Below are 112,273 nucleotides of genomic sequence, written 5' to 3'. Positions count from 1 at the left end.
GGTCAGGACATCGACGAGGTTCTGGCGCGTGTGTGCCTTGCTCTCGCTGTATTCGGTCCGTCGGTAGCCGGAGAACATGCAGGGCAAGGAGACGGCGGTTGCCGTGCCGCAACTGCTCGTGTTGGTGAAGTTGACCACGCCGAGCGCCTTGAGTTCGGGATTGGTTTCGCGGGCATAGCCATCGAGCGAGAAGCTCGCGGCCCGTGCCGTTTCGCCGGCAACCACCACGACGACGACCGGCTTCTTCTCGGCGGCGAGCCGATCGCCCGCCCGGGCGTCCGTGCCGAAGGGAGCGACCACGGCATCGACCTCCTTATAGGCGGACAAGGCGAAGCGCGCCGCCGACGACAGGGGTGCGGCCGGGTTGAACACGTTGAGCACCTCCTTCCGCTCGCGGGCGACGAAGGCGATCGCCGCGTAGTTATAGCCGATGAGGACCAGTGCCACGGCAAGGGCCGGAATGATCAGTGCCAGGTTTCGCAGTGCTTTCTGGAAGAACGGACGATGGCGGATGCGCGCAAGGCCGATCATGACGGCCGGCAGCACGGCGAAGACGAGGAGATGCAGGACGAAGCGCGGCGTCACGAGGTGACCTGCCTCGGCGCCCGTCGTCACGAAGGCGCTCTCCACCATCTCCTTGTCCACGACGATGCCGTAGGTATCTGTGAAATAGGATGCAATGCCCGCGACGAGAACGCAGAGGATCAGGACCGGCTTGATGACGTAGCGGACCGAAAGCGTCACGAGCGCGCAGATCGTCAGCAGCGATATCGCGACCGAGAAGGCGACGAGGCTCATCGTGTTGGACGAGAAGGCCGCGGCCGCGCGGCTCCAGAAGGTGATATTGGTCACCACGAGCAGATAGGCGGACACGATGAGCGTCAGCGGGATACTGCCGATCTCAGGCCGGGGAAGCTTGGGGATTTTCAAGGGGTCACTCCCGTCAGAACGCCGGCGGGAACCCGTCAGGCTATGCTGAGGGTGTGGTAGAGCCGAAATCCTGTCGGGAAACTGTCTGGTCGCGATGCCCTCGCCTCACGGGGCGAGCGGCCGAGGCGCCACAGGACGTGGCGCCTTCTTTTTCTATTCCCAGTCTTCTGCGGCGGGTTTCTGTCCCTGGCCCAGACGGCGGTCGAGTTCCCCCGCCTCCGTTTCCGTCAGGCGCAGATCGAGCCGGATGGCGCCGTCCTCGAGATCTTCGCGATGATCGACGATCGCGTGCTCGTAGAGCCACGGCAGAAGCTGCAGGCGATCGACAGGCAGCGTCACCGTCGTCTCCATCATCACGCCGGAGAGGCGGCGGTTGATCTCCTGCATGAGAGCATCCACCCCCTCGCCCGTGACCGCCGATACGGTGATCGTATTGGGCGTGTGCACCGCCTTTTCGAGCATCGCCGCATGCGGCTCCTCCTCGAGCCGGTCGATCTTGTTCCAGACCTCCAGCAGGCGCTCGGTGCGCGCCTTCTCGTCGATGCCGAGATCCTCGAGAATCCGCTCGACGTCTTCGGACTGGGCCGCGTGATCCGGATCCGACACGTCGCGGACATGCAGGATGAGATCGGCCTCCAGCACCTCTTCGAGCGTCGCCCGGAAGGCCGCCACGAGGTGCGTCGGCAGGTCCGAGATGAAGCCGACGGTGTCGGAGAGGATGACGGTGCGGCCCTGCGGCAGCTTCATGCGGCGCAGCGTCGGGTCGAGGGTCGCAAACAGCATGTCCTCGGCCAGCACGCCGGCGCCGGTGATCCGGTTGAACAGGGTGGACTTGCCGGCATTGGTGTAACCGACGAGGGCGACGATCGGGTGCGGCACCTTGCGGCGTTTCGAGCGGTGCAGCTGGCGCGTCCGGCGCACCTGCTCCAGCTCCTTTTCCAGCTTGATGATCTTGTCCTGCAGCTGGCGGCGGTCGGCCTCGATCTGGGTTTCGCCCGGGCCGCCCATGAAGCCCGCGCCACCGCGCTGGCGTTCAAGGTGGGTCCAGCTGCGGACCAGACGGCCCTTCTGATAGTTCAGATGCGCCAGATCGACCTGCAGCGTGCCTTCCTTTGTGGAGGCGCGGCGGCCGAAGATTTCCAGAATGAGGCCCGTGCGGTCGATGACCTTGGCGTTCCATTCCTTCTCGAGATTGCGCTGCTGCACCGGGGTCAGCGGGTGGTCCATGATGACGAGGCCAGCATCCTGGGCGTCCAGCAGATGCCCGATCTCTTCGATCTTGCCGCTGCCGAGCAGCGTTCCCGGCTTCGGCTGGGCGATCGGCACGACCAGCCCCTGGACGACGGAGAGGTCGATGGCGCGCGCCAGACCGATCGTTTCCTCGAGACGCGCCTCATCCGAGCGGATCGAGTGGGACTGCTCGGCGTGCTGCCGCCCGGTTTTCTTGACGACCGGGACGATGACCAGCGCCCGCATGTCGTCGCGGTGCTTTTCGGTCTCGGGGATGATGCTGTCTGGGGTATCGTTGTGTTTTGTGATGGCTTCAGTCCGGTGTTCAGGAGGCGGATTCTTCGCTCTCGAACATCTGCATGGGCTGGCCCGGCATGATGGTCGAGATGGCATGCTTGTAGACGAGCTGGGAATGCCCGTCGCGCCGCAGCAGCACGCAGAAATTATCGAACGAGGTAACGACGCCCGTCAGCTTGACGCCGTTGATGAGGAAGATGGTGAGAGAGATCTTCTGTTTGCGAACCGTATTGAGAAAAAGGTCCTGCAGGTTCTGAGAACGTTCCGCCATAGCGCCGCTTCTTTCTTTATTGCCGGTCCGAAATCAACCGGTTGATACGTCTGTAAATCGAGAGTTGCCCCCGCGCGCCTGCCCCTCAGACGCTGCGGAATCTGGTATCGCATCAAGGGGTCTTTCGCAATCTCCAAAAAGCCTGCGCGACGTTTCCGTGACAGCGTGGGCGCCACGGCATCCGTTTGGGCTCAGACACCCAGCGACTTCAGCTTCCGGTGCAGGGCCGAACGCTCCATGCCGACGAATTCCGCCGTGCGGGAGATGTTTCCGCCGAACCGGTTGATCTGCGCGATCAGATAGTCCCGCTCGAACATTTCGCGCGCCTCGCGCAGCGGCAGCGTCATGATGTGCTGGTCGCCCTGGGCCGAGATCTTCGGCAGACTGTCGCCCACTTCCGTCGGCAGCATATCGGCCGAAATGACCGTGTCGGGACCGTCCGACCGCGCGAGGATCATCAGCCGCTCGATATTGTTGCGCAGCTGGCGGATGTTGCCGGGCCAGCCGTGCGCCTGCAGCACCGCCAGCGCATCGTCGCCGATCTTGCGGGAGCGGATACCCGCCTGCTCGCTGATCTGGCGCATGAACATATCGACGAGAAACGGAATGTCCTCCCGGCGATCGGCAAGGGCGGGCACGCGGACGGGAATGACCGCCAGCCGATGGTAGAGATCTTCGCGGAAGGCGCCTTCGGCAATCAGGCTCTCGAGATTGTAGGCGGTGGAGGAGATGATGCGGACATCGACCTTCACCCGCTTCGACCCGCCGACGCGTTCGAACTGCTGGTCCACGAGCACGCGCAGGATCTTGTTCTGCGTCTCGCGCGGCATCTCGCCGATCTCGTCCAGATAGAGCATGCCGCCATGGGCTTCCTCCAGCGCGCCGGTCTTGCGCGGCTGGCCAGGCGTGCCTTCGGTGCCGAACAGCGCGATTTCCATACGGTCGGGCGTGATCGCCGCGGCGTTCAGCGCCACGAAGGGGCCGGCGGCGCGGGCGGACTTCTTGTGGATCATCCGCGCCACCAGCTCCTTGCCGGAACCGGAGGGCCCGTGGATCATGATGCGGCTGTTGGTCGGCGCGACCTTCTCGATGGTCTGGCGCAGCTGCGAAACGGCGACGGAGGTGCCGATCAGCTCCACCGGATCGCCGGAGCGCTTCTTGAGTTCCGTGACCTCGCGCTTCAGCTTGGAGTTTTCCAGCGCCCGTTCCGCAATCAGGATCAGTCGGTCTGCCTTGAAGGGCTTTTCGATGAAATCATAGGCACCGCGACGGATCGCCGACACCGCGGTTTCGATGTTGCCGTGGCCGGAGATCATCACGACCGGCAGGTCCGGATGCCGGCTCTTGATCTCGTCCAGCAGCGACAGGCCGTCGAGGCGGCTGCCCTGCATCCAGATATCGAGAAAGACGAGGCGCGGAACGCGGTCGGAAATGGCGGCGAGCGCGCTGTCGCTGTCGAACGCCATACGCGTTTCGTAGCCTTCGTCGGACAGGATGCCGGAGACGATCTCGCGAATGTCCTGTTCGTCATCCACAACCAGAATATCAGCGGCCATCGGTCAGTTCCTTGCTTTGTCTGTCGTCGTCTTTGCGTTCCGCATCGGCGGAGCCGGATCGTGCCGGATCCGGCCCCGCCCGCTCCGCGGGCGGACCGGCCAGGCCCGGACGGTTTCGCTCCGCCTCGGCGATGATGGCCGGCGGCAGGATGATGCGGATCATCGCGCCGTGGCCCTGGTCGAAATCGGCAGGCGCGTCGTGCAGTTCGAGGTGTCCGCCATGATCCTCGATGATCTTCTTGACGATGGCGAGCCCGAGGCCGGTGCCCTTCTCGCGCATCGTCATGTAGGGCTCGAGAATCCGGTGGCGGTTCTCGGTCGGCAGGCCCTTGCCGTTGTCGATGATGTCGACCACGTAGGTGCCGCTCTTCTCGTTGAGACGCGAGCGGATCATGATCTTCAGCTCGTCACGCTCTGCATCAGCCGGCAGCGACTCGATCGATTCGACCGCATTCTTGATGATGTTTCCGAAAGCCTGCCCCAGCATGCGCCCGTCGAAGGAGCCATCCAGCGCGTCGTCGCCGAAATCCCGGATGAACTGGATGTCGCTCGTCCCCATCTCCCGCAGGAACACGGCGTCCTTGAGGATCGCGCGAAGGTCGGAGCGCTCCTTCGTCGGCTTCGGCATGCGGGCAAAGGAAGAGAATTCATCGACCATGCGGCCGATATCCTCGACCTGGCGAACGATCGTGTCCGTGCACTGGTCGAAAACGGCCCGGTCGTCGGGATCGATCTGCTTGCCGTAGCGGCGCTTCAGGCGCTCGGCGGACAGCTGGATCGGCGTCAGCGGGTTTTTGATCTCATGCGCGATGCGGCGCGCGACGTCGGCCCAGGCGGTCGAGCGCTGGGCGATGACGAGATCGGTGATGTCGTCGAGGGTGATGACGTAGGACTCGGCCGTATCGGTTGCCTCCTCGCGGGTCACCTGAACGTTCAGCGTGCGCTCCTTGCCGTTACGCATGATGTTGATCTGCTTGCGGAAGTCGTTTCGTGGCCGCGATATCGCCTCGGTCAGCACGTCGTCGATCTCGGGCGCCACATCCGCCAGACGCTCGCCCACGATGTCGAAGGTCGGGCGCGAGAGGAAGACCTCCGTCGATGGGTTGGCGATGGTGATGCGGCGATCGTCTTCGACACCGATCACGGCCGCCGTCACGCCGGACAGAACGGCCTCGATGAAGCGACGGCGGTTGTCCATCTCGTCTTTCGCTTCCAGCAGCTGGTGCTGCTGGGTGCGGATCTCGACGATCATCTTGTTGAAGGTGCGCGACAGGCTGCCGACATCGCCATCAACCGTGTGAACGGGCACGACGACGTTGAGATTGCCGGAGGCGACGCTGTCGGCGGCGCCGATCAGCAGGCGGATGGGCCGGACGATCCTGTCCGCAACCGCAATCGCCGCCCAGATGGCGGCAAGCAGAACGATGAGCGCGAAGCCGAGATAAAGGACCCCGAAGGCGACCTGAAGCGAGGTGCGGCCGGCGGCGAGGTTGCGGTATTCCGCAACGTTCTCCTCCATCAGCCGCATCGAGTTCATCACCTTGGGATCGACGGTGCGAACCGTGTAGAGATAGGCCCCGGCGATGTTGTCGAGCGGGATGATGGCGCCGACGAGATTGGTTATGCCGGGCGGGATGAGCGTCGGCTGGCCCGAAACCGTGCTGGCCAGAGCATCGACCGGGATGGCCGGCAGGGGCCGGTCGGTCGGGATGTTGGCCTGCAGGATCGCCGTGCCGTCTGCCCGCACGAGAAATGCACCGAGCATGCCGCGCGCCCGTGCCTGCCGGGTCATGAGATCCACGAAGCCGGTGCGGTCGAGACTGTAGAGCTGGCGGTTGCGCTCGAGGTCGGTCGCCATCGACGCGGTCTGCCCCTGAAGGTAACTCGCGTTCTCCAGCACGTACGCTTGCGCGACGTCGATGGAGGATCGCACGATCGCCTGGGTGCGCAACGAGAACCAGCGGTCGAGGCCCACATCGAGCGTGATCGAGGCAAAGATGGCGACGAGAATGGCCGGCGTGATGGCGACGATCGAGAACAGCGCGACGATGCGCACATGCAGCCTCGCCGCCGCCCTACCCTTGTTGCGGGCCCGCAGCAACCGCATGATCTCCCGGCCGATCAGGTAGATCAGGCCGATCACGAACAGCGCGTTGATCGCCGCCGAGGCGATGACGATGTTGGTTTCCGGCTTGATCGGCGTGAGGCCGAGCAGCACGAGAAGGGAAATGATCGCGCAGGCCAGCGCGCCGGAGGCCAGCACGAGGCCCGGCAGAGCGAAGGCGGCGCGGCGGTCGGTGCCGTTGCCCGCCTCGTCCTTCGCCAGTGGCAGTATCAGCCCTTCGGCCATGCGGTATTCCACCCATTGACGGGATCCGGCGATAACCGGTCCCGCTTATCCCAGGGTCTCAGCGACCCGGAACCTCGCCCCGACGACCATGGTGCCGGACCGTGCCTTGCGGACGAGTCGGCTCCCATGTGTCATCCAAGCAACACAATGTGGCGTAAATGCAACGGTCGCTGATGGGTGTCAAGCGTTCCGCGAGCTGCGGTAAACGGAGACGCCGAGTTCGCGGATCTTCTTGCGCAGCGTATTGCGGTTGAGACCGAGCAGATCGGCCGCCTTGATCTGGTTGCCGCGGGTCGCCGTGAGCGCCGCGAGAATCAGCGGATACTCCATTTCGGCGAGGACGCGGTCGTAGAGACCCGAGGGCGGCAGACCGTCGCCGAAGCCTGCGAAATACTGGCGCATGTTTTCCTCGACCGCTTGGGAGATCGACATCGGCCCGGAGCGTCCACTCGCCTTTTCGATCGGGCTGTCGGGAATGTCGGAGCGCAGCTCGCTCTCGATGATCTCGCGGCTGATGACCTCCTGTGGATAGAGCGCCGTCAGGCGCCGGACGACGTTCTCCAGTTCGCGCACATTGCCCGGCCAGGGGTGGGACTTCATCAGTTCCAGCGCTTCCTGCTCGAAGCGCTTGACGTCGAGGCCTTCCTTCTCGGCCATCTGGACGAAGTGGCGAACGAGATCGGGAATGTCCTCCGCGCGGTCGCGCAGCGGGGGCAGCCGCAGCGGCACGACGTTGAGGCGGTAATAGAGATCCTCGCGGAAGAGACCCTGGTTGATAGACTGCTTCAGGTCCTTGTTGGTCGCCGCGACGATCCGGACGTCGGAGCGGATCGGCGTGCGTCCGCCAACCGTCGTATATTCGCCCTGCTGCAGAACGCGCAGAAGCCGCGTCTGGGCATCCATCGGCATGTCGCCGATTTCGTCGAGAAACAGCGTGCCGCCCTCGGCCTGCTCGAAGCGGCCGGTGGAGCGGTTCTGCGCGCCGGTGAAGGCGCCCTTTTCGTGGCCGAACAGTTCCGACTCGATCAGGTCGCGCGGAATGGCGGCCATGTTGATCGCGACGAAGGGACCGTTGCGGCGCTTGCCATAATCGTGCAGCGCCCGTGCCACCAGCTCCTTGCCGGTGCCCGATTCGCCGGTGATCATCAGCGTCAGGTCCGTCTGCATCAGACGGGCGAGCACGCGGTAGATTTCCTGCATGGCGGCGGACCGGCCGACGAGCGGCATGCCGTCCTGCGTGTCGTCGTCCATCTTCGCCGGCTTGCGCTTCGGCTCCGCCAGGGCCCGGCCGATGATGGCGATCAGCTCGGTCAGGTCGAAGGGCTTGGGCAGATAGTCGTATGCGCCTTTTTCCGACGCCTTGATGGCGGTCATGAAGGTGTTCTGCGCGCTCATCACCAGCACCGGCAGCTCCGGCCGGGCCTTCTTGATGCGCGGCAACAGGTCGAACGCGTTTTCGTCCGGCATGATGACGTCGGTCAGCACCAGATCGCCATCGCCCGCCGAGATCCAGCGCCAGAGGGTGGCGGCGTTGGAGGTGATGCGGACGTCATAGCCGGCGCGGCTGAGCGCCTGGTTCAGCACGGTGCGGATGGCTGCGTCGTCGTCGGCAACGAGAATCGTGGCGCCAGTCATCGGGTCTTCCCTTTTACAGCAATGGGTTCGGGGTCCTCGGCGGTCGGTCCTTTCGACGCAGGCATGAGGACGCGGAATGTCGTGCGGTTGGTCTGGCTGTCACATTCGACGATGCCGCCGTGACCGCCGATGATTTTCGCCACCAGCGCCAGGCCCAGGCCCGAACCGTTGGTCTTGGTGGTGATGAAGGGGTCGAACAGGTGCGGCACGAGATCGGCGGGCACGCCCGGGCCATTGTCGTGCACGCAGAATTCGAGCGGCAGCGAGATTTTCTCCCGCGTACCGGCGACCGACAGGCGGATGCCGGGGCGATAGGCGGTGGTCAGCATGATCTCGCCATCCGGCTTGTCGCCGATCGCTTCCGCCGCGTTCTTTACGAGGTTGAGGAACACCTGCACCAGCTGGTCGCGATTGGCATAGACCGGCGGCAGCGACGGGTCGTAATTCTCGGTGATGCGGATGCGACGGGCAAAGCCCGCCCGTGCCACGGCCTTCACGTGGTCGAGGATGGAGTGGATGTTGACCGGGTGCCGGTCGACCGGACGCTCGTCGGAAAACACTTCCATGCGATCGACCAGCGAGACGATGCGGTCGGTCTCGTCGCAGATCAGCCGCGTCAGCGCCCGGTCCTCGTCATTGACGGAACTCTCCAGCAGCTGGGCGGCGCCGCGAATGCCGGACAGCGGATTCTTGATCTCGTGTGCCAGCATGGAGGCCAGCCCCGTGACCGATCGGGCGGCGGCGCGGTGCGTCAGCTGCCGGTCGATCTTGTCGGCCATGGAGCGTTCCTGGAAGACGATGACGACGCAGCCCGGCTCGGACAGCACAGGAGCGACGTAAAGGTCCACCAGCTTGTCGGCCCCCAGGCGCGGCGACGACAAATCGACCCGATACTCGTTGACCGCCGCCTTGCGCTCCCGCACCTGCTCGATCAGCGTCAAGAGCGGACTGCCGAAGGGAATGAAGGTGCTGATGTCGTGGCGAGCCAGATAGTTGGCGCTGGCGCCGAAGAAGGCCTCGGCCTCCCAGTTGGCGAAGGTCACCAGCCCGGTCTCGTTGACGAGGACGACCGGATTCTGGATCGCGTTCAGCACCGCCATCGGCAACACGCTCTTGGTGTCGTCGGTTATTTTGCCGCTCATGCCGCCATCGTCCTTTCAACCGCTGTCCCGCCATCCCGAAGGAGCTCGAGAAGACCGGAGAGCGCCGCCTTGTGATCCGTCGCCGTCAAGACCGACGCCTTGCGATGCCCGGGGGCATCGGGTGCGAACCGGTCGATATACCAGCCGAGATGTTTTCGCGCATGGCGAAGGCCCGTTTCCATGCCGTAGAAGGCGAGCATCATCTCGTAATGCTCTGAAATGACATCGAGACGCGCCTGCCCTTCGGGCTCCGCACTGGCACCGGCGAGAACGCCGGCGTGCCATGGCCGCCCCTGGCAGGCACGCCCGGCCATGACGGCATCGGCGCCCGAGCGCTTGAGGATATCCATTGCATCGTCGAGCGTCACGACGTCGCCATTGGCCACCAGCGGCACGGACACCGCATCGCGCACGGCGCGGATCGCATCCCAGTCGGCGTGGCCCTTGTAGAACTGCATGCGCGTGCGCCCGTGAATCGTCACCATGCGGATGCCGGCCGCTTCGGCGCGACGGGCGATGTCGGGCGCATTCATCGTCGTCTCGTCCCAGCCGAGCCGCATCTTCAACGTCACGGGAATATCGACGGCACGAACCGTCGCCTCGATCAGCGTGAGCGCGTGGTCGGGATCGCGCATCAGCGCCGAACCGGAATAGCCGCCGGTGACCTTCTTGGCGGGACAACCCATATTGATATCGATCACGTCGGCGCCGTTCCCGGCCGCGATCTTCGCAGCCTCCGCCATCCAATGCGCCTCGCGACCGGCCAGCTGCACCATATGCGGCGTGATGCCTGCATTTTTCAGCCGCGCCCAGCTCTCGCCCGCATTGCAAGCCAGCTCGCGGCTTGCTACCATTTCGGTCACGACGAGGCCTGCGCCATAGCGCCATGCCAGCTGACGAAACGGCAGGTCGGTCACGCCCGACATGGGTGCAAGCACCACGCGGTTTCGAAACGACATCCCTTCGATCGCGAAGGGCGATGACAATGTCGGAAGATGCAAGTGATTATCTTTCAGGCACATGGTTTTTCTGCACTATTTTTAGACATAGATATCGCCATTGCCAAGCGCTTTCACGCGACATCCGTAATTTTCCTCATTCGCCTGCCGGCCCGGCTGGCAAAGCCCTTCCGCGCGGGTTAAACGCGCTCATACGAACCGAGCGGCGCCTCTCGTCGAGCGGCGGTTCAGGGCAGGCAGGGAGGCGTCTTACAGCAGATGCAAAGAGAACGCGAACTTTCATGCGGTGTCGTCATCGTGGCGGCGGGACGCGGCGAACGGGCCGGCGCCTCGACCGAGGGCCCGAAGCAGTATCGCCGGATCGGCGGACGCCCTGTCATCGCCTGGACCCTCGATGCTTTCTCGAACTGGGGCAAGGCCGGCCCCGTCGTCGTCGTGGTCCATCCCGATGACGCGGCCCTGCTCGATGCCGCGCTTGCTGGGTGTCGGATTCGGCCTGACATCACCCTCATTTATGGTGGCGCGACGCGTCAGGCTTCGGTGCTGGCCGGTCTGAGAGCCCTTGCCGATCTCGGCGCCGACTATGCGCTCGTCCATGACGGTGTACGGCCTTTCATCGACCCGGATCTTCTCGACCGGTGCCTCGACAAGCTCGCCGCCGGCTTCAACGCGGTGCTTCCGGCCATGCCGGTCACCGACACGCTGAAGCGCGCCTTTGCCTCCGGCGACGTGCTGGAGACCGTGTCGCGCGACCGATTGTTCGCCGCGCAGACTCCGCAATGCTTCGCCCTTCCCGATATTCTGAAAGCCCACGAGGCCGCGGCCACATCCGGTCGCTCCGACTTTACCGACGATGCCTCGATCGCCGAATGGGCCGGACTGCCGGTTGCCCTCGTCGAGGGTTCGGCGGACAATGTGAAACTCACCACCCGACAGGACCTTGCAATGGCGGACGAGAAACTGAACGGGCGCATGATGGACGTGCGGACCGGCAACGGCTATGACGTGCACCAGCTGGTGCCCGGCACCGGCGTCACGCTCTGCGGCATCTTTCTGCCGCACGACCAGGCGCTGCTCGGCCACTCCGATGCCGACGTGGCGCTGCATGCGCTGACGGATGCCTTGCTCGCCACCTGCGGCGCCGGCGATATCGGCGATCATTTTCCGCCCTCCGACATCAGGTGGAAGGGCGCCGCTTCGCGGATCTTCCTCGAGCACGCCGCAGGCATCGTGCGGCAGCATGGCGGCGTCGTCATGAATGCGGATATCTCGCTCATCGCCGAAGCGCCGAAGATCGGTCCGCATCGCGACGCCATGCGGCAGGCGCTGTCCGAGATGCTCGGCATTTCGCTCGACCGCTGTTCGGTCAAGGCGACCACCAACGAGAAGATCGGCTTTATCGGTCGTCGTGAAGGGATCGCGGCGATCGCCACGGCGACGGTCAGCTTCCCCGGAGGTTTTCGATGAGCATCTGGCCCGACGATATCCGGACGTCTGCCGAAAACCTGCTCGAAAGCTTCGTCGCGAAGGGGTGGCTGGTCGCCACGGCGGAGTCCTGCACGGGGGGAATGATCGCCGGCGCGCTCACGGAGATTCCGGGCTCGTCGCGTGTGGTCGATCGCGGTTTCGTCACCTACTCGAACGCGGCCAAGGTGGACATGCTCGGCGTCAGCCCTGTTACGCTCGACCAGTTCGGGGCGGTTTCGCGCGAGACGGCGCTGGAGATGGTGCGCGGCGTCCTGATGCAGTCGAAGGTGGAGGCGGCCGTTGCCGTCACCGGCGTTGCCGGACCGGGCGGCGGCTCGCCGGACAAGCCGGTTGGTCTCGTCCACATCGTCGCTGCCACGCGCCGGGGTGTCATCCTGCACCGCGCCATGCACTATGGCGAGATCGGTCGCGACGCGGTGCGGCTTTCGACCGTCAGAACGGCGCTCGACATGCTGCAGGCGCTCGCCGATCAGGCCGTCGCGCCGGCATAGACCGTGTCGGCGCGCTTTTCGAAGGCTTCGGCAAAGAGCCGGAACGCGCGATCGAACATCGAGCCCATCAGCGCGCCGAGAATACGGTTCTTGAACTCGTAGTCGATGTAGAAATGCACCGAGCAGCCGCCATCCGGTGCCGGCTCGAATGTCCATCGATTGTCGAGATAGCGGAATGGCCCATCGATATACTTGACCTCGATGCGGTGCTCCGCCTGGTTCAACAGCACCTGCGTCGTGAAGGTTTCGCGGATCGCCTTGTAGCCGACCGTCATGTCGGCCAGAAGCAGCTCCTTGCCATCGCGCTCCTTGCGTGTCCGCACGGTCAACGCTTCGCAGAGCGGAAGGAATTGCGGGTAGGACTCGACGTCGGCAACGAGGTCGAACATCTGGTCGGGGGAGTGCTTCACCAAGCGTCTGGTTTCGAACTTCGGCATGAGACGCAGTTAGTCGGCGGCGGAGACAAGATCAAGAAGGCGGGCAACGTCGCGGCGCGTTTTCAGCGTGAAAATCGCCACTTGTGGCCCGTGCAATGCGATCTCCCGCTCGATCAGCGGCGCGACGTTTCGCTCGAACGTCCAGATATAGGCCAGGAATTCGCGGTCGGGGATCTGCTCCGGGCAGCCCGGCGCCATGTCCGGGCGAACGCGGCCGAAGCTCGTCAGGACCCGGCGAATGACGCTGAGCAGGCAGAGCCAGCGCGGAAGGCGCAGCCAGAGCACGACCTCGGTGCGCGGCATGCGAAGGTGGAAGCTCGACGAACCCGTGCCGTCCATGATCCAGCGCTCGGCCGCGACGGCCTCCGCGATGAGGGCACGCTCTGCGGCCTTGTCGCGCTTCGTCCAGCCCGGAAGCCAGAAGAACGCCTTGTCCATCGAGATATGCGGCAGGTCGAGCCGCTGGCCGAGCGCCCGCGACAGCGTCGTCTTGCCGCCGCCCGAGCAGCCGATGACGCAGATGCGGTTTGCGCGGGAGACGGCGACGGCGGCGTCCGCGACGGTCTGAAGGGTCTGCGGCATTCCCTGTCTCCCCGCAACGTGACCGCCGTCAGCTGCCGGGCGGTCTCTCCCGGGCCTTGACAGCACCGACAGGCCGCCAGATCAGCCGCTGGAGCTTCAGCTTAACCAGCCAGTCCTCGAAATACCAGGAGATGACCTCCTTGCGCCCGCTGACATAGGGCAGCTTTGCGCTGTCGAGGCCGATGAAGGGCAGGAAGGGGTTGGGCCGCTGCGAGGCATAGAGTTCGACGCGAATGGAGCGGCGCGCGGAATGGCCGCGGGCGTGGAAGCCGAAGGTATCGCCCACCACCAGCGTATTGGCAGGCACAGCAAACCGCGTCGGCTGCGGCAGGCGGAGCCGCTTCAGGGCGGAGAGCGGAATGCGGAAGGCCCCGCCGCCCCGCCGCTCCGCTGCCAGCACGCTCTGCCGCTTGTGCCATGCGAGACGACGCGGCGTCAGCTTGTGGGACCCGGCGACATAGGTGAAAGGCCCCTCGTCTTCCGGCACGTCGTAGAGGAAGTACCAGGCTTTGGCCGTCGAGTGGAACGTGTCCATGTGAAGGTCGGTCTGTGGATCCTTGCCGCCCTTGGAGACGGAGGGTTCGCCGAAGATCGTCTGGATGCTGAGAACCGGCTCGACGTCGAAGCCGCCGACATAGCGAATAGGGCCGGTCCAGCGCGCATCCTTGAGAAAGGCGGCAAGGGTCGGCGCGTGCTGGAGAACGTCGGGCGTCAGCGGAATGCGCCGCGTGACCGCGCCGCCTTCGCGCATCTCGCGCGCGGGTGCCTGCAGGGCTTCAACCTCCGCCACCAGGGCGCGGAACTGGCTGTCGTCCAGAAGATTGCGGCGCTCGATGAAGCCGTTCTCCGCGAAAAAGTCCCGTTCCGCCGGCGTGACGAGATGCGCCAGCCGCTTGCGTCGCCACTCCGTGACCCGGGCTGCGGCTTTTACCCGCCACACATGCAGGCCCTTACGGTTCAGGCGTTCGCTGCCGAGGACATCGTTCTTGAAGTCCTTGCGGCCGGTGACGATCTGCAGTGTGTGGAGCGGCGCCAGCGCCATGCGGCCCAGGCGCTGGCCGAGACCGCGCACGCGACCGCTCCCCGGCTTTCCTTCAACCGACATATCCATCTGCCTCACTCCGTGCCTGCAACGCTTTACGCGTAAGCCTACACGAACAATGACAGCAGGGAAATGGACGAGTGCCGATGCGAGCGGAGCAATGTCGAGAGCAAAAGAGGCCGGCAGCTTGCGCATACCGACCTCTGTTCATTGCGTTACGGCATCTTCGCGGACGCGATCTTACTCCGCTGCCAGCAGAACCTTCTTCTCCCGCGCAGCGCGCAGACGGGCGAAATCGTCACCCGCATGGTGCGAGGAGCGCGTCAGCGGGCTCGAAGCCACCATGAGGAAGCCCTTGGTATAGGCGACGGTCTCGTAGGACTTGAACTCTTCCGGCGTCACGAAGGCTTCGACCTTGTGGTGTTTGCGGGTCGGCTGCAGATACTGGCCGATGGTCAGGAAATCGACATCGGCCGTGCGCAGGTCGTCCATCAGCTGCAGGACTTCGTTCCGCTCTTCGCCGAGACCGACCATGATGCCGGATTTGGTGAACATGGTGGGGTCCAGCTCCTTCACGCGCTGCAGCAGGCGGACGGAGTGGAAGTATCGGGCACCGGGGCGCACGGTCAGGTAATTGCCCGGCACGGTTTCCATGTTGTGATTGAAGACATCGGGCTTGGCGGCGACGACACGCTCCAGCGCGCCGGGCTTCTTCAGGAAGTCCGGCGTCAGGATCTCGATGGTCGTTTGTGGCGAGGCCGCACGGATCGCCCAGATGACCTTCTCGAAATGTTCGGCGCCGCCATCGGAGAGATCGTCGCGATCGACCGAGGTGATGACCACGTGCGACAGGCCCATCTGCCGGACGGCCAGCGCAACGTTCTCGGGCTCGGCCATGTCGAGGGCATTCGGCTTGCCGGTCGCGACATTGCAGAAGGCACAGGCGCGGGTGCAGATCTCGCCCATGATCATGAAGGTCGCGTGCTTCTTCTCCCAACACTCGCCGATGTTCGGGCAGCCCGCTTCCTCGCAGACCGTCACCAGCTTGTGCGAGCGCACGAGATCGCGCGTCTCGTGGTAGCCTTTGGAGGTCGGCGCCTTCACGCGAATCCACTCCGGCTTGCGCAGCATCTCCGTGTCCGGCTTGTGGGCCTTTTCGGGATGGCGCACGCGCGGCGCTTCGTTCGCATTCTGGGTCCGGTCGAGAATGGTGACCATAGGTCCGATCTTTCTTCCCGCTTTCGCTCGTCCATCTGACCGGACGAGCCATCAGCTTTTCGTGCCCGTCTTCCCGCTTGCAGGCGCAAGGCCTGTTCGCGGGGACGTTCGAGCCGGCGACACCGCCCGCTCCTGCTCTTCTCCGGCCCGCCGACAGCGGACCGTTCATGCGTCACCCCTCAGATGCGACCGCGCGCACCCGACGTCAAGTCACGATCAGGCGTTCAGAGCCCGGCCATAGGCGTCGAGCACGCTTTCCTTCATCGTTTCCGAAATCGTCGGATGCGGGAAGATGGTGTGCATCAGGTCTTCCTCGGTCGTCTCGAGGTTCATGGCGACGACGAAGCCCTGGATGAGTTCCGTCACTTCGGCGCCGACCAGATGCGCGCCGATCAGCTCGCCCGTCTTCTTGTCGAAGATCGTCTTGACCATGCCCTGGTCCTCGCCAAGCGCGATCGCCTTGCCGTTGGCGACGAAGGGGAAGCGGCCGACGCGGATCTCGCGGCCTTCCGCCTTGGCCTTGGCTTCGGTCAGGCCGACGGAGGCGACCTGCGGGTTGCAATAGGTGCAGCCGGGAATCTTCAGCTTGTCCATCGGGTGGACGTTCGGCAGGCCGGCGATCTTCTCGATGCAGATGACCGCTTCATGCTCGGCCTTGTGGGCGAGCATGGGCGGGCCGGCAACGTCGCCGATGGCGTAGAGGCCGGTCACGTTGGTCTTGCCGTAGCCGTCGATGACGATGCAGCCGCGGTCGGTCTTCACGCCCAGCGCTTCCAGACCCAGATTCTCGATATTGCCGACGACGCCGACGGCCGAGATCATGCGGTCGGCGGTGATCTTCTCGATCGTGCCGTCCTTCTTCTCGACATGGGCCGTGATGCTGTCGGCGCCCTTCTCGACCTTGGAGACCTTGGCATCCAGCAGGATCTTCATGCCTTGCTTGTCGAACTGCTTCTTGGCGAAGGCCGAGATCTCGGCATCCTCGACCGGCATGACCTGACCGAGCACTTCGACGACCGTCACATCGACGCCCATGGTGCGGTAGAAGGAGGCGAACTCGATGCCGATGGCGCCGGAGCCCATGACCAGCAGCGACTTCGGCATCCGCTCGGGCTTCATCGCCTCGAAATAGGTCCAGATCAGCTTGCCGTCCGGCTCGATGCCGGGCAGCGCGCGGGGACGGGCGCCCGTGGCGACGATGATGTGCTTGGCGGTGTAGGTGCCCTCGCCCAGCGTATTCTTCGGGATCGGGCCCTGCGGCTGGACGATCGGCTTGGTGATCGGGCCGACGACGATCTCGCCGGGCTTCGTCAGCTTCGCCTCGCCCCAGATGATATCGACCTTGTTCTTCTTGAACAGGAAACCGACGCCGCCATTCATGCGCTCGGCGATGCCGCGCGAGCGGGCGACGATGGCCTTGAGGTCCGGCGAGATCGTGCCTTCGAGCGTCAGGCCATAGCTCTTGGCATGCTGAGCGCTGTGCAGCACGTCGGCCGAGCGTAGAAGCGCCTTGGTCGGAATGCAGCCCCAGTTGGAGCAAATGCCGGCAAGGTGCTCGCGCTCGACCACGGCCACCTTCATGCCCAGCTGCGCCGCGCGGATCGCCGCGATATAGCCACCCGGGCCGGAGCCGATGATGATGACGTCGTAGTTCTGAGCCATGCCTTGCGTTTCCTGTTCTTTCGCGGCGCGCCAAAGCGCTGCCGTCGTCTGTCTGTCTTGCGAGCGCAGTCCCGCGGCGAAGCGAAGAGGCTTCGCCCGGAAGTGCCCTAGAGCCCGAGCATCACCCGGACGATGGGCTCGAGACCGCGCCCGATCGCCCTCGTATTTTCCGCATCGAGATGGATGCCGTCGATCGGCGTGGTCTTCGCCACAGATCCCGCATCGAAAAATCCGCAGCCCGTCTCATCGGCGAGATCGGCATACAGCGAGGCCAGCATGGCCGACTGCTCCCGGGCACCGGCAAACATCGCCGCAAACGCCGCATTCGCCGTTTCGCACGCCGCCGGCGGCGCGACGATCAGGATCTCCGGCGCCTCGGCCGCGAAGGACCATGCGTGGTGCCGGATGAGCTCGACCAGCCGCTCCATGCCCTGGACCGCACCGAATGCCGTGCCGTGCACGACAGGCTTCATGTCATTGGTGCCGAGCAGGATGATCACGAGATCGATCGGATCATGGCTGTGCAGCACGGTCGGGAGGATGCGGGCACCGTTGCGATCCGCATCCGCCAGATGATCGTCATACGCGGTCGTGCGGCCATTCAAACCTTCGGCGATGACATGGACGCCTTCGCCCAGCGCATTGCCGAGCACCGTCGGCCAGCGATCCGCAAGCGCATGCCGCCCGGGCGCGGCAGCGTCATAACCCCAGGTGAGGCTGTCGCCATAGCAGAGGACTGTTCTGGTGTTACTCATCGTCCGTCATTCCTGCGCCGCCAGATGGCCTGTCGAGCCTGAGCGGCAGATATGCCCGCCTCAGCTCCCTATTGGCCGTTCGTCAGTTTCTCGACCTTGCGTTCCAGCTCGAAAATCCGCTCCTCGAAATCCCCGGTCACGAATTTCGACATCATCGTATCGGCAGTCAGCGCCTACCGAATGGTTTTCTGGCCGCTTTCCAGCTTGTCCAGACGTTTCTCCACATTCTCCAGACGCTCATGCACCTGACCGAATTGTTCGCGAATCTCCCCGCGCATCTCGCGGAGCAGAGGTAGGATCATGCTTTCCGGTTCATTCGCCATCGACGATCTCTTTCACACCCATCCATTTTACCAGCATGCTCTGATATGGCGAGGCCATAGCCAAATGTCACGGGGATGGACGACGAAACAGGTGAGAAGGTCCTCCCCCTGAAGGGAGAACCAGACGCGTGGGTTACACCAGCATGCCCATCGGGTTCTCGATGTAGCGCTTGAAGGCGCCCAGCAGTTCGGCACCCAGCGCTCCGTCCACCGCGCGGTGGTCGGTGGAGAGGGTGACGGTCATGACGGTGGCGATCTTCATTTCGCCCTTCTCCACGACGACGCGCTCCTCGCCGGCACCGATCGCCAGGATCGTGGCATGCGGCGGGTTGACGACGGCGGTGAAGTTCTTGACGCCCATCATGCCCATGTTGGAGACCGCCGTGGTGCCGCCCTGATATTCCTCGGGCTTCAGCTTGCGGCCCTTGGCGCGGGCACCGAGGTCCTTCATCTCGTTGGAGATGGCCGACAGGCTCTTCAACTCGGCGGAACGGACGATCGGCGTGATGAGACCGCCCGGGATCGACACGGCCACGCCGACATCGGCATGCTTGTGCTTCACCATGTTGGTCTCGGTCCACGACACGTTCGCATCCGGAACATCGCGCAGCGCGAGCGCCAGCGCCTTGATGACCATGTCGTTGACCGACAGCTTGTAGGCCGGCTTGCCGTCCTTTTCGGGGGCGGCGGCATTCAGCTGCGCGCGCAGCGACAGAAGTGCGTCCAGCTCGCAATCCACGGAGACGTAGAAGTGCGGAATGGTCTGCTTGGACTCCTGCAGGCGCTTGGCGATCGTCTTGCGCATGCCGTCATGCGGCACGAGATCGTAGGAGCCCTCGGCGAAGTTCTTGAGAACCTGTTCGTCGGACATGCCCTTGGGAGCCGTGGCCGCGGCCGGAGCAGCTGCGGTCGCCGGTGCTGCGGACGGCGCGGGCGCCGCCTTGCCGGTGCCGCCGGCAACAGCCTTTTCGACGTCGCTCTTGATGACGCGGCCCTTCGGCCCCGTGCCGGTGACACCGGAGAGGTCGAGACCGGCGTCCTTGGCGAGACGACGGGCGAGCGGCGAGGAGAAGACACGCTTGTCGCCGTCCGTCTTCGCAGCGGCCGGAGCCTGTGCCTGCGGTGCGGATGCCGTCTTTTCAGCGGCAGGCGCTTCCGCCTTGGCCGGCTGGGCTTCGGCCTTGGGTGCGGACGCGCCGCCACCCGACCCCGCAGCGCCGACATCCTCGCCATCGGCCGCGAGGATCGCGATCAGGGCGTTGACCTTGACGCCTTCGGTGCCGGCGGGAACGACGAGCTTGGCGACGACGCCTTCATCGACGGCCTCGACTTCCATCGTTGCCTTGTCGGTTTCGATTTCGGCAATGACGTCACCGGACTTGACGGTATCGCCTTCCTTCACGAGCCATTTGGCAAGGTTGCCTTCCTCCATGGTCGGAGAAAGCGCGGGCATGGTGATGTTGATCGGCATGATCCCGCTTCCCTTACTTGTAGCAGACGGTCTTCACCGCCTCGACGACTTCGCCGACATTCGGCAGAGCCAGCTTTTCGAGGTTTGCCGCGTAGGGCATCGGAACGTCCTTGCCGGCAATCGTCAGGATCGGCGCGTCGAGATAATCGAAGGCCTGCTGCATGACGCGGGTGGCGATCTCGGTGCCGACGGAGGACTGCGGATAGCCTTCCTCGACGGTGACGAGACGGCCGGTCTTCTTGACCGATTCGATGACCGTCGGCAGATCCATCGGGCGGATCGTGCGCAGATCGATCAGTTCGACATCGATGCCGTCCTTCTCGAGTTCGGCGATCGCCTTCAGCGCATAGGTCATGCCGATGCCGAAGGACACGATAGTCACGTCCTTGCCGGTCTTGTGGATGCGGGCCTTGCCGATCGGAAGAACGAAATCGTCCATCTTCGGCACGTCGAAGGACTGACCGTAGAGGATTTCGTTCTCGAGGAAGATGATCGGGTTGGGATCGCGGATCGCCGCCTTCAGGAGACCCTTGGCATCAGCCGCCGTGTAGGGCGCGATGACCTTGAGGCCCGGAATATGGCTGTACCAGGCAGCATAATCCTGACTGTGCTGCGCGCCGACGCGGGCGGCCGCACCGTTCGGTCCGCGAAAGACGATCGGAGCGCCCATCTGTCCGCCGGACATATAGAGCGTCTTGGCGGCCGAGTTGATGATCTGGTCGATCGCCTGCATGGCGAAGTTGAACGTCATGAACTCCACAATCGGCTTCAGGCCGGCCATGGCCGCACCGACGCCGACGCCGGCAAAGCCGTGCTCGGTGATCGGCGTATCGACCACGCGACGCGCGCCGAACTCCTGCAGCAATCCTTGCGTGATCTTGTAGGCGCCCTGATATTCGGCAACCTCTTCACCCATGATGAACACGTCGCCGTCGCGGCGCATTTCCTCGGCCATGGCGTCGCGCAGCGCTTCACGCACCGTCGTGGACACCATTTCCGTGCCGGCCGCAATATCCGGATCGGCGGCGACATCGACCTTCGGTGCCGCCGGCACCTTGCTGTCGGCCTTGGCCGTCGGCTCGTCGCTCGCTTCGCGCGCCTTGCCACCAGCGTCGTTTGCCGCCGCGGTCGGGGTGTCGGCATCGGCCTTCGGTGCCGCCGGCTTGGCATCGGCCGCCGAATCGGCGCTCTCGCCGTCCTGCAGCAGCACGGCGATGGCCGTGTTGACCTTCACGTTTTCGGTGCCGGCTTCGATCAGGATCTTGCCGATCGTCCCTTCATCGACGGCTTCCACTTCCATGGTCGCCTTGTCGGTTTCGATTTCAGCGATCACGTCGCCGGAGGCGACGGTGTCGCCTTCCTTCTTCAACCATTTGGAGAGCGTGCCTTCTTCCATGGTCGGGGAAAGGGCGGGCATCAGAATTTCAATAGGCATGGATCAATCCCTCGTCCCGGATCACAGAAGAATGTCGGTGTAGAGCTCGGATACATCCGGCTCCGGATCGTTCTGGGCGAAATCGGCGCTGTCGGCCACGATGTCGCGGACGTCCTTGTCGATCGCCTTCAGCTCGTCCTCGGTGGCCCAGCCCTTTTCCAGCAGGCGAACCTTCACCTGCTCGATCGGGTCGTGCTCGGACCGCATCTTCTGAACTTCGTCCTTGGAGCGATACTTCGCCGGGTCGGACATGGAGTGGCCGCGATAGCGGTAGGTCTGCATTTCGAGAATGACCGGACCCTTGCCCTCGCGGCAATGGGCAACGGCCTCGTCACCGGCCGCCTTGACCGCACGAACGTCCATGCCGTCGACCTGATAGCCGGGAATGCCGATGGCCGCACCGCGCTGGGAGAAATCGACGCCGGCGGAGGCGCGGGCGACGGAGGTGCCCATGGCGTAGCGGTTGTTCTCGATGATGTAGATGCAGGGCAGCTTCCAGAGCGCCGCCATGTTGAAGCTCTCGTAGACCTGGCCCTGGTTGGCCGCACCGTCGCCGAAATAGGCGAGAGAGACATTGTCGTTGCCGCGATAGCTGTTGGCGAAGGCGAGGCCCGTACCGAGCGAGACCTGCGCGCCGACGATGCCGTGGCCGCCGTAGAAGTTCTTCTCCTTGGAGAACATATGCATCGAGCCGCCCTTGCCGCGCGAGTAGCCGCCCCGGCGCCCCGTGAGCTCGGCCATGACGCCGCGCGCGCTCATGCCCGTGGCGAGCATGTGGCCGTGGTCGCGGTAACCGGTGATGACCTGGTCGCCCTGCTTCAGCGCCATCTGCATGCCGACGACGACGGCTTCCTGGCCGATGTAGAGATGACAGAAGCCGCCGATGAAGCCCATGCCATAGAGCTGGCCGGCCTTTTCCTCGAAACGGCGGATGAGGAGCATTTCGCGATAGGCCTTCAGGTCCTCTTCGCGGTCGAATTCTACGATCGTGCCGTTGGCGAAATCCTTGCCTGCAGATTTGCCGGCTGCCTTGCCGCGGCTGGATACGGACGCGTTCTGACGCGGAGCCATGCGATCCTCCCTATGGTTTGCGTTTTGCGGCTACCATAGGGAAAGAGCGTGACAACAGCAATGCTATATTTGCATGGCTTATATTCAGTACAAGCATCTGAAAAAACTGTATAAATAATGATTAACGTCTTTCCGGTTAACTCAACCCCTCAATGGAAAATGACGATCTCGTCGGCACGCGACATGTTCAGCCCGAAGCGCGCCTTTTCGTCCAGCATATCCCGCTCCATGGAGCCATCGCTGAGCAAAGCGACTTCCTTTTCAAGGATTTGGCGCTTCTCGGTCAGATCCTTCAGCGTTGCCAGCCGCTCGACGCGCTGGCGGTCGAAGACCTCCGTCGCCCGCAGGCCGAAGTCGCCGTGGATCGAATGATAGGAAAAATAGGAAAGGAAAGCGACGGTGATGAGCGGCATGGCAAACCGCCCGAGTTTCCGCTTCCGATGATGCTTGGTCCACATACGCTGACGCCCTGCTACGCTACTGGCTCCACGCTAGCAGGCATGTGTTAATCGAGCGTTGACCATAACGCACATCGGGGAAGCCGCGGGGCGGAAACGCGAAAGCCCGGACGTCCTCGCGGACGCCCGGGCCTGTATGAGGTGCAGTCAGAAGACTCAGCCGCGCAGGATGGAGCGACCCATGTACTGTGCCTGGGGGCCGAGCTGCTCTTCGATGCGGATCAGCTGGTTGTACTTCGCGGTCCGGTCGGAACGGGCCAGCGAGCCGGTTTTGATCTGGCCGCAGTTGGTGGCGACAGCGAGGTCGGAGATCGTGCTGTCTTCCGTTTCGCCCGAGCGGTGCGACATGACGGCGGAGTAACGGGCCTTGTGCGCGGTTTCCACGGCGTCGAGCGTTTCCGACAGCGAGCCGATCTGGTTGACCTTGACGAGGATCGAGTTGGCGACACCCATCTTGATGCCGTCGCGCAGACGCTTGGAGTTGGTGACGAAGAGATCGTCGCCGACCAGCTGGACCTTCGAGCCGATCTTGTCGGTCAGATACTTCCAGCCGTTCCAGTCGTCTTCGCCCATGCCGTCCTCGATCGAGAATATCGGATACTTGGCCGCGAGTTCGGCAAGGTAGTCGGCCATGGCTTCCGGCTCGAGCACGCGGCCTTCGCCTTCGAGGTGGTACTTGCCATCCTTGAAGAACTCGGTCGAGGCGCAATCGAGCGCGATATACATGTCTTCGCCGGGCTTGTAGCCGGCCTTTTCGATCGAGCTCATGATGAAGTCGAGCGCCGCCGGTGCGGAGGCGAGGCCGGGCGCGAAGCCGCCTTCGTCGCCGACATTGGTGTTGTGGCCGTCGGCCGACAGCTGCTTCTTCAGCGTGTGGAACACTTCCGAGCCCATGCGCACGGCGTCGCGGATCGAGTCGGCGCCGACGGGAACGATCATGAATTCCTGGAAATCGATCGGGTTGTCGGCATGCGCGCCGCCGTTGATGATGTTCATCATCGGCACCGGCAGATAATGGGCGTTCGGGCCGCCGATGTAGCGGTAGAGCGGCAGACCGGCCGATTCGGCGGCAGCCTTGGCCACGGCGAGCGAGACGCCGAGGATGGCGTTGGCGCCGAGGCGCGACTTGTTCTCGGTGCCGTCGAGTTCGATCATGACCTGATCGATCTGGATCTGGTTCTCGGCATCGAGACCGCCGATGGCTTCGTAGATTTCGCCGTTGACGAATTCGACGGCGCGTTCGACGCCCTTGCCGAGGTAGCGCGAGCCACCATCGCGCAGTTCCACCGCCTCATGCGCGCCCGTGGAGGCACCGGAGGGAACGGCTGCGCGGCCGAAGCTTCCGTCTTCGAGATGCACGTCGACTTCGACCGTCGGATTGCCTCGGCTGTCCAGAATTTCGCGGCCGATGATGTCGATGATGGTTGTCATGGTCTCTTCCCTGTCCTTGGGTTTGGGCGGATGGCTTGTCTTAATCGACGGCCATGAAATTACAATGGCAGCGCCTTTGCGCCGTTCGAATGCCTGTCGTCGTCCCGAAACCGCGTCTCAGGTTCGGGCGACAGGCCTCAGCGCTTGGCGATCGCGTCGAAGGCGAGCAGCGTCTCGAGCAGACGCGGCATGTCGTCGATCGCGACCATGTTCGGACCGTCCGACGGTGCGTTGTCCGGATCCTCATGCGTCTCGATGAAGACACCGGCGACGCCGACCGCAACGGCGGCACGCGCCAGCGTTTCGACGAATTCGCGCTGGCCGCCGGAGGAGGTGCCCTGCCCGCCCGGCTGCTGGACCGAATGCGTCGCATCGAACACCACCGGCGCGCCGAGGCCCGCCATGATCGGCAGCGAGCGCATGTCGGAGACGAGCGTGTTGTAACCGAAGGAGGCGCCGCGTTCGCACAGGAGAACGTTCGGATTGCCGCTTTCGGTGAACTTCGACAGCACGTTCTTCATGTCCCAGGGCGCGAGGAACTGACCCTTCTTCACGTTGATCGTGCGGCCGGTCTTCGCGGCAGCGACGAGCAGGTCCGTCTGGCGGCAGAGGAAGGCCGGAATCTGCAGGATATCGACCGTGGGCGCGACGAGCGCGCAGTGTTCTTCGGTGTGGATGTCGGTGAGGACGGGAAAGCCGTATTCCGCTTTCAGATCGGCAAAGATCTCCATCGCCTTTTCGAGGCCGATGCCGCGCTTGCCGGACAGCGATGTGCGGTTGGCCTTGTCGAAGGACGACTTGTAGACGAGACCGAGGCCGAGCTTGTCGCAGAGTTCCACCATGCGGCCGGCGATCATGAAGGCATGGTCGCGGCTCTCCATCTGGCAGGGGCCGGCGATAAGCGACAGCTTCGACCCTTGCGAGAAGGTGACGGCGCGCGCACCCTCGCCGACGACGACGGAATCATTGGTTTTCATGGTCATTCTCCAAATACGAAAATGGCGCCCTGTCCGGGTGCCGGAGGCACGATCAGGCGGCCGTCCCGTTTGACATGGTCGGTGGCATTGGCGGCCAGCAGGGCTTCAGTGGCGGCGATGTTCCCGACCGTGAAGACGATCGCACGGGCCCGGAGGCCGCGCTCCGTCAGCGGCTCTTCGACACCGAGGAAGCCCCGCATGCCGGCCTCGTTCAGGACGGAGATGTGGGCATTGGCGGCAGGAATGTCCATGCCGAACGAATGCGCCTCCGTTTCGCGCTCGTCCACGACCTCCTGAAGGAAGTACTGAAAGTCGGTCGGATTGGGCTCGGACAGGATCACCTGCCGGATGCCGGTCACCCCGTTGGCATGTGTTTCGAGCGCGGTGCGGTCGGCGGGAAGCGGCTGCACGCGCTGACAGGTGAAGCAGAACATATCCGGCGCGCGCAGGTCGCTGGCGAAGGCCAGCCGGAACTGGCCGATCGCATCTTCGCCGTCCGGCCGTTTCATCGGACGGGAGAATTCGAGAATATTGCCGCCGGACAGGCCATGGTCTTGAAACCGGGCATGGTCGGCGACGGCGTCGTCCGTGGAAAAGACGAGGGCGGAAAAGCCATCCTGACCGCGGCGAAAACGATAGGCAAGATCGCGCGCCACGAAGGCATTGCCCTGCAGGGCGGCGGCTTCGCCGTCCTCGCGCTGGGCAATGGCGAGCGGCTCCAGATAGGTCTTGTCGGCGAGAAAGACGCAGGCATTCTCGGTGCCGAAGGGGTGGAGCGCATCGCTGGCGACGGTGAAGCCGAGGCTCGACAGGCGCTGGCGTGCCGTGGCGAGTGCGCCGACCGGCAGGACGAGATGATCGAGATGGCGTCGGACATGGCCTGCAATGCCCGGTCGGTCGTCTTTCATCGTCCGCTTCTCCTCGTCACGCCGGCACGGACCGAGCGCTCCCCGGTGCTTGGCATCTTCGGGCCGACAATTCAAGGCTGGAGTTGGTGCGTCAGGACGGACCGGATATTTCCGTCCTAATTGCAGTTACGCAACTGGCTGGCATAGGACGATGCCAGGGCTGCCGAACGGCGGGCGGTCGCCTGCAGCCCGGCATTGCCGCGCCAGGAGCCGCGCGCATAGCCCGCATCGCCCGAGTAATAGGCGAGATAGAGATTATAGGCATCGTTCAGGCCGATGCCGTTCTTGCGGTGATTGCGGGCATGATACCAGCCGACGAAATGAATGGCGTCGGAGAAGTTCGACCGCTTGGCCATCCATCGCCCCGTCGAGGCACGGTACTCGTTCCATGTGCCGTCGAGCGCCTGGGAGTAGCCGTAGGCGCTGGAGACGCGCTTCCACGGGATGAAGCCGAAGAGCTTCGTGCGCGGCGGCTTGGCATGCGGACGGAAATTCGACTCGGTCTGGATCGTCGCCATCAGAATGGGCACGGACACGCCATACTGCTTCTCGGCATGCCGCGCGGCACGCTGCCAGTTGTTGAACAAGCCGTCGCGCTGCTCGAAGATCGCGCAGGCATTCCGGGTGTTCTTGGGCGCCGTCGCACAGCCGGCAAGCGCCATCAGGGCGACGAAAATCAATACACGCATCGCTCTCGATCCAAGGTTCGAAAGAGATGAATGACAGGTAAATGTTAAAAGAAGGTTTTGATGGATCGGAGCCGACGTTCAGCCGTCTGGCAGATCATCGTTTTGTTGGAAAACGAAACTGCGGCCTCTATACAGGATCCGCACAATCATGACCTCATCATCCTTTACCGAAAAAGCCACCGTTGCGCTTCTCTCAAAACCGACCGTACGAAGGTCAATCCCATCTTGAGGTCGCGCGGTGCCGCGTTTCGGAAAGGTTTCGAAGCCAAGACAAAACCTCTCGAGGCGATCGATGTAGGCGAAAGCGATACGTTCACCGCTCGCAATCAGGATGTGGTCAAGGAGGTCTTCAATATCGCGCCGCGCATCGTCACTGAAGCGAACGCGATACTTCATGCTTTTAGGCGTGCTGCCGTTTCACGCACATGACGACGGAAACCATCGAAGGCCTCTTCGAGAGATACGGACTTTTCAGGATTGGCCTTCACCTCCTTATAGCTCGGAACAACGTCATCTCTCAGCCAACGATCCAACGCGTCATCCTGTGCGACAAGCGTTAGCAGACCGTCTCGCACGACGTCGCTCTCGTTCAGGTACTCTCCGGATGCGACCTTTGCTGCGACCAATGCGACGATGTCGTCTGGAAGATTGACCGTCATAGAGCCCATAAGCACACCTCTCCTGAAGCCCTGAATGAACCCAAGCTAAGATATCTCGCCGTGGTGCGCAATGATCATCGGCCTGCCGGGAAGATGACAGGCCGATGCATCAACGTTTTAAACCAGCCGCGTCTGCTCCACCGCAGCTTCGATGAAGCTCGCGAAAAGCGGATGGGGATCGAGCGGGCGGGACTTCAGTTCCGGGTGGTACTGGACGCCGATGAACCACGGGTGATCCGCGTATTCGATCGTTTCCGGCAGCACGCCGTCCGGCGACATGCCGGAGAAGACGAGGCCGCAGTTCTCGAGCCGGTCCTTGTAGTCGATGTTCACCTCGTAGCGGTGGCGATGGCGCTCGGAGATATCGGCGGAGCCGTAGATATCCGCAATCTTCGTGCCCTTCTTCAGCGAGGCCTTGTAGGCGCCGAGGCGCATCGTGCCACCGAGGTCGCCGGAGGCCGTCCGCTTCTGAAGTTCGTTGCCCTTGATCCACTCGGTCATCAGGCCGACGACGGGCTCGGCCGTGGGGCCGAACTCGGTCGAGGATGCCTCCTCGATGCCGGCAAGGTTCCGCGCCGCTTCGACGACGGCCATCTGCATGCCGAAACAGATGCCGAAATAGGGCACCTTGCGTTCGCGCGCAAAACGGGCGGCCAGGATCTTGCCTTCCGAACCGCGCTCGCCGAAGCCACCGGGCACGAGAATGCCGTTGACCTTTTCGAGATAGGGCGTCGGATCTTCCTTTTCGAAGACCTCCGACTCGATCCATTCGAGCTTGACCTTCACTCGGTTGGCGATGCCACCGTGGTAGAGGGCCTCGATCAGCGATTTGTAGGCGTCCTTGAGGCCGGTATATTTGCCGACGATGGCGATCGTGACTTCGCCTTCCGGCGTGCGGATCCGGTCGTAGACGTTTTCCCAGCTGTCGAGGCGCGGCTTCGGCGCGGGCTCGATGCCGAAGGCGGCCAGGACTTCCGAATCAAGGCCTTCCTTGTGATAGGCGATCGGCACGTCGTAGATGCTCGCCACGTCGAGCGCCTGGATAACCGCGGACGGACGGACGTTGCAGAACAGCGAGAGCTTGCGCCGCTCGGCTTCCGGGATTTCGCGGTCGGCGCGCACCAGCAGGATGTCCGGATGGATGCCCAGCGCCTGCAGTTCCTTGACGGAATGCTGCGTCGGCTTTGTCTTCAGCTCGCCCGCGGCGGAAATATACGGCATCAGCGTCAGATGGACGTAGATGGCGGCACCGCGCGGCAGGTCGTTCTTCAGCTGGCGGATCGCCTCCATGAACGGCATGGCCTCGATGTCGCCCACCGTGCCGCCGATCTCGCAGATGACGAAATCATAGTCCTCGTTGCCCTCGGTGACGAAATTCTTGATCTCGTTCGTCACGTGCGGGATCACCTGAACGGTCGCGCCGAGGTAATCGCCACGGCGTTCCTTGTCGATGATGTTCTTGTAGATGCGACCCGTGGTGATGTTGTCGGTCTTGGTCGCCGAGCGGCCGGTAAAGCGCTCGTAGTGACCGAGGTCGAGGTCGGTCTCCGCGCCATCGTCGGTGACGAAGACCTCGCCGTGCTGCGTCGGGCTCATGGTGCCCGGATCGACGTTCAGATAGGGGTCGAGTTTGCGAAGCCGCACCCGATAACCACGGGCCTGCAGCAACGCGCCGAGAGCGGCTGCGGCAATCCCTTTTCCAAGGGACGAAACCACGCCGCCGGTGATGAATACATATCGCGCCATGGGCTTGACCGGATACCTTTTCGAGATCGATTCCGCCATCGAAAAATGCCGAACTCCCCAGATTTCGAGGCGCTGACATCGATGACGCACAAAAGAAAACCGGCGGAAAACAGGTTCCGCCGGTCGGATTTGGCTGCGCTCGGCTTACTGAGCGGTGGGTGCGCCCGTGCCTGTCGCTGCAGGCGGGGTGGCCGCCGGCGTGTCCGTCGCGGGTGCCGGGGCGGCAGGCGTGGTCGTCGCGGCAGGCGCCATCGTGTTGGCGGGCGCCATGGTGTTGCTGGCGGGTGCCATGGTGTTCGACGGAGCCGGCGCAGCCGGCGTCGTTGCCGCAGGCGCGGGTGTCGCAGGTGCGGTCGTTGCCGGGGCGTCGCCACCGGTGGGAACGCCATTGCTCGGCGCGGCGGGAGCCGGTGTCGCGGGTGCCGGTGTCGCAGGCGCCGTGGTGGTGCCGCCCAGCGAATCGAGAACGCCGTTACCGTTGTTGGTCGTCCCCGGAATGCGGTCGAGAACGTCGGTCGCGTTCGGCTGGTAGCGAGCATAGATGCTCATGGCCAGGGCAAGCACGAAGAAGAGCGTGGCAAGGATCGCCGTCGTGCGCGTCAGCGCATTGGCGGTGCCGCGGGCGGACATGAAGCCCGAACCGCCGCCGACGCCGAGACCGCCGCCTTCCGAGCGCTGGATCAGCACGACGCCGATCAGCGCCAGCACGACCATGAGATAGATGACAAGCAATACTTCCTGCATTTCGTCCAGTCCTGGCTTGAAGCGCGCCGGACCCCGGCCGTGTCGCCGTTCGTCACCCGCACTTGACGTCTCTGTTGCCGCAATCTTCACGAAAAGCCGGGCACGGAACGGCCGCGTGTTCCCGGCCGCGTCCTCGCAGCGAATTTCGGTTTCGCGGGCTCAATATACCAAGCAGCCCGCTATTCCAAGCCCCGATGATCAGCCGAGCAGCTGCTCGTATGCCCCGTAGATGGCGAGGAAGTCCTGCGCCTTCAAACTGGCGCCGCCGATCAGCGCGCCATCGACATTCGGGATGCCCATCAGTTCGACGGCATTGCCGGGTTTGACCGAGCCGCCATAGAGGATGCGCATCGCGGCACCCTCGGCGCCGAACCGCGCCGTGAGTTCCTTGCGCATGAACGCGTGTGCTTCCTCGATGTCGGCCACGGTGGGCGTCAGCCCGGTACCGATCGCCCAGACGGGTTCATAGGCGATGACGGTGTTATCGGCCGTGATGTCCTGCGGCAGCGAGCCGTCGAGCTGGCGCTTCAGGACATCCAGCGTCTGGCCGGCCTTGCGCTCGTCGCCGGTCTCGCCGATGCAGACGATGGCAGCGAGATCGGCGGCCAGAACGGCTTCCGTCTTCGCACGCACGATCGCATCCGTCTCGGCATGGTCGGTGCGGCGCTCGGAATGGCCGACGATCACGTAGGTCCCGAAGCAATCGGCGATCATTTCGGCGGAGATATCGCCCGTATGCGCGCCGGAGACGGCGACATGGCAATCCTGGGCGCCGATGGCGAGCGGGCTGTCGGTGCACAGGGCCGTCGCGACATAGAGAAGCGTGGCCGGCGGGCAGATGAGCGCCTCGACCTTTTCCGACAGCGGGCTTGTGACCCCCTCGGCCATCGCCTTGATCTGGTCGAGAGAGGCGCGCAGGCCGTTCATCTTCCAGTTCCCCGCAACAAGCGGACGCACATCAGGTGTCATTCGGCTTCTCTCCCGTTTTCCGACGATGGATCGGCCGTAGCAAATCCGCCCGGTCGTGGAAAGCGTTCATCATGCGTGGGACATCGGAATCCGAAACGCGGGCGGTTCCCCCGCCCGCGTCCCATGTTCTTCGTCTCGACTCAGCCCATCTGGCTGCCGACGAAATCCTTGACGATCCGAATGATTCCGCGGCCGAGGAGGTCGTCGAGCGCATCGACGAACTGGTCGACATGGGCGCGTTCGCAGATCAGCGGCGGCTCCAGCCGAATGACGTTGCGGTTGTATTCGGTGAACGCGACGAGCGCATCGTAATCCCGCAGAAGCAACGCGCCGATGAAGCCGGAAAGCGAGCCCTTGAGCTTGTCGTCGAGCATGCCGATGACCGGACGCAGCACCAGCGGCATAGTCTGGCTGAAGTCCTGGAACTCGAGCCCTACCATAAGGCCCTGCCCGCGAACCTCCTTGATGATCTTCGGATATTTCTCGCGCAGCGCCTCCAGGCGCGCGAGCAGATAGGCGCCCTGCTCCGCGGCATTGTCGATCAGGCCCTCGTCATACAGGATGTTCAAGGCCTCGATGGCGGTGACGCAGGCCTCGCCCATGCCGCCGAAGGTCGCCATCGCGTGGATCATCGCCGTCTTGGGCGTGCCGTAGGCCTTCATGTAGATCTCGCGCCGGGCGATCATGGCGCCCACGGCCGCCTTGCCGCCGCCGAGCGACTTGGCGAGCGCCGTGATGTCCGGCACGACATTCTCATGCTCGAAGGCGAAGAAGCGGCCGGAGCGACCGTAACCGCACTGGACCTCGTCCGCGACCCAGACGACACCATAGCGGTCGCAGAGCGCCCGGAGTTCCGTCCAGAAGCCGTCGGGTGCGCGGATGATGCCGCCGCCGCCCTGAATGGTTTCCAGAACGATCGCCCCGATCTGCGGATCAGCGCGGAAGGCGTTTTCGATCGCCTGGATATTGCCGAAGGGCACGCGGACGGTGTTGCCCGACACCGAGAAATCGGCGCGGTAGAGGGCCCCGTCCGTGATGTTCAACACGCCTTTCGTCTTGCCGTGGAACGAATTTTCGGCATAGACGACCTTCGGCCGCTTCGGACCGGCGGCGCGCTCCGCAAGCTTGACGGCGGCTTCCATGACCTCGGAGCCGGAAGAACCGAGGAACACCATGTCGAGATCGCCGGGCGAGACCGTCGCGAGATTCTTCGCGAAGGCTGCCGCATATTGCGACATGAAGGCGATGGCGATCTCGTGGCGGTTCTCGTCCTGGAAGCGCTTGCGGGCTTCGATGAGACGCGGGTGGTTGTGGCCGAAGGCGAGCGAACCGAAACCGCCGAAGAAATCGAGAATCCTCCGGCCGTTCTGGTCGGTGTAGTACATCCCTTCGGCGCTTTCGATCTTCACCTTGTGGAAGCCGAGCAGCTTCATGAAGTGAAGCTGGCCCGGATTGACGTGATCCTTGAACAGGGTCGTCATTTCCGGAACGGTCAGGGCCTTGGCGTCTTCGACCGTGAGGAGGTCGGGCCTGGCAACCGCTGTGCGGACGGGCTGCGGGCCGTCGATGGCGGGGATGTCAACGAGGACACGGGCGGGCGTATCGAGCATCTTGTCGTTCCCTCTTATTCGGCCGGCAGGCCGGCGGGCGTGCCGACGGTGCCTTTGGATTTCTTCGCGCGATATTCATCATAGGCGGCGATCAGCATGGCGCCGTCATTGAACTGGGCCCTCCAGCCGAGCTCCTGCTTCAGCTTGCCGGTTTCGCGGACGCACATCTCGTCGGCGATCAGATACTGTTCCGGATCCATGATCGGCAGGTTGATCGCGTCGAAGGCGGCCAGCGTCGCCTTGACCGCGAAGCCCGGCGTGGGGATCAGGATGGATTTCGAGCCGGCATGCTTGATCAGCCCGCCCAGAAGCTGGCGCACCGAGGGCGGATTGTCGGAGCCGAGATTGTAGGCTTCGTTCGGCACGCCACCCTTCCAGGCGAGACGTGCAGCTTCGGCGCAATCGAACACGGAAATGAACTGATAGGGCGCCTTGCCCGAGCCGATCATCGGCACCGGCAGATTGGCGTCGATCAGCTTGAACAGCTTTTCGAGGATCCCGAGCCGGCCCGGCCCGATGATGAGGCGCGGGCGGAAGATCGAGATCCGCATGCCCTTCTCGCGATAGGCGTGGCAGAGCTGCTCGGTCGCCCATTTCGACTTGCCGTACTCGCCGAGCGGCTTGACCGGATGATCCTCCGCCTGCGGCGACTGCACCGTATGTCCGTAGATCATGTCGGTCGTGAACTGGACGAGGCGGTTGGCACCCGAGGCAGCCGTCGCCTTCATGATGTTCTCGGCACCGTAATAATTCACCGGCCAGAAGAACTTCCAGCGCTTGGCGCGCACCTGCAGCGGCGACAGCATCTTGGCGGCCATGTTGTAGACCATGTCGTCAGCGCCGATCTCGACCTTCATGACCTGATCGAGATCCGTCACGTCGCAATGGACGAAGCGGACGCGGCCATGGGCGTAGTGCGGCAGGTCGGACTTGACGATGTCGGCGATCAGAACCTGTTCGCCTTCGTTGACGAGGCGCTCGGCAAGGTGGCGACCGACGAAGCCGTCGCCTCCGAAAATGACGTGTTTCATGTCGGGCTCCCAATATGGATGGATTTTGCGGCCGGGGTGTCGATCGCTGCGGCTTGCGCGGGCGTCGAGCGGCCGGACTGGGCAATGAGGACGGTTCCCACGCAGATGAAGCCGATGCCGGCGATGCGCCAGGCGTTCAGGTCCTCGCGGAAGATGAAATAAGCGAAGATGGCCACCGCCACATAGGCAAGGCTGAGGAAAGGATAGGCAAAGGACAATTCGACCTTCGACAGCACATAGAGGTGCGACACCATCGAGATGGCGAAGGTTGCAAGCCCGGCAAAAACCCACGGGTTGAAGAGGATCTGAAAGAAACGGGCGACCGCGGTGTCCGGCGTGAAGGTCAACGGACCGAGGCTCAGCATGCCCTGCTTCAGCATCAGCTGTGCCGCCGCATTGGTCAGCACGGTAAACAGTATGAAGGCCAGATATTTCATGTCGTACTCCCTTTTCGGGCACCCTCTCCGGGCTGGTAACTCCGTGGAACCCACCTTACGGAAGAGAGTCCACTATTCGGTGAAACTTGCTGATTTCTTTTATGAAAATTGATTCTATCTCGGGGTTCAAAGTGCCATCGCCGTGCGTCGCCAGAAGTCGGACATCATCGCGGGATCCCGCATCGCCTCGAGCTTTCGCCATTCGGGGAAGGACGCCGCGAAGGTCTGCGGGCTCATCCGCGCGTCCTTGTAGGGATTGACCGCCCCGCCCGCCGAGACGACGATCCGGTCGAGCGCGTCGAGCAATTTCAGTGTGCCCTCGCCCTGATTGGCGAAATCCAGCGTGAGCGTGAAGCCGGGGCGCGGGAAGGAGAAAAGTCCGCGCGAACGGTGTTCGCCGAAGCGCTTGAGAACCGTCAGGAAAGACCCATGTCCGGCGTCACGCGCGGTTTCCATCAGCCGCGCGGTGACCGCGGGCGCGATCTCGGCGGGATAGACGCTCTGGTGCTGGTAGAGGCCCTTCGGGCCGTAGAGGCGATTCCAGTTCCTGATCGCATCGAGGGGATAGAAATAGCCGGACCATTTCACCGTCTCGACCGTCTCGCCGGCTTTGGCCTTGCGGAAATAGGCGGCATTGAAGGCCCGCAGCGTCAGGCGATTGAGAAGGCTAAAGGGCGGTGTGACGGGAATGCCGAGCGTGCGTCCGCGCGGCAGATCGGGAAAGTCGCACGATGCATCGGCATGGTCGCCGGCCAGCAGGATGCCCCTGCCCGCCTTGCGGCCCGTTGCCAGCTGGTCGATCCAGGCGACGGAATATTCATGCTCGGCATCGACGCGGTCGATCATCTCGAAGTAGGCGTCGAGGCTGTCGAAACGGATGGCGTGCTGCTGGATGTGCGCGGAGGGCACCTTCATCATCTGCAGATCGACATCGAGGATCAGGCCGGTCAGTCCCATGCCGCCGATGGTGGCGCGGAACAACTCCGGGTTCTCGGTGTCCGAGCAGGCGAGAACGCCGCCATCCGAGCGCAGCAGTGTCAGCCTGCGGATATGGTTTCCGAAGGTGCCGCGGGCGTGGTGGTTCTTGCCGTGCACATCGTTGGCGATCGCGCCGCCGAGCGTGACATGGGCGGTGCCGGGGGTGACCGGCAGGAAAAAGCGATGCGGCACGGCGCGTGCCAGAAGGGCCGACAGGGTAACGCCGGCTTCGGCGGAGAGTATGCCGGTGCCGGGATCGAAGCCGTGAATGCGGCCGCGGCGGCGATTGTCGATCAGCAGACCCGGATCGTTGTGGCAGCTGTCGCCATAGGAGCGTCCGTTGCCGAACGGCAGGTAGGCCCCTGGCATGGCGGCACCGATCTCGTTCTCGAAGGCATCCGGGCTGACGGCCCGGCGCGGGCGCGTATCGATGCGACCCCAGCTGTCGAAATTCGCAGGTCTCGGTGGAGTGGTCGTGCGCGTCATTGGATACCGACCGCGCCGATCATCACAAGCACGCCACCGGCGGCCATGGTGGCGATGCTGCGCCAGTCGCGCATGATGAAGACGACGGGATCCTCATGCAGCGCGCCGCGACGGGCGAGCATCCAGATGCGCAGCAGCATGTAGAGGACCAGCGGGCAGAGCGGCCAGAGCGCGGCCGGCATGCTGTACATCTGCTGCATCTCGACGCTGTGAATGTAGAGCGCCAGAACGAGAGCGGAGGCAAAGGCCGAGGACACGCCCGCCTGGCCAACCATCTCGAAATCGACCTGCAGATAGCCGCGCCCGGGAACCTGCGTTCCGGCGTCGCCGCCATGCTCGTCCAGCTCGACATAGCGCTTCACGAGCGCCAGACTGAGGAAGAAGAAGATCGAGAAGGCGAGAAGCCAGAAGGAAAGATCGGTGCCGGTCGCCGTTGCGCCTGCGACGATGCGGATGGTGTAGAGCCCCGCCAGCGTGAAGACATCGACCAGCAGTTTCCGCTTGAGGAAAAACGTGTAAGCCGTCGTGATGACGAGGTAAATTCCGAGCGTCAGAATGAAATCGACCGGCATGGTGAGCGTCAGCGCGACCGACGCGACGAGGAGGATCGCAGCAAGCGCGAGACCGGTGGGAACGGACATGCGACCGCTTGCCAGCGGCCGGAACCGCTTCTTTGGATGGCGCCGGTCATTCGTCAGGTCCGAGATATCGTTGACGACGTACACGGCCGAGGCGAGAAAGCTGAAGGCGAAGAAGGCGATGGCCGTGTTGACCAGCGCGTTCCACTGGAAGATGTCGTGATCGAGCGCCATCGGCACGGCGATCAGGATGTTCTTCGCCCACTGATGGACGCGAATGGATTTCAGCGTGTCCTTGAAGCCGATCGTGCCGGTCTCGAGACGCTCGCCACCATGCCGGCGGCGCCAGGCTTCCGCCGCCCGATCCGGTGCGACGACGATGGCGGTGCGGGCGGCATCGAACACGGCCACGTCGTCGCGGCTGTTGCCCATGTAGTCGAACCCGGCTTCGCCATAGCGCGCGACGAGCTCCTCGCGCTTGCGGTGGCTCGTCAGGTTGTGGGTGGGCGAGGAATGCAGCACATCCGTGAAGATGCCGGCATGGGCTGCGACGTCCAGCGCCACCCGTTCGGCAGCACCGGTGACGAGAACGATATCGCGGCCCGACGCCCGTTCCTGCTGCAGCCGCTCCATGACTTCGGGACGATAGGGCCAGTCGCCCCCCGTGCGTCCGGACCGCGCCGCCACCTCGTGCTTTAGATGCGCCTTGCCGCGCAACGCCCAGAGGACGACCGCAAACAGCATCAGCGGATTGCGGAACAGGATGACGGCGACGCCTTCCCACAGCGTATCCGCTGCGACAAGCGTACCATCCAAATCGACGCAAAGCGGAACAAGCCGTGTGTCGGTTCGCGCATCCATGATCGCACTCCCGGTTTTCGATTGCCGGGAGAGTGTCACGCTCTGCTTTCCGAAAGACAAACACGGGCGTCGATCGGGGCGGGACTTCAATCGGTGGTTAATGAACGGAAAATCGTTCAGGTTGCATCACACGTGTGCCGCGATCTTTCAGCTTCGCTCGGCACGCGTTCTATGCATGTCGTCCGTGCGAAACCGATGCGGCTTTCTGCGCGCCAGGCGTCAGCGGGACAGGATCCAGTTGATGGCGTCCCGCCAATCGGTCATCCGCACCGGCGTTCCGTGCGTGCCCGTCTGGAACAGAACGAAGCGGGCGGGGTAGCCGCCCTTCTTCAGACGACCGTAGAGTGCTGCCTGATCCTCTGCCTTATAGGTGCCATCCGCGCTGCCATGGCTGAAGAACATCGGCAATTTTCGAGCGAAAGCCGCGCTCTTGCCGAAGTCGGGATCGGTCGCCCCGCCCATGATCATTATTCCGGAGAGCTGACCGACCGCCGTCGCATTGCGCGTCACCCCCCAGCAGAGGAAGCTGCCCATGGATGCACAGGAGAGGATGACCGGCTTGCCGGGGGACCGGCGCGCCAGGGCGTCGATCAGGCCGGCGATATCCGCCGCGCCATCCGTATCGAAGGAGCGCGCGCTCGGCGCGTAATAGGCGCCGCCATTCTCGACCGCGAGGTTCTTCAGCCGATTGAAATTGCCGCCGAAGGAATAGTCGTTCGCGCCCAGCCGCCGGTCGCCGCCGCGGCCGTGGATGAAGATCACGGTGAAGGCGGCATTCTGCGCGGCACCCACCCGGAAGACGTCGACACCCCGGCCGCCGATATCGACGGTCTCGTTCGCCTGCTGGCGCTTCACCCCCAGCGACACGTAAGGCCGCTTGACGCGCCGTTCGGGAATTTCGTCCCGGCCGTTGATATCGCGCATCTCGTCATAGTCGATCGTCAGCCAGTTACCATCGTCGCGCGAGTCCAGGATGCGGCCATATCCGAAGAGATCGTCCTTGAAGGGCTTCAGCGTAGCGGCGCGGACCTGCGTGAAGCCGATGGAGAACGCAAAAACGAGGGCAAGCGCGCTCAAAGCTGCGATGTGCCGCAAAGAAAGTGTGGACCGGGCCATCTCTTGTTCCCTTTTTGATCTCTTTGGCGCGCTTGGCTCTTTCGCCGGGCGGCCGGCCCTTGTATGAAGAGGCGGGCAGACGACGGACAGGCGATGCCCGACCTACAGGATCAGCCGACACATCGAAAGACGTTTGACGCACCAGATGACGGACAGCAACGACCTTTTCGCGAACACACCGCCCGCTCCCCGGAAACCCGCCGAGCCGAAGACGCCCGATCCGGCGTCGTCCGCCCGCACCTCCGTGGAGGCAAAACCGGACGTGCCGGCGAAAGCGGAGGAACCGAAAGCGGCCACGCGTGCTCCGGGAAGCCCGGCATCCCAGCTGAAGGCCGATACGGGCGATTACAACGCGTCTGCGATCGAAGTCCTCGAGGGCCTCGAGCCGGTCCGCCGTCGCCCCGGCATGTATATCGGCGGCACGGACGAAAAGGCGCTGCACCATCTGTTCGCCGAAGTCATCGACAACTCGATGGACGAGGCCGTGGCCGGCCATGCCAATTTCATCGACGTGCACCTCGACGCGGAGGGATGCCTCGCGGTGACCGATAACGGTCGCGGCATTCCGGTCGAGAACCATCCGAAATTTCCGGGCAAATCGACGCTCGAAGTCATCATGACCGTGCTCCATGCCGGCGGCAAATTCGACAGCAAGGTCTATGAGACATCCGGCGGTCTGCACGGCGTCGGCGTGTCCGTCGTCAATGCGCTGTCCGACGTGCTGGAAGTCGAAGTCGCACGCAACCGGCGCCTCTATCGCCAGCGTTTTTCGCGCGGTATTCCGCAGGGTGGTCTGGAAGAATTGGGCGACGTGCAGAACCGGCGCGGCACGCGCGTGCGGTTTCACCCCGACCCGGACATCTTCGGGCCGCATGCCAAGTTCGAGCCGGCACGCCTCTTCCGCATGGCCCGCTCCAAGGCCTATCTCTTCGGGGGCGTCGAGATCCGCTGGTCGTGCGATCCGGCACTGGTCGAGGGCACGGACACGCCGGACAAGGCGGTTTTCCACTTCCCCGGCGGCTTGAAGGATTATCTCAAGGCGACGATGGGCTCTGAGTTCACGGTGACGCGCGAGATCTTCGCCGGCAAGACCGAGAAGACCGGCGGCCATGGCGCGCTCGAATGGGCTGTCACCTGGTACGGCGGCGATTCGGTCGTCCACTCCTATTGCAACACCATTCCGACGCCCGAGGGCGGGACGCATGAAGCGGGCCTGCGCATTGCGCTGACCAAGGGCCTCAAGGCCTATGCGGAGCTGACGCAGAACAAGCGCGCGGCGATCGTCACCACGGACGACGTGATGATTTCGGCCGCCGGCATGCTGTCCGTGTTCATCCGCGAGCCGGAATTCGTCGGCCAGACCAAGGACAAGCTCGCCACCGTCGAGGCACAGCGCATCGTCGAGAATGCGATTCGCGATCCGTTCGACCATTTCCTGGCCGGCAATCCGCAGGAAGCGGCAAAGCTGCTTGAATGGGTGATCGAGCGCGCCGACGAGCGCGTCCGCCGCCGCAAGGAAAAGGAAGTCACGCGAAAAAGCGCGGTGCGCAAGCTGCGCCTCCCGGGCAAGCTCGCCGACTGCTCGCAGAATTCGGCGCTGGGTGCCGAACTCTTCATCGTCGAAGGCGATTCGGCCGGTGGCTCGGCCAAACAGGCGCGCAACCGCTCCAACCAGGCGATCCTGCCGCTGCGCGGCAAGATCCTCAACGTCGCAAGTGCCGGCCGCGAGAAGCTGGGCGCCAACCAGCAGATCTCGGATCTCGTCCAAGCGCTCGGCTGCGGCACGCGGTCGAAATACCGTCAGGAAGACCTGCGCTACGACCGCGTCATCGTCATGACCGACGCCGACGTGGACGGCGCGCATATCGCCTCGCTGCTGATCACCTTCTTCTACCAGGAGATGCCCGAACTCATTCGCGGCGGCCATCTCTATCTCGCGGTGCCCCCGCTCTACCGCATGACGCAGGGTACGCGGACGCTGTATGCGCGTGACGACCTTCACCGGGTCGAATTGATGGAGAAGGAATTCACCGGGCGCGGCAAGGTCGAGATCGGTCGGTTCAAGGGCCTCGGCGAGATGATGCCGGCGCAGTTGAAAGAGACGACCATGGATCCGGCAAAGCGCACGCTCCTCAAGGTTTCGATCGATGATGTCGACTTCGAGGGCACGCGCGATGCGGTGGACAATCTGATGGGCACCAAGCCGGAAGCCCGTTTCCGCTTCATTCAGGAACGCGCCGTCTTCGCCGAAAACCTCGACATCTGATCGGGACCATTGCGCCAGCCGCAATCGCTCAGGCGACGATCTTCTCCATGAAGAGACTGAGCGGGTCGGGCTGGTAGCTGCCGAACGGCTCGATGTCGCGGTAGCCAGCCTTGCGGTAGAGGCTGATGGCTTCGGGCTGGTAGATGCCGGTTTCGAGCCGGACCGTGGTCAGCCCGGTCTCCCGCGCCGTTTGCTCGATAGCGTCGAGAAGAGCCCGTCCTGCGCGCATGCCCCGCGCCTTCGGATCGACGAACATCCGTTTGATCTCGCCGCTGCCGTCACCGGCCGCCACCAGCGCGCAGCAGCCGATGATCGCGCCGTCATGCCGGGCGACGAGAAACGAGACCTCGGGCTTTTCCAGCGTGTCAAGATCGACCAGATGGTTGCTCTCGGCCGGATAGAGCGACTGGGCGTAGACGTCGGACTGGTTGAGGAGATCGATCACGCCGGGTTGGCGCGGAGCTTCTTTGCGAATGTCCAGAGTCACTTGGCGTCATGTCCTGAGAAAGAGAATCTGCGTGATGAAGCGCCGCGAGAACGGCGCAAGCCGGTTCTATACCGATTCTGGCAGCGATCCAGAGGGCACGGTCTGCGGCGCCTGCGCCCGGGGGAAATCGACAGCCCCGCGGATGTTCGCGCCATAATTCCGAACAATGGTCTGTTTACCATGACGATCGAAACAGGAGACCGGACGGATCATGGTGACTGCAGCGCTCGTCGTGATGACGATTCTCGGATGTGACGACAGTGTCAGCCAGTGCCATTATGTGGATACGGTCAAGGGCTCGTGGGAGACGGTGGCGGCCTGCGACGACCAGTCCCAGCGAAAGCTTCCCGCTTACGCGAAGGCCAGCTATCCCGTGATCGTCGCCATGTGCGAGAAGACGGCGGATGCGCCGATCGCATCGGCGGCGCTGAGCGGCAGCGTCACACCCACGGCACCGCCGCACGCCTCCACACCCACGTCACCCAAGATCTCACCGCCCGCCGCGCCTCTTCCGGCCGATGCGGCCACGTCGGAGCGCCAGCCCCTGCCCCAGCGTGCATATGCGATGATCCGGGGCGTCCTGCCGGACACGCAGAAGATCCGCCACGCGATATCCGTTCCCGTTCACTATCTGGGTGACGGCTATTCCTGGGTCGCGACGCGGATCACCCGCTGATACGACCTTCCGTCAGACGATCAGGCCGGCCGTGATCAGGCTCTCGGCGGTCGCCGCGACGGCCTCGCGTTCCGGGCGGGACGTCCAGCCGAGAAGCCGTCGTGCCTTCTCGCTGGTCACGCGGTTATCGCGTCCGAGTTCCTTGACGATCATCGCGAGACCGGGATGCATGGAGGCCGCGGCTCTGGCCGTCCAGTTCGGAACGGTCATGCCCGGCAACTTGCCCGCTCGCTCGGGAAACGCATCGCGCAGGATGGCGACGATCTCCACGACGCTGAGCGACTGGCCGGCAAGGATGATCCGCTCGCCGATCGATGCCTCTGTTCGCAGCGCCAGAACATGGGCCGCCGCCACATCCCGGACATCGACGACGGGCACGGTGAACTTGGGCATGGCGGGATAGCGGCCGTTCAGCAGATTGCGCACGATGCCGACCGAGGTCGCAGCGGTCTTTCCGATCATCGGGCCGAGAATCATGCCCGGGCAGAGGACCGTCAGGTCGAGACCCAGGGTTTCCGCCTCGGCCCAGGCGGCACGTTCGGCCAGCGTCTTCGACGCGTAGTAGGTGGTGGCGAACGTGCCGTCCGCATCCGTCCAGTTTCGCTCGTCATAGGGTGGCACACCATCGCCATACATGACGGCGGCGATCGACGAGGTCAGCACGACGCGGCGAATGCCGGCGTCGGCTGCTGCGCGCAGCACGCGCCGCGTGCCTTCGACGGCCGGGCGGATGACGTCCTGCGGATCGTCCGGTGTCTTGGCCGGAAAGGGCGAGGCCGTGTGGAACAGGGCATCGGCGCCCTTCAGGGCCTCCGGCCAGCCCTCATCCGATTCGAGATCCGCAAGGGCGATGGTAAGCTTTCCGGCGGGCTGCCCCTGCCGCTCCTCGAGAGCCATTTTCGCCTGCTTGCCGCGAACGGCCGAACGAAATGTCCCACGGACAGAAAAGTCCTGTTGCAGGAGGGAGAGCGTCAGGTGGCGACCGAGAAACCCACCCGCACCGGTGACGACGACGCGCCGATTCGTTTCGGACATAAGCTTCTCCTTGGCATGCCATGATCTCCGCCGTTTCCGGCGTGATCCCTGCCTTACAGTATCCTGCCGGCAATCGGAATTCTTTGCCGGACAAAAGCCCGTCGGCGGAGAGCATGGCGAAGGCCATGGGATGTCGTTTGCGTGGGTCAGGCCGCCTGTCGCGCCGCCAGTTGGGCGTAGTCTCGGGCGAAGCGCCGCTGCTCGGCGATGGCGAGCTTTTCCACACATTCCGACAGGCCGGAGCTGTCCGCCGTCTGGCGGAGGCGGTGGACGAGGACGGCGGCGATGGACGCGGCCGGAAGATGGCTGCCCTGCCGCCGCTCCCGCCGCCAGATCAGGATGGCTTCCGCAAAAAGCGCGCCGATCTCGCGGCCGAGGCCACCCGATTCGAACAGGGCCTGAAGCGCTTGCGTGCGACCATCCGAAAGAATGGAGCGCACCCGCTTTTCTCCGACATGGGTGAGTTCCACGATGGCTGCGGCGAAGAAGTCGATGCGGCCGTGGCAGAGCGCGTTGACCAGCAGTGCAGGCGTCAGGCGTCCGGTGGTGCGCAGCTCGCCGATCAGCGCCTTGATGTCCACGTCCGCGACCTCGCCGGCCATATCGACGACGGCGGTTTCGCAGGCCTGACGGGCCACGCGTTGCAGGCGTTCGGTGCCGATCACGGCTTGCAGGAAGGCGGTGCCGTTGAGCGCTGTGCCGACATGCTCGACCAGAACCTGCCGGGCATCCGCCGGCAGATCCTCGCGCTCCAGAAGCATGTTGCGCACGACGCAGACGTCGCCATGACGATCCGCAAGCCGTTTCAGCGTTCGGCGCGAGAGATCGGCCGAGGCATTTTCGAGGAGGATCACGACCTCCGGCACGCCGCCGATTTCGCTGATGGCGGCCGCAACCGTGCGGGACACCGTTCGGCGGGAGGCAATGAAGGCGCGCAGTTCGGGCGTGCCGCGCGCGGCGAGATCGACCAGGTCGTCGTCGGAGAGAACCGGGGAGCGGGTGGCGACGGCAAAGGCGATCTCCGGCTGGTCTTCGGCCAGCGACAGGATGATCGGACGCGGGGCCTGCGGGGTCGAGGCCAGCGCTTCGGCAAGCGCCAGACGCACCTTCGGCGAGGGATCGTCCAGGAGAAAGGTCATCGCCATGTCGGCGGCATGCCGGTCGATCCGGTCGCCATCCTTCGCACAATAGGCGCGCGCCAGGGCGCTGGCTGCGCGGGCGCGGTCCGTTGCCTTGGCGGTTTCGACCCAGCGAAGAAATGCTTGTATGATCACCGACGCCCCACTACGCAAACCGGACAGATGCTGATGTCGTCACGTTAGAGACGAAACGTTTAAGATTGGTTCACCATGTCGATTAACGCCAGCGAAACCGGTCCGATCGTGCGACTGGCCCCGGGCGATACGCCGCCGCCAGCAGCCTTCGCCGTCGTGATCCGTCCGGGCGACCCTGTCCCGACATCGCGGCCGCAGCGTCTGCTCCTCGAGATCAGCCTCGATGCGCTCGAACGTGACGATGCCGTCGCCGTGTTCGAGGCCGTCCGCCCGCACGGCGTCCTGCTGCAAGACTGTCGGGGGCGCGCCGATCTGCAGGCAGCCGCCGTCGCGCTGGGCGTGATCGAGGCGGAAGGGGAACGTGCGGAAGGCAGCTTCGCGATCATCGCCGCTCTCGGTGGTTCCCCGGTCAGCTTCCTCGGCGGCGAACGCCTGTCCGGCGCGTCGGAGCGGCTGATCGCGCTGGTGCTGGACGAGGACGCGCTGGCCGCGGCGCTCGGACTGCCGGCGGAGGCCGCACGGTCCATCTCTCCAGCCATCATCATGGCGCGTGGCGCCATTGTGCTCCAGGCTGCGGACGCCGGCGTGCCCTGCTTCTGGTCCCTGCCGTCGCGCGAAACAAATGAGGATGTGCTGAAGCGCCTGCGCCAAGCCGCGCGCGAAAACGGGTTTCGGAACGTGCTGGTGCAGACGTCCGCGCAATGGATCGCGCTTCGGGATGTCAGCGGTTTAGACTGACATCCACGGAGCAGACCGACAGTGCCGGTCAGCGCGTCGGTCGAATGAGCTCGAACACATCGCCGGCGTCGGCATAATCCATATAGCCGAGCCGGCCGACGGGGCGCACCTTCGCCATATCGAAACGCCCGTCTCGCAGGGCGTCGTCGCGGATATGGATGCCGACCACCTGCCCGATGACCACATGGTTTTCGGCCGGCTCGCCGGAGAGCGTCTTCGGCCGGAACATCTCCGTCATCCGGCACTCGAGCGCGGCATAGGCCTCCCCGACGAACGGTGCCTCGGCGAGGTTTCCATCGACCGGCGTCAAGCCGGCGGCGGCGAATTCGCTCTCCCCGTGCGGCAAGGGGGCCGAGGAGCGGTTCATGGGATCGACGAGATCGCGGCTGACGAAGCTGGCGGTGAAGACGCCGGTGTCCTCGATGTTGCGGACCGTGTCCTTCCATCCCGAAGAGGAGAACATCACCATCTTCGGCACATCGCAGATGGCGTTGAAGAAGGAGTAGGGCGCGAGATTGAGGCTGCCATCCTTCGCCCGCGTGCCGATCCAGCCGATCGGCCGCGGCGAGACGATGGCCTTGAACGGGTCGTGCGGCAGGCCGTGGGCGTTGGTGTCGGTGCTGTAGAACATCGGAAGTCCCTTATGCGTGGCGGCCGACCCAGGTGACGATGTCGGAAAGCGCCGGACGCGGACGCTCCGTCGGCGGCACCTGCGGCGAGCCGATATGGATGAAGCCCGCGACCTTCTCATTGTCCCGAATGCCGAGAACAGGAAAGGCGCGCTGATCGAACGCGAACCACTCGCTCAGCCAGTTCGAGCAGAAGCCGAGCGCATTGGCGGCCATCAGCAGGTTGAGGCAGACGGCACCGGCCGACATGATCTGTTCCCATTCCGGCACCTTGGCATGCGGCGCGGCCGTGCTGACGACGGCGATGACGACCGGCGCGCGGGTCAGCCGCGTGTTCTCGACCTTGATCATCTCCTCGGAGAGATCGGGCTTGGCTTCCAGCGCAAGCCGCGCGAGTTCCGCGCTGATGCGGGCGCGCTCGTTGCCGCGATAGACGATGAAGCGCCAGGGCGCGAGCTTGCCATGGTCGGGAACGCGCGAGGCGAGCGTCAGCATCTCCTCGATCTCCGCCTGCCCGGGGCCGGGTTCGCACATCTGGAAGGCGGGGATGGAGCGGCGCGTTGCGAGGTAGTCCTTGAGGCCGGGAGCCGTCGTCATATCGGTCACTTTCACGGAAGCGGCCCTGCGACGGATGCCGTCGCGTGCCGGAATATCGTCGTCTGCCGACGTCGTCCGCCGGCCGGAATGGCTCGGCACGAATGCCGGGGCGTGGCGCCGCAGACCGATATGCACAACGGAAATGCTTTAACCTTGCGCAACCCTGTACCGGTCCTGCACATTATGCAGTAGGTTGCCGCAGGAGAGGTCCATTGCCGGTAGCCACGAATTCGCCATACCGGCGTCTCAAGTGGAGCCACCTCGTCAGGAAGTCAACCGTATCATGCGTCACCCGGCTCTTCTTATCCGTCTGCCCCTGCATCCGCGTCCGGGCGTAACGCTTGCTGCCCTGATCGTCTTCGGCATGGCGGGCGGCCCGGGCGGCAAGGCATGGGCGCAGGCGGCGCAGGACGATCCATTCAAGAGCTTTCCGTCGATCTCTGCGCCGCCGAAGATGCCCAAGCTGAACAGTTTCAGCCCGGTCATTCCGAGCGAGGCCGCGCATGGACCGACCACCCACGACGTGCGGCTGGAGGCGCTTTTGAAGGACAAGGGCGGCGCCGTGGAGCAGGGCTTGACGTGGCGCGTGTTCAGCCCGATCCCCGGCTCCGACGGCAAGCTGCCGCTGGTGGCGACGTCGCAGGGCGGCTCGGCCGCGTTCCAGCTGGTGCCGGGCGAGTATTTCGTCAACGTCGCCTTCGGACGTGCGGGCGCCACGCGCAAGATCCGCGTCGCGGACACCGGAACCTTCGAGCGCCAGGTGCTGGTGCTCGACGCGGGCGGCGTCACGCTCAACGCCGTCTCCGGCGCCGACGTGCGAATCCCCCAGGGCGAGCTGTCCTTCTCGATCTTCTCCTCCGACGTGAAGGAAGACGGCGAGCGGGCGCTTGTGGTTGCGGACGTGAAACCCAACACCGTCGTGCGCCTGAACACCGGCACCTACCACGTCGTGTCGAACTACGGGTCCGTCAATGCGGTCATCCGGGCCGATATCCAGGTCGAAGCCGGCAAGCTCACCGAAGCGACGATCCAGCACCGGGCGGCAAAACTGACCTTGAAACTGGTGGCCGAGCCGGGCGGCGAGGCCATCGCCGACACCGCCTGGTCGATTCTCACGGCATCCGGCGACGTGGTCAGCGAAAGCGTGGGGGCCTTCCCCACGCTCGTCCTCGCCGAAGGCGACTACAGCGCCGTGGCGCGCAACAACGAGAAGATCTACCAGCGCGATTTCACCGTGACGGCAGGCGTGAATGCCGATGTCGAGGTGCTGCTGTCGAACACGGCGGCGCAACCGGGCGCCGAGTCCGCCGCTGCCGCGCCCGCCAACGCTCAGGATTGAGCCGAGCGCGGGCGAACCGGACATTTCCCCTTCGCCGAATGAGAAAAGCCGGACCTTGAGGCCCGGCTTTCCGTTCAGTGTCCGTCGAGACGCTCAGACCGCGGCGGCGGCGCGGGCCTTCCTGGCCTCCGCCTTGCGGCGAAGGTCCGGCGGCGTCGCTTCGTCCACGAGGCTTGCGATCGCCTCATCGAGCGTCATCGGCGTCTGGGCCTGGCTGCCGAGGCGGCGGATGTTCACCGTGCGCTCTTCAGCTTCGCGCTTGCCGCAGACGATAATGACCGGCACCTTGGTCACCGAGTGTTCGCGGACCTTGTAGTTGATCTTCTCGTTGCGGAAGTCGGTCTCCACCGTGAGGCCCGCCTCGCGCAGGAGCTCGGCCACTTCCTCGCCATAGGCATCGGCCTCCGACGTGATGGTGGCAACGACGATCTGCAGCGGCGAAACCCACAGCGGCATATGGCCGGCGAAGTTCTCGATGAGAATGCCGAGGAACCGCTCCATCGAGCCACAGATGGCGCGGTGGATCATGACGGGTTTCGTCTTCTCCGAGTTGCTGTCGATGTAGAAGGCGCCGAAGCGTTCCGGCAGGTTGAAATCGACCTGCGTCGTGCCGCACTGCCATTCGCGGCCGATGGCGTCCTTCAGCGTGTATTCGAACTTCGGGCCGTAGAACGCGCCCTCGCCCGGCAGGATGCCGGTCTTGATGCGGCCTTCCGACTGCGCCTCGATGGTCTTCAGCACATCCATCATCACGCTTTCGGCGCGATCCCAGAGTTCGTCGGAACCGACGCGCTTTTCCGGGCGCGTGGAAAGCTTGACCACGACCTCGTCGAAGCCGAAATCCTCGTACACCGAGAGGATCAGGTCGTTGATGCGCAGGCATTCGGCGGCCATCTGCTCGTCGGTGCAGAAGACATGGGCGTCGTCCTGCGTGAAGCCGCGCACGCGCATCAGCCCGTGCAGCGCGCCGGACGGCTCGTAGCGGTGGACGTTGCCGAATTCGGCGAGGCGGATCGGCAGTTCGCGGTAGGACTTCAGGCCATGCTTGAAGATCTGCACGTGGCCCGGGCAGTTCATCGGCTTCAGCGCGAAGACGCGATCGTCATCCGTATCGTCGCCGGCGACCGTCACCTTGAACATGTTGTCGCGATACCAGCCCCAGTGGCCCGAGGTTTCCCACAGCGACTTGTCCAGCACCTGCGGGGCGTTGACCTCCTGGTAGGTGCCGGCGAGACGACGGCGCATATAGGCGACGAGGGTCTGGAAGATGCGCCAGCCCTTGCCATGCCAGAAGACGACGCCCGGTCCCTCTTCCTGGAAATGGAACAGGTCCATTTCGCGGCCGAGCTTGCGGTGGTCGCGCTTCTCGGCTTCGGCGAGAACGTTCAGATAGTGGTCGAGGTCTTCCTGTGTGTGCCAGGCCGTACCGTAGATGCGGGTCAGCATCGGATTGTTGCTGTCGCCGCGCCAGTAGGCGCCGGCCACCTTCATCAGCTTGAAGGCCGTGCCGATCTGGCCCGTGGACGCCATATGCGGCCCGCGGCAGAGGTCGAACCAGTCGCCCTGATAGTAGATCTTGAGGTCCTGCCCCTCGGCGATCGCATCGACCAGCTCGACCTTGTAGGCTTCGCCCTTGTCGGCGAAGACCTGACGGGCCTTGTCGCGCGGCCAGACTTCCTTGGTGAAGGGCCGGTTGCGCTGGATGATCTCCTTCATACGCTTTTCGATCTTCGGCAGATCGTCGGGCGTGAAAGGCTCGGCCTTCGCGAAGTCGTAATAGAAGCCGTTCTCGATGACCGGTCCGATCGTCACCTGCGTGCCGGGCCAAAGCTCCTGCACGGCTTCGGCCATAACGTGGGCGGCATCGTGACGGATCAGCTCCAGCGCGCGCGGGTCGTCGCGGGTGACGATCTCGAGGCGGCCGTTCTCGACCGGATCGGACAGGTCGCGCAGTGCGCCGTCGAGCGCGATGGCGACGGCCTTCTTGGCCAGCGACTTGGAAATCGACTCGGCGACCTCCCGGCCGGTCGTGCCGGGCGCGAATTCGCGGATGGAGCCATCGGGAAATGTAACGGCAACTGACATGCTGTTTCTCCTATCCAGTCCCGCCAACGAATGCGGGTGGGGAATGCGATGAATGAGACCGGGTTCGGCGGCACGCGGATGCACCCGGTCTTCTATATGAACGCGCGCGGTATAAAGGCATTTGCCGGATGTGGAAAGAGGTCGGAATGGCCGCAAACGTCAGGAAGGGCGACGCCAGGGCGCCAGCCAGCGAAGCCTGCCGGCCAGATGCGGCGGCACCGGATCGAGCCCGCCCTTGCCGCCGGGGCCGCAACGGGCGATCCGGTAGAGCGTCATCCAGCCGCCGGGCCAGAGGCCGTGGCGGGCGATCGCCTCATAGCCATATTCCGAGCAGGTCGGGATGTGGCGGCAGCCATGACCGATGAAGCTCGACAGCGTCAGCTGGTAAAGGCGGATCAGCGCCATGCCGGCAAGGCGCCCCGGCGTTCGTCGGAACGGTCCCCGCCAGTTGCGGCCGCGATAGGGGCTCGGCTTTCCGGCCTCGTGGCGGCATTCGGCCTTGCCGTCGCACATCGTCAGACATTCGCCTTCTGAAGCGCCGGCGATTCCGAGCGGGCGGCCTCGACCTGTCCGATCGCATCCACAACGGCGTCGAAGGTGAGCATGGTCGAGGCGTGGCGGGCCTTGTAGTCCTTGACCGGGCGCAGGATGCGCATGTCGGCAAACCGGCCGTCCGGCCCCTCGCCGTCGGCCTTCAGCATGGCCAGCATCGCCTCGCGCGCCGTCCGCACCTCCTCCACGCTCGCGCCGACGATGTTGCGCGCCATGATCGAGGAGGACGCCTGCCCGAGCGCACAGGCTTTGACGTCGTGGGCAAAATCCGTGATGTGACCATCGGCCATGCGGATGGTTACCTTGACCTTGGATCCGCAAAGCTTGGAATGCGCGGAGGCCTCGGCATCCGCCGGATCGAGGCGTCCGCTGCGCGGAATGTTTCCGGCAAATTCGAGAATGCGGCTGTTGTAGATGTCATCCATGATACGGCCATCCCGCTGGCATGTCCGTCCACAGGTGGAACGGGCAATCGATATGATTTCGCGTGGATATAAGAAGCAGGCGGAGGATTTTCTCCACCAGAGCGGAAAAAAGAACCAGGGCGTCGCGTCCGGCTCTTTTACACACCTTGCCATATATTATATGGTAGCCACGGAAAAGGCGACAGGGCACAGACGCTGCTGTCGCCTGTTGTTTGGGGAACCGTGCCGAACGGGAGAGAGCCTTGACCTCTCTTTCCGCAAAGCCCCGGAGCCCGCCAATGGCAGCCGAAGCCTGACGACACGTCCAGGCAACCGGTGAGTGGCGAGTTGTCCGTAACGATCAACGTCAAGCTACGCGCCACGCAGCAGAGGCCATCATGGATGCCATCGTGAAGAATTTTCCGTCGCAAACGGACGTCGACGGTCGGCCGTCGCAGAAGGAAGCCGAGGACGCCGTTCGCGTTCTCCTGCGTTGGGCCGGCGATGATCCGCAGCGCGAAGGCCTGATCGACACGCCGACGCGCGTGGTGAAAGCCTACAAGGAACTGTTCTCCGGCTATGATCTGGCGGCAGAGGACGTGCTGGGCCGCACCTTCGAGGAGGTCGCCGGCTTTGACGACATCGTGCTGGTGAAGGACATTCCCTTTCACTCCCATTGCGAACATCACATGCTGCCGGTCGTCGGCCATGCGCATGTCGCCTACCTGCCGGAAGGCCGCGTTCTCGGACTCTCCAAGATCGCCCGCGTCGTCGATATTTTCGGACGCCGGCTGCAGACGCAGGAAACCATGACGGCGCAGATCGCCGGCGCGATCGCCGAAACGCTTCGCCCGCGGGGCGTCGCCGTGATGATCGAGGCCGAGCATATGTGCATGGCGATGCGCGGCGTGCTGAAGCAGGGTTCGACCACGCTCACCACGACCTTTACCGGGGCGTTCAAGACGGACGCAGCCGAGCAGGCCCGCTTCATGTCGATGGTGCGCGGGTTTCGCTGATTTTTTCTGATACGGACCGACGAGAAGGCCGGCGACGCGTTGCGTGCCGGCCTTCTCGTCGTTTGATCCCGTCCCCGGACAGCGGCATTGTCGCGCGCGTTGGCAGGCTGTAAATTCCACCCGTGACGCGTCTCCTCTTTGACGCGACCGCTCGATCCAGCCGGAGTTCCCCCGATGCCTCTCGTTTTTGCCCAGCCGTCGTCCGATCACGCAAAGGTCGAAGAAGGGTTTGCCTTCACGCCCCGGTTCGATTCGCATGGGCTGGTCACGGCCGTCGTGACGGATGCGCAGGACGGGATGCTGCTGATGGTGGCGCATATGAATGCCGAAGCCCTGGCGCTCACCGTCGAGACCGGCGTCGCGCATTACTACAGCCGCTCCCGCAAGGCGCTCTGGAAGAAGGGCGAAACATCGGGCAATCTCCAGATGGTGGTCGAGCTGCGGACGGACTGCGATCAGGATGCCGTCTGGCTGAGGGTCACGGTCGCGGGCCACGATGCGACATGCCACACCGGCCGGCGCTCGTGCTTCTACCGCTCCGTGGACATTGCGGATGGCGCGGTCACGCTCACGATCCGCGACGATATGCGGCATTTCGATCCCGACGCGGTTTACGATAAAAAATGAGCATCTGCTTTTATTTGAGACAGGCGCTGCCGTGTTAAACGAAGTTTCAACGCTGTTGGCGCTCTAATGTCGGCATGAAAGGCCCAGGTCTTCCGTCAAGGCTCGGCCGTATTGGTGGACAGGTGCCCCATGCTGAACTGGACATTCTCACGACATGGAACGGGTGCGGAACATTCTGCACCGCATGACGGCTTGGGCAGCACGCCTGTCCGCCACCAGCAGGAAGGAACCGGCAAGGCTTTGACCGTCGCTCCGGAAAAAACACGGATCGCGCTTGCGCTGGGCGGCGGCGCTGCCCGCGGTTGGGCGCATATCGGCGTGCTGCGTGCGCTGGACGAGGAAGGCATTCCCGTCGGCATGATCGCGGGCACCTCCATCGGCGCGCTTGTCGGCGGCTGCTATCTCGCCGGCAAGCTCGACGAACTGGAGGCCTTCGCCCGGTCGCTGACCATGCGCCGCATTGCCGGCCTCCTGGATCTGGCCATCGGCGGCGGCGGGCTGTTCGGGGGGCTGCGGCTGACCAAGCGCATGCAGGAACATCTCGACGACGTGCTGATCGAAAATCTCGGTCGCCCGTTCGTGGCCATCGCCACCGACATCAAGTCCGGCCACGAGGTCTGGCTGGCGGAGGGATCGCTGATCACGGCGTTGCGGGCCTCCTATGCCCTGCCCGGCATCTTCGAACCCATTCGCTGCAATGGCCGCATGCTGGTCGATGGGGCGCTGGTCAATCCGGTTCCGGTGTCGGTCTGCCGGGCCTATGAACAGCCGCTCGTGGTGGCCGTCAATCTGCAGTACGATCTCTACGGCCGCTCGGCCGTCATCAAGCTGCGGGCCGGCAATCCTGCCGCCCATCCCGAGCCCCAGCAGACCGCCACGCCCGTCGCGCGCCTCGGCATGACCAGCGTCATGGTCCAGGCCTTCAACGTCATTCAGGACCGCATCTCGCGGGCAAAGCTCGCCGGCGATCCGCCGGACCTGTCGCTGCATCCGAAGCTCAGCGATATCGGCCTGTCGGAATTCCACCGCGCCGGCGAAGCGATCGACCGCGGCTATGTCGAGACCAGGAACCGGCTGACGGAGCTCAAGCGCCTGCAGGAGACCGTGCTGCGCTGATCGCGCGCGACGGCCTCCCACGCATGGCTTCAGCCAGCAATGTAGGCCTTGATCTCGCGGGTCTCATGCTCGATCGCGCGGATATGGCTGCGCACCGCGTCGCCGATCGAGACGATGCCGACGAGGCGGCCATTGCGGGCGACGGGCAGGTGGCGGGCGCGGCGACTGTTCATGATCTCCATGACGGCCTCGATCTCCATCTCCTCCGTGCAGGTATGCACATCCCGGCACATGACCTCCGCCACCGTCCGGTCGAGGCATTCCGCGCCGTATCGCGCGATGGCCGCCACCACGTCGCGCTCTGCGAGCAGGCCGGCGATCGCCTGCCGCGCGTCGAGCACGACGATGGCCCCGATCCGGTGTTCCGCAAGAAGTGCGGCTGCTTCGCGCACCGCCATCTCCGGTGCGATGGTCACGACCTTGCGGCCCTTCTCGTCCAGTATCCTCTTCACCGTCATTCGAAACCTCCCGTTTCCGACGCGCCTGAGACAGTTTGACGCAGGCGGAGAATACCGCATTTGCCGCGAAAACGGAAATGCGGGAGGTCGAAATCTCCAGATCGGACTGTCAGTCCTCCTGCATGCGCGCGTCGGATCCGGTCGACGGATCGATCAGGCCGAAGAACAGGAAGCCGAAGAGAAAGCCGCCGATATGGGCTTCCCAGGCAATGCCGGCCCCGCCATCCACCGTGAACAGGCCGAGCCCGATCAGAAGGTTGGTGGCAAACCAGACGCCGGCAAAGAAGAGGACGGATCGGTTGGACAGCGCCTCACCGATGCTGAGCCGCGGGTTGCGATGAGCAAACTGGCGGCTGATGCGGCCGCTGGGCGAGAAGACGAAGCGCGCAGCCGCCCCCATCAGGCCGGCAACGACGCCGGACGCACCGATGACGACCGTCATGTCGCCCCAGTGAAGCGCAAGGTGCAGCCCGACGGCCGCGATGGCGGACAGACACCAGAAGATGGCCAACCTGCCGGCGCCGATGCGGCGAACGACCGGTGCGCCGAAGGCCAGCATCCAGAAGGCGTTGAAGATGAGGTGCTCCCACGACCCGTGCAGGACGGAATAGGTGACGGGCGTCCAGAGCCATGCGAGGCCCTGATCCGCCAGCGGGTGGTCGTAGCGGGCGGGCAGGAAGGCGAAGTTGAAGATCAGCTCGTCATCGATCTCGACGGAGAGCAGATACATGCGCACGGCGTGGATGATGACGAGAACCGTGAGGATCCAGACGAGGCTCGATGGCAGGTTGAAGGCCGGCTCGCGCGCAGCGGGCTCGCCTTTGGCTGCCGTCGAATCATAGCCGGATTCATCCGGACGGTCCGGCTGCACCGCGGGATCGGCCGTCTCTCCTTGATCGGTTGCGCGACCGTCAGGGGTGGGAACGTCGGAATGTCGCGGCGTGCCGGGCTGTGGCACCTTGTCTGGGTCGGTCATGGGCATGGGCTTTCGATCGTCGGATGCGAGCGGCGTTTATCTCCTGCCCGGTTGCAGCTGGCAAGGACTCGGCGCGCGTGCGGCCGGCTGTGTCCGCAAAGGGACGCTTCGTCCGGCGATGGCGCCGTCTCCGGCTTTTTCGAAGCCTTCGATCGAAACGATCCATTATCCTTAACAGCCTCCGTGGCACGGGATTTGCGAGGCTCTCTCTGCACAGCGCCAAGTGGTCCTCCATCGCTCCGATGCGGGACGCTTGTGCACCAAAGCGGGACGATCGACATGAAGACGCGCACATCCGCCGACATTTTCCGGTACTGGCAGAGCCTTCGCAGCAACGGTCGCGTTCCCAGCCGCGATCAGCTCGATCCCGGTGCGATTCGCCATGCCCTGCCGGATGTCTTCATCCTCGAGGACGCCGATGCCACCCATGGCCGCGTGGCATCGCCCCGCTTTCGCCTCGCGGGCACGCGCCTCTGCTCGCTGTTTGTCCGCGAACTGCGCGGCGCCCGGCTCGACAGTCTCTGGTCCGCCTCCGACATGGAGGACCTGTCCACCGTCACGCGTCGGGTCATGCTTGCCGGGGAGCCCGCCGTCATTGCCGCGTCCGGCACCACGTCGCACGGCGAACAGCTGGCCATGGAACTGGTCCTTCTGCCGCTTCGCTCGCGCGACGGCCGCAACGACCGCATCTTCGGCTCGCTGACCCCCCTCTCGCGACCGGTCTGGATCGGTGCGCATCCCCTGCCCTTCCTCTCGCTCGATCACGTCGCCTATCCGGATCGGGATGCGCCGGTGACCGAGGTCGCGGCCCGTGCCGCGGTGGTGCGGAGCTTTGCCTCGCAGACACGCGATTCGGCCCTCCGGCAGGTGATCGCACGGGTCATGCACCTCTCGGTCATGGATGGCGGCAAGGGCCGATAAGGTTGTATTCGAAGACTCTATTAACCCGGGTCTAGTATTCGTGATGACGCAAGGTCCATGGGCGCGTCGCGATGTTCAATTTCAACCAATCCCACTCCGCGGCATCCAAGCCGCATGATGAAGGCTCGTTCCAGCGCGTCACCGTGAACCTCAGCGGCCGCCTGATGCTGGCCAGTCACGACGAGTATGATTGCATCGCAACGGAAATGTCGCCCGGCGACGTCTTCCTCGCCACCACCGCCCGCCCGCGGATCGGCGAGCGCGTGATCGCCTATGTCGATCATGTCGGGCGCATCGAGGGCCTGGTCTCGCGGCTGGCCGACGGCTCCTTCACGGTCCGCATCAACGCGACCGAGCGCAAGCGCGACAAGCTTGCGGCCCAGCTGACCTGGATCGCCAACAAGCATGAACTCGGCCTGCCGGAAGACCGACGCCACGACCGTCTGGCACCGCGCAAGACCCACACGGAAATCACGCTCGAAGACGGCTCGCGCTACGCCTGCCGCATCATCGACCTTTCGCTCTCCGGCGCCGCGGTGGATACGGAATTCCGATTCGACCTCGGCACGCCCATGCTGCTCGGCAACATGCGCGGACGCATCGTGCGTCACTTCCAGGAAGGCGTCGCCATCGAGTTCCTGGGCGTCCAATCCCGCGATACGCTGCGCGAATTTCTCTGATCCGCTTTTTCATCGACATCCCAAGGGCGTCGTCCGTCGTCGTCGCACACGCGGTCGACCCGCGCGCGCTGCAAGCTCGCGCGGGCTGTCGAACGGCGTGACCCGACACGTGATGCGGGCCTTGCCAAGCCGGCGCGGATGATCTCCCCTTGCGAGGCGAAAAATGCCTTTGCAGATTATCCTAACCAGATCATGAACAAAAGAGCGTCCCGTCTCCCGTTACTGGACGAGCACCTTTGTCGGAAAGCACTCGCTTTCGCTACATCGTCTCGCGATACCGAACCGCCCTACCTCTCTCACGATTTACCATTTTTCTCAATCCGATCATCCACTTATAGATTTTCCGCAGGCATCTTCTTACCGAGATCGGTCAAATTTTCGACGACATTTCATCAAACACGCGTCAAATACAGCGGCAATTTTCTGCGTATTTTATATTGAGTTTATCCGTATTTGTACTTTGTTTTACTTCGAATTTTCGGCGGAGGTCAAAGTGTCGGTGTCATTCTGTGCCTGTAACGGGGACACGGACAATGACAAAAGCAAAAAGCTTCAAAGCAGGCATCTTCGGCGCACTCGGCACTCTTGCCCTGGCGACCTCCGCATTCGCATTCCCAGCCAACATGGAAACCGAGGGGCCGACCAATCCTCCGGTCGGACATTATGAATTCTGCCGCACGGCTCCGGACGAATGCCGTGCCAACCCGACCAAGGCCGAGCCGCTGACACTGACGCGCGAGACCTGGAAGACCATTCTGGAGGTCAACTACGACGTGAACGAGAAGATCACGCCGATGACGGATAAGGAAATCTACGGTGTCGAAGAGCACTGGGCCTACCCGGACACCGTCGGCGACTGCGAGGATTACGTTCTCCTGAAGCGTCGCGACCTGATGCAGGCCGGCATCGCGCCGGGCAACCTCCTGATCACCGTCGTCCTCCAGCCGAATGGCGACGGCCATGCCGTGCTGACCGTGCGCACGGACCGTGGCGACTTCATTCTCGACAACATGCGCAGCAAGGTGCTGATCTGGTCGGACACCGAGTACACCTACCTCAAGCGCCAGTCGGTGGACCATGCCGGCCGGTGGGTCAAGCTTCAGGACGGTCGCGCCGTGGCGGTCGGCAGCGTTCGGACCCAGTAGCGGCAGCCAACCTGCGACGACGCCTGAACGTCGACCCTGCGTTTGGGCCTGCACGGTGATCCCCGTCACCAGCGGCCCTCAGGGCCGGCTCCGCTGTCCCCGGAGCCGGCCTTTTTCATGCCCGGCCGCGGCACAGGCGATTGACGAAAAATTAACCTTCTTGCCCCAGCCTGACCGGGTATCGATTTGCGGTTCGTTCATCCGTGCCCGTCGATCCTGTGGCGGTCGATCCCGTGTCGGCACGACACGGGCGCGCGCCGCGCCGGGAGGGATGCTGGGACGACCGGATGACCACTTCATCAGAGTTCGCTGCGACATCCGATGGATCCGGCCCGAGCCTCGGGCATCCGGGCTCGCGCCTTCTGCTGCGCGCCGGCCTGATGCTCGGCCTGCTCGCCAGCCTGACGGTAGCGATCTGTGTCGGCGGCGAACGCATCGGCACGACGCTCGCGCTCGGCGGCAACACCACCAGCACCGACGACAACAATATCGTGATCGGCACCGATCACCTGCGCCTGCCCTCCAACCACATCCGCTTTGCCGAGCAGCGCCAGACGGGTGCCGCCGAACGTGTCGATCTCTATGCGACGTGGCCGGAAATGCATGGCTATAGCGACGAAACGCGAAGCCGCTTCAACGATGTCACGCGGACGGACGGCCTCATCTTCCTGCAGATCTCCCAGAGCACCATGTCGCGCGACATGTCCGGCAGGATCGCGCCGATCTACAGCCATCTGTTCGAGGGAAACCCCTCAGCGGGGCCCGCGGGCCTGACGGCACACCGCATGAAAGCCGGCTCCGGCTATGGTGCCGAGATCTTCTTCACCGGACCCGCCGGCACCGCCCAGGCCGCCGCGGATTACGGCATCCGCTGTCTTTTGCCGGAGCGGCCGGAGCTTGCGACCAGTGCGGACTGCCAGCGCGACGTTCACGCGGGACAGGACCTCGTCGTGCTTTACCGGTTCTCCAGCCAATTGCTGCCACAATGGCGCGCCATCGACGAGGCTGTTCTTCGCTTCGTGGAGGCGAAGCTGGTTCGCTGACGAGGATCGGCGCCGCCCCGCGGCCCCTGTCCCGATTTCGAAACCAATCCTTCATCATAAACCGATTGGTAACGCTGTGAGGATAAAGTCTGGGGAACGGTCGTCCGAAGGGGGGCGATGCCCGGACGACAATTTTTGATCTGAGAATGAAGAGAAGCGTAGTGTCCATGCCAACATTGAACGGTTCCACCGAGCGTCAGCCGACCCCATTCTTCAAAGCGGCTTCACGTATGATCGTTGCCTCCGTCGTGGCGGTCTGTGTTTTCGCAGCACCTGCCCTGGCAGCCAATTATGCCGGCATCGTCGTCGATGCGAAAACCGGCAAGGTGCTCTACAGCGAGGATGCCGATAGCCTGCGCTATCCCGCATCGCTGACGAAGATGATGACCCTCTACCTCACCTTCGAAGCGCTGGAAGCCGGCAAGGTCCGCAAGGACACGCCCGTCCCCTTCACGAAGAAGGCCTCCGCCGAACCGCCGTCCAAGCTCGGCGTACGCGCCGGCCAGACGATCACCGTCGAGCAGGCCATCCAGGCGCTCGTCACACGCTCGGCCAACGACGCGGCCACGGCGCTCGGCGAATTCCTCGGCGGCTCGGAAGACCGCTTCGCCCGGATCATGACCAGCAAGGCCCGTGCGCTCGGCATGACGCGCACCACCTATCGCAATGCCAACGGCCTGCCGAACGACGACCAGATGACGACGGCACGCGACCAGGCACGGCTCGGCATGGCCCTCCGCCAGCATTTTCCGCAGTATTACAGCTATTTCTCGACCCGCAGCTTCCGCTTCGGCAAGCAGGTCATCGGCAATCACAACCGGCTTCTCGGCAATGTCCGCGGCGTCGACGGCATCAAGACGGGCTACACCCGCGCGGCCGGCTTCAACCTCGTGACCTCGGCCCAGGCCGATGGCCGCAGCATCGTCGGCGTCGTGCTCGGCGGCAAGTCGGGCGGCGCCCGCGACGCCCAGATGCGCGCGCTTGTTGCCAAGTACATGCCGGCAGCCTCGCGCAGCGGCAGCGGCAATCTCGTTGCCGAAACGCAGGACGCGCCCACCCTTTCGGAAGCGCAGCAGCGCCCCGTCTCGACCGCAGCCGTCACCGGCGGCAGCTTCAACCTGCCCAATAGCGGCCCGCTGCCGGGCGCACGCTACAGCGAAGAGACCACCCGCAGCGTCGAAGTCGCCTACGCCGCCGAACCCAAGGTCAGCGCCAACCCGGTTCTCGCGGCCAAGCCCAACACGCTGGAAGCCCAGAGCCAGAAGCTCGCCGCCCTCGGAACCAACACGACCATCGACCGTCAGGTGACCAATTCCGTCGCGAAGACGGTCTCCGAGCCCGTCACCGAAGACGAGGTCGTCGCACCGTCTTCCGGCTGGATCATCCAGATCGGCGCAACGCCGGACAAGGGCCAGGCCATGACCCTTCTCGGCAATGCCAAGGAAAAGGGCGGCAAGGCTCTGTCGGCCGCAAAGCCCTTCACCGTCGCCGTCTCCAGTGGCAGCAGCCAGCTCTACCGCGCCCGCTTCGGCGGCTTCTCCAGCCAGGACAAGGCCATCAACGCCTGCGCCGCGCTGAAGAAGAAGGGTTTCGCCTGCTGGGCTGCGGCTCAGTAAGACGACCGCTTCAAGGGCAGGCCGGCGACGCCGCCGACCCGCCCCCAACTTTCGAGCGCCGGCACCTCTCAGTTCCGCCGGCCTCCTCCTCGGATTTGTTTTGCGTAACGGGGTCAGTCATGTCGATGAATGAGAATGGCTCGGGAGCACCGCTGGTGCCCGACAACAAGGTTCGCCGCGCGCCGCGCCGGGGCCTTCATCCGCTCCACGAGGCGGCGATGCGGATTGCGGAACTCGGGGCCAAGCCCCGGTCGAAAACCAAGGATCTGGTGGGAATGCTTCTCACCCATGGCGCCCGGGCCTGGCGCTCGACGCAGCCGGACGTCGCGATCCACCTGCATGTCACGGCGCCCTCCTCGCGCCGCCCGGTCCGGCTTCGGATCAAGTAAGCTCAGGCACCTACCCAACAGGAAGAGCCCGCCGTGTGGTTTCCACCGGCGGGCTCTTTCCGTTCAGGCAAGGTCGTTCAGAGAAGGCCGAGTTCGGTCAGTTCGCGGCGCAGCTCACTCGGCATGTCGGCCGTCTCCGAGGCGAGATCGCGTGGTGCATCGGCGTCCGTGAGATAGCGCCAGCCCTGAAAGGGGCGCCGCGGCTGGAAATCCGTATCGATGACCTCGGGGCCGAGGATGAGATTGCAGCGCCCGATGCCTTCCCCGTCCGTGAACGTGGTGATGTCGAGCAGGCGCTGGCGGGCCTGCACCTGCCCCTTGATGACCCAGTAGAGGGACCCGCCGTCGAGCAGTTCCTCCATCCGCTTCGGCACCATGCGGGTGGTGTGAAAGGAGTGCGGCGCGTGGCCGGCGGACATCGCGTTCAGCGCCCGGTGGGCGACCCATTCGCGCAGATCGTCGATCGAATTCGCGCCGACGCAAAGCTTGAGAAGATGCAAGGCCATGATGGCGCGTTCAACACCCTTGCCGGAGCGGCGTCAAGAGGCAGGCTCGCTCAGCACTCGACGACATTGACCGCGAGGCCACCGGTCGAGGTCTCCTTGTACTTGTCGTGCATATCGACGCCGGTCTGGCGCATGGTTTCGATGCAGGCATCCAGCGGCACGAAATGGCTGCCGTCCCCCTTGAGGGCGAGCGACGCCGCGGTGACCGCCTTGACGGCGCCCAGCGCGTTGCGCTCGATGCAGGGCACCTGCACGAGCCCGCCCACCGGATCGCAGGTCATGCCCAGATGATGTTCCAGCGCGATTTCGGCGGCATTCTCGATCTGCTCCGGTGTTGCGCCCATGACGGCGGCGAGACCGGCGGCGGCCATGGCCGAGGCGGAGCCCACCTCCCCCTGACAGCCGACTTCGGCGCCGGAAATCGAGGCGTTGAACTTGATGATGCCGCCGATGGCGGCTGCGGTCAGCAGATAGTCGCGAATGCCGTCGTCATCCGCATCCTCGTGAAAATGCAGGTAGTAGCGGATGGTTGCCGGCACGACGCCTGCGGCGCCGTTGGTGGGCGAGGTCACGACCCGGCCGCCGGCCGCATTCTCCTCGTTGACCGCCATCGCGTAGACGCTTAGCCAATCATTGGCGAGCAGCGGATTGACCTTGTTGGAGCGCCATTCCTGTTCCAGCTTGTCATGGATCATCCCGGCGCGGCGGCGAACTTTAAGCCCGCCCGGCAGAATGCCTTCCTGCGCGAGCCCGCGCTCGATACAGCTTTTCATCGCGGCCCAGATCCGGTCGAGGCCGGCATCCAGCTCCTCGCGCGACATCGAACATTCCTCGTTCGCGCGCTTCATCTGCGCGATCGAAAGGCCCGACCGCGCCGCCATGTCCAGCATCTGCTTCGCACTGGCGAAGGGATAGGGCACCTTGACGCCACCCGGCTTGGTCTTGGAGGCGCGCATCGCCTCAAGCTCCGTATCCGTCACCACGAAGCCGCCACCGATGGAATAGTAGATCCGTTTCAGGAGCAGGCGGCCGTCCTTGTCGAAGGCGGAGAACGACATGCCGTTGGCGTGGCCGGGAAGCGGCACCTTCTTGTCGAACACCAGATCGATCTTCGGCTGGAAGCGGTAGGCGGGGTGGCCCGGCGGCGTAATTTCTCCGGTTCGCTCGACACCCTCGATGATCGCCTCCATGCGGTCGGGATCCACCCTGTCGGGACGCTCCCCCATCAGCCCGAGCACGACCGCCCTGCCGGAGCCGTGGCCGATGCCGGTAAAGGCGAGCGAGCCGTGCAGGCTTGCGGTGATGGAAGCCACGGCGGCACCGGCCGGACGTGGCCAGTCCGACGACAGGATCAGGTCCAGAAACCGGTTGGCCGCCGACATTGGCCCCATGGTGTGCGAGCTCGACGGGCCGATGCCGATCTTGAAGACGTCGAAAACCGAAAGAAACATCGAAACCCCGATCTGCGCCGGATCTGCGCATTCCTCTTACCCGACCATAGGGCATGGCCGGCCCCTCCGGGCGGTGATCGACCGACATCCGGTTGGACGCGCGCGACATGCAGATCGGCCTTGCTTTACAGCATATTGCTTTTTCGGGCGGGCATGCCACAAGAGCCGCATGGTTCTGGTCGATTATATCGCACTCTTTGTGTTCGCGGCTCTATGGGGCGGCTATGTCTGGGTGACGGACCGGCGCACCGTCTTCGGCCGCACGAGCCTGTCGCGGCTGATGATCGAGCGCCGGCGCCGCTGGATTCTCAATTCGCTCAATCGCGACCTGAAGATGATCGACACCCAAATCATCGCCGGCCTGCAGGCCGGCACCGCCTTCTTCGCGTCCACCTGCATCTTCGCCCTCGGCGGGTGCTTTGCTCTCCTCGGCCGGGCGATGGAGGCGCAGGCGATCTTCAACGACCTTCCCTACGTGTTCCAGGGCGGTCGCACGGCCTTCGAGCTGAAGGTCGGCGGTCTCACCTGCATCTTCGGCTATGCCTTCTTCAAGTTCGGATGGTCTTACCGCCTGTTCAACTATTGCTCGATCCTGATCGGCGGCATACCCATGCTGTCGGAAGCGAAGCTCGACCGGGCGGCAGCGGAACGGGCGGCCGAGCGGGCCATCCGGATGAATGTGGTCGCCGCCATGCACTTCAATGCCGGGCTGCGCAGCATTTTCCTGTCGATCGGTTATCTCGGCTGGTTCGTCAGCCCCTATATCCTGATGGGCGCCACCGGCATCGTCATCGTCGTCCTCTTCCGCCGCCAGTTCTTTTCCGAAGCGCGGGAGGCGCTGCTGGAGCCCTGATCCGTTCCCGTCATCGCGGGCCGAGACCTGTCCGCTCTTCGTCCTGATGTCCGCGCATGCGCCGGTTCGCAACCGGCGTCGCCCTCCGCCGGGCATGTTTTAGGGGAATGTCCCATGTCACAGACCGAATTGGCGGTACCGCCGTCTCCCGAAGCCTCCGTGCCGCCACCGGCGGAAACGCGTCGCCGCCGCCTCGGCTGGCTCGACGTCGTCCGGGGCATCGCGATCCTCGCCATGGCGAGCTACCATTTTTCCTGGGATCTCGAATATTTCGGCTATCTCGCGCCCGCGACCGTGAGCACCGGCCTCTTCAAATATTATGCGCGGGGCATCGCCAGCAGCTTTCTGCTGCTCGCCGGCTTCAGCCTCGTGCTCGGCCACGTCCCGCGCTTCCGGCGCCGTGCGTTCCTGATCCGCCTCGCCAAGATCGCAGCCGCGGCCGCCGTGATCAGTCTCGCGACGTGGTTTGCCTTTCCCTCGGGCTTCATCTTCTTCGGCATTCTCCATTCGATTGCAGCCGCCAGCCTCATCGGCCTTCTGTTTCTCCGCCTGCCGGTCGTGGTCACGCTGGCGGCGGCCGCAGCCGCCTTCGTTGCGCCGCTCTACCTGCGGTCGGCCTTCTTCGATACGCCGGCGCTCTGGTGGGTCGGGCTCTCGGAAACACTGCCGCGGTCGAACGACTACGTGCCTCTGCTGCCATGGCTCGCCCCGTTCCTCACCGGCATCGCGCTCGGCCGCATCGCGCTGGCCGGAAATTGGCTGGACCGTACCGCGCCGTCGGACGGTCGGCCGAACAAAGCTGCGCGCGGCCTCGCCTTTGCCGGCCGTCACAGCCTGCCGATCTACCTCATCCATCAGCCGCTGCTGCTCTCACTGGTCGCGCTTTTCGCCATGGTCTACCCGGCACCCGCTCCCGATCCGCGGCAGGCTCTCCAATTAACCTGCATGGCGACCTGCACCGCCAACCAGACGGAAGCGTTCTGCACGCGCCTCTGCGGCTGCACGCTGGACCGGCTGGTGGAACAGAATCTGCTCGATCCGCTCAATCAGGGACAGATTGACGTGCGCACGGACAGCCGTATCTCGGAGATTGCCGGGCGGTGCACGATGAAGGCGCAGGAATAGCGCGGCCAGTACCGCGGCTTGCCTGTCAAGACGCATGTCGTTCGCCCGAAGCCGCTGCACATTTCCGGACGGCGCGCTTTGACGAAAAACGCCGCGACAGAGGTCTGTCGCGGCGTGCGTCATGCGGTCCTATGCGGTGGTATCAGGTGCCGACGCCGATTTCGGCCAGACGGGTCAGGCAGGCTTCCTCGACATTGCTCATTTCCTCGAGCGTTTCCTCGATGTCGCGGCGCTTCTGGATGAGCTCCACGCGCTTGTCTTCCAGCCGCTTCATCATCAGCCGGAGCTGCCCGGCCTCGCCCGGCGGCTCCTTGTAGACCTGAATGATCTCGCGGATCTCCGAGATGCTGAAGCCGATCCGCCGTCCCCGCAGGATCTCCTTGATCAGGTGCCGGTCCGTCGAGCGGAAGAAACGCGTCCGCCCGCGCCGCTCGGGATGGATCAGCCCTTCGTCTTCGTAAAAACGAAGCGTGCGCGTGGAGACACCGAATTCCCGTGTCAGTTCCGTGATGGTATAATACTTGTCCAAACCATGCCTCATCTGCCAGAGGCAAATCCTGTGCGACTTTTACGTAAAAGTCAATGCATGCTGACAGATCGTCTGACCGGTGCCGCGCGGGCACCCGAACCGCGAAAAAAGCCGGCAGCTTTCCCGTCAGTGAATGCCGAACCACCAGGTGGCAAGGCCGAGAAACGCGAAGAATCCGGTGACATCCGTGACGGTGGTCACGAAGACCGCGGACGACACGGCGGGGTCCGCGCCGAACTTGTCGAGCAGCAGGGGAATGAAGATCCCCGCCAGAGCCGCCGCGATCATGTTGATCAGCATGGCGGTCGCAATGATGCCGCCGATATCCGCGCTCTGGAACCAGGTGCCGGCAGCAAGACCGATGAGCAAGCCGAACAGCGCGCCGTTGATGAGGCCGACGCCCGCCTCGCGCCGGATGACGCGGAAGGCGTTGTGGATATCGAGATCGCGCGTCGCCAGCGCGCGCACCGTCACCGTCATCGTCTGCGAACCCGCATTGCCGCCCATGCCGGCGACGATGGGCATGAGAACGGCGAGCGCGACGATGTGCTCGATCGCCTTGTCGAACAGACCGATGACCGAGGCGGCCAGCATGGCGGTGAAGAGGTTGACCATCAACCAGACGACGCGGGAACGCGAGGTATCCAGGACCGAGTCGGACAGCTCTTCGTCGCCGACGCCGCCGAGGCGCATGATGTCCTCCTCGGCCTCTTCCTGAATGACGTCGACGACGTCGTCGATGGTCAGCACCCCGACGAGGCGCTGATTCTCGTCCACGACGGCGGCGGAAAGCAGATTGTACTGCTCGAAAACCTGTGCCGCCTCTTCCTGGTCCATCTCGGCCGGCACGGGGTGGTTGGTTTCGCGCATGATCGATTCGATCTTCACCGAGCGCTTGGTGCGCAGGATGCGGTCGAGATCGATCGTGCCGAGCAGGCGGAAGGTCGGGTCGATCACGAAGATCTGGGTGAAGCTTTCGGGAAGCTCCGTGTCCTCGCGCATATAGTCGATCGTCTGGCCGACCGTCCAGAACGGCGGCACCGCCACGAACTCCGTCTGCATACGCCGGCCGGCGGTCGATTCGGGATAGTCGAGCGAGCGGCGCAGGCGCACGCGTTCCGTGAAGGGCAGCTTGGCGAGGATCGCTTCCTGATCCTCCTGGTCCATGTCCTCGAGAATGTAGACGGCATCGTCCGAATCCATCTCGCCAAGCGCTGCGGCGATCTGTTCGTTCGGCAGGTGCTCGACGATGTCCATACGGATCGCCTCATCCACCTCCGTCAGCGCCGAGAGATCGAACGCGTCGCCCAGCAACGAGACCATGGCGCGGCGCTGTTCGGGATTGATGGCTTCGAGAAGATCGCCCATTTCGGACGCGTGCAGGCGCGCCACGTGCTGACGAAGATAGAGCACATCGCGGTCGGCGATCGCCGCGCCGACATGCATCAGGTAATCGGAGCGGACCGATCCATCCTCGGCGTAGATGTCGGCCCCATCATAGGCGTCGTCCGCTTCGAGAACGCGCGTGTCCATGTCGTCGCCGGTGTTGCTCATCTGCCCGCCTCGCGATCGTTCAGCCGTTCCGGGCGCCGGACCGATGCCCGAGGCGTGTGGGAAGGCTCTGCCAGTGTCTCGATGGTTGCAGGCCGGAAACCAGGGCCGGCCGCACTCCCTGCTAGACCATGAAAAGGCGTGGGTCTACCGAAGATGACGCAGAGGCCGACCATATCGGGAAAATTTGTTCAAGCTGTTGCAGAACCTCACAAATCACCTCCAAATCCGCCATCATTCGGGCCGCAGGCCGAGATGCCGATACAGACGGCGAAACCGGATGATATAGAGCGAGCGAACACGACACCGCCCATCCCTGTCCCGACGCCGCCGGAGCCCGCCCACATGACGATCCGACCGATCATTCGCTACCCGGACATCCGGCTGAAGACGCCGGCAGCGCCCGTCACCACCTTCGATCGCGACCTTGCCGCGCTCGCCGGCGATCTGCTGGACACCATGCGCGCCGCCCCCGGCATCGGCATCACCGGCCCGCATATCGGCATCCTCAAGGCGATCACTGTGATCGAGACGGACGCGACGACGGGACCCCGGATCTTCGTCAACCCTCAGATCCTCAGCGCCGGCACGGACATGATCCGCCACATGGAAGGCAGCGTCTCCATGCCCGGCTTCACCGATGCAGTCGAGCGGCCTGCAACCGTGACCGTGCGCTACCAGACGCTCGACGGCGACTGGCGCGAAGAAAACGCAGACGGCCTCCTCTCCATCTGCCTGCAGCACGAGATCGACCAGATCAACGGCCTCTTCTGGCTCCAGCGCCTGTCGCGGCTGAAGCGGGAGCGGTTGGTGAAGCGCTATGAGAAGGCGGTGAAGATGGCGTGAGGCAAACGCCCGCCGGTGGAGGGATCGGGCCTAAGCTGATGAGATGACACAAAAAAACCGGCCAGAGCCGGTTTCTTTTGGTGCGATCGAGAAGCATCGTGATAAGAAAAAACCCATTAAGAAACATAATCTTATCCGAGTATCACGAACTCTTATAGTGTATTTTGTCACGCACCCGAGCGACGGTAACGCCTTACGACGAGACATCTTGCTCGAAGCACCGGTGCCATGCGCGGCTCGCGATAGCTCAGAGGATGAAGAAGCCCTTGCTCAGCACGAGCGGGTCATCGAAATGGAGCTGGAAATCGGCGACTTTATCCCCGTTGGTGTCGGCGTAGACATAGGTCTCCGACGCCAACTTCTCTACGCGGAGTTCACCGGCAGAACCAGAGAACGCCTTGGAGCCGATAAAGGCAAAGGCATCGTTCTTTCCGGTCTTGGTGTTGGCGTCGATCGCCGACAGATCGATCCGATCGCCACCGGCGCCCGCGAAATCGTAGATCGTATCGACGCCAAGCCGGTCATTGGAATCACTGACAGATTTGTAGACGAATGTATCCTTGCCACCCTCTCCGAAGAGATCGTCTCCGCCGATTCCACCGGTTAGCTTGTCATTCCCGGCCCCGCCGAAAAGACGATCATTGCCACCGTTGCCGGAAAGCGTGTCGTTTCCGTTGTATCCGAAAAGGACGTCAGAGTGGTTGCTGCCGTAGATATCGTCAGTCCCGGACAGGGCTGTTTTCACGACAGCCTGCACCGCTGCCACGCTTCCACTTTCCGCCAGCTTGATGATCGTCTTCACCGACAGGTTGAGCCCCGATACGGATGCGTAAAGGGCGCTTCCATATTTCTCGGTGAAGCCCGTCACGGTTCCGCCGATCAATCCGTCGCTGCTGTAGGAGAACCCCTTGCCGTTGATGACAACCTTCAAGCTGCCCACATACCCGCTGATCGTCGTTTTATTGTACGATGATATGTAAACGTCCTCCAGCGACGACAGATCGAAATCGTAGTCGCTCATGTCCAGGCTGTACTCGCCCCCGACGCGTATTGTGACACCCATTGCACCCTCCTATTGATGAACCGACATAACACCCGTTGATTGCACGGCGTCAAGATGGCAAAGCAGGCGTCACGGCCTCCGCTGGCATGTGTTTCCATCGCTCCCTTCACAATTGCTCTTGAAGCTTGGGTCGCGGTAAAAATAGACATTTGGAGATTGCCCGCTTCATATTGACACTCGGCGAGAATGAGAACATTTGTAGAACGAAAGCGCTCACCGACGCTTTCGGACACACAAACATCGGATCTCATTCGTCATGCTCCAGCACCCGACGCTCTCGCCGGTTGCCCTCGATATCGTGCGCTCTGTCGTCAAGGTTTCCAGCCTCCGGGTGCCGGCCGGCTTCCCCTCGCCGGCCGCCGATGATCTGGAGGACGTGGTCGATCCGATCGCCTGGATCGTCCGGCACGAGACCTCGACCTTCTGGTGGCGCGTCTCCGGCGAGAGCCTGACGCGCGAGGGGATCTGCGACGGCGACATGATCGCGGTCGATCGCGCCGGCAAGATGCGGGTCGGCCGCGTGGTGATCGCCGTCGTCGATGGCGAGATCACCGCCAAGTAGGTCGCGCGCCGCAACGGCGAGATCTGGCTCGATCCGAACAGCGACAATCCCGACTATCGCCCGATCAAGGTAACGGAGACGACGGAGATCTGGGGTGTCGTCGCCGGCGTCGTCCGCCGCTGTCCGATCGCGTGACCCGCCATGCCAGAGCCGATCGCCCTTATCGACTGCAACAATTTCTACGTCTCCTGCGAACGTCTGTTCGATCCGCGCCTCGGTGCCGGCAGACGACGCGACGACGATCGGGCAGTTGCAGCAGTGATATCAACGGAGAAGAGCCGCGGTCCAAGGCCCGGGGATGACACCGCGCGAGGTCTGCGCGTACGCCTTACCGAAATGCCGCCCGCATCAGAAACAGTGCCGCGCCGAGAATCAGCAGCGGCATCACCAATATCTTCACGAGGTAGGATACCGCGATGGCGATCGAGGCGGTGAAGAGGTCCGAGGAGATCGCGATGCCGTCGGTGATGACCTTGGTCTTCGACGCGACGCCCTCCGTCAGCGAGGTCACCAGCCCGGAGGCCGCCGAGACCGTGCCGGAGATGGCCGATTGCGACTGGTCGACCGCCGAGCCGAGCCGCCCGAGGAAACTCGTGTCCGGTGCGGCCTGCGGGGCCGCGGGCGCGTGGCTCTCGCGCAGCGCATCGATCTGCCCGACGGCCTCCGCATCGTAATCGGCGTTGATCCGGTCGAACACCACGGTCGCACCCCGCCAGGCATCGTCCGTCATGCGCGCTCCGGCGTGGAAGGCGACGGCATAGGAGAGCGGCAGCACGACGGCCCCCAGCAGGCAGAGCGTCAGCACAGCATGCGCCAGACGCTCGGCCGCGCGCGGCAGCCGACGGCGCGTGAGGCTCGCGCCCGCCCGCAGCAGCGACACGCCGGCAAGGCCGATGGCGGCCACCTTGGCGACCGGCAAAAACAGCGTGGAGAGCACGCCCGAGACGATGGCGAGCCAGAACAGGAGGTCGGCCATGCGGTCGATCGTGTTCGTCACCGGCTGCAGCAGCTGCCCCGGGCTCGCCGTCACCGAGGCCACGCCGACGCCGCCGGTCACGTCCGCGTCCTTCGCCACGCTCATCACCGAGTTCATCACCCGCAGCGTGCCGTAGAGCGCCGTGCTGCCGATGGTCACGTCGCGATTGTACTGCGCCGCCCGGTCCGCCAGCGGATTGACCATGACGAGCAGCGCGGCGACGGCCGCCAGCACCAGCCAGCGAAGGCAGAGCACCGCCCGTCCGGGCCGCGCGGTCGGGCGCGCAGGCAGAGGGCCATCGCCCGCATGGCGACGCGGCATCCGCCCGTCGGTCGGACCGGGATTGTCTCTGGCCATGGAGCCTCCGCGCCTTTGGTGTCAGGTCGTCTCGTGTCGGGTCGTCTCGTGTCAGAACCCGAGAAGATAGAGCCCCGCCCCCAGAAAGGCGATGGCCGAGGCGATGCCGATCGCCGGCACCTGCCGGCCGAGAAAGAAGGCGAGCGCTCCGACCGCGATCGAGCCGACGCGCAGCCAGAGCGGCGAGCTTTCCAGAACGCCGGTGGGAAAGACGATCAGCTTGGAGACGACGCCCGCCACCAGCGCGGTCGCCACGGCCCGCACCCAGTTGAGAACCTCGGAATCCTCGCGCAGCCGCCGCCCGGCGACGACGCCCAGCCACCGCCAGATGTCGGTCGCCAGAAACCCGGCGATCGCGATGAAGACATAGCCCCAGGCATCGGGTTGCCAGTTCATGCCCAAACCTCCCTCATACCCGGGCCTGCAGCCGCCGCCGGCGCAGCACGTCGAGCCCCCAGGCGAGCGTGCCCCCGACGAGGCCGGAGAGCAGCAGATCGAAATCCGGCGCGTAAAGCGTGGCGAACGGCCCGAGCAGCAGGCCGACCACCAGCGCGATATGGATCACCGGATGCCGCCCGGAACTCCAGATGGAGGCGAGGAAATAGACCGGCGTCAGGAAGAACAGGCAACCGGCGACGATCGGCGGAAACTCCGCCACATACTGGTAGAGCACGCCGACGACGATCATGTTGGCCAGCACAAGCGTCAGCCCGAGCCCGAGCACATAGGCGACGCGGTGCACCCGCGGCACATGCTGCACCCGCTCCATCGCCATGACCCAGGCGGTCACCGCGATCAGGTGGGAGACGATCAGCAGCACGAAGGTGCGCGTCTTCTCCGCCCGGATCTCCGGGATCAGCGCCGCCACCATCGGCATCAGCCGGATCGACGACAGCGTCACCGCCACGAAGGCGGCGAGAAGGTTCGCCCCGGACTGGATCGAGCCGACCAGAATGAGCTTCGCCGGCAGCGCCCAGACGATTCCCGTCATGAACACCGCCTGATCCACCGGCACGCCCGACTGCTGCGCGAAGGCCGTGAAGCCGACGAAGGAAATCAGGAGGATCGCCGCCGGCAGGCTGAAGATGCCCTGCACGCCTTTGAGAAACCAGAACCCCGCCGTTCCCGCGCTGCCGTCGTCCCTGAAGTAAGCCACGCCGCCCTTTCCCGCCCCGTCCCGCCATCGGCCGCAAACGGTGCCTGAACCTCACTGCCGGACCAGATGGCGCGACCACGTTCCCCCGTCAAGCCATTCCTGCCCTGCAACACCGGCCGGTGACGCCGTCGCCATGCGCGAACAGCGCACCCGGCACAGCGTCGCACGCAACACAAACCGAATCGACCTCTCTCGCGCGATGCGGTGCGGCCCCTCGCGACGAGGTCCCTGCAGAAAGGCCCGTCTGCAAGGGTGCGATCCCGGAGGGCTGCCCATCCACCTCCCCCCCGACATGATCCGGGATCGAGCGATCCGACATCCGTCAGGTCGGACGCGTCGTTTCGGCACACGAACGCGTGCCGGCTGGCCCGGAGCATGTCGGGGATGACGCAGAGTCGTCCGTCACCTCTCATCGCTCGACAGACGCGCAACGTCCTGCCGGCAGCGTGGCTGCCGATCCGCCGGCGATTTGCACCTCCCTTCGCCTCCGCGACGGCAAGGACGGTCATGGGCGTTTCCGATATTCTCCAAGTCCCGGACGATCTTGACAACCGTCCGGCCCAGCCCGCACGGTCGCCCGACCTGCAACCATCATTCCGCCTTCGAGGACCCCGATGACCAGCCTGCGCGAGCGGATCCTTCTCTATGCCGGCCTGACGTCTCTCACCGCGCTCAGCATCGATGGCCTGCTGCCGGCGCTGCGGCGGATCGGGACGGACATGGCGGCCGCGCCGCCGCTCTCCACCCAGTCCGTCATCGCACTCTTCGTGCTGGGCATGGCCATCGGCGAGCTTTTCCTCGGGCCGCTGTCGGACGCCGTCGGGCGCCGCAAGGCCCTCCTTCTCGGCCTCGGCGTCTATGTCGTGGGCACGCTCGTCGCGCTGCAGTCGGCATCGCTTCCCGTGCTGGTGCTCGGCCGCATCCTTCAGGGCATCGGCGTCGCCGGCCCGAAGATCGCCACGCGCGCCATGATCCGCGACCAGTTCGAGGGCGATGCCATGGCGCGCATCCTCTCCCTCATGTTCACGCTCTTCATCCTCGTGCCCATGCTGGCGCCGCTTCTGGCGCAGGGGTTGACCGCGCTTGCCGGCTGGCGCGCCATCTTCGCCGCCTATCTCGCCATCGCGCTCCTGCTCGGCCTCTGGGTCTTCCGTCGCCAGCCCGAAACGCTGCCGCCGGAGCGCCGTATCCCTTTCCGCCCGAAAACCCTTCTCGCCAATGCCCTCCGCATCCTCGCCTCGCGCCGCGTGACCCTTCTCATCGGGGCGACCGGCCTCGTCTTCGGCGCGCAGCTCCTCTATCTCGCGACCGCCGCCGATCTCTTCTTCGACGTCTATGGCATCGCCGAAACCTTCCCGGCCTACTTCGCCCTGCTCGCGCTCGGCGTCGGCCTCGCCTCCTTCATCAATGCGCGATGCGTCCGGCGCTTCGGCATGGAGGCGATGGCGCGCGCCGGCTATGCGGGCCTGATCGCAGCCGGGCTGGCGCTCCTCGCCGCCTCCGCCCTCTGGTCCGGCAAACCACCGCTCGCCCTCTTCCTGGGTCTCGCCTTCCCCGCCTTCTTCGCCATCGGCATCCTCTTCGGCAATCTCAACGCCATGGCCATGCGCCCGCTCGGACACATGGCCGGCCTCGGCGCCTCCCTCATCGCCTCCGGCTCCAGCCTCGTCTCCGCCCTCTTCGCCACGCTCTTCGGCCGGTTCTACGACGGAACCCTCTTCACCCTCGCGACGGCGCTCGCCACCGCCGGCATCGCCGCCGTCCTCCTGACGGAATGGGCGGGACACGGCGGTGCGGCGGCAATCGAGCCCGTCCGGCCGGCAGAAGGATCCGCAGAGCGCGGCCATGGCCATCCGCGCCCGCCCCGGGCATAATGGCTGTCACCCCTCCCGATGCCCTCTGCCGGAGACGATGATGGCGCAGAATATCTACGACGACCCCGCCTTCTTCAGCGGCTACAGCCAGCTGCCCCGGCAGGTGAAGGGGCTGGACGGCGCGCCCGAATGGCCCGCTATCCGCGCCATGCTGCCCGCGCTTGCGGGCAGGACCATTGCGGATCTCGGCTGCGGTTTCGGCTGGGCGGCGCGCTGGATGCGCGCGCAGGGTGCCGCAGGCGTCCACGGATACGATCTCTCGGAAAACATGATCGCCCGGGCGAAGGCCGATACGGCGGACCCGGCGATCGCCTACCACATCGCCGACCTCGAGACCCTCGACCTGCCGCAGGCCCGCTTCGATCTCGTCTACAGCGCGCTCGCCTTCCACTATGTCGCGGACTTTCAAAGGCTCGCGACGACGATCGCATCTGCGCTGGTCGACGGCGGCGATCTGGTCTTCACCATCGAGCATCCGATCTTCATGGCGGCGCGCCCCCCCCACTGGATCGCCGATGAAGACGGCCGCAAGACCTGGCCGGTGAATGGCTACGCCCTCGAAGGCGAACGGCGAACCGACTGGTTCGCCAAGGGCGTGCGCAAATACCATCGCACCCTGGCGACGACGCTCAACACGCTGATCGGCGCCAGTTTCGCGCTGCGCCACATCGCCGAATTCGCCCCCACGCCGGACCAGATCGCGGCCACGCCGGAGCTGGCCGAGGAGCTGGAACGCCCCATGATGCTCCTCGTCTCCGCCCGAAGGATCGGTACCTGAGACGCTCCTGCCGCACCCGTTCGACAGACCGGGTGTCCCGAGGAACGACAATTCACCCTGCGCGCGACACCTCTCCCGAAAACAAAAATGCCGGGCACAGGGCCCGGCATCTCTCGTTCTCTATCAGCAGCGTTTACTTCCGAGGCACCTTCGGAACAGTCCGGCCCTTGCGGGGCGCGGCGTCGGTTCCGGCATCCGTAGCGGCCGTCGTGTCGTCGGACTTCGCCTTCTTCGGCTTCGGTCCGGTGTCGGCACCTACGGTTTCCATCTCGGCAGCCTTGGCGGCCTTGGCCGGCTTGCGGGGCTTCTGCTCCACCTCGGCCTTCGGCTTGATGCGGGCCGTCTCCGAGATCGTCTCGAGGATGAGCCCCTTCTTGCCGTCCGGCTTCAGACCGACCGTCACCTTCACGACGCCGCCCTTCTTGAGCTTGCCGAACAGGATCTCCTCGGCGAGCGGCTTCTTGATGTGCTCCTGGATGACGCGCGAGAGCGGGCGGGCGCCCATCTTCTCGTCGTAACCCTTGTCGGACAGCCAGGCGATCGCGTCCTCGTGCAGGTCGAACGTGACGTTGCGCTCCGACAGCTGGGTTTCCAGCTGCATCACGAACTTCTGCACGACCTGATGGATGACCGGCGTCGGCAGCGAGCCGAACGGGATCACCGCATCCAGACGGTTGCGGAACTCGGGCGTGAACAGGCGGTTCAGCGCCTCCACATCCTCGCCCTCGCGCTTGGACGAGCCGAAGCCGAAGGCGGCCTTGGCCATGTCGGATGCGCCCGCATTGGTCGTCATGATCAGGATGACGTTGCGGAAGTCGATCTTCTTGCCGTTATGGTCCGTCAGCTGGCCATGATCCATGACCTGCAGCAGGATGTTGAACAGGTCCGGATGCGCCTTCTCGATTTCGTCGAGCAGCAGCACGGAATGCGGATGCTGGTCGATGCCATCGGTCAGCAGGCCGCCCTGGTCGAAACCGACATAGCCGGGAGGTGCGCCGAGCAGCCGCGAGACCGTGTGGCGTTCCATATATTCCGACATGTCGAACCGCAGCAGTTCGACGCCCAGCGACGCGGCCAGCTGCTTGGCCACCTCGGTCTTGCCCACGCCCGTCGGGCCGGAGAAGACATAGGAGCCGATCGGCTTGTTCGGCTCGCGCAGGCCCGCCCGCGCCAGCTTGATGGCCGAGGACAGCGCCTCGATGGCGAGATCCTGCCCGTAGACGACCGAGCGCAGTTCCTTTTCGAGATTGGCGAGAACGGTCTCGTCGTCCTTCGAAACGGTCTTGGGCGGAATGCGGGCCATCGTCGCGATGGTCGCCTCGATCTCCTTCTCGGTGATCAGCTTGCGGCGCTTGTTCAGCGGCAGCAGCATCTGGGCCGCACCGGTCTCGTCGATCACGTCGATCGCCTTGTCCGGCAGCTTGCGGTCGTTGATGTAGCGGGCCGATAGCTCGACGGCCGACTTGATCGCCTCGTTCGAGTATTTCAGCTTGTGATAGTCCTCGAAATAAGGCTTCAGGCCCTTCATGATCTCGATCGTGTCGTCGATGGTCGGTTCGACCACGTCGATCTTCTGGAAGCGGCGCACCAGCGCCCGGTCCTTCTCGAAGAACTGGCGATATTCCTTGTAGGTGGTCGAGCCGATGCAGCGGATCGCCCCGGACGACAGCGCCGGCTTCAGGAGGTTCGACGCATCCATGGCACCACCCGAGGTCGCGCCCGCACCGATGACGGTGTGGATCTCGTCGATGAACAGGACGGCGCCCGGATACTCCTCGAGTTCCTTGACGACCTGCTTCAGCCGTTCCTCGAAGTCACCGCGATAGCGCGTGCCGGCGAGCAGCGTGCCCATGTCGAGCGAGAAGATCGTCGCGTCCTGCAACGCTTCCGGCACCTTTTTCTCGACGATGCGCTTGGCCAGTCCCTCGGCGATCGCCGTCTTGCCGACACCCGGATCGCCCACATAGAGCGGGTTGTTCTTGGAGCGGCGGCACAGGACCTGGATCGTGCGGTTGACCTCGGTGTGGCGGCCGATCAGCGGGTCGATCTTACCGACCTTGGCCTTCTCGTTGAGATTGACGCAATAGGCGGTCAGCGCGTCCTGCGGCTTCTTCTGGCCGCCCTCGTCCTGATCGCGCGATGCCTTCGGCGCTTCGTCCGTGTCCTCGGCGCCGCGCGGCGTGCGCGTTTCCGAAGCCCCCGGCCGCTTGCCGATGCCGTGGCTGATGAAGTTGACAGCGTCGTAGCGCGTCATTTCCTGCTCCTGCAGGAAATAGGCCGCATGGCTCTCGCGCTCGGCGAAGATGGCGACGAGCACGTTGGCGCCCGTCACTTCCTCGCGGCCGGACGACTGCACATGGATCACGGCGCGCTGGATGACGCGCTGGAAGCCGGCGGTCGGCTTGGAGTCCTCGTCATAGCCCGTGATCAGGTTGCCGAGTTCGTTGTCGACATAGTCGGACACCGTCTTGCGCAGGGCATCGAGATTGACGTTGCAGGCGCCCATCACGGCCGCCGCATCGCCGTCGTCGATCAACGCCAGCAGCAGGTGTTCGAGGGTCGCATATTCGTGGTGGCGCTCGTTGGCCAGCGTGAGAGCCTGGTGCAGCGCCTTTTCAAGGCTTGTTGAAAATGTTGGCACGTCGGATCCTCATTTCTTTTCCATGACGCATTGCAGCGGGTGCTGATGCTGGCGGGCGAAATCCATCACCTGCGTCACTTTGGTTTCGGCGACTTCGTAGGTAAAGACGCCGCATTCCCCGACGCCGTGATTGTGGACACTCAGCATGATCAGCGTCGCCGCCTCGTGATCCTTCTGGAAGAAACGCTCCAGGACGTGGATGACGAACTCCATCGGCGTGTAGTCGTCGTTGAGAAGCAGCACGCGGTACAGGCTCGGCTTCTTGGTCTGTGTCTTCGTCCTGGACATGACCGAGGTGCCGCGATTGGAATCGCCATTCCCCTCGCCAGTCTTGGCCATCCGGATCGGCAGAGCGATCATTCGTCTTCATTCCCTCGTCGGATCGCAAAGCTTGGGAGCCCATTGCGACCATTCCATGACACATCAGATAGTGTGTCTCCCGGCGATTTTAAGCCCGTTCCGTTCCACTGCAACGATATTCGAACCACGCGCTCAAGTTTGATGGCTTTTGTCGTCGTCACCCGGAACGCGGAGCCGAAAATGCGGGGTCCGGTCGCATATGGGGAGGCTGCGAACACAAAAAAGCCGGCCGCGGCATCCCGCAACCGGCTTTCGTCATCTTAAACGGGCCGAAGCCCCGTGGGGGTGCCGGTCAGGCGGCGGCGGACTTCGCCGCCGAAGCAGCTGCCTTGGTCGCCGTCTGCATGGCGTTGGCGGCCTGCGCCATCGGGGCCTCGTAGGGCTTGTAGCTGTCCTTGGCGAGGTCCGTGTACATGCCGCCGAGCTTGGTGGCTTCCGACACGTAGCCCTCGTAGGTGGACTTCAGGAACGAGGTCTGCAGTTCCACGGCCGCCTCGATGCTGCGCACGCCGGAAAGCTTCTGCAGATGCGCCACGCTCTCCTCGAAGCTCTTTTTGGAATAGTCCGCCGCTTCCATGGCGATCGCCTGGAAACCCTTGGTCATGGCGGCATAGCTGTTCGTCATGGTTTCCATGGCGTTCTTGCCAGCGAAACCGGCATCCGAGAAGTTGAACATGGGCATTCCTCCTGATGTCTGTGATGGCAGAAGTTTAGGTGCAGTGCACAATAAAGTCAAGTTTCTGCACCGCAACGCACCATCTCGTGATCCGGATGGCCGTGGCGCGCGGACGGCAAAAAGCCCGGCGGGAAGGACCGGCCGGGCTAAAATGTCATGAAATCTTACGCTTGAAGCGAGAGCCTCAGAGATCGATATCGAGGATCGCCATGGAGAAGCTGAACGACAGTTCGCCGTCTTCCTCGTCGCGAAACACCACGCCGAGAAACTCGTCTCCGAGATAGACCTCGGCCGACTCGTCCTTCTTCGGACGCGCCTTGACGACGATCTGCGGGTTGAAAATGCGCTTGAAGTAGGCTTCGAGTTTCTTGATGTCTTCAGGCTTCAAGTCATGTCTCCTAGCAGTTTTCGGAGCGGCGCTTCTCTCATGAAGCCGCAAGCGGTGTAAACCCTGCATCGACAGGGATGGGCATCGTTCCACACAAGCTGCGCGGGCCGTGCCGGTTCCCGTGAAAACGCGTCGACCGTCAGATTTCGAAGCTTTGCAGCACCTGATCCATCGAACGCGACGGCTCCGAGCAGCCGGCCTCGCCCACCACCCGCGCGGGAACGCCGGCGACGGTCACCTTCGGCGGAACCGGCTTCAGCACGACGGACCCCGCCGCGACACGCGAGCATTGCCCGACATGGATATTGCCGAGGATCTTGGCACCCGCGCCGATCAGCACGCCGTTGCCGATCTTCGGATGCCGGTCGCTGCCCTCCTTGCCGGTGCCGCCCAGCGTCACCCCGTGCAGGATCGAGACATTGTCGCCGATCACGGCGGTTTCGCCCACCACCAGCCCGGTGGCATGGTCGAGGAAGATCCCCTTGCCGATCCGCGCGCCGGGATTGATGTCGGTCTGGAACACGGATGACGATCGGCTTTGCAGGTAGAGCGCCAGATCGCGCCGTCCGCGCATCAGCAGCCAGTGGGCCAGCCGATGCGTCTGGATCGCGTGAAAGCCCTTGAAATAGAGGATCACCTCCATGAAGCGGGTGCAGGCGGGGTCGCGGTCGTAAACGGCCTGGATGTCGACGCGCAGGATGCCCGCCCAGTCCGGCCAGTCCTCGGCCATTTCCAGAAACGCCTGACGCACGAGGCTCGCATCGAGATCGGCATGGTCGAGGCGCTGCGCGATCCGGTGGATGACGCTCTCCTCCAGCGAACGCTGGTTGATGATCGTGGCGTAGAGAAAGGCCGACAGCATCGGCTCGTGCGCCGACGCATGCAGCGCCTCGTCCTGAAGGCTGTCCCAGATCGGGTCCATCGTCTTGACGGTCTCGTTCGCACGCATGTCCATGATCATGTCGGTCCTGGCGACCATGTCGCACTCCTTCGCGGCCGCACGTCGTCTGCGGATCGGGTTTTCATGACAATAGGGCAGTTCCGCCCAAGTTTAAATGGGGGGCCTCAGCCTTCTTGGTTCCGCGCCGCGTGCCCCGCCGCGTGCCCCGTCGCGTGCTCGGCGAGAAACGCCAGAACCGCCGCCTTGAACACCCGGTCGCCGACGGCCAGCATGTGGTCGCGGTTCAGAATGTCGATGGCGACGGCCTGCGGCATCAGATCCGCCAGCGCCTGGCCCGAGCCGGCGATGTCGTCCTTCGTCCCCACGCCGATCAGCGTCGGCACGTCGATCCGGCCCATCTCCGCCGCGCTCAGGAGCGTGCGGGAGGTGGCGATACAGGCGGCCAGCGCCGGCCTGTCGCTCTTCGTCTGGTCGGCGAACATGCGGAACATCCGGCCGCGCTCGTGGGTAACGTCGTCGAGCGATGGCGCGAGCAGCGCGTCGGCGATCGGGTCCCAGTCGCCCACCCCCGTCACCATGCCGATCCCCAGCCCGCCCAGCACCAGCGTGCGCACCCGGTCGGGATGGGCAAGCGCCAGGAACGCCGATATGCGCGCGCCCATGGAATAGCCCATCACATGGGCGGAGCCGAGTCCCAGATGCGTCAGGAGCGCGGCGGCGTCGCCCGCCATGGCCTCCGGCCGGTAGAAGGCGGGATCGGTCGGCTTGCTGCTCGCCCCATGGCCGCGATTGTCGAGCGCGATCACCCGGTACCCGGCCTCGCCCAGCGTCTTCAGCCAGCCAGGAAACACCCAGTTGACGCTTGCCGACGAGGCGAAGCCGTGAATCAGCAGCACCGGCGCGCCGGCCGGATCTCCCGCGTCGAAGAAGGCGATATCGAGCCCCTCATGGCGGAAGCTCGAAAAGGGCGGCGGTGACAGATCCATCTTGGCGGGTCCCGTAAGATTGACACGGTGCCCGGTCGATCGGACCGGAAACCGTTTGGTACGGTCCCCTTTAAAGCGCCCCGCCCTGCGGAAAAACCCCGTGCGCTGCAAAAAACGCGGGCGGGTGCCGGCAATCGTCTACCTTTTTGCGCCGAACCGGCCTAATGTCCGCGCCGAAAGCGCCCGACCCTTCACCCCTGCGGCGGCGCGACAGCAGACGAGACAGTGGAGAACGACATGGCCGGGCACGGTATTCCTCATTTCCAGAACGATGGCGGTCACGCGGTGATCGAGGTCGGCGTCAAGGAATTCATGTGCACCGGCGCCTCCGTTCCCTACGATCATCCGCACATCTATCTCGACATGGGCGACGACAACGAGAAGGTCTGTTCCTACTGCTCGACCCTCTTCCGCTTCAACGGCGCGCTGAAGATGGATGAAACCCGCCCGACCGGCTGCCTGTTTCAGACGAAGGCGGCCTGACGGCCTCGCACCGTGACGCAGCCGGCGCCCGGATCCGACCCTTCCCGCATCATCCCGGACCTGCCGGAAAGGCATTCGCCTGACGCGCGTCCTCCCATCGTCGTGGTCGGGGCCGGCATTGCCGGCCTCACCGCCGCCCTGTCGCTCGCAGCCAAGGGCTTTGCGGTCGATATCGTCGAGCGGGCGGCCAATCTCGACGAGGTCGGCGCCGGCTTGCAGCTGTCGCCCAACGCGACGCGCATTCTCGATGCCCTCGGCCTGACCGCAAGGCTGCAGCCCCATTGGGTGGAGCCATCGGAGATCCGCCTCGTCGATGGCCGCAGCCTTCAGACGATCGCAAAGGTTCCGGCCGGCGCCTTCGCCCGCAACCGCTGGCACGCGCCCTATGCCGTCATCGCGCGCTCCGCCCTGCAGGGCGCACTGGCCGATGCCGTGCGCGCCCACCCGCTCTGCCGCCTGCACCTAGATACGGCGATCTGCGATGCGACACCCGCGTCTCTCTCCGCCATCACGGGCCGCGTGCCGGGCCTCGTCGTCGGCGCCGACGGTGTCGGCTCCAAGGTCCGCCTCGCCCTTGCAGGCCACGGAAAAGCCCGCCTTTCCGGCAACATCGCCTGGCGGCTTACCTTGCCTCCCCAGGCCGCGGTGTCGCCCTTCGATCCCGCCGTCGTCACCGCCTATCTCGGCCGCCGCGCCCATCTCGTGGTCTATCCGATCGGCCAGTCTTCCCTCGGCGAGCCCGGAGGCCTCAATCTCGTGGCCATCGGCAGCGGGATGACGCAGGCGGAGGGGAGCGACGAGGCGGCCCGGGCGGCCATCGCGCAGCTGCTCGCCGGCTGGCATCCTGACATCCGCTCGGCCCTCGCCCGGGCGGAAACGCTCGGTTTCTGGCCCCTGATCGAGGTCGAGGACGGGGCATGGCACGACGGCACACGCATCCTCATCGGCGATGCCGCCCACGCCATGATGCCGTTTGCCGCACAGGGCGCGGCCATGGCCATCGAGGATGCCTTCGAGCTCGCGGACGCGATCGGAACACCCGGCGACATCGCCGCGCAGCTCGACGCCTTCGTTGCGACCCGCAAGGCACGCATCGCCCGCGTGCGCGCCCGCGGCGCCTTCAACCGCTTCGCCTACCACGCCTCCGGCCCCGTCCGTCTCGGCCGAAACCTCGTCCTGTCGCTGCGCACGCCGGAACGACTGGCCGGGGATTTCGACTGGCTCTACGGCCATCGCCTCCCCGGCGAAAAAACGCCTTAGGCACCGACCGCGGCCGCTGCCGCAAACCCGGCTTCCAGATCCCGCCGCAGGTCCGGCACGTCCTCGAGCCCGATCTGCAGCCGGATCACCGGCCCCTCGGTTGGCTGCTTGCAGATCGTGCGGTCCGAAAGCCCGACGACGAGCGCGAGGCTCTCGTAGCCGCCCCAGGAATAGCCGAGCCCGAAGATCGAGAGCGCATCGAGGAACGCATGCGCCCGCGCCTTCACCTGCGCCGGCTCGGAGACTCTGAGCACGAAGGAGAAGATCCCACTCGCGCCGGTGAAATCCCGCTTCCAGACCTCATGGCCGGGGAAGCTCGGCAGGGCCGGATGCAGCACCCGCGCCACGTCCTCGTGCTCTTCCAGCCAGCGGGCGAGATTGAGCGCGCTCTCCTGATGCCGCTCCAGCCGCACGCCCATGGTCCGCAGGCCGCGCAGGATCTGGTAGCTGTCGTCCGGCGAGCCGCAGATGCCGAGCGTGATCGTCGCCTCGTGCAGCTGCTCCCAGTGCTTGGCATTGGCCGAAACCGTCCCCATCAGAATGTCGGAATGCCCGCTCGGATACTTCGTCGCCGCATGGATCGAGATATCGACGCCATGGTCGAGCGGCTTGAAATAGAGCGGCGTCGCCCAGGTATTGTCCATGGTCACGACGCAGCCATGCTTGTGCGCCACGCCCGAGATCGCCGAAATGTCCTGCATTTCGAACGTGTTGGAGCCCGGCGCTTCGGTGTGCACCAGCCGCGTGTTCGGCCGGATCAGCGCCTCGATGCCGGCGCCGATGGCGGGATCGTAATATTCGACCGTCACGCCCATCCGCGTCAGCATCGTGTTGCAGAAGTTCCGCGTCGGGAAGTAGACGCTGTCGACGATCAGCGCATGATCGCCCGACGAGAGAAAGGCGAGAAAGGGCACGGTAACGGCCGCAAGCCCGCTCGGCACGAGGATCGTACCGGCCGATCCCTCCAGCGAGTCGATTGCCGCGCAGAGCGCATCCGTGGTCGGCGTGCCGCGCGTGCCGTAGGTGTATGTCTGCGCCCGCGTCTCCATCGTGCGGGCATCGGCAAACAGCACTGTGGAGGCCCGCACGATCGGCGGGTTGACGAAGCCGTGATAGTCGGACGGCACGTTGCCCGTATGCGCCAGCCGCGTGTTCACGCCCGCCGTCGCCAGAAAATCCCTCTTGTCGCTCATGTCGTCGTCCCCGTCCTTTCCAGGTGTCTGCCCGTGAGGCCGCATCGCGCGCGGCCGCCTGCCCGCGACAGCGCGTCGTCCGCCGAGGGCCTGTCGCGCTTCTTGTCGGTCCGCACAGCGGCAAAGGTCAAGCCCGGATCGTCGGCCTCCGGAAAGCCCGCGGGCCTTTCTGCCTCATTTTTGTCCAGCACTTTGCACTCACCAGCCGGATAAGCAAATAAAATGAGCAGACTGTCCGATAATGTTGAAACGGCCTAGAATTTCGGCAACGTGACTTGACCCGTCCGACATTTACGAATGAGATAGTCCCACTCGCGCCAGGAGGGTGGCGGGGGCGTTTCTTCCGGCAGGCCGTCGAGGCTTCCGGGATGAAGGCGACAGAAAACTTAAAAAAGGGTCTTAAGAATGGCAACAAGATTTCTCCCGATCGTGATCGGCGCCGCTGTGCTGGGTTTCGGTGCCCATGCAGCCTCCGCCGGCACGCTCGATGACGTGAAGGCCAAGGGCTTCGTGCAGTGCGGCGTGAACGGTTCCAACCTCGCGGGCTTCGGTGCCCAGGACTCTTCCGGCAACTGGACCGGCCTCGACGCCGACCTGTGCAAGGGCGTTGCCGCCGCCGTCTTCGGCGATGCGACCAAGGTCAAGTTCACGCCCCTGTCCGCCAAGGACCGCTTCCCGGCCCTGCAGTCGGGCGAAATCGACATGCTCGCCCGCAACACCACCTGGAGCGCCAGCCGCGACAGCCAGCTCGGCTTCGACTTCCGCGCCGTCAACTATTATGACGGCCAGGGCTTCATGGTGAAGAAGGAACTCGGCGTGAAGTCGGCTCTGGAGCTGAACGGCGCCTCCGTCTGCGTCCAGTCGGGCACCACGACCGAACTCAACCTCGCCGACTACTTCCGCGCCAACAAGATGGAATTCAAGCCCGTCGTGTTCGAAGCGCAGGATGAAGCCGACGCCGCCTACAATGCCGGCCGTTGCGACGTCTACACCACCGACCAGTCGGGCCTCTATTCGATCCGCCTGAAGATGGCGAACCCGGACGATCACGTGGTTCTCCCGGAAATCATCTCCAAGGAGCCGCTTGGCCCGGCCGTTCGCCAGAACGATTCGAAGTGGTTCGACGTCGTGTCCTTCACGCACTACGCGATGATCACGGCGGAAGAGTTCGGCATCACCCAGGCCAATGTCGAAGAAATGAAGAAGTCGGAGAACCCCGACATCAAGCGTTTCCTCGGTGAAGAAGCCAACAGCACGCTCGGCGCCGACCTCGGCCTGCCCAAGGATTGGGCCGTCCAGATCATCAAGGCCGTCGGCAATTACGGCGAACTCTTCGAACGCAATGTCGGCCAGGGCTCGCCGCTCAAGATCGAGCGTGGCCTGAACGCGCTGTGGAACAAGGGCGGCCTGCAGTACGCACCGCCGATCCGCTGATCGACCGCTGATATCGAGGGGGCGGGCCCGTCCCGTGACGGCTTGGGCCCGCCCCTTCCTCAGAACGTCTTGAACACCCGGCAAAAAGGGTGGCCGACAGGGGACAAGTGAATGGCTGCAAACGACGTCCGCACCGGGGGCGGCGCACATCGACCGACGGTGTCGCTTCTCTATAATCCGGCTTTCCGAAGCATACTTTTCCAGATCGTGACCGTGGTCGTCGTCTTCGGCGCCATCTATTACGCCGCGACGAACGTCGTCGCCAACCTCGCGCGCTCCGGCATGTCCAGCGGCTTCGGCTTCCTCAACAGCCGCGCGGGCTTCGATATCGGCCAGCAGCTGATCGCCTATTCGCCCGATTCCACCTATTTCAGCGCCCTCCTCGTCGGCCTGCTCAATACGCTGCTCATCGCCTTCTGGGGCATCATCACGGCCACCATCGTCGGCCTTCTGGTCGGCATCGGCCGCCTGTCGAAGAACTGGCTGATCGCCAAGCTCTGCACGATCTATGTCGAGGTGTTCCGCAACATCCCGCCGCTGCTGGTCATCTTCTTCTGGTATCTCGGCGTTCTCGCGCTTCTGCCGAACGTGCGCACCATCTTCCAGCACGTGAAGGACAATCCCGGCGCCTTCTTCTTCGTCAGCAACCGCGGCATCTATTTCCCCGCGCCCGTTGCCGGCGAAAGCTTCGTCTATGTCGTCGCCGCCGTCGTGATCGGCATCCTCGCCGCCATCGCGTTTACCGTCTGGGCCAATGCCCACCAGCTGAAGACCGGCAAGCGCCCGCCGGTCCTCGTCGTCAATCTCGCGCTGATCGTGGCATTTCCCCTGCTTGTCTTCCTCGCGCTCGGCAGCCCGATGACGCTCGATTATCCCGTGCCCGGCTCGTTCAACATGAGCGGCGGCATGGTCGTCGGACCGGAATTCCTGTCGCTCTACCTCGCGCTCTCCTTCTACACCGCCTCCTTCATCGCCGAGATCGTGCGGGCCGGCATCCGCGGCGTCGCGACCGGCCAGACGGAGGCCTCCTATGCCCTCGGCCTGCGCGCCAATCTTGCCACACGCCTCGTCGTGCTGCCGCAGGCCATGCGGATCATCATCCCGCCGCTGACCTCGCAATATCTCAACCTCATCAAGAACTCGTCGCTCGCCGTCGCCGTCGGCTTCGCCGATCTCGTCGCGGTCGGCAACACGATCCTCAACCAGTCCGGCCGCTCGATCGAGATCATCTCCATCTGGATGCTGATCTACGTCTCGATCAGCCTGATCACGTCCGTCTTCATGAACTGGTTCAATGCCCGCATGGCCCTGGTGGAGCGCTGATATGGCCCAGAACATCGCCTTCGTCCGCCACGACTTCATCGCGCAGGAAGCCCCGCCCTCGACGGATTCGACCGTCGTCGGCTGGCTGCGCAAGAACCTGTTCGCGACGCCGACCGACAGCATCCTCTCGCTGATCGGCATCCTCGCCGTCGTCTGGTATCTGCCCGGCGCGCTCAACTGGCTCTTCATCCAGGCCGTGTGGACCGGCGCCGATCGCTCGGTCTGCACCACCGCGGCGCAGGGCGGCATCCAACCGGACGGCTGGAGCGGCGCCTGCTGGGCCTATGTCAACGACCGCTTCCTCCAGTTCATGTTCGGCTCCTACCCGCGCGATCAGCTCTGGCGGCCGCTGCTGGTACTGGCCATCGCCATCGCCATTCTCGTCCCCTTCCTCATGCCGAAGGTGCCGCGCAAGGGGCTGAACACGATCCTGCTTCTCGTGGTCATGCCGGTCATCGCCTATGTGCTGCTGCTCGGCGGCCGCTTCGGCCTCTCCTATGTCGAGACGTCGCTCTGGGGCGGGCTGATGGTCACGCTCATCCTGTCCTTCGTCGGCATCGCCGTCTCGCTGCCGCTCGGCATCGTGCTGGCGCTCGGGCGCCGGTCGGAAATGCCGATCATCAAGACGGCCTGCGTCGTCTTCATCGAGTTCATCCGCGGCGTCCCGCTCATCACGGTCCTCTTCATGGCGAGCGTGCTGCTGCCGATGTTCCTGCCGCCGGGCACCAACTTCGACAAGTTCCTGCGGGCGCTGGTCGGCGTGTCCATCTTCGCCGCCGCCTACATGGCCGAAGTCATCCGCGGCGGCCTGCAGGCCATCCCGAAGGGGCAGTACGAGGCAGCCGACGCGCTCGGCCTCAACTACTTCCACAAGACGACCTTCATCATCCTGCCGCAGGCGATCAAGCTGGTCATTCCGGGCATCGTCAACACCTTCATCGGCCTGTTCAAGGATACCTCGCTCGTCACCATCATCTCGATGTACGATCTGCTCGGCATCGTAAAGGCCAGCTTCGGCGACAGCGGCTGGAGCACGCCGGTCACCCCCTTGACGGGCCTCATCTTTGCCGGTTTCGTCTTCTGGATCTTCTGCTTCGGCATGTCACGCTATTCCGCCTTCGTCGAGCGTCGCCTCGATACCGGCCACAAACGATAACATGAGGGACTGATCATGGCTGAAGCCGCCCAGAAATTGACTGTTTCGTCCACCGACGTCGCCATCGAGATCGTCGGCATGAACAAGTGGTACGGGGATTTCCACGTGCTGCGCGACATCAACCTGAAGGTCATGCGCGGCGAGCGCATCGTCATTGCCGGCCCCTCGGGCTCCGGCAAGTCGACCATGATCCGCTGCATCAACCGGCTGGAAGAACACCAGAAGGGCACGATCATCGTCGATGGCATCGAGCTCACCAACGATCTGAAGAAGATCGACGAGGTGCGCCGCGAGGTCGGCATGGTATTCCAGCACTTCAACCTCTTCCCGCACCTGACGATTCTCGAAAACTGCACGCTCGCGCCCATCTGGGTCCGCAAGATGCCGAAGAAGCAGGCCGAGGAGATCGCGATGCATTATCTGCAGCGCGTGAAGATCCCGGAACAGGCGCACAAATATCCGGGCCAGCTCTCCGGCGGCCAGCAGCAGCGCGTCGCCATCGCCCGCGCGCTGTGCATGAAGCCGAAGATCCTGCTCTTCGACGAGCCGACCTCCGCGCTCGACCCGGAAATGGTCAAGGAAGTCCTCGACACCATGGTGAGCCTGGCCGAGGAAGGCATGACCATGCTCTGCGTCACCCATGAAATGGGCTTCGCCCGCCAGGTCGCCAACCGCGTCATCTTCATGGACCAGGGCCAGATCGTCGAACAGAACGCGCCCGCCGAGTTCTTCGACAACCCGCAGCACGAGCGCACGAAGCTCTTCCTCAGCCAGATCCTGCACTAGGCATCTCCAGCCGAAGCGGCATCGCTTCCGCGTCGGAGAATCCAGCGACAGCAGCAGACGCAAGCCGTTCCGGTCAACGCCCGTTAACCGGAACGGCACGAATTCCCCGGATCGCCGGACGGCGCGCAGCATTTTTTGGTCTGCACGCCGGGACCCGCTTGAGCTTGATCGGCACATGCTCTAGGCATACAGCCTGAACGTGTAAGACACCGTTCGGTTACCAAGGGAAGAGCGGCGGGCTCTTCCGGAGAGGGTGGGGGACTATGACGGGCACCAAGACGCCATCGACGACGATCGCGCCGACGGGCAATCCGAACATCGACGGCATTCTGTCGAACAATGCCTGGAGCGGCGGGGTCCTGACCTATGCCTTTCCCACGGCGCGATCCGATTACGCCTATGACGATGGCTCCGCCAGCTTCTTCCCCGTCTCCACCCAGCCGATCGGCGCCGCTTTGTTCGCCATGGAGCAGTCGAGCGGCAACGCGGTCGACGACGGCTTCTCGCTCGAAGGCTTCACGCTTCTCGACCTTCGGCGCGGCAACACGGCGGATGCGACCCTGCGCTTCGCCGGCTCCGACGTCGCCAACCCCACGGCCTTCGCCTTCTACCCCGGCGCGGAGGACGTCTCGGGCGATATCTGGTTCGGCGATGGCTATGCCGGCACGGATCTCGACTATCTCAAGCCGAAGCCCGGCAATTATGCCTGGCACACGCTCATTCACGAACTCGGGCACGCCCTCGGCCTGAAGCACGGGCACGAGGCGGAGGTGAACGCCGCCCTGCCCCGCGCCATGGACAGCGTCGAGTTCACGGTGATGACCTACAAGGCCTTCATCGGCGCATCGGTCGATGCCGGCTACAGCTATGGCGCCAACGACGCGCCGCAGACCTTCATGGCGCTCGATATCGCCGCCCTGCAGACCATGTACGGCGCCGACTACAGCGTCATGTCCGGCGATACCACCTATCGCTGGACGCCGAAGTCCGGCGTGACCGTCATCGACGGCCAGACCGCCATCGCACCGGGTGCCAACACCATTTTCGCCACCCTCTGGGATGGCGGCGGCCGGGATACGTTCGACCTCACGGCCTACAAGACCAACCTCTCGATCGATCTGCGCGCCGGCGGCTTTTCCGTGTTCGACAGGGCGCAGCTCGCCGATCTCGGGGGCGGTCCGAATGGCGGCCATGCGCGCGGCAACATCTTCAACGCGCTTCTGCACGACGGCAACACCGCCTCGCTGATCGAGAACGTCAAGGCGGGCGCCGGCAACGACCGCATCGTCGGCAACGAGGTCGCCAATCTGCTCTCGGGCAATGCCGGCAAGGACACGCTGTTCGGTCTGAGCGGCAACGACACCCTTCTCGGCGGCGCCGGCGCCGATGCGCTCGATGGCGGCAGCGGCCTCGACACGGCGTCCTATCTCGATGCGACCGCCGGCGTCACGGCAAGCCTTCTCAAGCCCTCGGCAAACAAGGGTTTCGCGGCGGGCGATACGTTCAAGTCGATCGAGAACCTCACGGGCTCGGCCTTCGCCGACACGCTGACGGGCGACGCAGCTGCCAACCGGCTGGACGGCGACAAGGGCAATGACCGGCTGAGCGGCGGCAACGGCAACGATACGCTGATCGGCGGCGCCGGCAGCGACATCCTGACCGGCGGTGCCGGCGCCGATACCTTCGTCTATGCCAGCTGGACGGAATCGCAGACCGGCACCAAGCTGCGCGACACGATCACCGACTTCTCCTCCAGCAGCGGCGACCGCATCGATCTCTCGGGCATCGACGCCAATCTGCTGCTCGATGGCGTGCAGCATTTCTCGTTCATCGGCGCGAGCACCTTTACGAAGACGGGCGGCGAACTGCGCACGACGATGCTCAAGTCCACCACCTATGTCTACGGCGATCTCGACGGCGACGGCCAACCCGACCTCGCCCTCACCTTCGACCACCGCCTGACCTTCCAGTCGAGCGACTTCATCGTCTGACGCCCCCGGCCCCGCCCGGAACCGCCCCTCACCCTAACCCTCTCCCCGCCTGCGGGGCGAGGGAACGTGCCCTGCTCGAAGTTTTGATGCGTGGCGGATGCACTGCCTCCAGGTCCCTTCGCCCCGCCCGCGGGGAGAAGGTCGCGGCAGCGGGATGAGGGGCTGCCTACGCGTGCGGCTCTGAAGACAGACCCTCTCACCCTCACCCCAAAACCATCACCCCACGAATGCCCGCTCGATCACGAACTCGCCGGGCTTGTTGTTCGAGCCCTCGGTCAGGCCGGCCTCCTCGAGCAGCAGCTTTGTGTCCTTCAGCATCTCGGTCGAGCCGCAGATCATGCCGCGGTCGATGGCCGGGTCGAAGGCGGGAACGCCGAGGTCGGCGAAGAGCTTGCCGTTGCGGATGAGGTCGGTGATGCGGCCGCGGAAGGGATAGTCCTCGCGGGTCGCGGTGGCGTAGTGGCGCAGCTTGTCCCCCACCACCTCGGCCAGGAACTCGTGGTTGCGGATCTCCGCGATCAGGTCGAAACCGTATTTGAGCTCGGCCACGTCGCGGGTCGTGTGGGTCAGGATGACCTCGTCGAACTTTTCGAACGTTTCCGGCTCGCGGATCAGGCTGGCGAACGGCGCGATGCCGGTGCCGGTCGAGAACATATAGAGCCGCTTGCCGGGTGTCAGCGCGTCCAGCACCAGCGTGCCCGTCGGCTTCTTGCGCATCAGCACCTGGTCGCCGGGCTGGATGGCCTGGAGATGCGAGGTCAGCGGACCGTCCGGCACCTTGATCGAGAAGAATTCCAGTTCCTCGTCCCAGGCGGGGCTGGCGATCGAATAGGCACGGTAGACCGGCTTGCCCTCGACCATCAGGCCGATCATGGCGAATTCACCGGAACGGAAGCGGAAGCCGGCCGGCCGCGTCATGCGGAAGCGGAACAGCCGGTCGGTATAATGCGTCACGCTGGTCACGGTCTCGGCAAACACGCCGGCCGGTACGGTCGCGGCGAAATCCTCGGTCTTGGCCGGAGCATTCATCTGTGCGTCTCATCCTCTGGGCAGGTCGAGCCGGAGCTCGGATCGGGAGCGAGCGAAAGGCTGACAACGCCTCTCAGGTATTCATGCGCGGAATATTCCAAACCGGGGGCGAAGGAAAGCAATTCCGTTTCAAAATTCCGCGCAAGCGGAGATTGCCACAGGGCGCGACCGCCCCGCACCGCGCGGTCGATCGACAAGCGGCCCCGGATCAGGAAACCCGGCGCCAGCTGTAGGACCCGGCCTCGGCCGAGGGCCGCGCCGTCGGCTGGTAGTGCTCGTCGATGCCGGGCAGGCGCCCTTCCCCGAGCCGCTTCAGCGCGGTCGCATTGGTCACGGCAAAGCTGTCGATGCCACAGCGCAGCATCAGCGGCACCTGGTCGATCAGCACGTCGCCGATCGCGCGGATCTCGCCCTCGAACTTCAGCCGCGACCGCAACAGCGAGGCATGGCTGAAGGCCCGCCCGTCATTGAAGGCGGGAAAGGCGACGGCGACGAGAGCGATCTGCTCGAGATAGGGCTGCAGCCGCGACACGTCGTCGGCCGGGTTGATCAGCACGCCGAGCCCGGTCTCCCCGGCGTCCGCCTTCTCGATAAAGGTCGTCAGCCCGTGGATCGCGCGCTCGTTGGAACCGGCTTGGCTTTCCTCGGTCTCGATCACCCACGCGTCGTCGGTCACGAAGCCGGTCGTCTTCCAGATCTGGGTCATCTCAAGCCGCTTCCTGTTCCTTGGCGCCGTACAGCGCATCCTTGAAGGGCTGCGGGCCCACGCGGCGATAGGCGGCGAGGAAGGTTTCCTCCTTCGACAGCCGCAGGCCGAGATAGGTGTCGACGATCGTCTCCACCGCATCCGTCACCTTTTCCGGCTCGAAACCGCGGCCGATGATCTCGCCGATCGAGGTCGTCTCGTCGCCGGAACCGCCGAGCGTGATCTGGTAAAGTTCCGCCCCCTTCTTCTCCACGCCCAGCAGGCCGATATGGCCGACATGGTGGTGGCCGCAGGCATTGATGCAGCCGGAGATCTTGATCTTCAGCTCGCCGATATCGGCCTGCCGCTCGGGATCGCCGAAACGCGTGGAAATCTCCTGCGCCACGGGAATGGAGCGGGCATTGGCGAGCGCGCAATAGTCGAGCCCCGGACAGGCGATGATGTCGGTGATCAGCCCGGCATTGGCGGTCGCCAGCCCGGTCGCCACCAGCCCGCGATAGACCGCCTCGAGATCGGCCAGCGCCACATGCGGCAGGATGATGTTCTGCTCGTGGCTGATGCGGATCTCGTCGAAGGCGTAGTCCTCGGCGATATCGGCCACGGCCTCCATCTGCACGTCCGTCGCGTCGCCCGGAATGCCGCCGATGGGCTTCAGCGAGATCGTGACCATGCCGTAATCGGGGTTCTTGTGCGGCGCCACGTTCTGTTGCACCCAGCGGGCGAAGTCCGGATCGGCCTTCTTCCAGCTTGCAAGGTTGGCCCAGCCCTCGGGACGCTCCGCCAGCGCCGGCGGCGCGAAGTAGGCGGAGATCGCGGCGATATCGGCGTCGGGAAGCTTCAGCTCGGTGTTCTTCAGCTGCAGGAATTCCTGCTCCACCTGACCCGCCAGCACCTCCGCACCCGTTTCGTGCACGAGGATCTTGATGCGCGCCTTGTACTTGTTGTCGCGCCGGCCGTGCAGATTGTACACGCGCATGATGGCGGTGGTGTAGGACAACAGGTCCTCTTCCGGCAGGAAGTCGCGGATCTTCTTGGCGATCATCGGCGTGCGCCCCTGCCCGCCGCCGACATAGACGGCAAAGCCGATGCGCCCCTGCTCGTCCTTCTTCAGGTGCAGGCCGATATCGTGCACCTGGATCGCGGCGCGGTCGCGCTCGGCGCCCGTCACGGCGATCTTGAACTTGCGCGGCAGGAACGAGAATTCCGGATGCACCGACGACCACTGCCGCAGGATTTCCGCGTAAGGCCGGGGATCGGCGACCTCGTCGGCGGCGGCACCGGCGAAATGGTCGGCCGTCACGTTGCGAATGCAGTTGCCCGAGGTCTGGATGGCGTGCATCTCGACGCTCGCGAGATCGGCCAGAATGTCCGGCGTGTCCGACAGCGCCGGCCAGTTGTACTGGATGTTCTGCCGCGTGGTGAAATGCCCGTAGCCGCGGTCGTAGGTGCGCGCGATATGCGCCAGCATCCGCATCTGCCGGCCGTTCAGCGTGCCATAGGGAATGGCGACGCGCAGCATATAGGCATGCAGCTGCAGGTACACGCCGTTCATCAGCCGCAGCGGCTTGAACGCGTCCTCGGCCAGCTCGCCGGACAGGCGGCGCGCCACCTGGTCGCGAAACTGCGCCACGCGGGCAGATACGAAGGCATGATCGAATTCGTCGTAGCGATACATCGTTGTCTTTTCCTTGAAGACCAAAGTCCGGGACGCCGGGCGTCTCGTGCAGAAGACCTTGGGAGGCACCAGGCAGATCCGGTGCGCCGCGCGTGCTGTTCTTTACCCCAGACCCGTCTTTACCCCAGACCCGGCCCCGGGAAAAGCAATGCGGCGGGAGTTTCTGTCCCGGCGGGTTAGACCGCCGCCACGGGGTGCAGGCCCCTGTAGCCCGGCGCATAGTCCATCGTCGGCCCCTCCGCCCGGATGCGCTCGCGCAGCCGCGAGGGCCTGAGCACGCCGTCCACTTCCACGACCTCGATCACGTTGACATCGACGACCTTGTTGTCGGCAAAGGCAGCCTTGCCCGCCGCCTCCAGCGCCGTCACCGCCTCGGCATGACGGGCGATGAAGGCATCCTGCAGGCTCTCGCCCCAGTTGCCGGCCGCATCCAGCCAGACGGAAATGCCGTCGGACAGTCGGTTGGCCGTCAGGACCTTGTCACTCATCGTCATGCTCCTTGCACGTCATGTTGCACGTCATGTTGGTTGTCCGGCAGGCCGGAACCGGAGGCCGCCGCCGGGTCCGCGCCTTGCCGCAGGCCGGCGCGCTGCGAGAGCGGCTCCGACCGTTCGAAATTTGCGCCCGCCACCGCGTCGCCGATGATCACCATCACCGGCCCGTCCAGATCGTCGCGCGCCTCCAGCCCCGGCAGTTCGCCGAGCGTTCCGTGCAGCAGCCGGCGGTTCGCCCGGCTGGCATTCTCCACCACAGCCACGGTCGTGTCGCGGTGCAGGCCGGCATCCATCAGCCGCGCGGCGACGGAGGCCGCCACCGTCCGCCCCATATAGACGGAGATCGTCGCGCCGGAAACCGCCAGCCGCGCCCAGTCGGGCAGCACGTCGCCGGCAAGGTCATGGCCGGTCGTGAAGATCAGCGACGACGCCACGCCGCGCAGCGTCAGCGGCAGCTCGAAATCGGCGGCCGCGGCGAAGGCGGAGGTGATGCCCGGCACGATCTCGTAGCCGATGCCCGCCTCCCGCAGCGCCGCCATTTCCTCGCCCGCCCGGCCATAGATCAGAGGATCGCCGGATTTCAGCCGCACGACACGCTTGCCCTCGCGGCCGAGACGCACCAGCAGCTGGTTGATCTCGGCCTGCGATTTCGAATGGCAGCCCTTGCGCTTGCCGACGGACAGCCGCTCGGCATCGCGCCGGCCCATGTCCACGATCGCCTGCGGCACCAGCGCGTCGTAGACGAGCACGTCCGCCTCCATCATCACCCGCTGCGCACGCAGCGTCAGCAGGTCCTCGGCGCCCGGCCCGGCCCCGACCAGATAGACGCGACCCTCGACCGCGCTGCCCGCTTTCAACAGCCGCGTCGCCTCGCGGCGCGCGGCCGAAACGTCGTTGGCGGCCACGTGCGCGGCCACACCGCCGGTGAAGAACCGCTTCCAGAACTGACGGCGCGGCGCACCGCGCGGAAGCAGCTTTTCCGCCGCGATCCGGTAGGATTGCGCAAGGCCGGCGAGGCTGCCGAGCGAGGGCTGCAGCAGCTGGTCGATCTGCGCGCGGATCATCTGCGCGAGAATGGGCCCCGCGCCCTCCGTGCCGATCGCCACGGCCACCGGCGCCCGGTTGACGAGCGCCGGCGTCAGGAAATCGCAATGGTCCGGCTGATCCACCGCATTGGCGGGGATGCGCGCCGCGCGCGCGGCGGCCACGATCCGGCGGTCGGCGGCCGGGTCGCCCGTCGCGGCGAACACAAGGACGGCCCCCTCGACCTGCCCCGCATCGAAGGCAACGGCAATGCGCTCGATGCGCTTCTCGGCCAGGAACAGCGCATAATCCGGCTCCGCATCCTCGGCATAGGCGACGATGCGCGCCTGCGTGTTGAGCAGCAGGCGAACCTTGGCATAGGCCTCGTCGCCATTGCCGAACACCGCCACGCATTTCTGCGCAACGCGAAAAAAAGCCGGGAATACGGTCAGTTGCTCGCTCATGACGATGGGGGATCTGTCCTTTATGGGTAGTACTGGTATCGCCCATCCTACCGCGAAATTGAAGAAACAGAAATCCGCCAGTCCCGGACGCGGCGTATTCTTTTCCTCAGCCAGCGAACAATCGGAGCAAATGTGTCCCGGCACCTCAAGGCGATGCATTGCACCCGGCCGGCCTTCCCCGTTAGAGTGGCGCGCCGACCACAGGGAACCGCGCCCGATGCCCACCGATCCGCCCGCACATCCACTTGCCGCCCGCCTTCTGTCCGTCATCGAAAGCGACATTCTGCCGCTCACGCAGAAGGGCGTGGCCGCCGGCAACAAGGTCTTCGGCGCGGCCATCCTGCGCAAGTCCGATCTGTCCCTCGTCGTCGCCGAAACCAACAACGAGACGGAAAATCCGCTCTGGCACGGCGAAGTCCACACGCTGAAGCGCTTTTACGAGCGCGGGGTCGCTCACGACACGAAGGAGCTGATCTTCCTCTCCACCCACGAGCCCTGCTCCATGTGCCTCTCGGCCATCACCTGGGCGGGCTTCGACAATTTCTACTATTTCTTCAGCCACGAGGACAGCCGCGACAGCTTCGCCATCCCGCACGACCTCGTCATTCTCAAGGAGGTGTTCCGGCTCGAACCCGGCGGCTATGCCCGACAGAACGCCTTCTGGCGCTCGGCCGCCATCGCCGACCTGATCGCCACCAGCGACGAGGCCGACCGCGCCGGCCTGAAAGCCCAGGACGCTCGCATCCGCCGCCGCTACCAGGAATTGTCCGACGCCTACCAGTCCGGCAAATCCGGCAACGCCATCCCCCTCGCCTGAGACGCGTCCCCTCCAGACAGAAGCCCGCCCCATGACCGAACCGATGCAGCCCGCGCGCGACATCACCAGGCTCCTCGACATCATGTCCGCCCTGCGCGCGCCCGACACCGGCTGCCCCTGGGACATCGTCCAGACCTTCGATAGCATCAAGCCCTATACGATCGAGGAGGCCTACGAGGTCGCCGACGCGATCGAGCGGAACGATATGGACGATCTCTGCGAGGAACTGGGCGATCTCCTGCTGCAGGTGGTCTTCCACGCGCGCATGGCGGAAGAGGCCGGCGCCTTCGACTTCGGCCATGTGGTGGAAGCCGTCACGACCAAGATGATCCGCCGCCACCCCCACGTCTTCGCCCGCTCGCAGGCCGATACGCCGGACGCGGTGAAGCTGCAGTGGGATGCGATCAAGCAGGCCGAAAAAGCCGAGCGCCGCGACCGCCGCCGCCGTCGCGGCCTCACCGACGATGCGGCCGGCTTCCTCGACGGCATCCAGCGCCACCAGCCGGCGCTCAGCGAAGCCCTGAAGCTGCAGCAGCGCGCCGCCAAGGTCGGCTTCGACTGGTCGGAACCCGAACCCATCCTCGACAAGATCGAGGAGGAAATCGGCGAACTGCGCGAGGCGCTCCGCAGCGGCGACCCGGCCAAAGTCACCGACGAACTCGGCGACCTTGTCTTCGCCATGGTCAACATCGGCCGCCACACCCGCACCGATCCCGAAATGGCCCTCCGCAGCACCAACACCAAATTCCGCCGCCGCTTCCACCACATCGAGACGGAACTTCACGCATCGGGCGAAACGCTGGAGGCGGCAACGCTGGACCGCATGGAAGCCCTCTGGCAGGACGCCAAGGCGATCGAGCGCGCGCTGGACGGAACGCGGTAAGTCAAGGAAAAACCCTCTCTGGCGTGCCTTCAAAACCGCACCCGCGAACAGCCCCTCATCCGGCTGCCGCCACCTTCTCCCCGCACGCGGGGCGAAGGAACCTCACGGCACCGCGTCCACCCCACATGAAAACACCGAGCAGGCCACGTCCCCTCGCCCCGCATGCGGGGAGAGGGCTAGGGTGAGGGGCAGCCGCAAGCGAGACGGTCCGCCACAGGCCGACGAAAGCATCACCCGCGAAACCAACCCTTCACTCCGTCTGCCCGCTCACCCCCGCCTGCTCGAACGTCGCCATGCCGGAATGGCACGCCGCGGCCGCCTTCACGATGCCGGCGGCGAGCGCTGCGCCGGTGCCCTCGCCGAGCCGCATGCCGAGCGCCAGCAGCGGGGTCTTGCCCAGCTGTTCGATGGCGGCCATGTGGCCGGGTTCGCCGGAGACGTGGCCGATCAGGCAGTGGTCGAGCGCGGCGGGATTGATGGCCCTGAGGATGGCGCCGGCGGCGGTGGCGACGTAGCCGTCGATGATCACCGGAATCTTCTGCATGCGGGCGGCGAGAATCGCGCCGGCCATCGCCGCCACTTCGCGCCCGCCCAGGCGCCGCAGCACCTCCAGCGGATCGGAGAGATGGTAGCCATGCAGCGTGACCGCCGCTTCCACGGCGGCGATCTTGCGCTCCAGCAGCGCCCCGTGCGAGCCCGTGCCCGGGCCCACCCAGTCGCGTGCCGAACCGCCATAGAGCGCGAGGTTGATCGCAGCGGCGATCGTCGTGTTGCCGATGCCCATCTCGCCGATGCAGAGCAGGTCGGTGCCGCCCGCCACCGCTTCCATGCCGAAGGCCATGGTCGCCGCGCAGTCGCGCTCCGTCAGGGCCGCTTCCTGCGTGATGTCGGCGGTGGGATAGTCGAGCGCGAGGTCGAACACCTTCAGGCCGAGATCGTGGCTCACGCAGATCTGGTTGATCGCGGCGCCGCCGGCCGCGAAATTCTCCACCATCTGCGCCGTGACCGATGGCGGATAGGGCGTGATGCCCTGTGCGGCGACGCCGTGATTGCCGGCAAAGATTGCGACCAGCGGGCGGGTGACGGCCGGGGCACGCCCCTGCCAGGCCGCCAGCCAGAAGGCGATCTCCTCCAGCCGGCCGAGCGCGCCTGCCGGCTTCGTCAGCTGCGCGTCGCGCGCACGCGCGGCCGCCAGCGCGCCGGAATCGGGTCCCGGCAACTGGCGCAGAAGCGCACGAAAATCGTCGAACGGAAGACCGCTGGCACTCATCTGGATTATCCCTTCATTTCGCCGTTCGCGCTGCCCGTCTCATCGTCGGGCGACGCGGCGACACGTCATCTTGTCTCGTGCCGTCTTGGAGGCAGTTCGGAAACCCGGTGGCGGAGAGCCGGCGAGGGATTCTCATGCTCCGGCAGAAGAGGATCGCAGCCGATATCCTGGGATATCGGCAAGATTCTCGACGCACCGGGGCACGAAAAGCACCGCAGGATCGACCCGTCCGGGTTTTCAAACAGTCTCTTAAAGCGCATGACGGTCTCCGGCAACGGCTTATGCCGGACCGCGGACACGGCCGGACGACCCGCCCCCGGACAAGGGACCACGACCATGACGAACCCTTTGAGCACCTTCCTCACCGACACGCTGCGCGCCGTCGCCTTTCTCAGCCGCCTGCGCGTGCCCGCGCGCGTTTTCGACGGCGACGACGGCCGCATGGGCCGCACGGTGCGCGCCTTCCCCGTGGCCGGCCTCCTCGTCAGCCTGCCGGCAAGCCTCGTCTTTTCGCTGTCGCTTGCCCTCGACGCCGATCCGCTGCTGGCCGCCCTCCTCGCTCTCACGGTGCAGACGGTTCTCACCGGTGCCCTGCACGAGGATGGGCTTGCGGATGCGGCCGACGGGCTCTTCGGCGGCCGCACGCGCGGCCATGCGCTCGAGATCATGAAGGACAGCCGCGTCGGCACCTATGGCGTCGTCGCGCTGGTGCTGACGCTGGCGCTCCGGGCGGTGGCCATCGCCGATCTCGCGGACCATCTCGCGCCCCTGGGCTGCGCGCTGGCGCTCATGGCCGTCGCCGCCCTCAGCCGGGCCGGCATGGTCTGGCACTGGTCGCAGCTGCCGCCAGCGCGCGAGACGGGCGTGGCCGCCGGTGCCGGCCAGCCGCAGCCCGCCGCCGTCACCACGGCGCTCGCCACCGGCGTCGTGCTCGCCGGTCTCCTCCTGCTGGTGGCCGGCGTTCCGCTCTTGGCCGCCCTCGTCGCCTTTGCCGCCGTCGCGGCCATGGTCGCGCTCTGGACGCGATCTGTGCGGGCGCGGATCTCGGGCCATACGGGCGACACAATCGGAGCCACACAACAGCTGGCGGAAACAGCCCTTCTCGTCGCCCTTGCGATCTTCGCCTGAGGTGCCGATATAACAACACATCACGCCCAGCCCGGACTTTTCATGGAATCACCCTGCACCTCCGTCTGCTCCATCGATGCCGCCACCGGCTACTGTCGCGGCTGCGGACGGACGGGCGACGAGATCGCGACCTGGACGCTCTTCAGCGACCGCGAGCGCCGCCACATCATGACCGGGCTGCACACGCGCCTGAACGCGCTCGACGCCAATGCACGGCTGGAGATGCGCAGCGTCCGCATCGACCGCCTGGCCCGGGAGCGCACGCGCACATGACCAGACTGACCGTCGCGCTCGGCATTCTCGCCCTCGGGCTCGTCCTTCTGTTCCTCAATCACGACAGCGGCCGCACGCTGGGGCTCGGCAATGACAGTTTCGCGAGCCTCGTCGGCATGACGGCGCTGCTCACCGTCTTTGCCGCCGGCATCTGGCGCAGCCGCACCCTGAGCGAGAGCGTGCGGCAGTTCGCCCTGTGGGTGCTGATCTTCCTCGCCGTCGTCACGGCCTATCTCTATCGCGGCGAGCTGGAATCCTACTGGGCCCGCCTCTCCGGCGGGCTTATGCCCGGCCGCGCCGCCGTCTTCACCGACAATGAGGGCTATCAGGAAGTCGTTCTCCACAAGGTCATGAACGGCCATTTCGAGGCGAACGTCGCCGTCAACGGCGCCAGCGTCCAGATGCTGGTCGATACCGGCGCCAGCACCATCGCCCTCTCCTATGCCGACGCGAAAAACCTCGGCCTCGACCCCGCCAGCCTCGCGTTTACCCAGCGCCTGATGACCGCCAACGGCGAAGCCCGCGGCGCCCCCGTCACCCTGTCGCAGGTCGCCATCGGCCCCATCACCCGCACCGACGTCCGCGCCACCGTCGCCGAAGACGGCAAGCTCGACCAGAGCCTGCTCGGCATGAGCTTCCTCTCCACGCTCGACATGATGCAGATGAAGACGGACGAGTTGCGGTTGAGGGATTGAGTGAGAATTAGGCGACGTCGATGATGCTGACCACCCGGGCGACGATATCGTCGACCGTCGCGGCATCCAGCGTATCGGTATAGCGAGCGGTCTTCTGTCTGACACGCTCCACGATATCCAGGCTTCGGACCTGATTGCACAGAGCCACGCCGTTCGTCGCATGTCCGGTGATATTGACGGCCATGCCGGCTTTTCGGGCAAAAGCCCCACCCGTTGTCACAGCCACCGTCATGCACATCCCCAAGGCGTTGATCTCGCGGGGCGAGATGACGACGCAGCGATGGTCGTCCTTCATCTCATGCCCGACGACGGGGTTCAGATCGACGACGAAGACGTCACCCCGTTTGGGAACGTTGCTTCGCACCATCAGAGCACTTCGTTCCCGACCGGGGCGCCGGTCTCCCACGCCGCTGCCTGCTTGTTCAGGGCCACCATCTCGTCGGCGCCTTCCAGAAGCTCGGCAAGCGTGTATCGCTTCCTCGTCTTCACCGGAGTCGCGACGAGCGCACCATTGTCGACGACCAGAGCCAGCTCCGTACCGACGTCCGCGCCCAGCATCTTCAGAAGCGCAGGCGGAATGCTGAAGACCGTGGCGCCGCCCTGACGACGGATTTTCGCTGTGTTGGACATCCGTTCACCCCCTGTAATGTGCTACATATATAGCACCCCGAGAAGGTCGGCAAGTCTGCCAGCCAGGCGATGGCGCCGCCCCTAATTCCGCAACCGATACCCCGTCCTGAAAATCCACACCAGCAGCCCCATCAGCACGGCCAGAAATCCGATGATGATGGCGAAGCTCAGGAGGGGGTTTACTTCCGAGATCTCGAAGAAAGACCAGCGGAAGCCGGAAATGAGGTAGAGCACCGGATTGGCGTGGCTGACGGCCTGCCAGAAGGGCGGCAGCATCGAGACGGAATAGAAGCTGCCGCCGAGGAAGACGAGCGGCGGAATGACCAGCATGGGGATAAGGTTCAGCTGCTCGAAATCCTTGGCCCAGATGCCGATGAGGAAGCCGAACAGCGAGAAGGTCACGGCGGTCAGCACGAAGAACACCAGCATGACGAAGGGATGGGCGATGGAGAGGTCCACGAACAGCGACGCGGTGGCAAGGATGATCAGCCCCACCAGCATCCCCTTCGTCGCCGCCGCCCCGACATAGCCGAGCACGATTTCGGTCATGGAGATCGGCGAGGACAGGATCTCGTAGATCGTGCCGGTGAACTTCGGGAAGTAGATGCCGAAGGAGCCATTGCCGATGCACTGCGTCAGCAGGGTCAGCATGATCAGCCCCGGCGTGATGAAGGCGCCGTAGGAGACGCCCTCGATTTCCTGGATGCGCGAGCCCACCGCCGCCCCGAAGACGATGAAATAGAGCGAGGTGGAAATGACGGGAGAGACCACGCTCTGCAGCAGCGTGCGCCGCGTGCGGGCCATCTCGAACAGGTAGATCGCCTTGACAGCTTCGACATTCATGCCCGCTTCTCCACCAGTTCCACGAAGATGTCCTCGAGCGTGCTCTGCCGCGTCGAGATGTCCTTGATCCGCAACCCCGCTTCCGCGATGGCGGCCAACAGCGTCGTGATGCCGGTTCGCCCGCCAGACGCGTCGTAGTCGTAGATCAGCCGCCCGCCGTCATCCTCAAGCTTCAGATGATAGGGCTCCAGCCCGCTCGGCAGCACCGTCACCGGCTCGGCCAGCTCGATGCGCAGCTGCTTGCGGCCAAGCGTCTTCATCAGCGCGCTCTTCTCCTCGATCAGCAGGATCTCGCCGCCATTGATCACGCCCACCCGGTCGGCGATCTCCTCGGCCTCCTCGATGTAGTGCGTCGTCAGGATGATGGTCACGCCGCCCTCGCGCAGCGTCTGAACCACCTTCCACATGTCCTTGCGAAGGTTGACATCCACGCCGGCCGTCGGCTCGTCGAGAAACAGGATGCGCGGCTCGTGGGAGAGCGCCTTGGCGATCAGAACCCGCCGCTTCATGCCGCCCGACAGCTCGCGCAGCATGTTGTCCTTCTTGTCCCACAGCGACAGGTCGCGCAGCACCTTCTCGATATGGGCCGGGTTGGCCTTCTTCCCGTGCAGCCCGCGCGAGAACGACACGGTGTTCCACACCGTCTCGAACTGGTCGGTCGTCAGCTCTTGCGGCACCAGCCCGATGATCGCCCGCGTCGCCCGGAAATCCTTTACCACATCGTGGCCGTTGACCTGCACCGTGCCGGAACTCGGATTGACGATGCCGCAGATGATGGAGATCAGCGTCGTCTTGCCCGCGCCGTTCGGCCCGAGCAGCGCCAGGATTTCCCCCTCTTCGATGTCGAGACTGACGCCCTTGAGCGCCTGGAACCCGGACCCGTAGATCTTGACGAGGTTGGAAACGGAGACGATGGGCGCCATGGCGATGATCCGGACTGCGGGGGACGGGATGCCTTATATGGCATCCCTGCGCCAAAAGTCATCCGGCGTCCGCGCATCGATCTCTCGCCGTCTGTCATCAATCCTTCGCCAGAATCGATCACGGTCGCCGGGCACTCGGGCCGGGCCTCGTCGCTCCGCTCTCGTGGTTTGCACCGATCGGCTGGCAGTCCCCTCCGCCCGGTTTCTTGGGGCCGGCTTCTGTCTGAAAACAGAAGGCCGGCCTTCTTTTTCGGCGCCCGCCGTCCGTGCCACCGTTCAGTCGCAATGCCGGTAGCCGGAGGCGCGTGAGCGCAGGTCGAAGTGGAAATGATCCTTGTGAAACGGATCGCTGCCCGGCCCGAGGACGGTGTTGAAATATTTGCAGCTGTCCTGCCGGACCGCTTTCAGCAGGCCCTTCTCCCGGAAGGCGAAGAAGCCGGGCTTGCGCACGTCGATCTCCTTGCCGTTCTTCAGCACGAACTTGCCCACGTCGATGGCGTTGCCATGCGCATGCTCCGACATGGCCGCGCCGCGCCGCGAGTTCATCGTCCGGCAGGAATAGCCGCCGAGCGGCTTGATGGTGCCGATGCCGCTGAGATAGCGATAGCGGGCCGATGGCGCGAGTTCGTTCTTCACCCACAGCGCGAAGGCTTCGGTCACCGCGCAGTTCAGCTTCACCGCCGGCTTGACGGCGATATCGCCGGAGAGACCCGACAGCTGGATCGGATGGTCGATGCCGCAGGACGGCCCGTTGGAAATGCGCGGCACGTCGGTAAAGCGCACGCCCAGCGCCGTCAGCCGCTTGCGGCAGGCGATCTCGGAGGCCGGCATCTGCCCGCTGGCATCCGGTTGGGACAGCGCATCGACCGGATTGCCGGCCCGCGGCAGAAAGGCCACCTGTTCCTCGCGCGCCTTGTCGCGCCGCTGCATCATCACCCGCTGTTCCTGCTCCAGAAACTGCGCCTTGCGCCGCGCCTCCATCTCCATCCGCTCGGGCGTCAGCGGCGGCAGGTCCGGATCGCTACCCGCCGTCGCGACCGATGCGGTGTCGTCCGGCACGGAAAGCGGGGCGGCCGCCATCTGGCGCGGGGGCACGGAAAGCACATGCACGCTGCTCGTGCCGATCCCGTCCACCAGCACCGGTCCCGAAGGCGCGCTCTGCGCCGCCGGACCCCCATGAATGTCGCGGCTCTGCTCCTCCGCCAGCCCCACCACGGGCGCGGCCGTCACCATGGCGTCGATGTCGATTCCGCTCGCGGGGATCGGCGACGTCCCCTCCGGCGACGAGGCCTCGCGCACGGGATAGCTCGCCACCCGCTCCTGCCGCGCCGCCGTCACGGGGCGCAGGCCGCTCATGCGCTCGGGCGGCTCCAGCACATCCGTGGAGCACGCCGCCAGCGCCAGCATCAGACCGAGCGAGGCGAACGGCCGGCGGAGAAGACGTCGGGAAGATTCTGGAAGGTTCGCCATGCCGGATATCGCCTTTCGAACGGAGCCGGTTTCCCGGAAAAGCCCCGGCGCGCCGGGCAGGACCAGATAGGAGCGCTCGGGCGCTCTCGATCCGCCGCAGCATCCCGGACCGATCTCGGCGCGGGCAACGCTGCAGGCGCAAACACTGCCGCCGCTCTTCGGTCATTTCCGGGCACGCGGCGCATGCGCGGGCCGATCGCGCGATTCTAGGTCATCATGGTAAATGAAGGGTTACGCGCTTGCCGTATCGGACCACCCGCCGCCGTTTACTCCGGCCCGCAAACCCGCTATCGTGAGCCCATCGGCGGGCCTTCGCGCAGCGCCGGCCCGGCACCTGATCCGGGCAGCGGACATCCCCATCCCGAGGGGGCTCGGGACGGAGCAGCAGGAGACGGCAAGGCAGGGCGGCGGCGCGACGGAGCGCGCGCGGTTCCATGCCCGCATGGGAACGATCCGGCCGACGCGGGATCGTTCCGGGGACTGCATCTGGGACGACAAAGCACTGAGAGACGACGCCTGTCGGGGACCGCGCGGTCACCGGACATGCGGCCTGCGGGAGGAGAGGGCCGGCCATGGACCACATGCAGCAGATCACAGCCACCGTCGCGGCCGACGCCCTTGCCGGCCCCGATGCGCTGACGGCCATGGCCGTCGCCGTCGTCGCCGACCGCGACGAGTGGAACGTCGTCATCATCGAGAACGGCATCGAGCGCCGCCAGTCCTTCGTCCAGCACGACTGGGCCCTCAGCTACGCCCGCGGCCAACGCCTCCGCCTCGGGCTCCCCACCCTCCCCGACCCGTCATCCGGAACCGCCTGAGGCCGCGCGCGCCACGGTCCGCCTTCCCGGTCGAAAAAGGAAAATCCCTCTCTGGCCTGCCGGCCATCTCCCCCACAAGGGGGGAGAAAACGTGTGGCGCGACCTTCGCGACAATCTTGAACGCTTGTTTAAAACGAGCGGTCCGCCCCGAGTCTTCTCCCCCCTTGTGGGGGAGATGCCCGGCAGGGCCGAGAGGGCCTTTCTTCTTCAATCCCAAAAACAGAGCGCAGAGACCGCCCCTCATCCCGCTGCTGCGACCGTCTCCCCGCACGCGGGGCGAAGGGACCCGTGGCACCGAACTGCCGCAATCGAAAACGCCAGGCAGGGCACGTCCCCTCGCCCCGCAAGCGGGGAGAGGGCTAGGGTGAGGGGCAAACCCCACCCGCAGAGCGTCCCAAGCATCCTCATCCCGCGCACCACCGCGCAACGACAGCGCGCGAATCCCCGGACGCGGTGTGCAAAGACCACCCTCATCTCACACCAAAACCATCGCCACTTTCCAACATCAGGGGATGACGAACGCCCGCAACCGCGATACGCACGGGACCATGCAAACCCGTCCGTGGCACGCCCCCGGACTGCCCCAGTCCCGGCGCACACATGCCGAAGCAGACGGAGAGAGCCATGGCGACGCCGAGCGGCGAACTGACCTTGCGGACCCTGGCCATGCCGGCCGATGCCAATGCGGCCGGCGATATCTTCGGCGGCTGGGTCATGGCGCAGATGGATCTGTCCTGCGGCATCCGCGCCGCCGAGCGCGCCCGCGGCCGCGTCGTCACCGCGGCGGTGCGCGAAATGGCCTTCGCTCTGCCGGTCAAGATCGGCGACACGCTCTGCGTCTACACCGACATCGCCGCCGTCGGCCGCACCTCGATCACGCTCAAGGTCGAAGTCTGGGCCCAGCGCTACCTCGCCGACCGCATGGAAAAGGTCACCGACGCCACCTTCGTCATGGTCGCCCTCGACGCCGAAGGCCACCCCACCCCCGTCCCCGCCGAACGCTGACGCCCGAATCCCCCTCAGCCCCGCCGCCCCATCACCACCACCGATCCCGCCAAGGCCCCGATCCTCATCACCCCCGGCTTACGACGGACGGCTCACGACCTGAGACCAACCGCCTGCCGCCCTTTCACGACCACCGGCTCCGCCGGGGACCCGATCCTCATCACCACGGCTCGCGGCTTCCGGCTGACGACATACGGCCCACGGCCCACCGTTTACGGCCCCGTCGCCTACGGCTTACAGCGCATGCCCCACCGCTCACGGCTTACGGCTCACGGCTCACGGCTCACGGCTCACGGCTCACGGCTCACGGCTCACGGCTCACGGCCCTGAAACCAAACCACAACCGCCCGTCAACTGCCGACTGCCGACTGCCAACTCCCGACCGCCACCCCCCAACGCAAAAAGGGCGCCGCTCCCGCAACGCCCTTCCCGCCCAAGCTCTCGGCTGCCCCGGCTTTCGCCCGCCTCAGGCCGCCCGCCGCACCGATCGCTCCCCGGCGCCGCCCAGGCGGAACGTCTGCAGCAGATCCTTCAGCGTCCGGCTTTCCTGCGCCAACGTCTGGCTCGCCGCGGTGGTTTCCTCCACCATGGCCGCGTTCTGCTGGGTCATCTGGTCCATGCTGTTGACGGCGACATTGACCTCCTGCAGGCCGGTCGCCTGCTCGCGGGCGGCGGTGGCGATGGAGGCGACGTGGTCGTTGACGCGGTTAACAAGGGTTTCGATCTCCATCAACGCGTCGCCGGTCGAGCGGACGAGGGCGACGCCGCTTTCCACCTCGCCGGTCGAGCTGCGGATCAGCTCCTTGATCTCCTTGGCCGCCTGCGCGGAGCGCTGGGCCAGTTCGCGCACCTCCTGCGCCACGACGGCGAAGCCGCGGCCCGCCTCGCCGGCCCGCGCCGCCTCGACGCCGGCGTTGAGAGCGAGCAGGTTGGTCTGGAAGGCGATCTCGTCGATCACGCCGATGATCTGGCCGATGCGCGCCGAGGAGCCCTCGATCCGGCTCATGGCCGCGATGGCGCTGCGCACGATCTCGCCGGATTTCGCCGCGCTCGATTTGGTTTCCGCCACCATGTTGCGCGCCTCGCCGGCCCGCTCGGAGGCGTTGCGCACCGTGGAGGTGATCTGGTCGAGCGCCGCGGCCGTTTCCTCCAGCGCCGCCGCCTGCTGCTCCGTGCGCCGCGACAGGTTGCCGGCCGCCTCGGAAATGTCGCCGGCATTCTCGTGCACGACGTCGGTGGACTGCGCGATGGACCGCACGGCACCCGCCAGCGCGGCGACCGCCTGGTTGAAGTCGTCGCGCAGCTTGGCATATTCCGGCGAGATATGGTCGATATGCGCCGTCAGGTCGCCGCGCGCCAGCGCTTCCAGCGCCGTGCCGATGGTGGCCATGGCGTCGGCCTGCGCCTCGGCATGGCGCTGGGTGCGCGCCTCGTTGCTGCGGCGCTCGGTTTCGATCTCGCCTTGCTGCGCCGCCTCGCGGCCGCGCAGGGCGATCCGCTCGGACACGCTGTCGCGCAGCACGCCCAGCGCGCTCGCCATCTGGCCGATCTCGTCGCCGCGGTCCGTCTCCGGCACCGGCGACGAGACGTCCTCGCGCGAGATCGCCAGCATGGAGGCCTTCAGCCGCTCCACCGGGCGGACCACGCTGCGCACGACGGCGAGCGCGACGCCGAGGATCAGGAGACCGGCCACGGCCGAGATTGCGGACAGCTGCAGCAGACCCTGCCGGAACATCGCCGCGAGATCGTCGGCATAGACGCCGGTGCCGACCACCCAGCCCCAGGGCTTGAAGCCGATGACGTAGGAATATTTCAGCACCGGCGCGTCGATGCCGGGCTTCGGCCAGTAGTAGTCCACCGCGCCCTGCCCCGAGGCCTTCACCACCTTGACGAATTCCACGAACAGGTGCTTGCCGTTCGGATCGACATTGCCGCTCTGGTCCTTGCCGTTCAGCTCCGGCTTGATCGGATGCATGACCATCCGCGCGTCCATGTCGTTGATCCAGAGATAGCCGGAGTTCTGGAACCGCATCGCCTTGACCGCGTCGATCGCGGCCGCCTGCGCCGCCGCCTGCGTCATCGTGCCGGCCGTCTCCAGGCCGTTGTAATAGGTGAAGATGCCGATGGCGCTCTGGTCCATCGCCGCCAGCATGGCCTTGCGCTCGTCCACCAGCCGGTCATGCGCCTGAAACAGCGAGAACGTCATCGCCCCCGCCATGATCAGCAGCGCCATGGCAACCAGCCCGTAGAGCCGCGTGGAAATTCGAAAATGCTTCATGGTCCCCAGTCCCCCAACGTGTCAGACGCAAAAGATGCTCACCAAAACCTTTCTAATGTATGATGACACGCCCCAAAGTTGCACGCAGGACGCGCGGCGCGCCGTCGGAAACGCTCCTGACGACAGGCGTACACGATGTGTTCTTCTCCTCTTCCCTTTCGGCCAGACTCTCTCCATATTTCCGGCATGGCCAGATCCCCGAAGAAAACAGCTGCTTCCCCGCGTGAGACATCCGGGTTCGAGGAAGCCCCGCAGGCGCCGTTCGAAGGCGCCCCCATATCCGGTTCGGTCTCCGACTGGGTGAAACAGCTCGAAGCGGAGGCCGAGGCGACCTCCCACGAGACCCGCCGCGACGTCGCCTCGAAGGCCGGCAAGCACCGCAAGCAGGTCGAGATCGCCGCCGCGAAGGCGAAGGCGAAGCCGGTCGAGCCCGCTATCAAGACGTCGAAGTCCGCGCGCGGCACCTCCATGGGCGGCGCCAGCGATCCGAAGAGCCGCGCCGCCGCCGGCCTGCCCGCCGTCTCCGGCATGGATATCTCGCTGGAGGACTCCGCCACGCTCGCCCCCGGCGCCGTCACCGCCACGGTGGATGCGCTGGCGAGCCTGATCGAGAGCGGCAATCCGCTGTTCAAGGACGGCAAGATGTGGACGCCGCACCGGCCGGCCCGCCCGTCGAAGTCCGAAGGCGGCATCAGCATCGAGATGGTCAGCGAATACCAGCCGGCCGGCGACCAGCCGACCGCCATCAAGGATCTTGTGGAAGGCCTCAACAGCGGCGAGCGCAGCCAGGTCCTGCTCGGCGTCACCGGTTCCGGCAAGACCTTCACCATGGCCAAGGTGATCGAGGCGACGCAGCGCCCCGCCGTCATCCTCGCGCCCAACAAGACGCTGGCGGCGCAGCTCTATTCCGAGTTCAAGAACTTCTTCCCCAACAATGCGGTGGAGTATTTCGTCTCCTATTACGACTACTACCAGCCGGAAGCCTATGTGCCGCGCTCGGATACCTTCATCGAGAAGGAAAGCTCGATCAACGAGCAGATCGACCGCATGCGCCACTCCGCCACCCGCTCGCTGCTCGAGCGCGACGACGTCATCATCGTCGCCTCGGTCTCCTGCATCTACGGTATCGGCTCGGTGGAAACCTATACGGCCATGGCGTTCCAGATGTCGGTCGGCGACCGGCTCGACCAGCGCCAGCTGCTGGCCGACCTCGTCGCCCAGCAGTACAAGCGCCGCGACATGGATTTCCAGCGCGGCAGTTTCCGGGTGCGGGGCGATACGATCGAGCTGTTCCCCGCCCACCTGGAAGACGCGGCCTGGCGCATCTCCATGTTCGGCGACGAGATCGACGCCATCACCGAGTTCGACCCGCTGACCGGCACCAAGACCGGCGACCTCCGGTCGGTCAAGATCTACGCCAACAGCCACTACGTCACCCCGCGCCCGACGCTGAACGCCGCCATCAAGTCGATCAAGGAGGAGCTGAAGCTGCGCCTGGCCGAGCTGGAAAAGGCCGGCCGCCTGCTGGAAGCCCAGCGGCTGGAGCAGCGCACGCGCTACGACATCGAGATGCTGGAGGCCACCGGCTCCTGTGCCGGCATCGAGAACTATTCGCGCTATCTCACCGGCCGCCGCCCCGGCGAGCCGCCGCCGACTTTGTTCGAATACATCCCCGACAACGCCCTCCTCTTCATCGACGAAAGCCACGTCTCCGTCAGCCAGATCGGCGGCATGTACCGGGGCGACTTCAGACGAAAGGCAACCCTGGCCGAATACGGCTTCCGCCTGCCCTCCTGCATGGACAACCGGCCGCTGCGCTTCGAGGAATGGGACGCCATGCGCCCCAACACCATCGCCGTCTCCGCCACGCCGGGCGCCTGGGAGATGGACCAGTCCGGCGGCGTCTTCGCCGAGCAGGTCATCCGCCCCACGGGCCTCATCGATCCCCCGGTCGAGGTCCGCCCGGCCAAGAGCCAGGTGGACGACGTGCTGGGCGAGATCCGCGACACCGCCGCCAGGGGCTATCGCACGCTCTGCACCGTGCTGACCAAGCGCATGGCCGAGGATCTCACCGAATATCTGCACGAGCAGGGCATCCGCGTCCGCTACATGCACTCCGACATCGACACGCTGGAGCGCATCGAGATCATCCGCGACCTGCGGCTCGGCGCCTTCGACGTGCTGGTCGGCATCAACCTGCTGCGCGAGGGTCTCGACATTCCCGAATGCGGCTTCGTCGCCATCCTCGATGCCGACAAGGAAGGGTTCCTCCGCTCGGAAACCTCCCTCGTCCAGACCATCGGCCGCGCGGCGCGCAATGTCGACGGCAAGGTCGTGCTCTATGCCGACAAGGTCACCGGCTCCATGCAGCGCGCGATGGACGAGACCTCCCGCCGCCGCGAGAAGCAGATGGCCTATAACGAGGCCCACGGCATCACCCCGGAATCGGTAAAGGCGAAGATCTCCGACATTCTCGACTCGGTCTACGAGCGCGACCATGTCCGCGCCGACATCGCCGGCGCCTCGGGCAAGGGCTTTGCCAGCGGCGGCCACATGGTCGGCAACAACCTCGCCGCCCATCTCGAAGCGCTCGAAAAACAGATGCGCAACGCCGCCACCGACCTCGACTTCGAAACCGCCGCCCGCCTGCGCGACGAAATCAAGCGCCTCAAGGCCAGCGAGCTGGCCACGATGGACGACCCGATGGCCCGGCAAGAGGCGAGGAGCGCCGAAGGCGCGACCGGGAAGGCCGGAAACCCGGCGAAGGCTCAGGAAGGCTTCGTCAGCAAGGCCGACCAGAAGACTGCCAAGGCAAGAGACGCGGCAAAAGGGCAGGAAGTCGCCACCGGTAAATCCAAAACCGCGCGAAATGCAGATACGACCGCCGACGAGGACGCAGACAGCGCCACGGGCGCCCTCCCTTCTCCCCGCACGCGGGGAGAAGGTGCCCAAAGGGCGGATGAGGGGCAGCCCCAACCCGCACCCTCCCTCTTCCGCCAGAACAGCCTCGACAATATGGGCCCCGGCACCGACACCGAACGCCCCCTCTTCCGCCGCAACGACCTCGACGAAATGACCGTCGGCCGCACCGAAAAACCCGTCCCCGGCGCCCTCCCGGTCAAACCCGACGCCGCCAAGGCCACGAAACGCTTCTCCCCGCTGACCGAAGGCCAGCCGGAACGCGCCACCGACGACCCCCGCCCGCTGGTGCGGGCGAAGGCCGGCGTCGGCAGCTATGAGGATGCGGGGGATGTGAAGCGGCAGAAGGGCCGGACGAAGGGGAAGACCGGGCGGCCGGGAAAGTAATCAAAAAACTTGAGTCTCTTAATTTTTGTAGAAATTTGTTAATCCGACAAATAAATAGAGATTAAATTTTTATTTTATAGGATCAGGAAACTTTCCATTTAAAACCTGCTTGACGACATCCGAGAATGTATTTGTATCAAGGAAATAATTGGGGTACGCGCGCTTCAACGCATTAATGTTTTCAACGGAAACAAGAACGACTTGAGTAGCAGAATTTTCCACAATTTCACTTTCAAGTTTTGTATAGTCTCTGTTTGCCTTCTCTGATTCTTTAGCTTTATATCGACGGACTGTGATTTTGGCAGCATCGGGATCCAAGATAAGCAAGAAATATTTAGCGTCTTTTGCGGCTCCGACAGCTTGGATAGTGGTGTTATACACCATTAACATTTCGCCCACATGCAGAGAGTCAGAAAGGATCTTGATTTCATTGATCAAATTTTGCTTATCAAGCGGTGTATTTGGTATCGGATTACATTTCTCAATTGCAGCGATGGCCGAACCCATTAGTGCGAAAAATCGCAGCCAGTCTTCATCACCCTGATTTGATTTGAGCGCTTGCTTTGTGAAAATTCCAACTGCTTCGACGGCAGTGGCCCAAGCATGCTGCAGACGAGTCCTAACCTGAACCTCAATTTTTAGGCCATCGTAGGAAGTATTCTCTCTTGGCCCCTTGTAATCAAACACGAGATGGTGAGATCTATAACCATCCGCCTTAGGCCGGATCGACATTCATCGCAGCCAGATCATTGCTGCGGCGAGGCAGATGAAGCCTTCGAAGTGAATGGTTCTGCGGTCATAGCGGGTGGCGAAGCGGCGGAAGTGTTTCATTCGGTTGAAGCACCGCTCGATGCGATTGCGATGGATGTAGGCGACGTCATCGTGCGGAATGATGATCTTTCGCGAGCGGTTTGACGGGATCACCGCCTCGGCTCCCATGCCAGCGATCGCTTCACGCAAGGCATTGCTATCATAGGCTTTGTCCGCCAGAACGGCATCGCCCGTCTGTCCTTCCAGAAGCGCCGGAGCCTGGGTGATGTCGCCGATCTGGCCTGCCGTCACGATGAACCGCAGCGGCCGGCCCAGTGCATCGGCCAGCATGTGGATCTTGGTGGTCAGTCCGCCTCGGGAACGCCCCAGCGCCTGATCCTTGGCCCCCCTTTTCCCGTTGCGGCCTGCTGATGGGCACGAACGATCGTACTATCGATCATCAGATACCGGTTGTCGCGATCGGCCGTCAGCGTCT

General features: G+C 64.7%; 108 protein-coding genes and 1 pseudogene (1 of these 109 cut by a window edge). 36 read left to right on the top strand and 73 right to left on the bottom strand.

Annotation, left to right across the window (positions count from 1 at the left end):
- From LRX75_RS15105 to dusB, 8 genes are all read right to left on the bottom strand, one after another.
- A protein-coding gene (locus LRX75_RS15105) for a phosphoethanolamine transferase (RefSeq protein WP_231815589.1) crosses the window boundary here: on the bottom strand, positions 1-930 show its 5' portion. 696 nt of this gene lie to the left of the window's left edge; 930 of the gene's 1,626 nt are visible here — the first part of the coding sequence; its start codon is at positions 928-930; the stop codon falls past the left edge of the window.
- A 153-nt stretch (positions 931-1,083) separates the two neighbouring features.
- On the bottom strand, positions 1,084-2,406 hold the full coding sequence (gene hflX, locus LRX75_RS15100) for a GTPase HflX (protein WP_231815588.1): 1,323 nt from the start codon (positions 2,404-2,406) through the stop codon (positions 1,084-1,086).
- A gap of 79 nt (positions 2,407-2,485) precedes the next feature.
- On the bottom strand, positions 2,486-2,728 hold the full coding sequence (gene hfq, locus LRX75_RS15095; protein ID WP_018325164.1) for an RNA chaperone Hfq: 243 nt from the start codon (positions 2,726-2,728) through the stop codon (positions 2,486-2,488).
- A gap of 191 nt (positions 2,729-2,919) precedes the next feature.
- Complete coding sequence (gene ntrX, locus LRX75_RS15090) at positions 2,920-4,284, bottom strand: nitrogen assimilation response regulator NtrX (RefSeq protein ID WP_062596507.1); 1,365 nt, start codon at positions 4,282-4,284, stop codon at positions 2,920-2,922.
- A complete protein-coding gene (locus tag LRX75_RS15085) occupies positions 4,274-6,634 on the bottom strand; it encodes a sensor histidine kinase NtrY-like (protein ID WP_269456225.1) in 2,361 nt (786 codons plus the stop codon). The genes ntrX and LRX75_RS15085 overlap by 11 nt, the downstream gene beginning before the upstream one ends.
- Before the next feature lie 180 nt (positions 6,635-6,814).
- Positions 6,815-8,269, bottom strand: a complete 1,455-nt coding sequence (ntrC, locus tag LRX75_RS15080; RefSeq protein ID WP_092987654.1) for a nitrogen regulation protein NR(I) — start codon at positions 8,267-8,269, stop codon at positions 6,815-6,817.
- Positions 8,266-9,411 carry a two-component system sensor histidine kinase NtrB gene (locus LRX75_RS15075; protein ID WP_113151965.1) on the bottom strand — a complete coding sequence of 382 codons (1,146 nt, stop codon included), beginning with the start codon at positions 9,409-9,411 and terminating at the stop codon, positions 8,266-8,268. Before LRX75_RS15075 ends, ntrC begins: the two co-directional genes overlap by 4 nt.
- Complete coding sequence (gene dusB / locus LRX75_RS15070; protein WP_231815587.1) at positions 9,408-10,433, bottom strand: tRNA dihydrouridine synthase DusB; 1,026 nt, start codon at positions 10,431-10,433, stop codon at positions 9,408-9,410. Before dusB ends, LRX75_RS15075 begins: the two co-directional genes overlap by 4 nt.
- 195 nt (positions 10,434-10,628) lie before the next feature.
- Between dusB and LRX75_RS15065 the strand changes: the two genes are divergently transcribed.
- Positions 10,629-11,837, top strand: coding sequence for a bifunctional 2-C-methyl-D-erythritol 4-phosphate cytidylyltransferase/2-C-methyl-D-erythritol 2,4-cyclodiphosphate synthase (locus tag LRX75_RS15065; protein ID WP_231815586.1), 1,209 nt, complete (start codon positions 10,629-10,631; stop codon positions 11,835-11,837).
- Entirely contained in the window at positions 11,834-12,349 is a 516-nt protein-coding gene (locus tag LRX75_RS15060) for a CinA family protein (RefSeq protein WP_231815585.1), read from the top strand. Before LRX75_RS15065 ends, LRX75_RS15060 begins: the two co-directional genes overlap by 4 nt.
- Here the strand turns inward: LRX75_RS15060 and LRX75_RS15055 are convergent.
- The 26 genes from LRX75_RS15055 to LRX75_RS14930 form a co-directional block, all read right to left on the bottom strand.
- On the bottom strand, positions 12,328-12,786 hold the full coding sequence (locus LRX75_RS15055; protein WP_231815584.1) for a type II toxin-antitoxin system RatA family toxin: 459 nt from the start codon (positions 12,784-12,786) through the stop codon (positions 12,328-12,330). The genes LRX75_RS15060 and LRX75_RS15055 overlap by 22 nt on opposite strands.
- Positions 12,787-12,795: 9 nt before the next feature.
- Positions 12,796-13,368, bottom strand: coding sequence for a P-loop NTPase family protein (locus LRX75_RS15050; protein ID WP_231815583.1), 573 nt, complete (start codon positions 13,366-13,368; stop codon positions 12,796-12,798).
- Positions 13,369-13,396: 28 nt separating this feature from the next.
- A complete protein-coding gene (locus tag LRX75_RS15045) occupies positions 13,397-14,479 on the bottom strand; it encodes a phytanoyl-CoA dioxygenase family protein (protein WP_231815582.1) in 1,083 nt (360 codons plus the stop codon).
- A gap of 171 nt (positions 14,480-14,650) precedes the next feature.
- Positions 14,651-15,628, bottom strand: coding sequence for a lipoyl synthase (gene lipA, locus LRX75_RS15040; protein WP_231815581.1), 978 nt, complete (start codon positions 15,626-15,628; stop codon positions 14,651-14,653).
- 216 nt (positions 15,629-15,844) lie between these two features.
- Positions 15,845-17,290, bottom strand: a complete 1,446-nt coding sequence (lpdA, locus tag LRX75_RS15035) for a dihydrolipoyl dehydrogenase (protein WP_231815580.1) — start codon at positions 17,288-17,290, stop codon at positions 15,845-15,847.
- Positions 17,291-17,397: 107 nt separating this feature from the next.
- Positions 17,398-18,045, bottom strand: coding sequence for an SGNH/GDSL hydrolase family protein (locus LRX75_RS15030; RefSeq protein ID WP_231815579.1), 648 nt, complete (start codon positions 18,043-18,045; stop codon positions 17,398-17,400).
- Positions 18,046-18,218: 173 nt separating this feature from the next.
- Positions 18,219-18,368, bottom strand: a complete 150-nt coding sequence (locus tag LRX75_RS15025) for a hypothetical protein (RefSeq protein ID WP_231815578.1) — start codon at positions 18,366-18,368, stop codon at positions 18,219-18,221.
- Positions 18,369-18,501: 133 nt separating this feature from the next.
- A complete protein-coding gene (locus LRX75_RS15020; protein WP_231815577.1) occupies positions 18,502-19,839 on the bottom strand; it encodes a pyruvate dehydrogenase complex dihydrolipoamide acetyltransferase in 1,338 nt (445 codons plus the stop codon).
- A gap of 13 nt (positions 19,840-19,852) precedes the next feature.
- A complete protein-coding gene (locus tag LRX75_RS15015; RefSeq protein ID WP_231815576.1) occupies positions 19,853-21,274 on the bottom strand; it encodes a pyruvate dehydrogenase complex E1 component subunit beta in 1,422 nt (473 codons plus the stop codon).
- Positions 21,275-21,295: 21 nt separating this feature from the next.
- The gene (gene pdhA / locus LRX75_RS15010) at positions 21,296-22,345 is read right to left on the bottom strand and encodes a pyruvate dehydrogenase (acetyl-transferring) E1 component subunit alpha (protein ID WP_231815575.1); all 1,050 of its coding nucleotides are present in this window, start codon (positions 22,343-22,345) and stop codon (positions 21,296-21,298) included.
- A gap of 149 nt (positions 22,346-22,494) precedes the next feature.
- Entirely contained in the window at positions 22,495-22,803 is a 309-nt protein-coding gene (locus LRX75_RS15005) for an FtsB family cell division protein (protein ID WP_231815574.1), read from the bottom strand.
- Positions 22,804-22,959: 156 nt separating this feature from the next.
- A complete protein-coding gene (eno, locus tag LRX75_RS15000; RefSeq protein WP_113151952.1) occupies positions 22,960-24,234 on the bottom strand; it encodes a phosphopyruvate hydratase in 1,275 nt (424 codons plus the stop codon).
- A 137-nt stretch (positions 24,235-24,371) separates the two neighbouring features.
- Positions 24,372-25,211 carry a 3-deoxy-8-phosphooctulonate synthase gene (gene kdsA, locus LRX75_RS14995; protein WP_113151951.1) on the bottom strand — a complete coding sequence of 280 codons (840 nt, stop codon included), beginning with the start codon at positions 25,209-25,211 and terminating at the stop codon, positions 24,372-24,374.
- 2 nt (positions 25,212-25,213) lie between these two features.
- The gene (locus LRX75_RS14990) at positions 25,214-26,119 is read right to left on the bottom strand and encodes a VOC family protein (RefSeq protein ID WP_231815573.1); all 906 of its coding nucleotides are present in this window, start codon (positions 26,117-26,119) and stop codon (positions 25,214-25,216) included.
- A 116-nt stretch (positions 26,120-26,235) separates the two neighbouring features.
- Entirely contained in the window at positions 26,236-26,808 is a 573-nt protein-coding gene (locus LRX75_RS14985) for a transglycosylase SLT domain-containing protein (protein WP_231815572.1), read from the bottom strand.
- A gap of 78 nt (positions 26,809-26,886) precedes the next feature.
- A complete protein-coding gene (locus tag LRX75_RS14980; RefSeq protein ID WP_231815571.1) occupies positions 26,887-27,204 on the bottom strand; it encodes a type II toxin-antitoxin system RelE/ParE family toxin in 318 nt (105 codons plus the stop codon).
- Complete coding sequence (locus tag LRX75_RS14975) at positions 27,201-27,476, bottom strand: ribbon-helix-helix domain-containing protein (RefSeq protein WP_231815570.1); 276 nt, start codon at positions 27,474-27,476, stop codon at positions 27,201-27,203. The genes LRX75_RS14980 and LRX75_RS14975 overlap by 4 nt, the downstream gene beginning before the upstream one ends.
- 108 nt (positions 27,477-27,584) lie before the next feature.
- The gene (locus tag LRX75_RS14970; RefSeq protein WP_269456223.1) at positions 27,585-29,252 is read right to left on the bottom strand and encodes a CTP synthase; all 1,668 of its coding nucleotides are present in this window, start codon (positions 29,250-29,252) and stop codon (positions 27,585-27,587) included.
- Positions 29,253-29,357: 105 nt separating this feature from the next.
- On the bottom strand, positions 29,358-29,957 hold the full coding sequence (gene secG / locus LRX75_RS14965) for a preprotein translocase subunit SecG (protein ID WP_231815568.1): 600 nt from the start codon (positions 29,955-29,957) through the stop codon (positions 29,358-29,360).
- A 198-nt stretch (positions 29,958-30,155) separates the two neighbouring features.
- On the bottom strand, positions 30,156-30,926 hold the full coding sequence (gene tpiA, locus LRX75_RS14960; RefSeq protein WP_231815567.1) for a triose-phosphate isomerase: 771 nt from the start codon (positions 30,924-30,926) through the stop codon (positions 30,156-30,158).
- A 140-nt stretch (positions 30,927-31,066) separates the two neighbouring features.
- Positions 31,067-32,536 carry an aspartate aminotransferase family protein gene (locus tag LRX75_RS14955; RefSeq protein ID WP_231815566.1) on the bottom strand — a complete coding sequence of 490 codons (1,470 nt, stop codon included), beginning with the start codon at positions 32,534-32,536 and terminating at the stop codon, positions 31,067-31,069.
- Positions 32,537-32,550: 14 nt separating this feature from the next.
- Positions 32,551-33,567: an NAD-dependent epimerase/dehydratase family protein gene (locus LRX75_RS14950; protein WP_231815565.1), complete on the bottom strand. Its 1,017-nt coding sequence runs from the start codon at positions 33,565-33,567 to the stop codon at positions 32,551-32,553.
- Positions 33,564-34,004, bottom strand: coding sequence for an EamA family transporter (locus tag LRX75_RS14945; RefSeq protein WP_231815564.1), 441 nt, complete (start codon positions 34,002-34,004; stop codon positions 33,564-33,566). The genes LRX75_RS14950 and LRX75_RS14945 overlap by 4 nt, the downstream gene beginning before the upstream one ends.
- A 126-nt stretch (positions 34,005-34,130) precedes the next feature.
- On the bottom strand, positions 34,131-35,468 hold the full coding sequence (locus LRX75_RS14940) for an FAD-binding oxidoreductase (protein WP_420851207.1): 1,338 nt from the start codon (positions 35,466-35,468) through the stop codon (positions 34,131-34,133).
- Complete coding sequence (locus tag LRX75_RS14935) at positions 35,465-36,907, bottom strand: UbiA family prenyltransferase (RefSeq protein ID WP_231815563.1); 1,443 nt, start codon at positions 36,905-36,907, stop codon at positions 35,465-35,467. The genes LRX75_RS14940 and LRX75_RS14935 overlap by 4 nt, the downstream gene beginning before the upstream one ends.
- A 219-nt stretch (positions 36,908-37,126) precedes the next feature.
- Positions 37,127-38,023 (bottom strand): alpha/beta fold hydrolase, encoded by an 897-nt coding sequence (locus tag LRX75_RS14930; RefSeq protein WP_231815562.1) that lies wholly within the window; start codon positions 38,021-38,023, stop codon positions 37,127-37,129.
- A 145-nt stretch (positions 38,024-38,168) separates the two neighbouring features.
- On the opposite strand from LRX75_RS14930, the gene parE reads away from it, so the two are divergent.
- A complete protein-coding gene (gene parE, locus LRX75_RS14925; RefSeq protein WP_231815561.1) occupies positions 38,169-40,289 on the top strand; it encodes a DNA topoisomerase IV subunit B in 2,121 nt (706 codons plus the stop codon).
- 28 nt (positions 40,290-40,317) lie between these two features.
- On the opposite strand, the gene LRX75_RS14920 is transcribed toward parE, so the two are convergent.
- Positions 40,318-40,776 (bottom strand): GNAT family N-acetyltransferase, encoded by a 459-nt coding sequence (locus LRX75_RS14920; RefSeq protein WP_231815560.1) that lies wholly within the window; start codon positions 40,774-40,776, stop codon positions 40,318-40,320.
- 211 nt (positions 40,777-40,987) lie between these two features.
- On the opposite strand from LRX75_RS14920, the gene LRX75_RS14915 reads away from it, so the two are divergent.
- Positions 40,988-41,452, top strand: coding sequence for a hypothetical protein (locus LRX75_RS14915; RefSeq protein ID WP_231815559.1), 465 nt, complete (start codon positions 40,988-40,990; stop codon positions 41,450-41,452).
- Positions 41,453-41,464: 12 nt separating this feature from the next.
- Here the strand turns inward: LRX75_RS14915 and LRX75_RS14910 are convergent, their stop codons facing one another.
- Both LRX75_RS14910 and LRX75_RS14905 read right to left on the bottom strand, forming a co-directional pair.
- Positions 41,465-42,487, bottom strand: coding sequence for an NAD-dependent epimerase/dehydratase family protein (locus LRX75_RS14910; protein WP_231815558.1), 1,023 nt, complete (start codon positions 42,485-42,487; stop codon positions 41,465-41,467).
- Between the two features lie 146 nt (positions 42,488-42,633).
- Positions 42,634-43,761: a DUF2336 domain-containing protein gene (locus LRX75_RS14905; protein ID WP_231815557.1), complete on the bottom strand. Its 1,128-nt coding sequence runs from the start codon at positions 43,759-43,761 to the stop codon at positions 42,634-42,636.
- A 75-nt stretch (positions 43,762-43,836) separates the two neighbouring features.
- Between LRX75_RS14905 and LRX75_RS14900 the strand changes: the two genes are divergently transcribed.
- A complete protein-coding gene (locus tag LRX75_RS14900; RefSeq protein ID WP_231815556.1) occupies positions 43,837-44,499 on the top strand; it encodes a hypothetical protein in 663 nt (220 codons plus the stop codon).
- A gap of 28 nt (positions 44,500-44,527) precedes the next feature.
- Here the strand turns inward: LRX75_RS14900 and LRX75_RS14895 are convergent, their stop codons facing one another.
- Together LRX75_RS14895 and LRX75_RS14890 are read right to left on the bottom strand one after the other, a co-directional pair.
- Positions 44,528-45,130, bottom strand: coding sequence for a flavin reductase family protein (locus LRX75_RS14895; protein ID WP_231815555.1), 603 nt, complete (start codon positions 45,128-45,130; stop codon positions 44,528-44,530).
- A 10-nt stretch (positions 45,131-45,140) separates the two neighbouring features.
- The gene (locus LRX75_RS14890) at positions 45,141-45,725 is read right to left on the bottom strand and encodes a nitroreductase family protein (protein WP_231815554.1); all 585 of its coding nucleotides are present in this window, start codon (positions 45,723-45,725) and stop codon (positions 45,141-45,143) included.
- 364 nt (positions 45,726-46,089) lie between these two features.
- Here LRX75_RS14890 and LRX75_RS14885 point away from each other — a divergent pair, with 364 nt between their 5' ends.
- Positions 46,090-47,064: a hypothetical protein gene (locus tag LRX75_RS14885; protein WP_231815688.1), complete on the top strand. Its 975-nt coding sequence runs from the start codon at positions 46,090-46,092 to the stop codon at positions 47,062-47,064.
- 93 nt (positions 47,065-47,157) lie between these two features.
- On the opposite strand, the gene thrS is transcribed toward LRX75_RS14885, so the two are convergent.
- The 3 genes from thrS to LRX75_RS14870 form a co-directional block, all read right to left on the bottom strand.
- Positions 47,158-49,149, bottom strand: coding sequence for a threonine--tRNA ligase (gene thrS / locus LRX75_RS14880; protein ID WP_231815553.1), 1,992 nt, complete (start codon positions 49,147-49,149; stop codon positions 47,158-47,160).
- Between the two features lie 159 nt (positions 49,150-49,308).
- Positions 49,309-49,662, bottom strand: coding sequence for a membrane protein insertion efficiency factor YidD (gene yidD, locus LRX75_RS14875; RefSeq protein ID WP_231815552.1), 354 nt, complete (start codon positions 49,660-49,662; stop codon positions 49,309-49,311).
- 2 nt (positions 49,663-49,664) lie between these two features.
- Complete coding sequence (locus LRX75_RS14870; protein ID WP_231815687.1) at positions 49,665-50,129, bottom strand: iron-sulfur cluster assembly scaffold protein; 465 nt, start codon at positions 50,127-50,129, stop codon at positions 49,665-49,667.
- Between the two features lie 374 nt (positions 50,130-50,503).
- On the opposite strand from LRX75_RS14870, the gene folE reads away from it, so the two are divergent.
- The 3 genes from folE to LRX75_RS14855 all read left to right on the top strand — a co-directional run bounded on the left by folE (position 50,504) and on the right by LRX75_RS14855 (position 52,864).
- Positions 50,504-51,121: a GTP cyclohydrolase I FolE gene (folE, locus tag LRX75_RS14865; RefSeq protein ID WP_113151933.1), complete on the top strand. Its 618-nt coding sequence runs from the start codon at positions 50,504-50,506 to the stop codon at positions 51,119-51,121.
- 174 nt (positions 51,122-51,295) lie between these two features.
- Positions 51,296-51,748, top strand: a complete 453-nt coding sequence (gene hisI, locus LRX75_RS14860) for a phosphoribosyl-AMP cyclohydrolase (RefSeq protein WP_231815551.1) — start codon at positions 51,296-51,298, stop codon at positions 51,746-51,748.
- Positions 51,749-51,877: 129 nt separating this feature from the next.
- Positions 51,878-52,864, top strand: a complete 987-nt coding sequence (locus LRX75_RS14855; protein WP_231815550.1) for a patatin-like phospholipase family protein — start codon at positions 51,878-51,880, stop codon at positions 52,862-52,864.
- Positions 52,865-52,893: 29 nt separating this feature from the next.
- Here the strand turns inward: LRX75_RS14855 and LRX75_RS14850 are convergent, their stop codons facing one another.
- Together LRX75_RS14850 and LRX75_RS14845 are read right to left on the bottom strand one after the other, a co-directional pair.
- A complete protein-coding gene (locus LRX75_RS14850) occupies positions 52,894-53,322 on the bottom strand; it encodes a CBS domain-containing protein (protein ID WP_231815549.1) in 429 nt (142 codons plus the stop codon).
- Positions 53,323-53,431: 109 nt separating this feature from the next.
- Positions 53,432-54,298 carry a rhomboid family intramembrane serine protease gene (locus tag LRX75_RS14845; RefSeq protein ID WP_231815548.1) on the bottom strand — a complete coding sequence of 289 codons (867 nt, stop codon included), beginning with the start codon at positions 54,296-54,298 and terminating at the stop codon, positions 53,432-53,434.
- A gap of 279 nt (positions 54,299-54,577) precedes the next feature.
- Here LRX75_RS14845 and LRX75_RS14840 point away from each other — a divergent pair, with 279 nt between their 5' ends.
- The 6 genes from LRX75_RS14840 to LRX75_RS14815 all read left to right on the top strand — a co-directional run bounded on the left by LRX75_RS14840 (position 54,578) and on the right by LRX75_RS14815 (position 60,092).
- Positions 54,578-55,219 (top strand): PAS domain-containing protein, encoded by a 642-nt coding sequence (locus LRX75_RS14840; protein ID WP_231815547.1) that lies wholly within the window; start codon positions 54,578-54,580, stop codon positions 55,217-55,219.
- A 71-nt stretch (positions 55,220-55,290) separates the two neighbouring features.
- Positions 55,291-55,899, top strand: a complete 609-nt coding sequence (locus LRX75_RS14835; protein ID WP_231815546.1) for a PilZ domain-containing protein — start codon at positions 55,291-55,293, stop codon at positions 55,897-55,899.
- A gap of 533 nt (positions 55,900-56,432) precedes the next feature.
- Positions 56,433-57,044: a transglutaminase-like cysteine peptidase gene (locus LRX75_RS14830; RefSeq protein ID WP_231815545.1), complete on the top strand. Its 612-nt coding sequence runs from the start codon at positions 56,433-56,435 to the stop codon at positions 57,042-57,044.
- A 287-nt stretch (positions 57,045-57,331) separates the two neighbouring features.
- Entirely contained in the window at positions 57,332-58,087 is a 756-nt protein-coding gene (locus LRX75_RS14825; protein WP_231815544.1) for a hypothetical protein, read from the top strand.
- A gap of 140 nt (positions 58,088-58,227) precedes the next feature.
- Positions 58,228-59,703, top strand: coding sequence for an SPOR domain-containing protein (locus LRX75_RS14820; RefSeq protein WP_420851211.1), 1,476 nt, complete (start codon positions 58,228-58,230; stop codon positions 59,701-59,703).
- Between the two features lie 119 nt (positions 59,704-59,822).
- On the top strand, positions 59,823-60,092 hold the full coding sequence (locus LRX75_RS14815; RefSeq protein WP_113151924.1) for a hypothetical protein: 270 nt from the start codon (positions 59,823-59,825) through the stop codon (positions 60,090-60,092).
- Positions 60,093-60,169: 77 nt separating this feature from the next.
- Here LRX75_RS14815 and LRX75_RS14810 read toward each other — a convergent pair whose 3' ends face one another.
- Complete coding sequence (locus LRX75_RS14810) at positions 60,170-60,598, bottom strand: DUF1489 family protein (protein WP_231815542.1); 429 nt, start codon at positions 60,596-60,598, stop codon at positions 60,170-60,172.
- Between the two features lie 50 nt (positions 60,599-60,648).
- Complete coding sequence (locus LRX75_RS14805; RefSeq protein ID WP_231815541.1) at positions 60,649-62,049, bottom strand: L-serine ammonia-lyase; 1,401 nt, start codon at positions 62,047-62,049, stop codon at positions 60,649-60,651.
- A 169-nt stretch (positions 62,050-62,218) separates the two neighbouring features.
- Here LRX75_RS14805 and LRX75_RS14800 point away from each other — a divergent pair, with 169 nt between their 5' ends.
- Both LRX75_RS14800 and LRX75_RS14795 read left to right on the top strand, forming a co-directional pair.
- Positions 62,219-62,902: a DUF599 domain-containing protein gene (locus LRX75_RS14800; protein WP_231815540.1), complete on the top strand. Its 684-nt coding sequence runs from the start codon at positions 62,219-62,221 to the stop codon at positions 62,900-62,902.
- A gap of 114 nt (positions 62,903-63,016) precedes the next feature.
- Positions 63,017-64,027 carry a heparan-alpha-glucosaminide N-acetyltransferase gene (locus tag LRX75_RS14795; RefSeq protein WP_231815539.1) on the top strand — a complete coding sequence of 337 codons (1,011 nt, stop codon included), beginning with the start codon at positions 63,017-63,019 and terminating at the stop codon, positions 64,025-64,027.
- A gap of 142 nt (positions 64,028-64,169) precedes the next feature.
- On the opposite strand, the gene LRX75_RS14790 is transcribed toward LRX75_RS14795, so the two are convergent.
- Positions 64,170-64,556, bottom strand: a complete 387-nt coding sequence (locus LRX75_RS14790; protein WP_113151920.1) for a MerR family transcriptional regulator — start codon at positions 64,554-64,556, stop codon at positions 64,170-64,172.
- Between the two features lie 126 nt (positions 64,557-64,682).
- Positions 64,683-66,110: a magnesium transporter gene (mgtE, locus tag LRX75_RS14785; RefSeq protein ID WP_231815538.1), complete on the bottom strand. Its 1,428-nt coding sequence runs from the start codon at positions 66,108-66,110 to the stop codon at positions 64,683-64,685.
- A gap of 342 nt (positions 66,111-66,452) precedes the next feature.
- Here mgtE and LRX75_RS14780 point away from each other — a divergent pair, with 342 nt between their 5' ends.
- Positions 66,453-66,953: a peptide deformylase gene (locus tag LRX75_RS14780; protein WP_231815537.1), complete on the top strand. Its 501-nt coding sequence runs from the start codon at positions 66,453-66,455 to the stop codon at positions 66,951-66,953.
- Between the two features lie 247 nt (positions 66,954-67,200).
- Here the strand turns inward: LRX75_RS14780 and LRX75_RS14775 are convergent, their stop codons facing one another.
- On the bottom strand, positions 67,201-68,016 hold the full coding sequence (locus tag LRX75_RS14775; protein WP_231815536.1) for a calcium-binding protein: 816 nt from the start codon (positions 68,014-68,016) through the stop codon (positions 67,201-67,203).
- 256 nt (positions 68,017-68,272) lie between these two features.
- On the opposite strand from LRX75_RS14775, the gene LRX75_RS14770 reads away from it, so the two are divergent.
- Positions 68,273-68,578, top strand: a complete 306-nt coding sequence (locus LRX75_RS14770; protein WP_231815535.1) for a LexA family protein — start codon at positions 68,273-68,275, stop codon at positions 68,576-68,578.
- 328 nt (positions 68,579-68,906) lie between these two features.
- On the opposite strand, the gene LRX75_RS14765 is transcribed toward LRX75_RS14770, so the two are convergent.
- Genes LRX75_RS14765 through LRX75_RS14755 form a run of 3 tightly spaced genes read right to left on the bottom strand, consistent with a single transcriptional unit; the run spans position 68,907 to position 71,067 of the window.
- Entirely contained in the window at positions 68,907-69,911 is a 1,005-nt protein-coding gene (locus LRX75_RS14765; protein WP_231815534.1) for a hypothetical protein, read from the bottom strand.
- A 51-nt stretch (positions 69,912-69,962) separates the two neighbouring features.
- On the bottom strand, positions 69,963-70,307 hold the full coding sequence (locus LRX75_RS14760; protein ID WP_092934049.1) for an AzlD domain-containing protein: 345 nt from the start codon (positions 70,305-70,307) through the stop codon (positions 69,963-69,965).
- Between the two features lie 13 nt (positions 70,308-70,320).
- Positions 70,321-71,067 carry an AzlC family ABC transporter permease gene (locus LRX75_RS14755; protein ID WP_231815533.1) on the bottom strand — a complete coding sequence of 249 codons (747 nt, stop codon included), beginning with the start codon at positions 71,065-71,067 and terminating at the stop codon, positions 70,321-70,323.
- 614 nt (positions 71,068-71,681) lie between these two features.
- Here LRX75_RS14755 and LRX75_RS14750 point away from each other — a divergent pair.
- Together LRX75_RS14750 and LRX75_RS14745 are read left to right on the top strand one after the other, a co-directional pair.
- Positions 71,682-72,941, top strand: coding sequence for a multidrug effflux MFS transporter (locus LRX75_RS14750; RefSeq protein WP_231815532.1), 1,260 nt, complete (start codon positions 71,682-71,684; stop codon positions 72,939-72,941).
- A 40-nt stretch (positions 72,942-72,981) separates the two neighbouring features.
- Positions 72,982-73,719 carry a class I SAM-dependent methyltransferase gene (locus LRX75_RS14745; RefSeq protein ID WP_231815531.1) on the top strand — a complete coding sequence of 246 codons (738 nt, stop codon included), beginning with the start codon at positions 72,982-72,984 and terminating at the stop codon, positions 73,717-73,719.
- A gap of 133 nt (positions 73,720-73,852) precedes the next feature.
- Here the strand turns inward: LRX75_RS14745 and clpA are convergent, their stop codons facing one another.
- The 6 genes from clpA to LRX75_RS14715 all read right to left on the bottom strand — a co-directional run bounded on the left by clpA (position 73,853) and on the right by LRX75_RS14715 (position 79,671).
- Entirely contained in the window at positions 73,853-76,360 is a 2,508-nt protein-coding gene (gene clpA, locus LRX75_RS14740; protein WP_231815530.1) for an ATP-dependent Clp protease ATP-binding subunit ClpA, read from the bottom strand.
- Positions 76,361-76,369: 9 nt separating this feature from the next.
- Positions 76,370-76,720, bottom strand: coding sequence for an ATP-dependent Clp protease adapter ClpS (gene clpS, locus LRX75_RS14735; RefSeq protein WP_231815529.1), 351 nt, complete (start codon positions 76,718-76,720; stop codon positions 76,370-76,372).
- A 292-nt stretch (positions 76,721-77,012) separates the two neighbouring features.
- Entirely contained in the window at positions 77,013-77,396 is a 384-nt protein-coding gene (locus LRX75_RS14730) for a phasin family protein (RefSeq protein ID WP_231815528.1), read from the bottom strand.
- 184 nt (positions 77,397-77,580) lie between these two features.
- Entirely contained in the window at positions 77,581-77,784 is a 204-nt protein-coding gene (locus LRX75_RS14725) for a DUF3126 family protein (protein WP_062473820.1), read from the bottom strand.
- Positions 77,785-77,923: 139 nt separating this feature from the next.
- Positions 77,924-78,763, bottom strand: a complete 840-nt coding sequence (gene cysE / locus LRX75_RS14720; RefSeq protein WP_231815527.1) for a serine O-acetyltransferase — start codon at positions 78,761-78,763, stop codon at positions 77,924-77,926.
- 86 nt (positions 78,764-78,849) lie between these two features.
- Entirely contained in the window at positions 78,850-79,671 is an 822-nt protein-coding gene (locus tag LRX75_RS14715) for an alpha/beta fold hydrolase (RefSeq protein ID WP_231815526.1), read from the bottom strand.
- Positions 79,672-79,908: 237 nt separating this feature from the next.
- On the opposite strand from LRX75_RS14715, the gene LRX75_RS14710 reads away from it, so the two are divergent.
- Together LRX75_RS14710 and LRX75_RS14705 are read left to right on the top strand one after the other, a co-directional pair.
- A complete protein-coding gene (locus tag LRX75_RS14710) occupies positions 79,909-80,154 on the top strand; it encodes a zinc-finger domain-containing protein (protein WP_062473826.1) in 246 nt (81 codons plus the stop codon).
- A gap of 60 nt (positions 80,155-80,214) precedes the next feature.
- Positions 80,215-81,414 (top strand): FAD-dependent monooxygenase, encoded by a 1,200-nt coding sequence (locus LRX75_RS14705; RefSeq protein WP_231815686.1) that lies wholly within the window; start codon positions 80,215-80,217, stop codon positions 81,412-81,414.
- Here LRX75_RS14705 and LRX75_RS14700 read toward each other — a convergent pair.
- Positions 81,411-82,607, bottom strand: coding sequence for a cystathionine beta-lyase (locus LRX75_RS14700; RefSeq protein WP_231815525.1), 1,197 nt, complete (start codon positions 82,605-82,607; stop codon positions 81,411-81,413). The genes LRX75_RS14705 and LRX75_RS14700 overlap by 4 nt on opposite strands.
- A 405-nt stretch (positions 82,608-83,012) precedes the next feature.
- Between LRX75_RS14700 and LRX75_RS14695 the strand changes: the two genes are divergently transcribed.
- From LRX75_RS14695 to LRX75_RS14675, 5 genes are all read left to right on the top strand, one after another.
- Complete coding sequence (locus tag LRX75_RS14695) at positions 83,013-84,041, top strand: amino acid ABC transporter substrate-binding protein (RefSeq protein WP_113148540.1); 1,029 nt, start codon at positions 83,013-83,015, stop codon at positions 84,039-84,041.
- 111 nt (positions 84,042-84,152) lie between these two features.
- On the top strand, positions 84,153-85,364 hold the full coding sequence (locus LRX75_RS14690) for an amino acid ABC transporter permease (protein ID WP_231815524.1): 1,212 nt from the start codon (positions 84,153-84,155) through the stop codon (positions 85,362-85,364).
- Between the two features lies 1 nt (position 85,365).
- Positions 85,366-86,520 (top strand): amino acid ABC transporter permease, encoded by a 1,155-nt coding sequence (locus tag LRX75_RS14685; protein ID WP_231815523.1) that lies wholly within the window; start codon positions 85,366-85,368, stop codon positions 86,518-86,520.
- A 15-nt stretch (positions 86,521-86,535) separates the two neighbouring features.
- On the top strand, positions 86,536-87,306 hold the full coding sequence (locus tag LRX75_RS14680) for an amino acid ABC transporter ATP-binding protein (protein ID WP_110728021.1): 771 nt from the start codon (positions 86,536-86,538) through the stop codon (positions 87,304-87,306).
- Between the two features lie 263 nt (positions 87,307-87,569).
- The gene (locus tag LRX75_RS14675; RefSeq protein WP_231815522.1) at positions 87,570-89,297 is read left to right on the top strand and encodes a M10 family metallopeptidase C-terminal domain-containing protein; all 1,728 of its coding nucleotides are present in this window, start codon (positions 87,570-87,572) and stop codon (positions 89,295-89,297) included.
- 216 nt (positions 89,298-89,513) lie between these two features.
- Here LRX75_RS14675 and LRX75_RS14670 read toward each other — a convergent pair whose 3' ends face one another.
- The 5 genes from LRX75_RS14670 to cysG form a co-directional block, all read right to left on the bottom strand.
- On the bottom strand, positions 89,514-90,326 hold the full coding sequence (locus LRX75_RS14670) for a ferredoxin--NADP reductase (RefSeq protein WP_231815521.1): 813 nt from the start codon (positions 90,324-90,326) through the stop codon (positions 89,514-89,516).
- A gap of 208 nt (positions 90,327-90,534) precedes the next feature.
- Positions 90,535-91,032 carry a DUF934 domain-containing protein gene (locus LRX75_RS14665; protein WP_231815520.1) on the bottom strand — a complete coding sequence of 166 codons (498 nt, stop codon included), beginning with the start codon at positions 91,030-91,032 and terminating at the stop codon, positions 90,535-90,537.
- Position 91,033: 1 nt separating this feature from the next.
- A complete protein-coding gene (locus LRX75_RS14660) occupies positions 91,034-92,707 on the bottom strand; it encodes a nitrite/sulfite reductase (protein WP_231815519.1) in 1,674 nt (557 codons plus the stop codon).
- A 176-nt stretch (positions 92,708-92,883) separates the two neighbouring features.
- Positions 92,884-93,195, bottom strand: a complete 312-nt coding sequence (locus tag LRX75_RS14655; RefSeq protein ID WP_113148533.1) for a DUF2849 domain-containing protein — start codon at positions 93,193-93,195, stop codon at positions 92,884-92,886.
- Positions 93,196-93,197: 2 nt separating this feature from the next.
- Entirely contained in the window at positions 93,198-94,688 is a 1,491-nt protein-coding gene (gene cysG, locus LRX75_RS14650) for a siroheme synthase CysG (protein WP_231815518.1), read from the bottom strand.
- Positions 94,689-94,905: 217 nt separating this feature from the next.
- Between cysG and LRX75_RS14645 the strand changes: the two genes are divergently transcribed.
- Entirely contained in the window at positions 94,906-95,505 is a 600-nt protein-coding gene (locus LRX75_RS14645) for a nucleoside deaminase (RefSeq protein WP_231815517.1), read from the top strand.
- Positions 95,506-95,548: 43 nt separating this feature from the next.
- Positions 95,549-96,388, top strand: a complete 840-nt coding sequence (mazG, locus tag LRX75_RS14640) for a nucleoside triphosphate pyrophosphohydrolase (protein ID WP_231815685.1) — start codon at positions 95,549-95,551, stop codon at positions 96,386-96,388.
- A 250-nt stretch (positions 96,389-96,638) separates the two neighbouring features.
- On the opposite strand, the gene cobT is transcribed toward mazG, so the two are convergent.
- On the bottom strand, positions 96,639-97,658 hold the full coding sequence (gene cobT, locus LRX75_RS14635) for a nicotinate-nucleotide--dimethylbenzimidazole phosphoribosyltransferase (RefSeq protein ID WP_231815516.1): 1,020 nt from the start codon (positions 97,656-97,658) through the stop codon (positions 96,639-96,641).
- Between the two features lie 336 nt (positions 97,659-97,994).
- Between cobT and LRX75_RS14630 the strand changes: the two genes are divergently transcribed.
- The 3 genes from LRX75_RS14630 to LRX75_RS14620 are packed head-to-tail and all read left to right on the top strand — an operon-like array spanning position 97,995 to position 99,754.
- Positions 97,995-98,786 (top strand): adenosylcobinamide-GDP ribazoletransferase, encoded by a 792-nt coding sequence (locus LRX75_RS14630; protein WP_231815515.1) that lies wholly within the window; start codon positions 97,995-97,997, stop codon positions 98,784-98,786.
- Between the two features lie 42 nt (positions 98,787-98,828).
- Positions 98,829-99,059, top strand: coding sequence for a DUF1289 domain-containing protein (locus LRX75_RS14625; RefSeq protein ID WP_231815514.1), 231 nt, complete (start codon positions 98,829-98,831; stop codon positions 99,057-99,059).
- Positions 99,056-99,754, top strand: a complete 699-nt coding sequence (locus LRX75_RS14620) for a retropepsin-like aspartic protease family protein (protein WP_231815513.1) — start codon at positions 99,056-99,058, stop codon at positions 99,752-99,754. The genes LRX75_RS14625 and LRX75_RS14620 overlap by 4 nt, the downstream gene beginning before the upstream one ends.
- A gap of 7 nt (positions 99,755-99,761) precedes the next feature.
- Here the strand turns inward: LRX75_RS14620 and mazF are convergent, their stop codons facing one another.
- From mazF to LRX75_RS14595, 5 genes are all read right to left on the bottom strand, one after another.
- Positions 99,762-100,121, bottom strand: coding sequence for a type II toxin-antitoxin system toxin MazF (mazF, locus tag LRX75_RS14615; protein ID WP_231815512.1), 360 nt, complete (start codon positions 100,119-100,121; stop codon positions 99,762-99,764).
- Positions 100,121-100,384 carry a type II toxin-antitoxin system antitoxin MazE gene (mazE, locus tag LRX75_RS14610; protein WP_231815510.1) on the bottom strand — a complete coding sequence of 88 codons (264 nt, stop codon included), beginning with the start codon at positions 100,382-100,384 and terminating at the stop codon, positions 100,121-100,123. The genes mazF and mazE overlap by 1 nt, the downstream gene beginning before the upstream one ends.
- Positions 100,385-100,465: 81 nt before the next feature.
- Positions 100,466-101,227 carry an ABC transporter permease gene (locus tag LRX75_RS14605; protein WP_231815508.1) on the bottom strand — a complete coding sequence of 254 codons (762 nt, stop codon included), beginning with the start codon at positions 101,225-101,227 and terminating at the stop codon, positions 100,466-100,468.
- Positions 101,224-102,150: an ABC transporter ATP-binding protein gene (locus LRX75_RS14600; protein WP_231815506.1), complete on the bottom strand. Its 927-nt coding sequence runs from the start codon at positions 102,148-102,150 to the stop codon at positions 101,224-101,226. Before LRX75_RS14600 ends, LRX75_RS14605 begins: the two co-directional genes overlap by 4 nt.
- Positions 102,151-102,426: 276 nt before the next feature.
- Positions 102,427-103,620: an extensin-like domain-containing protein gene (locus LRX75_RS14595; protein WP_231815504.1), complete on the bottom strand. Its 1,194-nt coding sequence runs from the start codon at positions 103,618-103,620 to the stop codon at positions 102,427-102,429.
- A gap of 572 nt (positions 103,621-104,192) precedes the next feature.
- Between LRX75_RS14595 and LRX75_RS14590 the strand changes: the two genes are divergently transcribed.
- Both LRX75_RS14590 and LRX75_RS14585 read left to right on the top strand, forming a co-directional pair.
- Complete coding sequence (locus LRX75_RS14590; protein ID WP_231815502.1) at positions 104,193-104,438, top strand: hypothetical protein; 246 nt, start codon at positions 104,193-104,195, stop codon at positions 104,436-104,438.
- A 624-nt stretch (positions 104,439-105,062) separates the two neighbouring features.
- Complete coding sequence (locus tag LRX75_RS14585; protein ID WP_231815500.1) at positions 105,063-105,443, top strand: acyl-CoA thioesterase; 381 nt, start codon at positions 105,063-105,065, stop codon at positions 105,441-105,443.
- A gap of 466 nt (positions 105,444-105,909) precedes the next feature.
- On the opposite strand, the gene LRX75_RS14580 is transcribed toward LRX75_RS14585, so the two are convergent.
- The gene (locus LRX75_RS14580; protein ID WP_231815498.1) at positions 105,910-107,721 is read right to left on the bottom strand and encodes a methyl-accepting chemotaxis protein; all 1,812 of its coding nucleotides are present in this window, start codon (positions 107,719-107,721) and stop codon (positions 105,910-105,912) included.
- A gap of 186 nt (positions 107,722-107,907) precedes the next feature.
- Between LRX75_RS14580 and uvrB the strand changes: the two genes are divergently transcribed.
- The gene (gene uvrB, locus LRX75_RS14575) at positions 107,908-111,027 is read left to right on the top strand and encodes an excinuclease ABC subunit UvrB (RefSeq protein ID WP_231815496.1); all 3,120 of its coding nucleotides are present in this window, start codon (positions 107,908-107,910) and stop codon (positions 111,025-111,027) included.
- A gap of 69 nt (positions 111,028-111,096) precedes the next feature.
- Here the strand turns inward: uvrB and LRX75_RS14570 are convergent, their stop codons facing one another.
- A complete protein-coding gene (locus LRX75_RS14570) occupies positions 111,097-111,714 on the bottom strand; it encodes a nucleotidyltransferase family protein (protein ID WP_231815494.1) in 618 nt (205 codons plus the stop codon).
- Between the two features lie 45 nt (positions 111,715-111,759).
- Positions 111,760-112,273 (bottom strand): annotated as a pseudogene (locus tag LRX75_RS14565) (IS5 family transposase); the annotation flags it as partial.

It is taken from the genome of Rhizobium quercicola, assembly GCF_021168455.1.
GTDB lineage: Bacteria > Pseudomonadota > Alphaproteobacteria > Rhizobiales > Rhizobiaceae > Ferranicluibacter > Ferranicluibacter quercicola.
The sequence above is the reverse complement of the archived record's forward strand: the minus strand, read 5'-3'. Positions and strand labels throughout refer to the sequence as shown.

What these genes read in the sequence shown, in the direction of transcription:
- LRX75_RS14980 (WP_231815571.1), bottom strand. Translation starts at nt 27,204, where the DNA reads ATGAAGTATCGCGTTCGCTTCAGTGACGATGCGCGGCGCGATATTGAA.
- LRX75_RS15050 (WP_231815583.1), bottom strand. Translation starts at nt 13,368, where the DNA reads ATGCCGCAGACCCTTCAGACCGTCGCGGACGCCGCCGTCGCCGTCTCC.
- LRX75_RS14970 (WP_269456223.1), bottom strand. Translation starts at nt 29,252, where the DNA reads ATGGCGGAATCGATCTCGAAAAGGTATCCGGTCAAGCCCATGGCGCGA.
- yidD (WP_231815552.1), bottom strand. Translation starts at nt 49,662, where the DNA reads ATGTGCGACGGCAAGGCCGAATGCCGCCACGAGGCCGGAAAGCCGAGC.
- LRX75_RS14990 (WP_231815573.1), bottom strand. Translation starts at nt 26,119, where the DNA reads ATGAAAGACGACCGACCGGGCATTGCAGGCCATGTCCGACGCCATCTC.
- LRX75_RS14910 (WP_231815558.1), bottom strand. Translation starts at nt 42,487, where the DNA reads ATGTCCGAAACGAATCGGCGCGTCGTCGTCACCGGTGCGGGTGGGTTT.
- parE (WP_231815561.1), top strand. Translation starts at nt 38,169, where the DNA reads ATGACGGACAGCAACGACCTTTTCGCGAACACACCGCCCGCTCCCCGG.
- LRX75_RS14815 (WP_113151924.1), top strand. Translation starts at nt 59,823, where the DNA reads ATGTCGATGAATGAGAATGGCTCGGGAGCACCGCTGGTGCCCGACAAC.
- LRX75_RS14850 (WP_231815549.1), bottom strand. Translation starts at nt 53,322, where the DNA reads ATGACGGTGAAGAGGATACTGGACGAGAAGGGCCGCAAGGTCGTGACC.
- LRX75_RS14730 (WP_231815528.1), bottom strand. Translation starts at nt 77,396, where the DNA reads ATGTTCAACTTCTCGGATGCCGGTTTCGCTGGCAAGAACGCCATGGAA.
- LRX75_RS15025 (WP_231815578.1), bottom strand. Translation starts at nt 18,368, where the DNA reads ATGGCGAATGAACCGGAAAGCATGATCCTACCTCTGCTCCGCGAGATG.
- LRX75_RS15030 (WP_231815579.1), bottom strand. Translation starts at nt 18,045, where the DNA reads ATGAGTAACACCAGAACAGTCCTCTGCTATGGCGACAGCCTCACCTGG.
- LRX75_RS14840 (WP_231815547.1), top strand. Translation starts at nt 54,578, where the DNA reads ATGAAGACGCGCACATCCGCCGACATTTTCCGGTACTGGCAGAGCCTT.
- hflX (WP_231815588.1), bottom strand. Translation starts at nt 2,406, where the DNA reads ATGCGGGCGCTGGTCATCGTCCCGGTCGTCAAGAAAACCGGGCGGCAG.
- mgtE (WP_231815538.1), bottom strand. Translation starts at nt 66,110, where the DNA reads ATGAGCAACACCGGCGACGACATGGACACGCGCGTTCTCGAAGCGGAC.
- LRX75_RS14595 (WP_231815504.1), bottom strand. Translation starts at nt 103,620, where the DNA reads ATGGCGAACCTTCCAGAATCTTCCCGACGTCTTCTCCGCCGGCCGTTC.
- LRX75_RS14890 (WP_231815554.1), bottom strand. Translation starts at nt 45,725, where the DNA reads ATGACGACGGCTCCCGGCCTCAAGGACTACCTCGCAACGCGCCGCTCC.
- cysE (WP_231815527.1), bottom strand. Translation starts at nt 78,763, where the DNA reads ATGGTCGCCAGGACCGACATGATCATGGACATGCGTGCGAACGAGACC.
- mazG (WP_231815685.1), top strand. Translation starts at nt 95,549, where the DNA reads ATGCAGCCCGCGCGCGACATCACCAGGCTCCTCGACATCATGTCCGCC.
- LRX75_RS14690 (WP_231815524.1), top strand. Translation starts at nt 84,153, where the DNA reads ATGGCTGCAAACGACGTCCGCACCGGGGGCGGCGCACATCGACCGACG.
- LRX75_RS14750 (WP_231815532.1), top strand. Translation starts at nt 71,682, where the DNA reads ATGACCAGCCTGCGCGAGCGGATCCTTCTCTATGCCGGCCTGACGTCT.
- LRX75_RS14825 (WP_231815544.1), top strand. Translation starts at nt 57,332, where the DNA reads ATGACCACTTCATCAGAGTTCGCTGCGACATCCGATGGATCCGGCCCG.
- clpS (WP_231815529.1), bottom strand. Translation starts at nt 76,720, where the DNA reads ATGATCGCTCTGCCGATCCGGATGGCCAAGACTGGCGAGGGGAATGGC.
- LRX75_RS14660 (WP_231815519.1), bottom strand. Translation starts at nt 92,707, where the DNA reads ATGTATCGCTACGACGAATTCGATCATGCCTTCGTATCTGCCCGCGTG.
- cysG (WP_231815518.1), bottom strand. Translation starts at nt 94,688, where the DNA reads ATGAGCGAGCAACTGACCGTATTCCCGGCTTTTTTTCGCGTTGCGCAG.
- LRX75_RS14770 (WP_231815535.1), top strand. Translation starts at nt 68,273, where the DNA reads ATGCTCCAGCACCCGACGCTCTCGCCGGTTGCCCTCGATATCGTGCGC.
- ntrX (WP_062596507.1), bottom strand. Translation starts at nt 4,284, where the DNA reads ATGGCCGCTGATATTCTGGTTGTGGATGACGAACAGGACATTCGCGAG.
- LRX75_RS14620 (WP_231815513.1), top strand. Translation starts at nt 99,056, where the DNA reads ATGACCAGACTGACCGTCGCGCTCGGCATTCTCGCCCTCGGGCTCGTC.
- LRX75_RS14830 (WP_231815545.1), top strand. Translation starts at nt 56,433, where the DNA reads ATGACAAAAGCAAAAAGCTTCAAAGCAGGCATCTTCGGCGCACTCGGC.
- LRX75_RS14590 (WP_231815502.1), top strand. Translation starts at nt 104,193, where the DNA reads ATGGACCACATGCAGCAGATCACAGCCACCGTCGCGGCCGACGCCCTT.
- LRX75_RS14935 (WP_231815563.1), bottom strand. Translation starts at nt 36,907, where the DNA reads ATGGATGCGCGAACCGACACACGGCTTGTTCCGCTTTGCGTCGATTTG.
- LRX75_RS14655 (WP_113148533.1), bottom strand. Translation starts at nt 93,195, where the DNA reads ATGAGTGACAAGGTCCTGACGGCCAACCGACTGTCCGACGGCATTTCC.
- thrS (WP_231815553.1), bottom strand. Translation starts at nt 49,149, where the DNA reads ATGTCAGTTGCCGTTACATTTCCCGATGGCTCCATCCGCGAATTCGCG.
- LRX75_RS14710 (WP_062473826.1), top strand. Translation starts at nt 79,909, where the DNA reads ATGGCCGGGCACGGTATTCCTCATTTCCAGAACGATGGCGGTCACGCG.
- LRX75_RS14915 (WP_231815559.1), top strand. Translation starts at nt 40,988, where the DNA reads ATGGTGACTGCAGCGCTCGTCGTGATGACGATTCTCGGATGTGACGAC.
- ntrC (WP_092987654.1), bottom strand. Translation starts at nt 8,269, where the DNA reads ATGACTGGCGCCACGATTCTCGTTGCCGACGACGACGCAGCCATCCGC.
- LRX75_RS15065 (WP_231815586.1), top strand. Translation starts at nt 10,629, where the DNA reads ATGCAAAGAGAACGCGAACTTTCATGCGGTGTCGTCATCGTGGCGGCG.
- LRX75_RS15085 (WP_269456225.1), bottom strand. Translation starts at nt 6,634, where the DNA reads ATGGCCGAAGGGCTGATACTGCCACTGGCGAAGGACGAGGCGGGCAAC.
- LRX75_RS14800 (WP_231815540.1), top strand. Translation starts at nt 62,219, where the DNA reads ATGGTTCTGGTCGATTATATCGCACTCTTTGTGTTCGCGGCTCTATGG.
- LRX75_RS14630 (WP_231815515.1), top strand. Translation starts at nt 97,995, where the DNA reads ATGACGAACCCTTTGAGCACCTTCCTCACCGACACGCTGCGCGCCGTC.
- LRX75_RS15020 (WP_231815577.1), bottom strand. Translation starts at nt 19,839, where the DNA reads ATGCCGATCAACATCACCATGCCCGCGCTTTCTCCGACCATGGAGGAA.
- LRX75_RS15055 (WP_231815584.1), bottom strand. Translation starts at nt 12,786, where the DNA reads ATGCCGAAGTTCGAAACCAGACGCTTGGTGAAGCACTCCCCCGACCAG.
- LRX75_RS14845 (WP_231815548.1), bottom strand. Translation starts at nt 54,298, where the DNA reads ATGACCGACCCAGACAAGGTGCCACAGCCCGGCACGCCGCGACATTCC.
- pdhA (WP_231815575.1), bottom strand. Translation starts at nt 22,345, where the DNA reads ATGGCTCCGCGTCAGAACGCGTCCGTATCCAGCCGCGGCAAGGCAGCC.
- LRX75_RS14670 (WP_231815521.1), bottom strand. Translation starts at nt 90,326, where the DNA reads ATGAATGCTCCGGCCAAGACCGAGGATTTCGCCGCGACCGTACCGGCC.
- LRX75_RS14835 (WP_231815546.1), top strand. Translation starts at nt 55,291, where the DNA reads ATGTTCAATTTCAACCAATCCCACTCCGCGGCATCCAAGCCGCATGAT.
- LRX75_RS14900 (WP_231815556.1), top strand. Translation starts at nt 43,837, where the DNA reads ATGTCGATTAACGCCAGCGAAACCGGTCCGATCGTGCGACTGGCCCCG.
- LRX75_RS14805 (WP_231815541.1), bottom strand. Translation starts at nt 62,049, where the DNA reads ATGTTTCTTTCGGTTTTCGACGTCTTCAAGATCGGCATCGGCCCGTCG.
- LRX75_RS14930 (WP_231815562.1), bottom strand. Translation starts at nt 38,023, where the DNA reads ATGGCCCGGTCCACACTTTCTTTGCGGCACATCGCAGCTTTGAGCGCG.
- LRX75_RS14680 (WP_110728021.1), top strand. Translation starts at nt 86,536, where the DNA reads ATGGCTGAAGCCGCCCAGAAATTGACTGTTTCGTCCACCGACGTCGCC.
- secG (WP_231815568.1), bottom strand. Translation starts at nt 29,957, where the DNA reads ATGCAGGAAGTATTGCTTGTCATCTATCTCATGGTCGTGCTGGCGCTG.
- lipA (WP_231815581.1), bottom strand. Translation starts at nt 15,628, where the DNA reads ATGGTCACCATTCTCGACCGGACCCAGAATGCGAACGAAGCGCCGCGC.
- LRX75_RS14745 (WP_231815531.1), top strand. Translation starts at nt 72,982, where the DNA reads ATGGCGCAGAATATCTACGACGACCCCGCCTTCTTCAGCGGCTACAGC.
- cobT (WP_231815516.1), bottom strand. Translation starts at nt 97,658, where the DNA reads ATGAGTGCCAGCGGTCTTCCGTTCGACGATTTTCGTGCGCTTCTGCGC.
- LRX75_RS14940 (WP_420851207.1), bottom strand. Translation starts at nt 35,468, where the DNA reads ATGACGCGCACGACCACTCCACCGAGACCTGCGAATTTCGACAGCTGG.
- LRX75_RS14715 (WP_231815526.1), bottom strand. Translation starts at nt 79,671, where the DNA reads ATGGATCTGTCACCGCCGCCCTTTTCGAGCTTCCGCCATGAGGGGCTC.
- LRX75_RS14665 (WP_231815520.1), bottom strand. Translation starts at nt 91,032, where the DNA reads ATGACCCAGATCTGGAAGACGACCGGCTTCGTGACCGACGACGCGTGG.
- LRX75_RS14795 (WP_231815539.1), top strand. Translation starts at nt 63,017, where the DNA reads ATGTCACAGACCGAATTGGCGGTACCGCCGTCTCCCGAAGCCTCCGTG.
- LRX75_RS14950 (WP_231815565.1), bottom strand. Translation starts at nt 33,567, where the DNA reads ATGAAACACGTCATTTTCGGAGGCGACGGCTTCGTCGGTCGCCACCTT.
- LRX75_RS14760 (WP_092934049.1), bottom strand. Translation starts at nt 70,307, where the DNA reads ATGAACTGGCAACCCGATGCCTGGGGCTATGTCTTCATCGCGATCGCC.
- eno (WP_113151952.1), bottom strand. Translation starts at nt 24,234, where the DNA reads ATGACAACCATCATCGACATCATCGGCCGCGAAATTCTGGACAGCCGA.
- uvrB (WP_231815496.1), top strand. Translation starts at nt 107,908, where the DNA reads ATGGCCAGATCCCCGAAGAAAACAGCTGCTTCCCCGCGTGAGACATCC.
- kdsA (WP_113151951.1), bottom strand. Translation starts at nt 25,211, where the DNA reads ATGAAAACCAATGATTCCGTCGTCGTCGGCGAGGGTGCGCGCGCCGTC.
- LRX75_RS14695 (WP_113148540.1), top strand. Translation starts at nt 83,013, where the DNA reads ATGGCAACAAGATTTCTCCCGATCGTGATCGGCGCCGCTGTGCTGGGT.
- LRX75_RS14895 (WP_231815555.1), bottom strand. Translation starts at nt 45,130, where the DNA reads ATGTTCTACAGCACCGACACCAACGCCCACGGCCTGCCGCACGACCCG.
- LRX75_RS14675 (WP_231815522.1), top strand. Translation starts at nt 87,570, where the DNA reads ATGACGGGCACCAAGACGCCATCGACGACGATCGCGCCGACGGGCAAT.
- LRX75_RS14780 (WP_231815537.1), top strand. Translation starts at nt 66,453, where the DNA reads ATGACGATCCGACCGATCATTCGCTACCCGGACATCCGGCTGAAGACG.
- hfq (WP_018325164.1), bottom strand. Translation starts at nt 2,728, where the DNA reads ATGGCGGAACGTTCTCAGAACCTGCAGGACCTTTTTCTCAATACGGTT.
- LRX75_RS14765 (WP_231815534.1), bottom strand. Translation starts at nt 69,911, where the DNA reads ATGGCCAGAGACAATCCCGGTCCGACCGACGGGCGGATGCCGCGTCGC.
- LRX75_RS15075 (WP_113151965.1), bottom strand. Translation starts at nt 9,411, where the DNA reads ATGAGCGGCAAAATAACCGACGACACCAAGAGCGTGTTGCCGATGGCG.
- LRX75_RS14605 (WP_231815508.1), bottom strand. Translation starts at nt 101,227, where the DNA reads ATGAATGTCGAAGCTGTCAAGGCGATCTACCTGTTCGAGATGGCCCGC.
- hisI (WP_231815551.1), top strand. Translation starts at nt 51,296, where the DNA reads ATGCCTCTCGTTTTTGCCCAGCCGTCGTCCGATCACGCAAAGGTCGAA.
- mazE (WP_231815510.1), bottom strand. Translation starts at nt 100,384, where the DNA reads ATGTCCAACACAGCGAAAATCCGTCGTCAGGGCGGCGCCACGGTCTTC.
- LRX75_RS14885 (WP_231815688.1), top strand. Translation starts at nt 46,090, where the DNA reads ATGGCGGGCGGCCCGGGCGGCAAGGCATGGGCGCAGGCGGCGCAGGAC.
- LRX75_RS14945 (WP_231815564.1), bottom strand. Translation starts at nt 34,004, where the DNA reads ATGAAATATCTGGCCTTCATACTGTTTACCGTGCTGACCAATGCGGCG.
- LRX75_RS14855 (WP_231815550.1), top strand. Translation starts at nt 51,878, where the DNA reads ATGCTGAACTGGACATTCTCACGACATGGAACGGGTGCGGAACATTCT.
- LRX75_RS14585 (WP_231815500.1), top strand. Translation starts at nt 105,063, where the DNA reads ATGGCGACGCCGAGCGGCGAACTGACCTTGCGGACCCTGGCCATGCCG.
- LRX75_RS15060 (WP_231815585.1), top strand. Translation starts at nt 11,834, where the DNA reads ATGAGCATCTGGCCCGACGATATCCGGACGTCTGCCGAAAACCTGCTC.
- LRX75_RS14625 (WP_231815514.1), top strand. Translation starts at nt 98,829, where the DNA reads ATGGAATCACCCTGCACCTCCGTCTGCTCCATCGATGCCGCCACCGGC.
- LRX75_RS15045 (WP_231815582.1), bottom strand. Translation starts at nt 14,479, where the DNA reads ATGGATATGTCGGTTGAAGGAAAGCCGGGGAGCGGTCGCGTGCGCGGT.
- LRX75_RS14955 (WP_231815566.1), bottom strand. Translation starts at nt 32,536, where the DNA reads ATGCTCGATACGCCCGCCCGTGTCCTCGTTGACATCCCCGCCATCGAC.
- LRX75_RS14700 (WP_231815525.1), bottom strand. Translation starts at nt 82,607, where the DNA reads ATGAGCGACAAGAGGGATTTTCTGGCGACGGCGGGCGTGAACACGCGG.
- LRX75_RS14775 (WP_231815536.1), bottom strand. Translation starts at nt 68,016, where the DNA reads ATGGGTGTCACAATACGCGTCGGGGGCGAGTACAGCCTGGACATGAGC.
- LRX75_RS14985 (WP_231815572.1), bottom strand. Translation starts at nt 26,808, where the DNA reads ATGCGTGTATTGATTTTCGTCGCCCTGATGGCGCTTGCCGGCTGTGCG.
- lpdA (WP_231815580.1), bottom strand. Translation starts at nt 17,290, where the DNA reads ATGGCTCAGAACTACGACGTCATCATCATCGGCTCCGGCCCGGGTGGC.
- LRX75_RS14975 (WP_231815570.1), bottom strand. Translation starts at nt 27,476, where the DNA reads ATGGGCTCTATGACGGTCAATCTTCCAGACGACATCGTCGCATTGGTC.
- dusB (WP_231815587.1), bottom strand. Translation starts at nt 10,433, where the DNA reads ATGTGCCTGAAAGATAATCACTTGCATCTTCCGACATTGTCATCGCCC.
- mazF (WP_231815512.1), bottom strand. Translation starts at nt 100,121, where the DNA reads ATGGTGCGAAGCAACGTTCCCAAACGGGGTGACGTCTTCGTCGTCGAT.
- folE (WP_113151933.1), top strand. Translation starts at nt 50,504, where the DNA reads ATGGATGCCATCGTGAAGAATTTTCCGTCGCAAACGGACGTCGACGGT.
- LRX75_RS14810 (WP_231815542.1), bottom strand. Translation starts at nt 60,598, where the DNA reads ATGGCCTTGCATCTTCTCAAGCTTTGCGTCGGCGCGAATTCGATCGAC.
- LRX75_RS14600 (WP_231815506.1), bottom strand. Translation starts at nt 102,150, where the DNA reads ATGGCGCCCATCGTCTCCGTTTCCAACCTCGTCAAGATCTACGGGTCC.
- LRX75_RS14685 (WP_231815523.1), top strand. Translation starts at nt 85,366, where the DNA reads ATGGCCCAGAACATCGCCTTCGTCCGCCACGACTTCATCGCGCAGGAA.
- LRX75_RS15005 (WP_231815574.1), bottom strand. Translation starts at nt 22,803, where the DNA reads ATGTGGACCAAGCATCATCGGAAGCGGAAACTCGGGCGGTTTGCCATG.
- LRX75_RS14645 (WP_231815517.1), top strand. Translation starts at nt 94,906, where the DNA reads ATGCCCACCGATCCGCCCGCACATCCACTTGCCGCCCGCCTTCTGTCC.
- LRX75_RS15015 (WP_231815576.1), bottom strand. Translation starts at nt 21,274, where the DNA reads ATGCCTATTGAAATTCTGATGCCCGCCCTTTCCCCGACCATGGAAGAA.
- tpiA (WP_231815567.1), bottom strand. Translation starts at nt 30,926, where the DNA reads ATGACACCTGATGTGCGTCCGCTTGTTGCGGGGAACTGGAAGATGAAC.
- LRX75_RS14580 (WP_231815498.1), bottom strand. Translation starts at nt 107,721, where the DNA reads ATGAAGCATTTTCGAATTTCCACGCGGCTCTACGGGCTGGTTGCCATG.